The organism is Selenomonas sp. CM52, assembly GCF_000292955.1.
Classification (GTDB): Bacteria; Bacillota; Negativicutes; order Selenomonadales; family Selenomonadaceae; genus Selenomonas.
The window spans coordinates 1-81,629 of sequence record NZ_ALNM01000010.1 but is presented as its reverse complement, the minus strand read 5'-3'; the positions used below and the strand labels follow the sequence as shown (position 1 = coordinate 81,629).

The following is an 81,629-nucleotide window of genomic DNA, read 5'->3' as shown; positions in this document are numbered from 1 at the left end:
CCAGCCGTAACCGGCAATGACAACGGTTTTGCCCGTGATGCAGAGGTTCGTCGTGCGCATGATGCCATCCCACGTTGACTGCCCCGTTCCATAGCGGTTGTCAAACAGATACTTGCAGTAGGCGTCGTTCGCCGCAATCATCGGGAACTCAAGTTTGCCCGCACGGGCGAGAGAATGCAGACGATGCACGCCCGTCGTCGTTTCCTCCGAACCGCCGAGGATGTTCGGTAGAAGTTCACGGCGCTTCGTATGCAGAATATTCACGAGGTCGCCGCCGTCGTCGATGATGATGTCAGGCTTAAGGTCAAGCGCCTTGTCGATGTAATTCTCATACTCTTCGTCCGTGCAGCCGTGCGTCGCAAAGACATGAAGCCCATCTTCGACGAGCGCTGCCGCGATGTCATCCTGCGTGGACAACGGATTGCTGCCCGTGATGGCAACCTCTGCGCCGGCGTTCTTCATGATCAACGCCAAATACGCTGTCTTTGCTTCAAGATGCAGCGTGATAACGATCTTCTTGCCTGCAAAGGGCTTCGTCACGGAAAATTCCTTGTTGACGGCTTCCATGACAGGCATGAAGTTCTTGACCCAGTTGATTTTGTCATGACCCGACGGCGCGAGTTTGATGTCTTTGATCATTGATTCCATGTGCGTTGCTCCTCCTAAAAATCGTTTCCTGCAAAGCGGCAATTTCAGCGCAGCAGTTTCTCCAAATAGAGGTAATCCGTCAGATCGGTCTGAAGCGGCGTGACGGAGATGTAGCCGCGCTCTGCGGCAGCGATGTCCGTTGCATCGCTGTTTCCCTCGTCGAGAATCTCCCCGCCGAGAAAATAGCATTCCTTCCCGTCCACATCTTCCATCCTTTGAAATGCATTGATGTAATCGCGGCGGCCAAGCTGCGTGAATACGAACTGCGGACCATTTTCGCCGAATTTTTTGGGGAAATTTACATTATAGAAGTTCACTTTTCCCTCTTCGTAAAAGAGAGAAAAAAGATTCTCCTCCATAAGTCTGGCAGCTGTATCATACGAGATTTCGGACTTCATGTCGAGGGATACGGCCGTCGCTGTGATTCCATGCAGATACGCTTCCATCGCAGCGTTGGCTGTGCCGGAATAAAGCACATCCGTGCCCAGATTCGCTCCGTGATTGATGCCGGAGATTACATACTCCGGATATATATCGGAAGAAATCGCTTCAAGGTAAAGTTTCACGCAGTCCGCCGGCGTACCCTCAATCCGATATGCCGCCACGCCGTATCGCTCTTCCAAAGGGCGATACCGATCGAGACGGATGTACTTCTTGACCGTGATTGCATGGGACATGCCGCTTTGCTCAAAGGCCGGGGCAGCCACAACGACCGTATGGTGCGGCGAGAGCACGCGCACGAGCGCCTCTATTCCGGCAGCTTCTATACCGTCGTCATTCGTCAATAGTATACGCAATACATCCGTCCTCTCTATCGTTCATTCAAGGCGACAAGCGCACAGAGACCTTCATTCCAGGTTGTATTCCTTCTCCCGCCTCTTCGGGAACAGAAATGCGCACACGGACTTTGCCAGATACCGTCTCATCTCCCTCGTCTGCATCAGGTTCCTCTATATCCTGCACCGTACCCTGTATGTCGCGTCCGCCCAAGCGATAAGAAGCGAATTGCCCTAGGCGCACCTTCGCTTTCTGATCATCGTTCAAAACGGCTTCAATCCACAAATCCTTGGCATTGCCGATGTTTGCAAAGGTTTGCCCCGTGCTGACCTTGCTTTCAGCAGCGATGTCTTCGGCTAGATAGAGCGTTCCGGAAGCGGGCGCAATGATATCTGTTCCCGCTTTATCCTGCTGCGCCTTTGCCAAGGCGATTTCCGCCTGCTTCAAAAACAGTTCTGCTTGTTTGATCTGTTCCGGCGAAGCGGGCTGCAGGACGGTGCGATAGCTTGATGAAGGTGCACGAGCCTGATTGGAAGCAACAGCGGCATTGTAAGCGGCCTCGGCTTCATCGCGTTTCACGGCGCTGATAGCGCCCATCGCATAGAGCTCGTTCATTCGCTCCATGCGTGCGCGTGCCGCTTCCGTATCGACCGCAGCGCTCGGAGCTTCATTCACGACGGGCTGCGTGACAGCGATTCCTTTCTGCAAATTCTCCAAGCTTTGTTTCGCTAACGTGACATTTTGCTGCAACTGGGCGATATCCTCGTCCGTGACATTGACCTTGATGTGCGCGAGGACGTCCCCTGCCTCCACATGAGCGCCGTCGGCGACCAGAATTTCCGCTATCGTGCCATCTGCCTTTGCTTTTGCGGGCACGAGCGCACTTTTCACCTGGGCGTCTTCGAGCGTCACAACATTATGCGAGCGCTGGTAGAGCCAGATGCCGCCGATCGTGAGGGCAGCGAGCATCAATAGGCCAAGCAGACTGAACTGCAAAAATCGTATTGCCTTTTTCGTAACATCTATTTCCACGAAGATCACCTCTGCGCCATGGGAATCCCTCCAAGGAAAGTTTCCCGTCGGAACTGCGAACAGCGTGTGCAGGCACGAGACTTGACCATACAGTCGTGTTAAGCAAGTTGTTCCGCCAGAACCTTTTCAGCTTCCTGCAAAGCTTCTGGCATCTTAGCAGGCTCTTTGCCACCTGCCTGCGCCATCTCTTTTCGTCCGCCGCCGCCGCCGCCAACGATTTTAGCTGCCGCCTTGACCATGTTGCCCGCATGAGCGCCCTTTGCCACAGCTGTGTCACTCGCCTTCGCCACGAGGCTGACTTTCCCTTCGTGCGCGGCGGCAAGCACGACCACGCCGCTTTCCAGACGATCGAGCAGCATGTCGGCAATCTTTCGCAGATCGTCGATATTATCGGCTTCAACGATGCCCGAAGCAAAGGAAAGATCTTTTATCTGCTTCTTCTGCGCGAGCAGCATATCGACATCTCCCATGGCGCGTTCTTTCGTGAAAGAAGCGATTTCCTGCTTGAGTTTCTTGTTCTCTGCCAATGCGCTCTCAATATGGGAAACAAGTTCATCATCGCGACATTTGAACGCGTGTGCGGCTGCGGCGAGAGTCTCCGCCTTCTCATTCATGTAGTCGATGGCCGCCTTGCCTGTCAAAGCCTCGATGCGGCGCACGCCAGAAGCGATGCCCGTCTCGCTGATGATCTTGAACATGCCGATCTCGCCGATGTTCTTTACATGCGAGCCGCCGCAGAGCTCTATGCTGAAATCCGGCACAGAGACGACGCGCACGACATCGCCGTACTTCTCACCGAAAAGCGCCATAGCGCCGAGTTTCTTCGCCTTGTCGATTTCCATCTGCGCGATTTCCACAGGCTTTGCCATGAGAATCTGCTCATTGACCAGGCGTTCCACTTCCTGCAACTGCAGCGCCGTCACAGGCTCGAAATTGGAGAAGTCGAAGCGCAGGCGCTCGGGCATGACCAAGGAGCCAGCCTGATTGACCTGATCGCCGACGACGCGCTTCAACGCAGCCTGCAGGAGATGCGTTGCCGTATGGTTGCGCGCTGACGACAGCTTCTTCATCCAATCAATCTGGATGGAAACATGGTCGCCAACCTTCAACATGCCCTCTTCAACATAACCGATATGATAAACCGTGCCGTCGGGAAGTTTCTTGGCGTTGGCAACCTGCACGCGGCCAAATTCCGTCTCCAAAAGTCCGGCATCGCCGACCTGACCGCCTCCTTCTGCATAGAAAGGCGTCGACTGCAAGATGATGCCCGCCTCCTCACCGTCGGCAAGCTCATCGACGAGACCGCCGTCCTTCCAGATGGCGACGACGGTCGATTCCTTCGCATTCTCATCGACACAGAGATGTGACGTATCGATGCCCGAGAGGTCGGGTACGGCGACGCGCTGATTTTCCTGCCGCGCGGCACGGGCACGTTCGCGCTGCTTCTCCATCGCTTTCTCGAAGGAATCTTTGTCAAGTTCCATTTCGTTTTCATGCAAGATCTCGTCGGTGACTTCCCATGGGAAACCGTACGTATCGTAGAGTTTGAAGCCAATTTCACCAGGAAGCACCTTTTTGCCTTCTCGCTTCAAGTCCTCGATGTGACCGTTCAAGAGTTCCATGCCCTGTGCGAGCGTCGCCGCGAAGCGATCCTCCTCAATGCTGATAACTTTCTTGATGTATTCTTTCTTCTCAGCAAGCTCTTCAAAGTCCGCTGCACCCTTGTAGATTTCGGCAACGGCATCAATCGCGCCTTCCAAGAACTTGTCATGAATGCCGAGGATGCGCCCATGGCGCACAGCACGACGCAAGATGCGGCGCAGAACATAGCCGCGTCCCTCGTTTGAAGGCAGGATGCCGTCCATGATCATGATTGCCATGCTGCGCGCATGGTCAGCGATGACCTTGAGCGAGACGTCCTTCTCCGCATTTTCGCCATAAACGACACCGGATACTTTCGAGGCGTATTCGATGATGGGAAAGAGCAAATCCGTCTCGAAGTTCGTCTTCTTATTCTGCAGCACGGAAGCCAATCGCTCAAGACCGCATCCCGTATCAATATTCTTGTGCTCAAGCGGATTGTACTGACCGTCTTCCGTGCGGTCGAACTGCGTAAAGACGAGATTCCAGATTTCGAGGTAGCGGTCACAATCACAGCCGACAGCACAGTCTGGGCTGCCGCAACCGCGCTCTTCACCAAGGTCGATGTAGATTTCCGAATCAGGACCGCAAGGGCCGGGGCCGATCTCCCAGAAGTTGTCATCGAGTTTCACGATATGATCCTGCGGGAAGCCAGGCTGCTCACGCCAGATGGCGGCTGCTTCATCGTCCTTCGGATAGACCGTGACCCAAAGCTTTTCCTTCGGCAAATCCAAGACATCCGTCAGGAACTCCCACGCCCAAGGAATCGCCTCTTTTTTGAAATAGTCTCCAAAAGAGAAGTTGCCGAGCATTTCAAAATACGTCTGATGACGTGCCGTGCGCCCGACGTTCTCAATATCTCCCGTACGTACACAGCGCTGGCTCGTCGTGATGCGCGTGCGCGGCGGTTTCATCTTGCCCGTAAAGAACGGTTTGAACGGCGCCATGCCCGCGCCGATCATCAAGAGCGTTGGATCGTTTGCAGGGATGAGCGAAGCGCTCGGCAACCGCAGATGCCCCTTTTTCTCCGCAAAGAACTGCAAATACGCTTCGCGCAATTCATTTCCTGTCATGTATTTCAAAAGAACCTACCCCCATCAGAGATTACGTCAAGCTTGAACAAATTCCGCTTGGGATTCATTCGCTCGACCTCGTACTAACAAACAATTATAGCATAGCCTGACACGATTGTTCCAGTGTTTTCAATATGCGATGTCAAATATGGTCAATCAGCTGCAGGAGCTCCTCCTCCGTCAAGATTCGGACGCCCAGCTGCTCCGCCTTTTGCAGCTTGCTGCCAGCATTTTCTCCCGCGACGAGGCAGTCCGTCTTCTTGGACACGGAACTTGTCACGCGTCCGCCGTGCTGCTCGATCAGCTCCGTGATTTCCCTGCGCCCGAAATGACGCAGCGTGCCCGTGACGACGAAGCTCATATCGGCCAGTTCGTCGCCCTGTGCCGTACGCTCTTGTGCTGCCGTCGCGACGCCGAGCTGCTGCAGTTCGCGGCAAATCTTTGCATTGCCTTCGTTTTGGAAATACGAACGGATGGCGGCGACGCTCGTTTCGCCCATATCACGCACCGCGAGAATCGCCTCATCGGACGCATTTTCTAAAGCCTCCAAGGTCTTGAAATGCTGCATGAGAGCGGCAGCTGCCGCCTTGCCGATACCGTGGATACCGAGTCCCGTCAAAAGACGCTGCGGTTCGTTCTTCTTTGCTTCTTCGATTGCCGAAAGCAATTTGTCCGTGTTTTTTTCCTTGCCGACAACGCCTTGGGCAATCAGCTCTTCCCGATGCTCCTTCAAGCGGAAGATGTCGACGATCGTGTGAAGGAAACCTTTTTCAATCAAGGCGGCGATGTTCTTTTCGCCCAAACCCTTGATGTCCATAGCGTCGCGGCTCACAAAATTCAGGATGTGGCTCTCCACCTGCGCCGGACATGCCTGATTGATGCACTTGACGTCGGCGGAATCCGCCTCTCTCTCAGCCTTTGCACCGCAGACGGGGCAGCGATCGCCGATCTTGAACGGCTCTGTTCCCTCGGGACGCTTTTCTTTTACGACCGCCTTGATCTTCGGAATGATCTCTCCCGACTTGTAGACGACGACGGTATCGCCTACGCGCACATCGAGATCGTCGATGAAATCCTGATTGTGCAGCGTCGCGCGCTCGACCGTCGTACCGCAAAGACGGATGGGATCGAACGTCGCCGTCGGTGTGATGCGCCCCGTCCGGCCGACAGAAAGCGTGATGCTGCGCACGACGCTTTCCTTTTCCTCGGGCGGGTATTTATAGGCGATCGCCCAGCGCGGCGCCTTGGAAGTCGCGCCGAGGCTCTCCCTTTGCGAAAAATCATTGAGTTTGACGACAGCGCCGTCGATGTCGTAGGGCAGATCGCCGCGCGAGGCGCCGATCTGCTCGATGGCATCCCAGACCTCCTCTGCCGTACGGCAGACGTGATAGGCATGAATGACCTTGATGCCCTGCCGTTTCATGAAGTCGTAGGCTTCGACATGCGTTTGGAAATCCTTGCCGCGCACCGCCTGCAGATTGAACACGAAGAGGGACAGCCCCCTCTCCTTCGTGATGCGGCTGTCGAGTTGGCGCAGAGTGCCCGCCGCACAGTTGCGCGGATTGGCAAAAAGCTTTAGCCCGAGAAGCTGACGCCTCTCGTTGACCGCCTCAAATGCCGCCTTCGTCATGTAGACTTCGCCACGCACCTCGAAGTAAGGCAGCGGCTCTTTGAGTTTCTGCACGACATCTTTGATGACCTTGGCATTTTCCGTGACGTCCTCGCCCTGTACGACGCCGTCGCCGCGCGTGATGGCACGGCTCAGCATCCCGTTTTCATAGCGCAGGGCAAGCGAAAGTCCGTCGATCTTTTCTTCGACGACGAACACAGGATTTTCCATGCGCGCCTCTATATCGCGCACGAAAGCTTCTATCTCCTCGCGAGAGAATACATCCTGCAACGAAAGCATCGGCACATCGTGGTGCACGAGCGTGCCTGCCGTGCGCTTCGCTGTACCACCGACCTTCTGCGTCGGTGAGTTTTCCGTGATAAGCTCGGGGTATTCCCTTTCCAGCGCCTTGAGCCGCAGCATAAGCTGATCGTATTCGTAATCGCTGATTTCGGGATTGTCGTCGTTGTAGTAGCGCACATTGTGGTGACGTATCGTGCGCCGCAGCTGTGCAAGCTCTTTTTTGACTTCTTGAATATCCATAAGAACCTCAGACTTTCTCGATGGGAGCATACTTCTGCATGAGCCCCTTGATGCCGATTTGCGGGAAGGCGATCTTCAGCTCGACTTCTTCGCCTTCGCCCTTGACCGAGACGACTGTGCCGACGCCCCACTTGCCATGACGAGCCTTGTCGCCCGCACGCCATGCCACTTCCATGCTCGGGCGAATTGCGGCGGACGCGGCAGGACGCACCTCGCGAGGGGAAGAAGGTACAGGCGCAGGCGATGCAGAAGGAGCTGTCGTCCGCTGCAAACTTTGCAGAATCTCGAAGGCGGACTGCGGCCTCCCCATGCCCCGCGACTCTAAAAACGCGCTCCGTCCGAAAGCCTGTGCCTTTTCCAAATACGTTTCGGGAATCTCCGCGAGGAATCTCGACGGCGGATAGACATTCCCCTTGCCGTAAAGCGTCCGATAGCGCGCGTAGCTCAAGTAGAGCTTGCGTTCAGCGCGCGTGATGCCGACATAGCAGGTGCGGCGTTCTTCCTCGATTTCGCTCGGCTCAAGCAGCGTGCGCGCATGGGGAAAGATTCCCTCCTCCATGCCCACGAGAAAGACGACGGGGAACTCCAAGCCCTTTGCCGAATGAAGCGTCATGAGCGTCACGCGGTCGTCCTCCATGTTCGCCGTATCGACATCGGAGACGAGTGCGATCTGGTTGAGGAAATTTTCCAAAGTCGGCTCTTCTTCCGTCTTTTCAAACTCTCGTGCCACGCCGACGAATTCGCGCAAGTTCTCGATGCGCGTCTGCGCCTCGGGCGTATCCTGCTTCTCCAACTCCTTGATATAACCCGTATCGTCAAGCAAGGCTTCGATAAAGGAAGAAAGCGGCATAGCGGCAAGTTTGCCCATGAGGTCAAAGAGAAGCGCGGCGAAGGCTTCGAGCAGATTCTTCGTGCGCGTCTTGAATCCCATGGCTTCGAGCGCTTCGGGACTTGACAGGACATCGAAGAAGGCTTCTTCATGCATGGCGGCATACTCCGTGAGCTTGGCGATCGTCGATGCGCCGATGCCGCGCTTGGGCACGTTGATGATGCGCAGGAGGCTCACGGCGTCAAACGGGTTGTAGAGGACGTGCAGATAGGCAATGATGTCCTTGATTTCCATGCGGTCGTAGAACTTCAAGCCGCCAACCATCGTATAGGGAATCCCCGCCGCCATCATGGCTTCTTCGAGGACGCGCGACTGCGCATTCGTGCGGTAAAGCACGGCGATGTCGCCATAATCGACGGAAAAGAGCGTCTTCTGCTTCTGCACGGTATCTACGACGAATCTTGCCTCGTCGCGCTCGTCATTCGCCTGATAGAGGGCGATCTTCTCCCCTACGGCGTTTTCCGTCCAGAGCTTCTTCGGCTTGCGATTCTCATTGTTTCGGATGACGGCATTGGCTGCGGCCAAGATATTCTTCGTCGAGCGATAATTCTGCTCAAGCTTGATCGTCTTCGCCTCGGGAAAGTCCTTCTCGAAATTCAAGATGTTGCTGATGTCTGCGCCGCGCCAGCCGTAGATGGACTGATCGGCATCGCCGACGACGCAGAGATTGTGATGACCGCCTGCCAGAAGCGTTGTGAGCCTGTATTGTGCGCCGTTCGTATCCTGATATTCGTCGATGAGGATGTAGCGGAAACGCTGCTGATACTTCTGACGCAGTTCGTCGTTATTTTCCAAAAGGTCGACGGCGAGCAGCAGGAGATCGTCAAAATCCAAAGCGTTGTTCTCGCGCAGCTTCTTGTCATACAGGCTGAAAAGCTCCGCAATCTTCTTCGCATGGAACGTATCCGCCTGCCGCGCGTAGGCGCGCGGGCCGAGCATGAGATTCTTCGCGTTCGATATGGCGTTCTGCACCTTTGCGGGAGCAAATTGCTTGTCATCAAGATTCAGCTCCTTGAGGCACGCCTTGATGACGGTCTTGGAATCTGACGTATCGTAGATGACGAAATTTTTCTTGTAGACTTCGCCCGCTTCAATCTCGCGCCGCAGAAAGCGTGCGCAGAAGGAATGAAATGTGCTGAGCCAGACATCCTTGCCCAAGCCGCCGATCATGCGATCGACGCGCTCGCGCATCTCTGCCGCCGCCTTGTTCGTGAACGTGATTGCCAAGATGCCGTAGGGCGGCACGCCGTGCGCCAAGAGATTGGCGATGCGGCAGGTGAGCACCTTCGTCTTGCCCGAACCGGCGCCCGCCATGATGAGCAGCGGGCCGTCGATATGTGCGACAGCTTCCCGCTGCATGGGATTCAAGCCCTGAAAAATATCCACTGTATCAACCTCACAAACATCAGCAGCATACATGTTTGATTGCAGCAAAGGAAACGGCTGCCGCAGATATACTGCAACAGCCGTTCCTGCCTTTTACAGCTCTCACTGCTTCTTGATCAATTTGACGGCTTCCGAAAGGGGCGGGATGATCTGCTTCTTGCGCGACATGACGCCGGGCAGATAGATATGCGTGCCGCTGGCATCCTTGTGGAACGCCTCGCCGATCAACGTCTTGGGCGATCCCGTGTAGAGCAGATACGTCCCTTCAGCGATGATGTCCGTGACCATGACGAGGCTCATGTCGTAGCCTTCCTTCTTGCAGACGTCCGCCATGCTCTTAACAATTTCCGCCTCGATATCCATGACTTCCTTCGTGTCCATGACGGAAATCTGGCTGACGATGATGCGGTAATCGCCAATCTGGAATTCCTTCATATCGTTCTTGGTGATTTCCAAGGGCGACATGTTGCCGATGCCCGAACCCGCCTTGAGCATTGCCATGCCATATTCCATGATATCGACGCCGGCAATCTCCGCCAGACGTTCCGCCGTCTTCTTGTCGTATGGCGTGCAAGTCGGCGACTTGAAGAGCACCGTATCGGAAAGAATCGCCGAGAGGAGCAGGCCTGCGATCGACGGCGGGATGTCGACATCCCTGTGCCAGTGCATGTTCGCCACGATCGTCGCCGTGCAGCCCACAGGCTCTTGACGCGTGAAGATCGGCTCGCTCGTCTGGATGCCGCCGAGACGGTGGTGATCGATGATCTCAAGAATCTTCGCTTCCTCGATGCCCTCGACTGCCTGTCCGCGCTCATTGTGGTCAACCAAGATGACGCGCTCGCGCTCCGGTACCATGAGCATGTCCTTGCTCACGAGCCCGACGAGCTTGCCATTTTCCACGACGGGATAATTGCGGTAGCTGTATTGCTCCATCGTTCCCTTGATGTCGCTCAGGAGGTCGAGCGGCTTGAAGGCGACAATCTCGTCCTGCATGATGCGCTTGACAGGCACGCACTGGTTGATGAGCCGCGCACAAGTGTAGGTGTCATAGGGCGTGTTGATGATGAGCATGTGGCGCTCCTCGGCTTCCTCGATGACGCTCGGCGACACCCTGCCGTTGCCCGTGACGATCATGCAGTCGATTCCCTGCTTCAGGCAGTCAATCAAAGTCTCGTCCCTGCGGTCACCGATGAGGACGACGTCGTGCTCCTTGACGACATCCTGAATCATGCTGATGCTACCCGCGGCGATGCGCACATTGCCGCGAATCTTGCCGCCCTCATCGCCGTTGACGATGACCTCACCGTCAATGACGCGGATCACATCGCGGAAGGAGACGCCCGCGTCGGCGAGATTCTGCATGCTGAGTTCCTTGAAATAGCGCTGCGCGAGGTCGCTGACGGTCACGATGCCGATGAGCCGCTCGTCCTTATCGACGACGGGAACCGACTTCAGATCGTTTTCACGCATGATTTCGCCGAGATGACGCAGGCTGTCCGTTTCTTTGACGACAGTCTTGCAGTCGAGCGTGATGTCCTTCACGCGCGGATAGAGATCGGTGATGAGAAGAGGCTGTTCCACATGGAAGTGGTTCAGAGCAAATTTCGTCTCCTCGTTGACCTTTCCCGCGCGCGCCGGCACAACATTCTCGCCCATCGCCTGCTTCAGATGCGCATAGCCGATTGCGGAGCAGATGGAATCCGTATCCGGATTGCGATGCCCTATCGTATAGATCGGTTTCGTATTTTTCATCGAAAAGAAGCCTCCCGTTTTCAGATGATATATGATGGTTTCCATTATATCCTACGATACATACGAAAAGCAAGCCCGCATCGGCAAGATAGAAATCATATCTTGCCGATGCAGGCTGCATGTACGATCTTTTTCTCCTCACCGTCGAGCAGGAGCGAGCGATGCAGCGCCGCCTCATCGAATCGGCCGACGGCGCACGCGCCCAAGCCCAGTGCCTGAGCCGTCAGATAGAGATTCTGCCCGATATGACCGGCATCGAGATAGATGTACTCGTAGACCTTGCGCCCGTACGTGCGAATGCCGCGCACGACGTCTGCGACCCAGAAGAAGATTGCCGCGCTTTGACGCACCATTGCCTGCTGCTCGAAGGCGGCAAGCATTTCCTCCGGAGCATCTTCAGAAAGAGTCAAACGCTTCAGTGCATGTTCCACAGGCATAAATTGATAAAAGTCTGTGGGCACATTTTCTACATTCTGCAGATACAACAGGGTTGTCAACGGATGGAGCGCCGCTGCCGATGGGACATTGCGCAGCGTGCGTCCTCCTTCTGCGACCATCTTGACGCCCTGCGTGCACCATAAGAGATAAGAAAGCTCCTGCAAGGACAGAACCTCCGCCGTGTACTGCCTGCGGCTTGCGCGAAGTTCAATAAGCTCCAGGAAGTTGATTTCCCGGTCGGGCAGGAGGTCAGGCTCGGGCAGCTGCAGGACATCGCCCTTTCCCTCACACATCGGGACGCACGCCGTCCTTTCCTGTGAATTGGTGGTAGCTGCCTCCGCTCCTGCGGTTCATAAGCTCGACGAAGAGTTCATCGGGCACGATGTTGTGGAACGCGAGAAGCACGAGGCAGTGATACCAGAGATCGCCCATCTCGTAAAGGATGTCGCTCTTTTCCATATTCTTTGAGGCGATGATGGTCTCTGCCGCTTCTTCGCCTACCTTTTTCAAGATCTTGTCCTGTCCCTTGTCGAAGAGATAATTCGTGTAGGAACCTTCAACGGGATGAACGCGCCGCTCCTGGATGACGTGATAAACGGCATTGAGCACTTCTGCGAGCGAAGTCTGCGGCTCGTCGCCGATGACGGCGACGCCCTTCTCGTCCTTGCCCAGCCTGCGTCCGCTGAAGCACGAGTATGTGCCCGTATGGCACGCGACGCCCGCCTGATGCACGCGCACGAGAAGCGTGTCTCCGTCGCAGTCGTAGGAGATTTCCTTGACCTGCTGCACGTTGCCCGAAGTCTCCCCTTTGCGCCAGAGCTTCTTGCGCGAGCGGCTGTAGAACCATGTGAAGCCTGTTTCCAAAGTTTTCTTCAGCGATTCCTCATTCATGTAGGCGAGCATGAGAACCTCGCCGTTTTCCTCCTGCACGATGGCGGGGACAAGACCTTTTTCGTCAAAATGTATCATGGAAATATCAATCGAAGTATTCATAATCTGACCTCCACTCCACGATTCTTCAGATAATCCTTAACTTCCCTTATGGTAAATTCGCCATAGTGGAAAACCGAAGCGGCAAGGACGGCGTCTGCCTTCCCTTCCGTCAGCACATCATAAAAATGAGAAAGCTTCCCCGCACCGCCCGAGGCGATGACGGGCACGGGGACGCTTTCAGAAACAGCGCGCGTCAACGCGATGTCGTAGCCATCTTTCGTGCCGTCAGCGTCCATGCTCGTCAATAGGATTTCCCCTGCGCCCAAAGCGACGCCCTTCTTCGCCCAGGCAAGGCAGTCCATGCCTGTCGGCGTCCTGCCGCCATTGATGTAGACCTCCCACTCGTTTTCCCCGCTCTTTCGCGCGTCGATGGCGAGGACGATGCACTGCCTGCCAAACCGCGCCGCGCCGAGGCGCAGAACCTCGGGATCTTTCACGGCGGCCGTGTTGAAGGACACCTTGTCCGCACCCGACTTCAACAGCCTGCGGATATCCTCGGGCGTGCGTATGCCGCCGCCGACGGTGAACGGGATGAACATCTCGGAGGCGCAGGCCTTGGCCACTTGGACGATGGTCGATCGCTCCTCGTGCGACGCCGTAATGTCGAGGAACACCAGCTCGTCCGCCCCTTCTTTGTCATAGCGTGCCGCCAGTTCGACGGGATCGCCCGCATCGCGCAGACCGACGAAGTTCGTACCTTTGACAACGCGCCCGTTTCTGACATCGAGGCAGGGAATGATGCGCTTCGTATACATTTTACCCCTCCTGGCCGGCGATTTCAATGGCTTCCTGCAAGTCAAGCGCCCCCGTATAGATGGATTTGCCGACGATCACGCCGCAGACGCCATCGGCTTCCAACCGCTTCAGACGGCGGATGTCATCGAGAGAATTTACGCCGCCTGAAGCGATGACCGCCGCGCCGCTCTCCTTGGCGAGAGCGACCGTCGCCTCCGCGTTCACGCCCGTCAATGTTCCGTCACGAGAAATGTCGGTGTAGATGATGGTGCGAACGCCTGCATTGACCATGCGCTTTGCCAACTCGCCCGCTTCCACTTCGCCGGAAACGCCCCAGCCATCGACGGCGACGATGCCGTCCTTGGCGTCGATACCCACGATGATGCGCTCCTCGTACTTTTGGCAGGCCTCTTCCACAAGCGCGGGATCCTGCACCGCCACGGAGCCGAGGATCACGCGACTCACACCGAGAGCCAGCACCTCTTCAATATTTTCGAGCGAACGGATGCCGCCGCCAAGTTCAACAGAGATGTCTACACTCCCCAGGATGCGCTCTACCGCAGCGAGATTCATCGGCTTCTTCGCCAGAGCGCCGTCCAAGTCGACAAGATGCAGGAAGCGTGCGCCGGCGCTCTGCCACTTCATTGCCATTTCCTCAGGATGATCAGAAAAAACCGTCTCCCGGGCAAAGTCCCCCTTGAACAAGCGCACGCATTTTCCATTTCTTATATCAATCGCTGGAATGATGAGCATTCTCCCGCCCCCTAAGCATTCACAAAATTCTTCAGGATCGCGCTGCCGACCGCTCCCGATTTCTCGGGATGGAACTGGACGGCCTGAACATTGTCCTTCGCTACCGCCGCCGTCAGGCATTCGCCGTACATCGCCTGCGCCGTGATGATCTGAGGCTCTTCGGGCACAGCATGATAGCTGTGAACGAAGTAGACGTAAGAACCTGCACGAATACCGCGGAAAAGGCCAATGCCCGGCTGCCCCTCATGGCGTTCCGCAAAATCCAAGGAGTTCCATCCCATGTGCGGAATCTTCAGCTCGGGCGCCTCGATGCGGCGCACCCTGCCGGAAAAGATGCCGAGTCCTGCAACGTTTGGCGATTCGTCGCTGCCTTCGAAAAGGATCTGCAGGCCGACGCAGATGCCAAGAAGCGGCTTTCCCGCTTCTATCTCATGCCGTATCACAGGAATCAACCCCGTCGCTTCCAGACGCTTCATGCAGTCGCCGAATGCGCCCACGCCCGGCAGGACGAGCTTCTCCGCCGCCGCAATTCGTTCTGCATCGTGCGTGACCTCCACTTCTGCACCACTATGGAGGAGCGCTTTTTCCACGCTGAAGAGGTTTCCTACGCCGTAATCAATGACCGCAATCATGCAAATCCTCCTATAAAACACCCTTGCTCGACGGCACGCCTTTGACGCGCGGATCCTTGGCGACGGCAAGGCGCAGCGCATGAGCGAGCGCCTTGAAGATCGCTTCGATCTTATGATGCGTATTCCTGCCATAGAACACCTTAGCATGAAGCGTGATGCCGGCATTGAAGGCAAAGGCACGCAAAAACTCCTCCGTCAGCTCCGTATCGTAGCTGCCGACGACGGGCGTCATCTCGCCCCCATCGTAGACGAGGTATGCCCTGCCGCTGATGTCGAGCGTCACGAAGGCGAGAGCTTCATCCATAGGCAAGTAGAACGACCCATAGCGCGCAATGCCCGCCTTGTCGCCCAGAGCCTCGCGAAATGCCTGTCCCAAGGCGATGCCGATGTCCTCGACGGAATGATGTCCGTCCACCTCGGTATCGCCATGACAAAGGATTTCCAGGTCAAAAAGTCCATGCACGGCAAAAAGGGTCATCATGTGGTCGAAGAAACCGATTCCCGTATTGATGGAGCACTTGCCTGTGCCGTCAAGGCCGATGCGAAGCGCGATTTCCGTTTCGTTTGTCTTTCTCTTGACCTCGGCTTGGCGCATGTCAGTCCTTCCTCTCCTTGCTGCGCAGACGCACGGCATTGGCGTGGGCGTGCAGCCCCTCCGCTTCCGCCAGACGTATGATGTCCGCCTCCACATCATGCAGGGCGTCCTTCGTATAGGAAATGATGCTCGTGCGCTTCATGAAGGTCTCGACGTTGAGCACGGAATAGAATCTCGCCGTGCCGCCCGTCGGCAATACATGATTGGGACCCGCGACGTAATCGCCCAAGGGTTCCGGCGAATATGCGCCGAGGAAAACCGCTCCCGCATGGCGCACATAGGGCAGAAGCTCGAACGGCTGCTTCGTCAGAAGTTCCATGTGCTCGGGCGCGGAAATGTTCGCGTATTCCAACGCTTCCATGATGTCATCGGCGATGACGATGAGACCGTTGTTCTCGATGGACGCTCTGGCGATATTTTCCCTCGGCAGCCCTTTCAGCTGTTCCTCCAGCAGAGCCTCGACCTCATGCGCGAGCTTTGCGCTCGTCGTGATGAGGATGCTTGACGCCAGAGTGTCATGCTCCGCCTGACTCAGCATATCGGCTGCCGTATAGGCGGAATCTGCCGTCTCGTCGGCGACGATGAGGATCTCGCTCGGGCCGGCCAGCATGTCGATGTCACAATGGCCGTAAACAGCTTTCTTCGCGAGCGTGACGAAGATGTTGCCGGGGCCCGTGATCTTGTCGACGCGCGGAATCGTCGCAGTGCCGTAGGCCATGGCGGCGATCGCTTGTGCGCCGCCGATCTTGTAGACCTTGGACACGCCCGCAATCTTCGCCGCGAGAAGCACATAGGGATTGATCTTGCCGTTTTTCGGCGGCACCATCATGATGATCTCGCCGACGCCTGCGACGGCAGCCGGAACAGCGTTCATCAAGACGGAGGACGGATACGCCGCCGTGCCGCCCGGCACATAGATGCCCGCGCGGTCGAGCGGAATCAGCGACTGTCCGAGAATCGAGCCTTTTTCACGGTACGTCAGCCATGAATTTGCTTTTTGTTCTTCGTGGTAGCTGCGCACATTGTGCGCGGCTCTTTGTAGCGATGCGACGATTGCCGGGTCTGCATTTTTTTCCGCTTCGGCAAACTCCTCTTCCGATACTTGAAAATCTTCGGGAGAAAAATCCGTGCCGTCGATGAGTTTCGTGTACTTGACAACAGCTTCATCGCCATGACGGCGCACGTCCTCGACGATGCGCACGGCGACTTCCGCCGCCGTGAGATCGACGCCGAAGATCTTTCGGTTCGCCTCGCGAATCTTTGGATTGAGCTGCACCTCATCGAAGGGCGGCTTCACCAAGAGCTTCCGTATTTTATCTTTACCGAGCTCTTTCGCCGATACAATCTTCATGATTTTGCTTCCCCGCTTTCCAACGCATTGCGCAAATCTTCGACCAAGCGGTAGATCCGCTCAAACTTCAGCTTGTAGCTCACGCGATTGACGATGAGCCGCGCCGTCGCATCCATGATGTGCGCGATTTCCTCAAGATTGTTCTCCTTGAGCGTCGTGCCCGTTTCCACGATGTCCACGATGCTCTCGGAAAGCCCGACCAAGGGGCCAAGCTCGATGGATCCATTGAGCTTGATGTATTCCATCTGCATGCCTTTTTTTGTAAAAAACTGCTCCGCTATATGAGGAAACTTCGTGGCGACTCGCGTATGCGCATAGTCGGCGAGCTTTGCTCTCCTCTGCGCTTTATCGACCGCCATCATCAGATGGCACTTGCCGAAGCCGAGGTCGAGGACTTCATAAACGTCCTTTTCCGCTTCCGCGAGGACGTCCTTGCCTATGACGCCGATGTCCGCCGCACCGTATTCGACATACGTCGGCACGTCCGCCGTCTTCGCGACGATGAAGCGAATCTTCTTTTCCTCGTTGGAAATGATGAGCTTGCGCGATTTCTCTTCCAGTCCCTCCGCCGTATAGCCGACGCGGGAAAAAAGCTCTTTGGACAGCCCGAAAAGCTTGCCCTTCGGAAAAGCAATCGTCAAGTAGTCCTTTCCGTTTATATCCATCAATTACACCTCGAATCACTAAGGAAGCGCTGATAAAACGAGGTCGCCCGGACGTGTGAAGATGGGCGGCTGAATTTATCAGTGCTTTCACTAATTCAGACTGTCCGCCTGCCGCAGCAACTGCAGTTCCATCGAATCTTCGGCTGTGGGCGAAGCATGGTGCAGACGCACGACGGACGCCTCCCTGCTGCATCCCAAGAGACGCAATTTCTCACTGCCGATTTCGGCATGATGATAATAGACGTAAAGCGCATGATGCCAAAAACCGAAGATGCCATCGCGCGAGACAGTCGCATGACGGCGCGAAAAATGCGGCAGAAAGCGGTTCAAGAGAACGACGGCGACCTTTCCCCAAAGGCCGAGGTCGCCTTTCACGCGCCCCACATCGTGCAGGAGAGCGATGCGCACGAGAAAAATTTCGTCCACGCCGTTTTTTTTGTGTGCCAATTCCAATGCCGTATACGCCGTATGAAGCGCATGACGCTGATCGATGACGTCCATCGCATAGAACAGCGCACGCTCCCCTTCGGTAAGAAACCGGCGCACAAAAGCATGATCGCTTTCATTCAGATGCGCTGTGAGGGCATGGAGGAATTGCAGAACCCTCTGTTTCATGAAATGTAGATGAGCTCTTTATAGCCCTTGGATTTCCTGTACTCATCGGCCTTCTGCTCTGCCTGCGCCTGAAACGCCGTTTCGCATGTCTTCCCCTGCTCACGCAGTTTCCTTGCCTCTCGCAGCGCCTCGGGCAGTTTGTCGTGTGCATAGGCGATGTAGCAGTCTTTGGACGGCAGGATTCGCTTTTGACTCTGACGCTCCTTTGCGAGAAGCAGGCGCTCGATGCCCAGCGCGAAACCTGTGGCGGGGCAAGGATTGCCGAAGCCCGCAAGCAGTTGGTCGTAGCGCCCGCCGCCGCATATAGGATAGCCTAACCCTGGGGCGTACGCCTCGAACACCATCCCCGTATAATAATTCAAGTCGCGAATCACGCCGAGATCGAAAGAGACGTATTCGGCGACGCCATATTCCTGCAACAGACGATAGATTTCCGACAGATTGTCGAGCGCCCTTCGCCCCTGCTCGTTCAATACAATGCTGTAGGCTTCGTGCAGGACGTCCTTCTTTCCATGCAGCGTGGGAATTCGTTTCATGCCCTCCTTTGCCGCAGCCGGAAGATCCGTTTCCTCCACGATTGCGGCAAGCTCTACGAGATCGTGCCGCTCCAAGGCAAGTGTGACGCGCTCCTGCTGCGTCTCGGTGAAGTGCATCTGGCGCATCATGCCGCTGATGAAATCGACCTGCCCGAGGCAGACTTGAAAATCCTGCAGCCCTGCCGCGCGGATGCCCTCGATGGCCAAGGCGATGACCTCGGCATCAGCCGCGACGGCGCTCGTGCCAATGAGCTCGACGCCGCCCTGATTGAATTCGCACTGCCGCCCCGCCTGCGCCTGCTCCGAGCGGAAAACGTTGCTGATATAGGCAAGTTTCAGCGGCAGAGGCTCCTCCCTCATGCGGCTCGCGACAAGACGTGCGATGGGCGTCGTCATCTCGTGGCGCAGCGCCAGTGTCCTGTTGTCCTGATCGAACAGCTTGAACATCTGCGGTTCCAGGCAGCGCCCGTTTCCCATCGTCAAGGTGTCAAGGTACTCGATGGCAGGCGTCGCGATCTCATCGTATCCCCAGAGACGGAAAAGCTCCATGAGTGCTGCTTCCACATGGCGCTTTTCCTGCGCTTCCTGCGGCATGAGATCCCGCGTTCCATAGGGAATCCCAAAAATCCATTCATTTTCGGACATCTTCATCCACCTCTTGCCCATTTTTTTCTTCCTTTTTCTGCCGCATTCTCTCCAGCACAAGTTCGTAGCCGTCAGCGCCGTAATTCAAGCAGCGCTTGACGCGGCTGATCGTCGCCGTACTGGCTCCCGTGCGCTCCACAATCGCATCGTATGTATTTCCCCGCCGCAGCATGGACGCCACTTCGAGTCTCTGCGCCATCGCCTTGAGTTCAGCGACCGTGCAGATGTCCTCGAAAAAAGCATAGCTTTCCTCTGTATTGCGCAGGAGCAAGACTGCCGCCATAAGCTGATCGCTCAACTCGCTGCGCAGCTTTTCGTTGATCATGTCCATCCCATCCTTTTATCGAAGCAATGAGCTCTTTAGTTCTTTACTTTGCGAAAATACTATTTTATTATAGCATTGATTCTTATATGCTGCAAGTAATTCCTCCAAACGTATAAAAAATTCGAGAGGCGGTGAAAATCGCCTCTCGAATTTTTGTCTGTAATACGGGATGGAATATCCATTCGTTGAATATTCGTATACTATCCTTTCTCAAACGCTTCATCCGCTTCCCATCAGCTCTGCGACACGCACGCGCCGCACGAGGAAGCCCGATGCCGCTGCGCGTAAGCACTGGTCAAAGGCGAGCGCAATCCATGCGCCCAAAATGCCAAGGCCGAGCACGTAGAGCAGAAACGCCGTGAAGAGCGGGCGCAAAAAGGTCACGCTGACGAAGTAACACATCGCCACCTGCCCCGTTTTGCCGCTGCCGCGCAGGACTCCGGCAAAAATCAGCGCCAAGGCCTCAGGGAAGCTCACTGCCGCCACGAAGAGCATGATGGGCGTTCCCATGGTGATGACCGCAGGATCGCGGTCGTAGAAACCGATGATGGAAGTTGAGAAAACTGCCGTCAACACTGCGGCGAGCAGAGAGAATGCCAGCCCCCACCGGACGCCTGCACGCAGGTAGGCGCGCCAGCCATGTGCGCGGCGTGCGCCGCAGGACTGGCCGGCAAGCACCATGCTCGCCTTGCCCATGCCTTGAGCAAAGCCATAGTAAAGGTCGCAGAAATTCATGCAGATGCTGTGCACGGCGAAGGGAATCGTGCCAAGTTCCACTGCCATGCGCGAATAGAGCACCATGCCGACGCGCTCGCAGCCCATCTCACCGAAAATCCCGGCAAAGAGACTGCCGAATTCCCGCAAAAAGGGCAGATTGGGAAAAACCTTCTGCATTCCACGAAAAATGCCCAAGCGGAAAAGCGCGATAAGCGTCGCAAGGAAAGCAAAGAACGAGCCTAAGAGCGTGGCAATCGCCGCGCCTTCGACCCCAAGCGCTGGAAACGGCCCGAGGCCGAAAATCAGGAATGCATTGCCTATGACATTGATGACATTGCTCGTCACATTGACAGCAAGCACGAGTGCCGTATTGCCGAAGCCGATGAGCACTGCCTGCAGAAGTGTCGCCATGGACAGAAAGAAGACTGCCGCAACGGCAATCGCTGCATAGCTGTGTGCAAGAGTGAAATACTCCTCTTTTGCTCCCATGAGGAGAAGCACATCGTCTACGAAGAGAAAGGCTGCAAGGTGCATGACAGCAAGAACCGGCATCGTGATGAACACCGAATGCAGAAGAGCCTCCCCCGCTTCTTGCCGTCTTCCCGCCCCGACATGACGTGCCACCAAGAGCACGACCACGGAGGCAAAGGAACGCGCAACGGTCAGAAGCACCATACGCGGCTGCTCGAAGACGCCGATTGCCGCAATGGACAACGTGCCCAAGGCGCCGACCATGACGAGATCCGCCATGCCCAAGAGATTCATGAATACGCCTTCCATGGCGGCAGGCATAGCGATTGCGAGATACTTGCGATCGTGAGAGGTCAATGTCATAAATCGTCCCAAGCCCCTTTGTTTCCAGCTCGTCACATAATTACCGTTGCCAATTATACAACAAAGCCTTCCTTGCAACAAGACGATAATAAAAATCTTTTTCTTTTTAAGAATATCATCGTCAACTGCACGATTCGTTTCAGGCGCCCTTTGTCTCTTCTTGATCTTTTGCAAAAAGGTGACATGCTACGATATGTCCCTCGGAAAGTTCCATGCGAGCAGGCTTCTTTTCCTTGCAGACCGGCATGCACTTGTCACAGCGATTCTGAAAAGGACAGCCCTTGGGCACATCGAGCGGACTTGGAATCTCGCCGCGAAGAAGCTGAACGTCCGCCTTGCCCTTGGGCTGCAGCGGAAAGACCGACTTCATCAAGGCCTGCGTATAGGGATGCTTCGCCTTGGGCAGATCCTTTGCGCGCAGGATTTCGACGACATTGCCTAGATACATGACGACGACGCGGTGCGTGAGCAGCGCGACGAGCGCCAGGTCATGGCAGATGAAGAGGATGGAGATGCCCTTCTCCTTCTGCAGTTTTGCCAGAAGTTCGACGACCTTTTCCTGTACGGAGACGTCGAGCGCACTCGTCGCCTCATCGCAGACGAGGATTTCCGGCTCAAGCGCCAATGCGCGTGCGATGCCGACGCGCTGCCTCTGCCCGCCGCTCATATTGCCGGGATAACGCTCGGCAAATTCTGCGGGAAGTTCGACGAGGTTCAATAGCTCCTTCGCCTTTTCCGCTGCACTCGTCTTCAAAAGTCCGAAGTTGCGCAAAGGTTCGGCAAGGATGTCCTTGATCTTCATCTTGGGATTGAACGCCGTACCGGGGTCTTGAAAGACCATCTGGATGTTGCGGCGATTCTGCCGCGCTTCTTCTCCCGTAAGAGATGTGATTTCCTTATTCTGAAAGAAAATCTTGCCCTCCGTCGGCTTATGAAGCTGCATGAGCGTCTTGACCAGCGTACTCTTGCCGCAGCCGCTCTCGCCCACGATGCCGAGAGTTTCCCCCTTGCACAGGGAGAAACTCACATCATCGCAGGCCGTGAGCGCACGGCCGTCAGCTGTAGGGAAACGCTTCGTGATATGCTCGATGCGCAGGACTTCTTCGTTTTTAACTGGCATACGACATACCCCCGATCTGCGGCACGGAATGCAGGAGTTCCTTCGTGTAGTTCGCCTGCGGGTTTTCGATGATCGCCTCAGACGTTCCCTCTTCCACGACGTGCCCGTTCTGCATGACCATGATCTTGTCCGACATATAGGTGGCAACGCCGAGATTGTGCGTGACGAGGATGATGGCCGTGCCGTCCTCACGGCAGATTTTCATCAATTCCTTGACCACCTGCGCCTGCGTCGTAACATCGAGCGCCGAAGTCGGCTCATCTGCCAAGAGGAGCTGCGGCCGAAAGAACATTGCCATGGCGACGCCGACACGCTGACGCATGCCGCCTGAAAGCTCAAAGGGAAAGCTGTCCATGATGGTATCGGGGTTCGGAAGCTGCATCTTGTCCAGCATTTCCTTCGCCTCTTTTTCCGCCTTCTGTGGGTCCATCGAGCTGTGCTCAAGGATGTACTCGACAAACTGGCTGCCGATCGTGCGGATGGGATTCATCATGCTGCCGCTGTCTTGGAAAATCATCGAGATGTTGCGCCCACTGATGTCACGCCACATCTTCGGCGTATTTTTCAGCATGTTCACGCCGGAAAAGATGATCTCGCCTTCATTCGCGCGCCCCTCGTGGGGGAGGCAGCCCAAGACTGCGCGTATGACGCTGGTCTTGCCGCTGCCGCTCTCGCCCACGAGTGACAATACTTCGCCGGAATCGAGGGAAAAACTTATGCCATGCACCATCTCGGTGCCGGCATATTGGATATGGAGGTTCTTGACCTCAAGAAGCATATCGTTCTTCCTTTCTCCTTACTTTGCCGGGCGGATCTTGTTCGTCACCCAATAGTAGTCGGACGGATACATCGTCGCACCCGTGATCTTCGTCGAGCTGATGATGTTCGTCTCAGGATAGCCGAGGAAGAGTCCCGCGCCATCGTTCATGATGATCTGCTGGATGTCGATCATGAGCTGGCGGCGCTTCGCCTTGTCGAACTCCGTGGAAAGCTCGGCGAACTTCGCGTCGAGCGCAGGATTGCTGTAGCCCGAGCCGTTCTGCGGGTTGTCGCCATCCTTGTTCGTGCGCCAGTACCAGTTGAGGAAGATCTCGGGATCGCCCGTGTTCGCCGTCGTGATGTTAGAAATCAGCAGGTCGTACTCACCGTTGATGCCCATCTTGTCGATGAGGTTGTAGTCAACGCTCTTGATCTTGACGTCGATGCCGACCTTCTTGGCGTCCGCCTGCACGGCCTCAGCATAGATGGGCAGCTCGGCGCGGCTGTTGTAAATGACGAAATCGACGCTCAGCGGCTTGCCGTCCTTGTCACGGATGCCGTCGCCGTCCGTGTCCTTCCAACCAGCTTCGTCGAGCAGCTTCTTGGCGCGCTCCACATCGTAGTGGTTCGGGTCGGTGAGCTGATCGAAGCCGTAGTCCATGGAAGGAGGAATCGGTGCCTTGCCCTCGATGAACGTGCCCTTCAGGATGATCTCGTTGTAAGACTTGCGGTCACACATGCTGATGAAGGCTGCACGAACCTTCGGATCGCCCAATACGCCCTTCTGGTTGATGCGTGCAAGCACCACGCGCAGCGAGGCGATGCGGTCGACGTGGAATTTCGATGTGTCGCTGAAAAGACCGATGTCGCCCGCGCCGATGTTCACAGCCATATCGACTTCGCCCGACTGGAGAGCCATAGCTCGCGTGTTCGGATCGTCAATCGAGGGAATCTCGACCTTCTCATACGGCACTTCGCCGTCCCAGTAGTGCGGATTCTTCTTCATGACCGCCTTTTCCTTGGTGAAGGATTCGCAGACATAAGGACCCGTGCAGATCGGACCCTGCTTCGCAAAGTCGCGCTCACCTTCCGCCGTCGTATCAACGATGAGGAAGAGCGGGTCAGCGAGGAAGCCCGGCATGTTCGGCTCAGGCTTCTCCGTCGTGATGATGAGGTTCTGCCCTTCCGCTTTCATTTCCTTGTACTTGAAGAACGTTTCCGCGCGCTTGTTCTTCGCGAAAGCGCGCTCGATGGACGCCTTGACCGCTTCCGCCGTCAGATCCTTGCCGTTCGAGAATTTCACGCCGTCGCGAATCTTGAACGTCCACGTCAGGTGGTCGTCGCTGATCTTCCAGCTCTCCGCCAGCCACGGCTGCACGTTCATCTTCTCGTCGAACTTTGCCAAGGCCTCGCCCATGCCGTAGCGCATGACGACCCAGCCAAAATAGTTCTCCGTCGGCTCCAGGCTGTCGGCGAAATTCGTCACGCCAACCTTAAGCGTCGAGTTATCCGCCTTGTCTGAACCGCAGCCCGCAAAGATTGCGGCGGAGAATACCAAGGTGAATACAAGGAAAAGCCATCGTTTCATTTTGTTCACAAAAATACCCCTTTCTTAATTTGCCTTTTTGGGATCCATGACATCGCGCAGACTGTCGCCCCAAAGATTGAAGACGGCGACGACGACGAGGATGGCGACGCCCGGATAGACCATGAGCCAAGGCGCTGTCTGGATGAACTGCCGCCCCTCGTTGAGCATGAGTCCCCACTCGGGCGTCGGCGGCTGTGCGCCGAAGCCGAGAAACGACAGGCCGGCAATCTCCATCATCATGGCGCCGATGTCCGTCGCTGCCGTCAAGATGATCGTCGGCAGAAGATTCGGCGCGATGTGACGCCAAATGATCATCGAAGTGCGCGTGCCGTTCGTGACGGCGGCAGAGAGGAAGTCCTGCTGCGCCAGCTTGAGCGTCAGGCTGCGCGCCAGTCGCGCGTACCTCGTCCAACCGACGGCGGAAAGCGCCAGAATCGTGTTCGCGATGCTGCCGCCGAGCATGCCGGCGATGGCGATAGCAAGCACGATTCCCGGGAAAGCCAGCACCATGTCCGTGAAGCGCATGAGCAAGGTGTCGACCTTGCCGCCCGTAAAGCCGGCGATGATGCCGATGAGCGTGCCGACGACGGACATGATGAAGACGATGCCGAGCGCCATGGCGATGGAAATCCTCATGCCGTAGAGGATGCGCGTGAAGGAATCCCTGCCGAGCTTGTCCGTGCCGAAGAGATGCTCCGACGACGGCGGCAGAAGCGACGTCTGCATCGAGGACGTGTACGGGTCGTAAGGCGCCAGATACGGCGCGACGACCGCTGCCAAAATGAGCAGAACGACCAAGACTGAATAAAGATAGAAAAGTTTTCTGTCCTTCGCCATCAGCGTCCCCCCCTCTTCAAGCGCGGATCAAGCTTCGCGTAAGAAATATCGACGAGGAGGTTGATAAGCATGTAGAGTATGGCAATCCACAGCACGAACCCCTGCACCAGCGGATAGTCGCGCATCTCGATCGCATGAACGGCCATCTTGCCGAGTCCCGGCCACGAGAATACCATCTCGATGACGGCGACGCCTCCCAAGAGCCAGCCGATGGCAAGCCCCAGGAGCGTCACGAGCGGCAGGCAGGCGTTCGGCAGCACATGACGCCAAAGGATGCGCTGCATGGAAAGACCACGCGCCTTCGCGCCGATGACGTAGTCCTGTCCAAGCTCTTCGAGGACAGCCGTGCGCACCTGCCGCGTATACTTCGCCGACATGACGACGGCGAGCGTGAACGCAGGAAGCACGATGCCTCGCGCCGTGATGTCACCGCCCGCAATCGGGAAGAGATGCAGCTTCAATCCGAAGATATAGAGCAGCACGAGTCCGATCCAAAAGCCCGGCATTGAGACGCCGAAGAAGGACAGCACGCGGATCACATAGTCAATCCAGCGGTTGCGGTAAAGAGCTGCGACGATGCCCAATGGCAGGGAGATCAAGACCGTCATAGCAGTCGCAGCTACGGCGAGCGCCAGCGTGCCCGGCAGGCACTGCATGAGCTTGTCGAACACGGGGATCTTCGCCGAATATGAGCGTCCCATGTCGCCTTGCAGCACGCCGCCCAGCCATCTCCCATACTGCACGAGAAACGGCTGATCGAGTCCCAGCTCCTTGCGCGTCGCATCGATCGTTTCCTGTGACACGACGGAATCGCCGACCTCCAAGAGCGTTTCCGCAGGATCGCCCGGCGAGAGATACGTCAGGCTGAATGTCAGGAAGCTCACGCCAAAGAGCGTGATGAGCATCTGACACAGGCGGCGTATCAATTCTTTTCCTTTCAATGCAATACCTCATCTCCTTAAAAATCATATAAAAAAGACATTTGCGACCGAATCCTCAGAATCGGTCTCTATAAGGAAACGCCCATCTATCCGGCATTTCCATAAAAAAACGCATGTCCGTCAACCAAGACAAGACATGCGGATTTTTCCTGCAAGCGCAAAACACCAAGGACATATTCCCCCGTCGGAACACACCTTGGCATCCATCTCCCCATCTCTCGTAAGTCAAGCAATGAATCTTATCATAAGCAGGCTTTCTGGCTCTCGGATCATCGTTTGTTTCCGTCTTCCCGGGTTTTCCCCAGTGACATGTCAGGAAGTGCCGATGCATTCAGCACTTTCATCAGAAACAGTGATTTCAGCGTTTCCCATGGAAACAAATTCCCCGATTACAGCTGCGGGACAGCATGGGTCTTTCACCCATTTTCCTCTCATCGCTCGCCGATATACATCGGCGACACTTATGACGTCTGTATGAATTTTTGAGAAAACAATTACTATCGGTAATTATATAGCAAAGTTCCTATCATGGCAAGCGCACGAAAAAATTTTCTTTAAGAAACATTATTTCTCCCTGCGATATACCTGCACGCTCAGCCATCCTCCTGCTGCTCCATCTGTCGATGCATAAAATCTCTGCCAAACACCTTGAGGGTGTAGTAAAGGCCGATGAAGAACGGGATGTACTCGGCGATGAGCCGCCAGCAAACGGCGAGGATGCCGACGGTGCCTGCCGGTACGGAATCGGCAAAGAGCAAGACGAAGCCGCCCTCCGCGATGCCAGAGCCGCCGGGCGTCGGCGTGAAGTAGAGCAGCATGTTGAGGAAAATCATGCGCCCCATGACCGTGTACCAATCGGCATCTGTCACACCGAGTCCCAAAAGAAGACACGGAACGATGGCATAGATGAACATGAGACTGAAGCCTGATTCAAAAAAGATGCGAAGCATGCTCTTGGGCGAGGAAGCGAGGAGATGCACGCCCATCTTAAGATCACGATAGAAAGAGAGCAGCTTTTTGCTGCGCTTCGTGCTCAGTCGCTTCGTCAGGCGCAGGACGATGTAGTCGAACGCATTCGCGCGAAAGGCAAGCACGATGAGTGCGATGACGACGAAGGCGATGACAGAGATGAGCATCAGCGTATGATTGTCCACGCCAGGCAAGATGCCTGCGTCGTGCAGGAAAATGAACGGCATGCAGCATATAAGGAAGAGGATGGACACGAGGGTTCGCACGATGACGAGCACCGTCGCCTTGCCCGCCGGTACGCCTGCATGACGCAGGAACATGAGCTGCGCCACAGCGCCGCCCGTTGCCCCCGGCGTCAGGAGCGCGAGAAAGTAGTTGCCGAAGACCACCTGCACCGCCTGTCCCAGCGTGATGTGCTCGCCCGAGATCTTCACGAGGTGCATGAGGCGCGTGCCGTCAAGCGTCAGACCAAGGCTCACGCATAGGAGCGCAAGGGCGATGGACCACGGCTGGAACGCCGTGAGATTTTTCAACGTATGAATGTCGACCGTCGAATAGATGACGGCGCCCGAGATGAAGAAAACGAGCAGCAGCGGTACGATGAAACGCTTGCAGAACACCTTCATTTGACACCTCCTCAGAGCGGCCTGACGCAGTTTCTCAGATCATTGCTCTTTGCCGGCTGTCCGCGCCTCGCAATTCACATATTCTTCGTGACTCGCATAGGCGCTGTGATTGTGAATCGACTCAAAATTCTCGCAGGAAAGCGAGAACCAAAAGAGTCCGGGCAAAGGACGCAGGGCGAGCACGAGGTCGCGCAGGATGTCCTCGACAAACTTTGGCTGCTCGTATGCTTTTTCCGTCACATACTTCTCATCTTCACGCTTCAGCAGCGGATAGATCGGGCACGACGCCTGCTCTTCCATGAGCGCGGCGAGATCCTCGATGAAGATGCACGGCGCGGGCGGCTTGAACTCGACGACTGCTTGCAGAAGACTCCTCTGATTGTGCGCACCGTAGCGCGAGATCGCCTTGCTGCACGGGCAGAGGGATGTCGCAGGCACGGTGACGCCAAGACGGAACGACATCGCCTCGCCCGCACGCTTTTCGCCCTCGAAGAAGCAATCAAGGTCGAGCACGGATTTCTTGCCGCTTGCCGGCGCTTCCTTCTCGATGAAATACTTGAAGGAAAGGCGCAGCTTCGCCGTTTCTGCTTCAAGACGATGAAGCGCGTCCTGCAGCATGGCTTCCATCTCTTCTTCCGCTACGGGCTTGTCGCACCACTGCTGCAAGATTTCCAAGAAGCGGCTCATGTGCGTGCCCTTGTACTCCTTGGGCAGGGAAACCGTAAAGAGGATGCGCGCTGTGACCTGCTGGAAATCGCCCGCCTTCGTCTTGATGCGAAACGGCAGATGGGCGTCCTTGATGCCGACATGCTGTATGTCGATGCCGCGCATATCCGCGCTTTTCTGTATGTCCTTCATCATCGTTTCTTCAGCGTCTTTCATACTCGATCGGGTCTTTTATGCCGGCAGCCGCGAAGCCCTGCAGACGCAGTTTGCAGCTGTCGCAGACGCCGCACGCCTTTTCACCGCCGTTGTAACAGCTGTGCGTAAGCTCCAACGGCACGGCAAGACGCGTCGCCAAGCGCACGATGTCGGCTTTGGACAGATTCTGCAGGGGCGTGACGATCTCGATGCGCTTTCCTTCGGAGGCCGCTTCCGTCGAGTAGTCCGCAACGGCCTGAAAATGCCGGATAAATTCGGGACGGCAGTCGGGATAGCCCGAATAGTCGACGCTGTTGACGCCGATGTAGACGGAGCACGCGCCGATGGTTTCGGCATAGCCGAGCGCATAGCTCAAGAAGATCAGATTCCGTGCGGGCACGTAGGTCACGGGAACAGACGTGCGCGAAACGTCGCCCTCAGGCACGGCGATGCCGTCGTCCGTCAGCGCCGAGCCGCCGATCGCTTCCATGTTCGTCTCGATGATCAGATAACGTTTCACTTTATAAAAAGCTGCAATCTTCTTAGCGCCTTCCAGCTCGATGTTGTGGCGCTGATGATAGTCGAAGCTGATGGGATAAAGTTCTTTCCCCTGCTCCTTTGCGACGGCCATGCAGGTCGTCGAATCAAGTCCGCCCGAAAGCAGCACTACCGCCTTTTCCATTCGCGTTTCCTCCTCCCTCAGCCTCGGATCGCCTGAATCGCTTTTTCTATATCGCTCGCACCATAGACGGCAGAGCCTGCGACGAGGATGTTCGCCCCCGCCTCTCTCACGAGCGGCGCCGTCTCGGCATTGATGCCGCCGTCGACCTCGATGTCGAGTTCGAAATCATTTTCTTCCACCGTATGACGCAGAAGCGCGATTTTTTCGAGCATCGACGGAATAAACTTCTGTCCGCCGAAACCCGGATTTACCGTCATGATGAGCGCCATGTCGATATCTGCCATAAGTTCTTCGAGCATGACGAGCGGCGTCGCAGGATTGAGCGCGATGCCCGCCCTGCAGCCGAGAGATTTGATCTCCTGTACAAGGCGATGGGCATGACGCACCGCCTCGATATGAAAGGTAATGACGTCCGCACCAGCCTCGGCGAAGGAGGAGATCTGCGCTTCCGGGCGCTCGACCATCAGATGCACATCAAAAACCGCCGCAGAGCATTTGCGAAGCGACTTCACGACGGGAGCGCCCAACGTGATGTTCGGCACAAAAGCGCCGTCCATGACATCGATATGAACGTACTCCGCCCCGGCAGTTTCAATGCGCTGCACCTCATCGGCAAGATGCGCGAAATCCGCCGAGAGAATCGACGGCGCCACTTGAATCATCGATATACCTTCTTTCTCTGTACACTCTGCTGCAGCATTTCCAAATAGGAAGCGTAGCGCGAGTCTGCAATCTTTCCCGCCTGCACGGCTTCTTTGACGGCGCAGTCCGGCTCGTGGCTGTGCGTGCAGGGCTGAAATCGGCAAGCGCCGAAAAAGGGACGAAATTCGGGGAAAAGCCCTGGGAGCGCACAAGGCTCGATCTCGGCAAGTTCCGTAGCACTGAAGCCCGGCGTATCGACGAGGAATCCTCCGGCGAACGGCAGAAGCTGCGCCGTTCGTGTCGTATGCCTGCCGCGCTTGATCTTCTCGCTGACAGCGCCCGTAGAAAGGGCAATGCCCGGCGCGAGGCAGTTCAAGAGAGAGGATTTTCCCACACCCGATGAGCCGGCAAACACGCTCGTCTTTCCCTCGACAAGAGACTGCATGTCTGCCACGCCTTCCCCCGTAATGGTGGACAGCAGGCATACGGGATAGCCGATTTCGCGATAGAGTGCGGCGAGTGCAGGAATTTCCGCCCCATCACCATCCAGCAAATCCATCTTGTTGATGCAGAGGATGATGCGTTCGATCTTCGACCACTCGGCAAGCACGAGAAAACGGTCGATGAGCACGGGATTGATATCCGGCTCACGCGCGGCGAAGACGAGGACGACCTGATCGATATTGGCGACCAACGGGCGGCGCAAGAGGCTTCTTCGCTCACAGCGCCGCTCGATGACGCCCGCGCCGCCTTCCGTAAGTTCAAGCTCCACGTCATCGCCCGGCACGACGGCAATGCGCTCCTTTTTCAGGCGACCTCGCAGCTTCGCCTCTACAAGCCCCTCTCGTGTCGCCACGTAGAAGAAACTGTTTTGCGCTCTGAGCACTTTTCCCTGCAACAAACCGTCCTCCTCTCCCACTTGCTAGCGGTTCGACTTGCCGCCGCTTGCGTCCTTGCTCGGCGTCTTGTCGCCTGCATTGTCGTCCGACGTGCGCTCCTTCGTCTTCGAAGACTTCTTTTCCGTTTCGGCGGCAAGCACAAGGTCAACCGCCGTGCCTTCTTCCACCTCGCTGCCTGCCGCCGGGCTCTGACGCACGACCGTGCCTGCCGCCTGCGAACTCGCTTCCTTCGTGACGGAGCCTACATGAAGTCCGCGGTTCTTGATCGCTTCCTTGGCGCTTGATTCCGCACCGCCGACGACGCTCGGCACGGAAACCTTGCGCGGACGCTCGCCCTTGCTGATCACGAGGTCGACGACCTGCCCCTTGCTGATCTTCGATCCCGCACGTGGGTCTTGCCCGATGACGCTCCCCGCAGGCTGCGAGGAGAACTCTTCCGTCACGACGCCGAGTTTCAGGCCCGCTCCGGTCAGCTTGCTCTCCGCCGCTGACTTCTGCATCCCCTTGAGTTCCGGCATACTGACCTCCTCGCCCCCCTTGCTCACGTAGATGGTCACGAGGCGCTCTTCCTTGACCTTCGAACCTCCCTCGGGATCTTGCTTGACGACCTGCCCTGCCGGTATATTGGAATCGTACATCTCCGCGATGTCCACGCGCAGTTTCTTGTCCTCCAACTTCTGCTTGGCGACGGCCAGCGTCTGTCCCGTCACATCGGGAACGACGACTTCCGCACCGCTCCAAAACTTCCCATAGGAAAGGAAGGCGCCTGCAAAGAAGCCAAAGAACAATACGAGGAACAGAATGAAAAGGAAGGCCTTGGAGCGGTACGCCTTCTTCGCTGCACCGCCATGCCCGACATCCGGAACATGTACGGAAGGCCGCTCTTCCTGCCCATGTCTTGACAAAAGAGATGAATCGACCTCGGCCTCGCGCACGCGCGGCAATACCTGCGTCGCATAGGGATCAAGCAGCGACGATGCTGAGCCGCCAAGCATCGCCTCATCCTGCGCGATCTGCCGCACGACGGTCTCACTGTCGGGACGCCGACTCGGATCCTTTGCCATCAATTCCGCAACGAGAGCCTCGACAAAGGGCGGAATCGACGGGTCGATGGCGCAGACGGAAAGAGGTTCTTCCTGCAAGTGCTTCAAGGCGATGCCGACGGGCGTTTCGCCCGTGAAGGGCAGCTCGCCCGTGAGCATTTCATAGAGAACGACGCCGAGGGAATAGACATCTGACTTCGGCGTGATCGAAGCGCCCTTCGCTTGCTCCGGCGAAAAATAATGCACGGAGCCAACGATGTTGCCTGTATACGTCGACGTGACCGAGCTCACGGCGCGAGCGATGCCGAAATCGGCGACCTTGATGCGCCCGTCCTCCATCACGAGGATGTTGTGCGGCTTGATGTCACAGTGGACAAGACCGTTCTTGTGCGCATGATGCAGAGCCTCGGCAATCTGACGCGCAATGGCGAGCGCCGTGGCAACGGGCAGGCGTCCGCCCGCATCAAGCTCTTCGCGCAGGGTCTGCCCCGAAACGTATTCCATAACGATGTAGTGGGCGTTTCCCTCCTGCCCGACATCGTAGATATTGACGATGTTGGGATGCGACATCTTCGCGGCTCCCTGTGCTTCAGCTTGAAAGCGTGCTACAAACTCGGCGTCACTTGCGAATTGGGCGTGCAGCACCTTGACCGCGACCGTTCGATCGAGCAGTTTATCGTGCGCCTTATATACATCAGCCATGCCGCCGCTTCCAACAAGCTCCACAAGCTCATAGCGATTGCCTAAAATGCGTTGTTCCATGGCACTGCCTCCTAATCATCTTGCAACTTTTCCAACAGCTTCCGTGCGATTGGTGCAGCTTCTGTGCCGCCTCCGCCGCTGTTTTCCACAAGGATGGCAAAAGCCACCTTTCGACCTTTTATTTCCGCCGAGCCGATGAACCACGCATGATCCTCGCCCGAATTTTCCGCCGTGCCCGTCTTGCCCGCTACGCGCACGCCACGGAGTGCCGCCGCCGTGCCCGTGCCTTCCTGCACGACCTCCTCCATGAATCCATGAATCAAGGAGGCGCGCGCCGCCGTCGTAGCCTCGAACCACTTCTCGCTTCGATGCTGTTCGAGTGTGATGCCGTTGGGCGTCACGACACGTTCGACCATGTAGGGCTTCATTACGACACCGTCATTTGCAAACGCTGCGGCGAGCAGCGCCATGTGCAGCGGCGTGACGAGAAGCGTGCTCTGCCCAATGCCGATCTGAGCCGTATCTCCTTGACCGAGGGAAGCGAAGTCGGGCAGATGCGCTGCCGCCTCCGCCAATTCGCCCTGCGCCGTCTCCTCAAAGCCGAAACGCCGGAAGGCATCCGCCAGTTTCTTGCCGCCCAGGCGCAGCGCAAGCGAGCCGAACGTCGTGTTGCAGGACTCGATCAAGGCGTGCTCCACATCGATCCTGCCGTGCACAGCGCCGTGGCTCTCGTGGATGACCGAATCCCCCACTTTGAGCGCCCCCGTGCAGTCAAAGACCTCCTTGCTGTTCGTGACGCCGTTTTCCAACGCCGCATCGAGAATCAATGGCTTGATGGTCGATCCAGGCGGATAAAGACCTTGCAGCGCACGGTTTACGAGCGGACTTTCCTTGTCCTGCCTCAGGCGGTCCCACTGCGCTTGAATATCGGACGGATCGAACGAGGGACGCGATGCGAGTACGAGAACCGCCCCGCTTTCCGCATCGAGCATGACGACAGCCCCGCGCCGTTCTCCCAGCGCCTCGTATGCCGTTTCCTGCAGTGCGGCATCGAGTGTCAGATAGACGTCGTCGCCGCGTGCGGAAGAGAAAATCTGCGCGAGCGGCCCCAGTCGCCCGAGAAGTCGGCTGTGTCCGGAAAGCTCTGCCCCCTTATAAGCCTCGATGCCCGTGCTGCCGATCGTATCATCAAGATAGCCCGTGACCGGCGCCATGATCCGCCCGTAAGGATAGCGTCTCTCTCCTACGTTCGGGCTGAGCGCGAGAACTTCACCCTTTCGATCAAGGATGCTGCCGCGCAGCACGCTGTCCTCGGCGAGAGCTGCGCGGCGATTCAGCGGATGCTCTGCGAGCCGATCCGCTTCCCAGACCTGCAGATAGACGACATAAAGCGCCAGGCAGGAGAATGCCAGGAGCAGGATGATGGCTGTGCGCAGGATATACCTTGTATTATTTCGCTCAACCATGTCGATTCTCCTTTTTGGAAAGCACGGTCAAAATGCCGAGCAGCATGAAGCTGGCGATCATGGAACTGCCCCCGTAGCTTACAAAGGGAAGCGTGATGCCCGTCAGCGGCAAGAATTTCGTCACGCCTGCGATGATGATGAAGGCCTGCAGGAGAAACACGACTGCGATGCCGGCGGCAAGCAGCCTGCGCGTCTCTTCCCGACAGGCAAGCGCGATGCGTATGGCACGATAAAAAAACAGGGCGAAGACGAGCATGACGCCCAAGGAGCCGAGCAACCCCAGTTCTTCCGCAATCGCCGCAAAAATAAAATCCGTATGCACCTCGGGAATCAAATTGGGATGACCGTGCGCAAAACCTGCGCCCCAAACGCCGCCCGAGCCGAGTGCAAAAAGGGACTGCACGACTTGATAAGCGCTGCCCGAAGGATCGCTCCAAGGGTCGAGCCAGATGTTGAAGCGCACTCGCACATGGGAAAAGAACGAGTAACTGAGCGCGGCTGCGCCCAGAAAGAACGCGAAGGCAAGCGCCACATAAGATTTTCGACCCGTAGCCATATACGTCATGGAAACAGCTATGCCAAAAAAGAGCAGAGCCGAGCCGAGATCGCGCTGCACGACGAACATCAAGATGGCGATGCCCCAGATTAAAAGGAGCGGTGCAATGAAGCGAAGCACGGGCAGCTTCAGCCAAAGAAGCTTGTGCCTGGGCAGCGTCAACACCTCCCGATGCTCCGTCAGATAGGCGGCAAGAAACATGATGATGACGATCTTGCCAAATTCCGATGGCTGCACGGCGAAAGGGCCGAAGACGATCCAGTTGCGGCTGCCGCCGATCTCCGTGCCGAAAAAGAGCGCCGAGCACAGGAGCAGAAGACAGAAGACGCCCAGAAGATATGGATAGGAAAGGAGGCGAAGAACCCTCTCCCCAAGAAAGACGAGGAAAAGATAAACGATCAGACCGAGCAGCAGCCAGCGCATCTGTGTCAAAAAGAGCGCGGGCTTCAAGCGTCCGATCATGATGAGGCCGAGACTTGCGAGCAGCATGGCCGCAGGGAAAAGCGTCAAGTCCGTTCCATCTCGTCTGCCCAAAATGAACTGCGTGAAGAATGCACCGACGATGACGGCCGCAAGCCAGGGCAGCAACAAGAGATCCGCCGTCAGACGATGTGCAAAAAGCAGTACGCCCGTGCCCAGCAGCAGGATGCCGAGCGGAGGCAGCAGCAGGTGTAGCTTAGCCTCTTTCATCGCATTCCACCACGATGGCTGTGATATTGTCGAGTCCTCCTGCCAGAAGAGCAAGCTCGACGAGAGTCCGTGCCTTGTCCGCAGACTCTCCCTGCAGAGTCTCGCGAATGGCGGCTTCTCCAACCATATTCGTCAATCCGTCCGAGCACAGGAGAAAGATGTCGCCCGCCTCAATCGTGAAGCTTCCCGTATCGACGACGAGTTTTTCTTCCACGCCGACTGCACGCGTCAGAAGATTTTTTTTCGGATGATTCCTCGCCTCCTCTTCCGTGATGGAGCCTCGATCGACGAGATCCTGTACGAAGGAATGGTCGCGCGTGAGCCGCCTGAGCACACCCTTTCGCAGAAGATACAGGCGGCTGTCGCCTACATGCGCCCAATACGCTGCATTTTCCCTATATTGCAAGGCGACGACTGTCGTCCCCATACCCTTTCGGGCTTCACTCGCTGCCGCTGCACAGAGAATCTTGCTGTTCGCTGCCTGTACGGCGTGAAGCAAAGCTTTCTCGCCGCATTCATGCACAGCATCGGAAAACATCTCAGCGAATACATCGACGAGCATCGCGCTCGCCACTTCTCCTGCGGCATATCCCCCCATGCCGTCCGCCACGACATACGTATCAGGCGGTATGAAGGCGCATGCATCCTCGTTGCTCTCGCGCACCTTTCCCCTGTCCGTCGCTTTCGAGACTTTCAAAAAAATCACCTCTCAAACCTCAGTGTCACAAAGCCGATGCGTATGAGATCCCCCGGCTTCAGATAAGCCTTTCCCTGCAGGATCGCATCGTTCAGATACGTGTGGTTCATGCTGCCCATGTCCTCGATGACATACTGATTGTTTACAAGACGTACGACAGCATGACGATGCGATACGAAGGAATCGGGAATGCGGATGTCGTTGTCGGCGCTGCGCCCGATCGTCAGTCCCTGCGTGAAGGCGAAGCGCTTGCCCAAAAGCGTTTCATCGCCCGCCTCCACGACGCTGAGCACGGCTTCGTCAGGCAATATTTCACGCGGCTTTATTTCCTGCCGCAAGGCCTTGGCGTCTTCAAACATCGCCTGTGCCAGGCGTGCGATAAAACGAAAGAGCAGCAGCAGGACGCCGTATTGAAAAGCTACGCTCAGAACGCGCAGCAAAAGATCTGAACCCGGCAATCATATCACCTCATAGCGCAGGACGGAATTTCCAATCTGAATCTCATCACCATGTCGCAGCCATGATTCGAGCACGGGACGTCCGTTGAGAAGCGTGCCGTTCGTACTGTCCTCATCCTGCAGGAAATGGCGATGCCTTTCATAGCGGATGGAGGCATGGACGCGCGAAGCGTTGGGATCGGTCAAGATGAAATCGCTTCGTTCACGTCTGCCGAGAAAGATCTTTTTCTCGCCGAACGCGAGGTAAGAGTCGAGATCTGCTCCTTCCACGACCGTGAGCGAAGCGATCTTGTACTCCGTCGGCAAATCGAGCGGCACTTGGAAAGACGGTCTCTGCAGGACGATCGTGTGCTGCTCCTTCACCGCCTGCGCCACGCGCTGCACCATGTCAGAATATGATGCCTTCACGCGGCACAGGCCGAGAGAAAGTTCCACATCCTTCTGGATGTTGATGGCAAGTTTCCCATCCATGAAGGCATCGAGCAGGATGACTTTTTTCTCCGCCAAGATGTGAAGATCATCAAGGAAGCGCTGTGACGAAAGGTGGTGGCAATCTTCCTCGTTCATAAGGATCGTATAGGCATTGGGCAAGATCCATTCTTTCTTCCCTTTTTTCGCCCGCCGCTTCGCGTTCGCGATTTCTTTTTCGAGCTTCTTCTCCACCTCGATCGGTTCAAGGGCGCTGCCAAACTTCTTATTGAAGAATCCTTCGATATGATTTTCCAAAAATGTTTCCCATTTGGTAAAAGCCATGGAATCCCTCACAATCTATTGCTTCTCTTCACTCTCGGACATGTGACGGTTGCGCAGTTGTCCGCAGGCCGCCTGTATGTCAGCTCCCATCTCCCGACGTACCGTGGCTGTGATGTGACGGCGCGTGAGCGCACGACAGAAGGCTGCAGTGCGCTCCTCGGATGGCCGCTCGAAGCCCCGCTCCTTCACGGGATTGATGGGAATGAGGTTGACGCTTGCAAGCTGTCCTTCGAGAAGTTCGGCCAATTCCTGGGCCTCCCGCTCGCCGTCGTTCACGTCGCGGATGAGGATGTACTCGTATGTGACGCGCCGCCCCGTCTTTTCCGCATAGCGTTTTCCTGCCGCAACGACATCCGACAATGGATACTTGCGATTGATCGGCATGAGTTCGGAACGAAGTTCCTCGCGCGGCGCATGGAGCGAGATGGAAAGCGTCAGAGGCATGCCCTCTTCGGCAAGACGGTCTATAGCGGGAACGATGCCCGAAGTGGACAGCGTGATGCTGCGATAGCTGATGTTCAGCACGTATTCTTCATGCAGCAGGTGCAGGAAATCCACGACATTTTCATAGTTCATCAAAGGCTCTCCCGATCCCATCAAGACCATGGTGTCGACCTTCCCGCCTTGCGATCTCAGCATTTCCTCGATGAAGAGAACCTCGGCGAGCATTTCCCCCGCCGTCAGATCACGCGCCAATCCGTGCAGGGTCGAGGCGCAGAAGGAGCAGCCCATATTGCAGCCCGCCTGCGTCGATATGCATATACTGTTGCCGTAAGGCTGGCGCATGAGCACGGCTTCCACGGCAGCGCCGTCGGAAAAGGCGAGCAAGAACTTGCTCGTCCTGCCGTCGGCGGCGTCAAGCCTCGCGCGCAAAAGAGGCGTGTCGATCGTGTACCTCGTCTCAAGTTCCGTGCGCAGGGACTTTGGCAGATTCGTCATGTCGGAAAAACGCTTCGCACATTTCTTGTAGAGCCATTCCGCCACCTGCCTCGCGCGGTATTTTTCCAAGCGCAGGGCGGCGAAATCTTCCTGCATCGCTTCGAGCGTCATGCCGAAAATGTTCTTCATGCATTCACCTTCTTCTCATGCGGGCGATGAAGAAGCCGTCCGTGCCGTCTCGCTGCGGATAAAGCTGCAGCATCCGCTCGGGGCGCTTTTTCAGCGGCAGGAGTTCTCCTGCATTCTCCAAGCTGAACTCTTCGTGCCGCGCGAGGAAGTCCTCCACGACGGCTTCATTTTCCTCGCGCTCGATCGTGCATGTGCTGTAGACGAGCACGCCGCCGCTTTTCACGGCTTCCGCAGCAGAGCTGAGAATTTCCCGCTGCAATCGTGCGAGAGCGGCGAGGTCGTCCGGCCGCTTTCGCCAACGCGCATCGGGCTTTCGCCGCAGGACGCCGAGTCCCGAGCACGGCGCATCGACGAGCACGCGGTCGGCTTGGCGCGAAAAGCGCCTCCCCGCCTCGCGCGCATCGAGGAGCAGCGGCTCCACCGACTTGATGCCGAGCCGCTCGCAGTTTTCCGCAATGCGGCGCATCTTGTGCTCATGCACGTCGAGTGCGACGATGCGTCCACGGTCGCCCATAGAGGCGGCGATATGCGTCGTCTTGCCGCCCGGCGCACTGCAGACGTCGAGCACGAATTCGCCCGGCTCGGGCGCGAGGATGTGCGCCACGAGCATCGAGCTTTCGTCCTGCACCTGAAAAAGCCCCTGCTGCAAAGATTCCAGAGCGTCTAGAGAGCCGTGACGAAGGCAGAGGATTCCTTCGGGCGTCCAAGCGGAAGGCTCCGCCTCCACGCCCTCTTTCGAGAGGCGTTCGAGGAGCTTGTCCCGCGTAATTTTCAAGGTGTTCGTACGCAGGGAAAGCGTCGCCTGCGCATTGTCAAATTCGCAGAGCGCCCTTGCCTCTTCATAGCCGAACTGCCTGATCCAACGCCGCACGAGCCATTCGGGATGCTGCAGGGACAGGGCAAGATTTTCCGCTTCATGCGCCTTGCCCGTCGGGAATGTGGCTTTTTCCGGTTCACGAGCCGCCGTGCGCAGAACGGCGTTGACAAACTTCACCGTGCCCGCATGGCTGCAGCGCTTCGTCATCTCCACCGCCGTATTGCAGGCGGCGGAGGCAGGCACGCGCGCAAGGAAGAAAAGCTGGTATATGCCCAAACGCAAAATATCCCGCACCATGGGCGGGATCTTGGAAAGCGGACGATTCAAGTAGCGCCGCAGAATCCAATCGAGCGTACCGCCCGCCTTCGCCGCGCCGTAGACCAGTTCCGTTGCAAAGCGGCGATCCACTTCGGAGAGTTTCGCGGCACGCAAAGACCGCGCCAATGCCACATTGGCATAAGCGCCCTTTTCATTCACTTCATGAAGCGCCTTGAGCGCCGTCTCCCGCGCCTTGTCCATAGATCCTCCTCATTTTTGCCCGTCACCTTCGTCTTCGGGCACATTCTTCTCCTTCTTCGCCGCATCGTCGTCAATCAAGAATTTCTTGATTTCCTCACGCACCTTCTCAATATCGACGTGCGTATTGAAGCACGGGCCGTTCGGCCGTATGTTCAGAACGCCGACGGCCGGAAGAGGGTAAACGTCCTGTATGCCGCTCGTCAAATCGCGTTCGCAGGCAATCGCCATGACCGCCTTCGGGCGAATCTTCTTGACCGTCTGGCGCGCGAGCGTGCCTCCCGTCACGATGAAGAAATGGAAGCCCATCTCATCGGCAAGATTCACGAGAGCGCCGACGTCGCAGCCGCCGCAGCGCTTGCAGTTGTGCGGGTCGCGCGTAATCTTGTGCGGGCACGTCGCAAGCTGCAGGCAATGCGGCGTGACGACGAGAAGCTCGTTCGCATGCACCTTGATGCCGCGATGGTGGATGATCTGGTTGCTGACCTCGATGAAGGAGCGTTCGATGCGCCGCCGGTTGAAGCCGAACACCTTGCCGATCATGATGGCTACGGGAAAGAGCAGATTGATCAGCGTGTACGACTGCTTCTGAAAAATATGAAGAAACGGCAGTCCGAGAATCGCTCCGACCATGCTCAAGATGCCGAAACCCGTGAGAAATACGACGCTCGCGAAGAAGATGCCGAGCACGAGCGGCAGATAGGCATTGATTTCGAGCAAACCGAGGTAGCTCACGCGCCAGACGGCATAGGCGAGAAACGTCATGCAGAGGAAGCTCAGTGACAGAAGTGCCATGAAGAGTCTCTTGTGCGGGCGCTCAAGCCCCGGTATCACAGATGTCAAAACGATTCCCTCCTTTCCTCAACACAAAATGCGTCATTCTGCATCGAAATCGAAGCGTGCGGGCAGCTGAAGCCCGTGGCCGCGCACATAGTCGCCCGCCGCCATCTTCTTCTTGCTCGGTGCCTGCAGTTCCAGTATTTCCAGCATCCCCTCGCCCGTGCCGACGAGAAGTCCCTGCTTCGTCACGGAAACGATTTCGCCGGGTTCTGCCGTGCCTTCGGCAAGGCGCGTGCGCCAGATTTTGAACTTCTGCCCCGCCAGCATCGTGTAGGCGCCCGGCCACGAGTTCAGGCCACGCACGAGATCATGAATCTCCTGCGCCGGTTTCTTCCAGTCGATGCGCCCCACCTCCTTGTCAAGGAGCGGCGCGTATGTGGAAAGCGCATCATCCTGCGGCGTGCGCTTGAGTGTTCCCTCCGACAAGGAAAAAAGTGTCTTTTCCAGGACATCCGCACCGAGCTTCATCATCGCATCGTGCAGTTCGGCAGCCGTCATCGCCTGCGTGATCGGCAGCGTTTCCCGCAAGAGCATATCGCCCGTATCAAGGCCTTCGTCCATGAACATCGTCGTGACGCCCGTCTCCTTCTCTCCGCGCACAATCGCCCACTGCATCGGCGCCGCACCGCGATAGCGCGGCAGGAGCGAAGCGTGGACGTTGATGCAGCCCAAGGGCGGCAGAGAAAGAATCTCCTTCGACAAGATCTGCCCGAAGGCGACGACGACGATGAGGTCAGGCGCGAGTCCGCGCAGGACGTCGACGAAATCCGACGCTTTGACGCGCACCGGCTGATAGACCGCGATGCCATGTTCCTGGGCGAACGCCTTGACGGGCGGCGGCAGAAGCTTCTGCCCGCGCCCCTTGGGTCTGTCCGGCTGCGTCACGACGGCAACGACATCGGAAATCTCTACGAGACGCGCGAGACACGGCACGGCGAAATCGGGAGTTCCCATGAAAATCACACGAAAGCGCTTCATGACTTTTGCTCCTCTTCCTTGCGCAGGCTCTGCGCCACGTCGATGAAGAGCACGCCTTCCAGATGGTCAAGTTCATGCTGGATGCAGCGCGCCAAAAGCCCCTTCGCCGTAATGTGCTTGCGCTTGCCGCGCCGGTCGAGAAACTCGACCTTGACCTTCGCCGCGCGCTCGACCTCGCCGAAAATTCCGGGCACGCTCAGGCAGCCTTCCGAATCCGTTTCGCTTCCCTCACGAAACGTGATCTTCGGATTGACGAGCTCGATGATTCCATCGCCTATATCGATGACGACCATGCGCAGAGCCTCACCCACCTGCGGCGCGGCGATACCGATGCCGTTTGCCTCGTACATCGTTTCCGCCATGTCATCGAGCAGTTTCCTGAGCCTTGCATCGACACGTTCCACGGGAGCGCAGATTTCCTTCAAGACAGGCGCTCCCGCCTTCTTTATTTCCAACAACGACATGCCTCATTTCCTCCAAAAGCTATAATTCTGAAAACACCGACCCTCGCACCTCACGACAGACCCAGTCCATAGATGCGATTTGCAGCGGAAAAGAATACCTTTTCCCACTCTTCCTCGGGAACGATCTCTTTCATGAATCGTATGTAATCCGCCAAATTCGCCAAGGGCCAGTCCGTACCGAACATGATGCGGTCATAGCAGTCGAGGTATTCCAACCAATCCGTCAGCATGCGCATATACCCTTGCTTCTTTCGATAGAATCGCTCGGCGTCAACGATCTTTCCCTCCAAAAGTCCCGAAAAGTCCACCGCGACGTTGGGGTTCTTCTCCACGACGCCCACGGCGTCCAAGATCCATGGGTTACCAAAGTGACACATGATGAACTGCACGCGCGGCCAGCGCACGGCAGCCTCATCGAGCACGAGCGGATGACTGTATTTTAAAAGGCCGTTCGTGGAAGCTGTCAGCCCCGTATGGATGGCGACGGGTTTGTCGTATTTTTCCGCCAGCGCATAAAACGGTGCGAGAGCTTCTTCGTAAACGTAGAAATGGCGATAGCCCGGATAGAGCTTGATGCCGACGCATTGCCTGCGCTTGAGGTTTTCCTCGACGAGCACGATCTGCTCCTCTGGCGAACGCTCCTCGCCCAAGGTGTCAAGACCGATGCAATAGCTGAGAAAAGCCGGGTAGTCATGCTCCTTTGGCTCAAGGCTCTTGTTCCCCATGACGACGCCATGCACGATGCCGAGACGCTGATAGGCGTCCTCCAGATGCTCTGCTGTATTTTCATGCCCTGCAGCAAGGGCGATCTCATCAAAGTAATCTTCCTTGCAAAAGTGCAGGTGCGCATCTATGATTTTCATAAAGTATATCCTTTCGCATAGCGAGAGCCTTTCATTCTGCCGAAAGCTCCTTCCTATCATAGCACAAGACGCGTGAGAAGAAAAGAAACGGAAGTTACGACAGCATGGATAAACTCTTCACTACACATCGAGCACGCCGTAGTGAACGGGACTGTATTTTCCCCCTGCAATATGGGAAAAGCCCAGGCGTGCGAATTCCAGACTGCGGCTGTTTTCCTTCAGCACGACGCGCCGTCTCGCCACGCGGCACGCTTCGGCTACGGCGGAAAGGGAGACGGGCGCGGATTCCGCCAGAAGGCGCAGCGGCGCAAGCTGCACGCTGTCCTTCAGAGGATGCCGGAACATCGGGTCGAAGTAGACGACATCATAGGAATCATCGGGAAGCGTTCGCAGAAAATCCTCATAATCTGCCCGCCGCACCTCAACTCGACGCATGGCGGCGTGCAGATCGTAATTCCCTGCCGAGAAGTGCGCGAGTCCATGGCGCACAATCTCATAAATCAACGGGCTTTTCTCAAGCGCCGTCACCTTGCCGCGCTCCCCTGCGATGAAGCTCGCCGTGATGGAATCGGCTCCGAGACCGAGCGTACAGTCAAGCACCGTATCCCCCTCGCCGATTCCCATCGCTTCCACCATATGATCCTTTTGCCCGCGCCCCAGTTCCCTGACACGCACATGCGCCATATTGGGATGAAAAAACAATTCGCCGTCGGACGTTTCCAGGCGCAGACCGCCCTTCTTCACCACGAGCACGAAGAGCGCTCCGTACTGCACCCGCAAGTCCTCATACGATATATGCCTGCGCTTGACGAAGGGGATTCCCAGCCGCTCTGCAGTCTCTTGGGCGAGCAGGCAGTCCGCCTGGCGGCTCTTGTAGCCCGTCGTGACAATCGCCAAGTTCTTCTCTTCCATCCTGCACCTCACGTCCGTTTGAACATCTTCGCCAATTCTTCACTGCTGAACTTCAAGATGGTCGGGCGTCCATGCGGGCATGTATAGGGACGCGCCGTCTGCGAAAGCTCCTCCAAGACGATCTGCATCTGGCGAAAATTCAGCTCGTCGCCCGACTTGATGGCTGCGCGGCACGCCATTGTGGCGAGACACGCATGGCGGATTTCCTGCGCCGTCGTCTCGTGCATGTCATAGAGTCTCGCGAGGATTTCGCGAACCATATCCTCCGCTTCGGATACGGGAACGTCCGCAGGGACTTCCTTCAAGCGGAAATCGCGCTCGCCGCAGGCCTCCATGTCAAAGCCCAGACGGCGGAACAGCTCCTGATTTTCCGATACGAGCGCAGCTTCCCTCGCATCGAACGACAAGATCGGATGCACGAGAAGCTGCTGTGACGGAATGCGCTCCGCCATGGCGGAAAACTTGTCATAAAGGATGCGTTCGTGCGCTGCATGTTGATCGACGATGTAGAGGCCGTCCTTGTCCTTCGCGATGATATAGCAGAGATCGACCTGCCCGATCGGCGTGATGTTCATCGGATAAAGACCGGCTTCCGACACGTCGGCAAGCGGCGTCTCTGCGGCTCTTCCCTGCGGTTTATATGCCGCATCCCGCGCTTCGCGCACGAGTCCTCCGTCAGCGGAGACGCCGTCGTGTGCACTGTATGCCGCACCTTCGCCCTTGAGGACGCTCTGCGCTTCAGCAAAACTCATCGCCGCCTGCGCGGGTGCTGCTTGGTAAGGATTCTCCGTATACCTGATACCAAAAGAGGTTTTGGCCGAACCATTCCCAGCGAAATCTTCCTCCTCCGATGCCTGAGCGGCTGCGACAAACTGCATTGGCTCCATCGCATAGCGGCGCTCGACATTCTGCACGGAGGCTGCCACGTCCTCAAGCGTCTGCCCGACGGGTCGGATGGCGTCGACCACCGCCTTGTAGACAGCCTTGAAGATGCGCCCCTCGTCCTCGAACTTCATCTCGCTCTTCTGCGGATGGACATTGACATCGACGGAGCGCTGCGGCACAGTGATGTTCAGGACGACCATGGGAAAACCCGATTTCGGCAGGAGAGAGTGATAGGCGTTGTCGATTGCCTTGGCAATCGCCTTGTTCGATATGATGCGGCCATTCACGATGAAGGTCTGCCAAGCGCGGCTGCTCTTGAGCATCGAAGGCTTCGTGATATAGCCTGTGATCTTGACGTCCTCATCCTCGAAGGAAAGCGCCAGAAGTGCGTCGGCGGCCTGTGAGCCGTAAATGCTGCGAATGGCATCAAAGAGCGAACCGTTTCCCGGCGTCATCGCTGCCGTCTTATTATTGCTGATGAGACGAAATGCTATGTCGGGGCGAGAAAGCGCGAGCTTCGTCATAAAGTCGCTGATGCGCCCGCCTTCCGTATGCGTCGTCTTGAGGAACTTCTTGCGCGCGGGCGTATTGAAGAATAAGTCTTCGACCTGGATCGTCGTGCCCAGACTGCAGCCCGTCTCGCCGATGTCGTGCGTGACGCCGCCGATGATGCTCACTTGGGTACCGAGTTCTTCGCCCTCTTTTCGCGTGCGCATACGGAAGCGGGAGACGGCGGCTATCGTCGGCAAAGCCTCGCCGCGAAAGCCGAGCGTCCTCAAGGAATAGAGATCGCCGACCTCCTGAATCTTGCTCGTCGCATGACGCTCGATGGCAAGTTTCGCATCTTCCAGGCTCATACCGCAGCCGTTGTCCGTCACGCGCATGAGGCTCGTGCCGCCCGCCATAATTTCCACTTCGATCTTCGTCGCTCCCGCATCGATCGAATTTTCTACAAGTTCTTTGACGACGGAGGCAGGGCGCTCCACGACCTCACCCGCCGCAATCTTGTTGATCGTATTGTCGTCGAGCACATGAATCCGGCTCATCGCTTTCCCTCCTCTCCCTTCACCTGCTGCTGCAGACGGTACAGTTCATTCAAAGCTTCCAACGGCGTCATGGCCATGACATCGAGCGACAGAATGGTATCACTCAGGGACGGGGCGAAGAGCGAACCCATCAAGGCGGCTTCTTCCTGCGGCGCCGCTTGCTCAGGCGCTTTCGAGGAAACGGCGATGCCTGCGCATTGCTCGATTTCATCGAGAATTTCCTGCGCCCTCTGCGTGACGTTCTTTGGCAGACCCGCCAGACGCGCCACATGGATGCCGTACGACTTGTCCGCGCTGCCCCGGATGATGCGGCGCAGGAAGGCGACCTTCGTGCCGCGTTCCTTGACCGCGATGCAATAGTTCTTTATGCGTTCGTCTTCCATATCCGTCAGTTCATGATAATGCGTGGCAAACAGCGTCTTGGCATGAATCTTGCTGCGCATGTATTCGACGACAGCGCGCGCGATGCTCATGCCGTCAAAGGTGCTCGTCCCCCTGCCGATCTCATCCAGAATGACGAGGCTGTCCTTCGTCGCGTACTTCAAGATCTGCGCCACCTCGTTCATCTCGACCATGAAGGTGCTCTGCCCGCTGACAAGGTCATCGCTCGCCCCGATGCGCGTGAAGATGCGGTCGACGGGAGAAAATGTCATCTCCTTCGCCGGCACGAAGCTACCGCTCTGCGCCATGAGCGTCAAAAGGGCGACCTGGCGCATGTAGGTCGACTTTCCCGCCATATTCGGCCCTGTGATGAGCATGATCTCGCATTCTTGATGGTTTAATTCGGTATCATTCGGCACGAAGAGGTCGTTCGTGAGAATGCGCTCCACGAGCGGATGCCTGCCGTCGCGGATGGAGATTTCCCCATTTGCTGCGAGCTTGGGACGCACATAGTTATAATTGTTCGCAGCTTCGGCGAGACTTGCGAGCACATCGAGGACGGCGATGTGCTGCGCCGTCTGCTGGATGCGGCTCAGATCCGCCTTGATCGTCTCGCGGATCTCCGTGAAAAGGCGGTATTCGATCTGGACGATCTTTTCCTGTGCGCCGAGAATCTTCGTTTCAAACTCCTTGAGTTCCTCCGTGATGTAGCGTTCGGCATTCGCCAATGTCTGCTTTCTTATATAGCGCTCGGGCACGAGATCGGCGCCGCTGCGGCGCACCTCGATGTAGTAGCCGAAGACCTTGTTGTAGCCGATCTTCAGGGTTTTGATTCCTGTGAGTTCTTTTTCACGCTCCTCCATCTGCTGCAGCATCTTCTTGCTGTCGTGCGAGATATGGCGGTACTCGTCGAGTTCCGCATCATAGTTTTCCTTGATGATGCCGCCTTCTCTGAGGGAGATGCCTGGCTCTTCCACGATCGCACGCTCCAAGAGCGATACGATTTCTTCAAATAGCGCGACGCCACCCTCTGCTTCGCGCAAGAGCGGCGCAGAGACTGCGGCAAGCCGCGCCTTCAAAGGGGGCAATGCCCCGAGTGACAGCTTCAGCGCGACGAGATCTCGCGCATTCGCCGTGCCCACTTCGATGCGCGTCAAAAGGCGCTCGAAGTCAAAAATTTCCCGGCAATGCGCCTGCACATCCTCGCGCAGGGAAAAGTCTGCGGCAAACTCCGCCACGCCGTCCAAGCGCCGCTCGATCTTCTCGCGGGAAAGCAGAGGATATTCGAGCCACTTGCGCAGAAGGCGGCTTCCCATCGCCGTTTTCGTGAAATCGAGGACGTCGAGCAAGGTATCTTTCTTGCCGCCGTCACGCAGATTGCGGATGATCTCCAAGTTGCGCAAAGTATACGTGTCGAGGACGAGGTTTGCGCTCGCATCGAGGTAGATCAGGCGGTTGATATGCGAAAGATCCGTCTTGACCGTCTCATGCAGATAGTCAAGCAGGACGGCGACCGCCTTTTGTGCAAATTCACGCCGCGGCAGGGAATCCTTGTCAAAGTGCTGTGTCAGACGCAGCTTCCAATCGGGGAATGCAGCCTTTCGATGCGTCAGGGCGCACTTCGGCATCCGAAGCGCGAGGAATTCATCGAGTTCATCGTAGAAAGTAATATCGCCCATCAGGATGAGTTCTGGCATCATCAGGCGATAAAGCTCATCGAAGAGCATCTGCCGCGCGGCCTTTCCCTCATAAACGCCGTAGAAGCACTCGCCCGTCGAGACATCAGCGGCGGCGAGTGTGAGCGCTTCCTCTTCCTCAGAAATCAGAGCTATATAGTTATTCTGCGCATCGTGCAGCGAGGATTCCGCGAGCACTGTGCCGGGCGTGACGATCTTTATGACCTCGCGCTTCGTAAGCCCCTTCGCCTTCGGGTCGCCGATCTGCTCGGCGATGGCGACCTTGTAGCCCTTGTTGATGAGCTTCGCAACGTAGCTCTCGGCGGCATGATACGGAACGCCGCACATCGGCGTCTTCTCCTTGTTGCCGCTGCGGCTCGTCAAAGTCAGCCCAAGTTCCCGAGAAACAAGCTTGGCGTCATCGAAGAACATTTCATAAAAATCGCCGAGGCGAAAGAACAGTATCTCGTCGGGATGCCGGTTCTTCGTTTCCAGATACTGCTGCATCATCGGTGTGAGTTCCATAAAGCCTCCTAAAGCGCTCTCGAACAAGAAAAGGGCAGCCTATGCCGCCCCCGCCCTACTGCAATTCACCCTTGAGCACCCATGTCTGCGGCTGCGTGATGCGCACGCGCACGATGTCGCCCTCGGTTTCATGACCCTTTTTCCGCCACAGAACGATCTTGTTCGTTCCCGTCCTGCCCGTCCACACATCCTCATCCGTACGGCTTGGCCCTTCCGCCAGAACCTCCTGCACCGTTCCTTTGAGCGCCGCATTCTTTTCCAAACTGATTTCATTCTGCACCTCCATGAGACGGTGCAGACGTTCCTTCTTGACGGAATCTTCCACCTGCGCCTCCATCGTCGCAGCCGGGGTGCCCGAGCGCTTTGAGTAAAGGAACGTGTAGGCGGCGTCGTAGCGAATTTCCCGCAGGAAGTCGAGCAATTCCCCAAAATCCTCCTCTGTCTCGCCCGGAAAGCCGACGATGAGATCCGTCGTGAGACTTGCGTCCGGAACAGCCGCACGAATCCGCTCGACGAGGGAACGATAGGCGTCCTTTCGATAGACGCGGTTCATCGCCCGCAAGATTCGGTCAGAACCATGCTGCACGGGCAGATGGAAATGCGGACAGATGTGCCTGCCCTGCCGGACTGCATCTATGACAGCATCGCTGAGATCCTTGGGATGCGAGGTCATGTAGCGCACGCGCTCGACGCCCTTGACCGCATCGACCATGAGCAGAAGTTCCGCAAAGCTCGCAAGCTTGTGATCCTTGCCGTAGGAGTTGACATTCTGTCCCAGGAGCGTGATTTCCTTGAAGCCCTGCGCTGCCGCCTCTTCCACCTCGCGCACGACGTCTTCCGGACGGCGACTGTGCTCGCGGCCGCGCACATAGGGAACGATGCAATAGGTACAGAAATTGTTGCAGCCATACATGATGGGCACCCAAGCGGAAAGCCGTCCCGTGCGCTCGATCGGCACGTTCTCGGGCAGCGGCGCATCGCCCAACAGCACATCGACGACAGGACCGCGCCTTGCGGATTCAAGCCGGCGAACCGTCGCCTTCAGCTCATGCACCTTGTTCGTTCCAAGCACGAAGTCGATATGCGGTGCACGGCGAATCAAGGCTTCGCCTTCCTTCTGCGCCATGCAGCCCGTGATACCAAAGATGAGCGCAGGATTCGCGCGCTTGATATGCTTGATCTCGCCGATCTTCCCGTAGACCTTGTCCTCCGCCGTCTCCCGCACACAGCATGTATTCAGAAGAATGAGATCGGCGCGCGCCATATCCTCGGTGCGCTCGTAGCCAAGCGTCGCCAACTGGCCTTCCATCCGCTCCGCATCGGAAATATTCATCTGGCAGCCATAGACGCCGATAAATGCCCTCTTCTTCTGCAAGATACCATTTCCCATGAAAAATTGACGTACTCCTTACAAAACTGAAGGAAGCGCTGATAAAATGAGGTCGCCCAGATTTGCACAGATGCACTGTATCTATAGCGGTCAACGTCAGCCAATCATGCGGCGCGCTTCGCGCTTGCATTCTTGGGACGTTTTCGCATACGAGCCGTTGCCCAATCGCCTGCGTCCTTCGGACTTGACTCTTGGACGGCTCAGCAAGGAGACAAACCACAGGCGTAGCGGTGCTACGTCGAGGATTTGTCGACGACGAGAGGACAGCGTAGATGTGTGAAGATGGGTGGCTGAATTTATCAGTGATTCCTGAAATCTGCGTATCATTATATAGTATTTTTCTTGAAATGTCATATTATTTTCTCATGACGTTCCAAGAGGTCAAGCCGAAGCCGCCCCCAACTACATGAAAAGTTCCATCTGATCGCTCGCATCCATATCGGCAAGGCAGCCGTGCGCCTGCAGCGCCTCGATGCATGTCTTCGATACGCCCGTGCGCTTCTTGATGTCCTCGATGGACGTGAAAAGTCCGTCCTTTCGCGCCTCGACGATGCTGCGCGCGGCGGAAGCTCCAACGCCGCCCAAGGAGGCGAGCGGCGGCAGGAGGGACTTCTCGTGAAGCACGAAGCGCTCCGCTTCGGAAGCGTAGATATCGACGCGCTCCATAAAAAAGCCTCGAAGATACATCTCCCAAGCAAGCTGCAGGACGATGATCGTCGCTTTTTCCTTGATGTCGGGCGTTTCCTTCGCCTCCAATGCGTCGAGCTGCTTCTTCACATAGTCCTTGCCGCGCGCCACGACATCAGCGTCAAATTCCGCCGCACGAATCGAGAAATAGGCCGCATAGAAGGCGAGCGGATAATGCACCTTGCAATAAGCGATGCGCCAAGCCATCATGACGTAGGCGGTCGCGTGGGCGCGCGGGAACATGTACTTGATCTTCTGACATGCCTCGATGTACCATTCGGGGATGCCCCCCTCGCGCAGGATCTTCACCGTCTCTTCCTTGATGCCCTTGCCCTTTCTGACTGATTCCATCGTCTGAAAGGAAAGGAGCGGATCGATGCCGCTGTGAATCAAGTACATCATGATGTCATCTCGCGCCGATATGGCTTCGCGCAGGGTGCATTGACCGCTGCGGATGAGATCCTGCGCGTTGCCAAGCCAGACGTCCGTGCCGTGCGAAAAGCCCGAGATGCGCACGAGGTCGCTGAAGCACGACGGATGCGTATCGTCGATCATCTGGCGCGTGAAGCCCGTGCGAAATTCGGGAATGCCGAACGTGCCCGAATTCGCTCCAAGCTCCTTGGGATCGAGCCCCAGCGCCTTCGTCGAAGAAAAGATGCTCAGGGTCGCCGGATCGTCGAACGGTATCGTCTTGGGATCGCGGTGCGTGAGGTCTTCGAGCATCTTGATGACCGTCGGGTCATCGTGTCCGAGGATGTCGAGCTTGACGAGACGGCTGCTGATCGAGTGATAGTCGAAATGCGTCGTGATCGTCGTCGTGTTCTTGTCGTCGGCGGGACGCTGGATCGGCGTGAAAAAGTGCACGTCCATATTGCGCGGCACGACCATGATGCCCGCAGGATGCTGTCCCGTCGTGCGCTTGACGCCCATGCAGCCGGCGGCGAGACTCGCGATGTAGGCATTGTGCTTCTTGACGCCCTTCTCCTCAAAGAACTTCTTCACATAGCCGAACGCCGTCTTGTCGGCGACCGTGGCGATCGTGCCCGCACGGTAGACATTGTCCTTGCCGAAAAGCTCTTCCGTATACTTATGCGCCACGGGCTGATATTCGCCCGAAAAATTCAAATCAATATCAGGAACCTTGTCGCCGTCGAACCCGAGGAACACGGCGAACGGGATGTCATGTCCGTCTTTCAGAAGCTCCGTGCCGCAGACGGGGCATTTCCTGCTCGGCAGATCGTAGCCGCAGCCGACGGAGCCGTCCTCGACAAACTCGCTGAATTTGCAGTGCGGGCAGCGCCAATGCGGCGGCAGAGGGTTGACCTCCGTGATGTCGGTCATCGTCGCCACGAAGGACGAGCCGACCGAGCCGCGCGAGCCGACGAGGTAGCCGTCATCGTTCGACTTCTTGACGAGGCGTTGGGCAATGAGGTAGAGCACCGAGAAACCATGCCCGATGATCGGCGTAAGCTCCTGCTTCAAGCGGGCTTCGACGACCTCGGGCAGGTTCTCGCCGTAGAGGGAACGCGCCTTGCGGTACGACATATCGCGGATTTCCTCCGCAGCGCCCGGAATCATCGGCGAATAAAGTTCATCGGGAATGGGCTTGAACTTCTCGATCATGTCGCTGACCTTGCGCGGATTCGTCACGACCGCCTCGTAGGCGGCCTCTTCGCCCAGATAATCAAACTCGGCGAGCATCTCCTCCGTCGTGCGCAAGAAAAGCGGCGGCTGCAGTTCCGCATCCTCGAAGCCCTTGCCCTTCATGAGAATCGCGCGGTAGATCGCATCCTCGGGATTGAGAAAATGGACGTCGCATGTAGCGATGAGCATTTTCCCGAGTTTTTTCGCCAGCTCCGCCACCTTGAGATTGATGCGCCGCAAATCCTCGTCATCCTTGATATGCGGGAATTTGTCGCTTCGCACGAGGAATTCATTGTTGCCGATGGGCTGGATCTCAAGGTAATCGTAAAAACTCGCAATTTCCAGAAGCTCCTCTTCAGGCTTCTGCGCGACGATGGCGCGGATCAGCTCGCCCGCTTCGCAGGCAGAGCCGATGATAATGTCCTCGCGGTATTCCTCAATGATGTGCTTGGGAAGGCGCGGCTGACGATGCAGATATTTCAGATGCGACAGCGACACCATCTGATAGAGATTACGCAAGCCGTTCAAGTTCTTTGCCAAAAAAATGATATGATTCGCGTGTTTCTGCTCAAAATCCTCCTGGACAAGATAGCCTTCCATGCCGTAGATGACCTTGATGTCGAGCTTGGACGCCGCCTTGGCTGCATCGGGAAACGCCTGTACGACGCCGTGATCGGTGATGGCGATGGCAGGCCAGCCCCAGGAAGCCGCCGTCTTGATCAGCGTTTCCGCCGAGACTACGGCATCCATGTTGCTCATGCGCGTATGCGCATGAAGCTCGACGCGCTTGACCTCGGACTTGTCCTCGCGCTTCGGCTTTTCCACTTTCTGCATCGAATCGACGAAGAGCATGAACTCGTTCTGGAACGTGTCAAAGCGAATCGCGCCCTTGACTCGTACGAGCATCTCTTCTTTCACGGAAGCCAGTGCCTTGTCGTATGCTTCCTGCTCCTTTTCCTTGAAGAACTTCTTGCAGCTGATACCATTCGTCGCGTCGGCGAGATCGAAGAGCAGCAGCTTCGTGTTCGTCTTGAACTCCCGTGAGCTGACGCGCCCAATCGTACCTGTCAGGATGACGTTCTTCATCTCGCCGTCAGTGTCGTCGATGGAAATCGCTTCGCCCGTAAACCTCTTGCCAAAAATCAAGTCTGCGCCATGCCCCGCCGTCCGCGTCATGGGCGCTGACCGATGCGCCGAAGCCGCAGACGCTTTTTTCGGCTGCGCCGCAGAAGGAGCCGCGGCAGACGCTTCTTTCTTCTGCCGCAGATTTTCCTCATAGACGCGATCCATCATGAGGTCGCCATCCTCTTCCAGGATGTCGTATTCCTCGTCAAGCGCCTTGTACGAAACGGTGCAGCGAATCGTGAGCATCTTCTCGATGGCCTTCTGCAGGAGATTCGGCACATCGTGCGCGCGCAGAATCTCGCCCGAAAGCTCGCCCTTGACCTCAAGGAGCAGACTACTCCCGTCGAAGATGCGCTTTGCATTCTTGAGCAGATGGAGCACCGTCGGATTGCCGTTGGCGGCAACGAGGCAGAGTTCCTTCCATGCGCGCTCAATGGAAGCCTCAATATCGAGAACGTCCTGATAAAACACAAGATTCTCGATCTGCACCCGCTTCTTGATGTATGCGCCCACATAGTCGAGGAGGCTCGTGCGGATGAATTCCTGCGTCTGCAGCAGAATCTCCCAAGAGTTCCCTTTCAGAGAAATCTCCACATGCTTGACGACGGCGGCAAAGAGAATCTTCTGCTCTGCTTGCGTAAGCTCGATGCCCTGCGTGAGTTCGCGCAGGATATTTCTTTTTTCCGGAACAATACATAGCTTCTTCTGCATCATACGCGCCTCGCTCAATCTTCCTTGTCGCCGTAAAGCTCCAAATACTTCTGCCTGTTCTTCAGAACACTCATCACATAGGCGCGCGTTTCCTCATAAGGTATGGCGGAAACCTCACGAAAATCCATGCCCCAATGATTTTCTTCCATCCAATCGTGCACATTGCCGCGTCCGGCGTTGTACGCTGCCAAAGCCAGCACGTCGTTGCCCTCGAACTCCTTTTCCAGAGAAGCGATGTACCATGTGCCGTACTCGATATTCTTCTGCGGTTCATGCAGTTCGCCCGGATCATACTCTTGATCGTCGATTTGCTCGGAAATCCACAGCGCCGTTTCCGGCATCAGCTGCATCAGGCCGACGGCGCCGCGATGAGATTTCGCTCCACTTTGAAACTTGCTCTCCGACAAGATCATGCCCGCCACGAGAGAACTGTCCACCTTGTACTTTGCGGCGTAATGCTCGACAACCGAGCGATATGGATAGGGGTAGATGTACTGACGCTGCATGGATTCCGACTGCATGGCGAAAAAAAAGGAAAACGCCATGCACAGGATGACAACGCCAAGGAAGAAGGCGGCAAAGCGACGATTCGTCTCCTGCCGTCTCTGCCTGACGCGCCTGTGAAAATCGTTGTCCTCCGCCATGCAAGCTCCCTCTTTCCTCTGTGCGGCGCATCTCAAAGCGCCGACAGCCTTTCCCATGCCGCCGCTGCCTGCGCAGCCGTCTCTTGCAGCGTGCCATCGTTCTCGATGATGCAGTCGGCACGCTGCCTTTTCTCCTCCAACGGAAATTGCGAGCGAATCCTTGCCGCCGCTTCCTCCTCAGTATAGCCGTTGCGCTTCATCAGACGCGCCAGCTGCGTCTCCTTCGACACAGAGACGAGCCAGATGAAATCTGCCATGCGATTCCAACCCGCCTCAAAGAGCAGCGGCACATCGAGGAAGATGAATTTCGCGCCCTTTTTCTCGAGAGCGGCAATCTTTTTCCTCACGCTTGCAGCAATCAACGGATGCGCCGCCCCATCGATCCAGCGCCGCTCCTCGGGATCAGAAAACACTCGCGCCGCAATCTTTTCGCGGCAAAGACTGCCGTCCTCGGCCAAGATCTCTTCACCGAAATGCTCGCGATAGGCGTCCCAAAGAGGTTTGTGCGGCTTCGCCAGATCGTGCGCGATCTTATCGGTATCAATGACGTGTGCGCCAAGCTTCATGAGCTGGCGGCTGACCGTGCTCTTGCCGCTCGCGATGACGCCGGTCAAGCCAATCAATTTCAACTTGCCGTCGCGCAGCGGCTGACAATGCGGGCAGAAGCGTGTGCCGCGCCCGCCCACACGAATCTTCTCAATCTTTGTGCCGCAGACGAGGCACGGCTCTCCTTCCCGATGATAGACGCGCAGTTTTTGCTGATGGAAGCCTGACTTGCCCTCGCCGTCCACATAGTCGCGAAACGTCGTGCCGCCGTCTTCGATGCCTTCGGCGATGACCTTGTTGATTGCCTGCCAAAGACGGAACGCCTCGTCGTGATTCAGCGTATGCGCTCTTCGCAGAGGATGGACGCCTGCAAAGAACAAGGCTTCATCGACATAGATATTGCCAAGGCCCGCCACCTTGCCCTGATCGAGCAAAAAGCTCTTGATGCGCTGACCACTCTTTTGCATGGCGTCATATAAATACGATGCATCAAATTCCTCGGTCAAAGGCTCCGGTCCCATGCAGGCGAATGCAGGAAACGCCTGCCACTCCTGCGGCTGCAGCAGATGGATCTCGCCGAATGTCCGAACATCTTCAAAAAAGAGACAGCTTCCATCGTCCAGCTGAAAGATGGCACGCACATGTTTGCCGGGCGGCGTGTCGACATCGCGCCGATAAAAGCGTCCCGTCATGCGCAGATGGAGCAGCAGGGTTTCCCCGCTCTCCAGAAGCAGCATCAGATACTTGCCGCGCCGTTCCAAGCGAAGGATGCGCTGCCCGCGCACACGCGAGCGGAACTCCTCGACCTGTGGGAATCTTATCGTTCGCGGCAGAAGCGCATCGACCTCCGTGATGCGCCGTCCCGCCGCAACTTTTTCCAAAGAACGCCGTATGGTTTCAACTTCGGGAAGTTCCGGCATTCATCTCATCCCCTTATTTTGCTGCCGCCCAGTTCTCACCCGTATGAATATCGACCGAAAGCGGCACGGAAAGCTGCACGACATTTTCCATGGCATCGCGCACAAGGTCTGCAACCTGCTCTTTTTCGTTCTGCATGATTTCGAGCACAAGCTCATCGTGCACCTGCAGCAAGATGCGGCTCTTGAATCCGCCTTCTTGGAGCGCGCGGTGCGTCTTGATCATCGCGAGCTTGATGATGTCGGCAGCCGAGCCTTGAATCGGCGTGTTCATCGCCATGCGCTCCGCCAGCGTCCGCTGGTTGTAATTGGAGCTTTTGATGGCGGGCAGGTCGCGCCGCCTGCCGAAAATCGTCGTGACGAAGCCGTCGCTGTGCGCCTTTTCCACAACCCCATCGATAAAACGCTTAACGCCGCTGCACTTTTCAAAGTAACTCGCAATATAGTCGGCTGCCTCCTGCCGCGAGATATGGAGATCTTTGGAAAGTCCATAGTCGCTGATGCCGTAGACAATGCCGAAGTTCACGGCCTTCGCCTTGCGGCGCAAATCCGGCGTGACCGCTTCCATCGGCACACCGAAGACCTCGGACGCCGTTCGCGCGTGAATGTCCTGCCCGTGCCGGAACGCTTCCAAGAAATTCTTGTCCTCAGAAAGATGCGCGAGGATGCGCAGCTCGATCTGCGAGTAATCGGCGGACATCAGAGCATCGTAACCGTCGCTCGGTTCAAAGAGCGCACGAATCTGCCGTCCCTCGTCCGTACGCACGGGAATGTTCTGCAGATTCGGCTCTGAACTGCTCAGGCGTCCCGTCGCCGTGACCGTCTGATTGAACCGCGTATGGATGCGTTTCGTGCGCGGAGAAATCAAGCCTTCCATGCTGTCAAGATACGTCGACTGCAGTTTCGTCCAGAAGCGGTACGAAAGGATCTTCTCCAGAATCGGATGGTCGAAGCGCATGGCTTCAAGCACCTCGGCATTCGTTGAATACCCGGTCTTCGTCTTCTTCGTTCCCATGGGCGGCTGCAGGTCAAGACGCTCAAACAGGACGACAGACAGCTGCTTGGGCGAATTGATGTTGAACTCGCCCTTCGCCAAATCATAAATCTCCGCTGTCAAGTGGGCAATCTGGGCGGAAATCTCTCGGGATTTTTCATGCAAGGCCACCCGATCGACATAGATGCCTGCCTGCTCCATCGCAGCGAGCACCTCCACGAGCGGAAACTCCATCGTCTCATAGAGCGAAAGAAGCTGCTGCTCTTCCAAACGCTCCTTCAGCACAGGATAGAGCTTTTCTAGCAGCACCGCGCACCAAGCCGCTCCTACAGCTCCTTCCCGTGCAGCTTCCGCAGCGTTCACGGAAGGAAGGTATATAGCTGCAAGGCTTGCCATATCGTATTGCGAAGCGGCAGGAGCCAGCAAATATGCAGCAAGAGAAACATCGAAACAAGGAGCGAAGTCCATGCCGCAATGAAGGAACGGCTTGTATTCATGGACAATCTTCTGAATGTCCTCCTTTTCGAATAACGACGAGAAACAGGCCAATTCCGCCGCTTCAGCGAGCAGAACCTCGCCCCCCGCGCATAAGACGAGATGCCGCGCCTTCATGTCAGGAACCTTGCCCTCGAAGCAGGCGGCAATCGAAAAGAAGCCTTGCTCTTCCGCTTTTTCTGCAAAGAGTTTTTTGGCTTCGTCATCATCCATCGTATGCAGGGAAAGCTCCGGCGCAGTTTCTTCCCGCACTCCGTCTGCCGCAGAGAAGGAAGCGAACGCGGTCGCCAAAGATTTCATCTCGTACCGTTGGAAAAAAGCCTGCAATTCATCACCCTTGGGTTTCATCACATACGAATCGGGAGCAAATTCCAAAGGCATGTCGCAGCGAATCGTCGCCAAGTCTTTGGACAGAAAGGCCTTTTCCCTATTTGATGCGAGATTTTCTTTGAGCTTCTTGCCCGAGATTTCGGCCAAGCGTTCGTAGACGCCTTCTAAGGAGCCGCAGTTGACGAGGAGTTTCTTCGCCGTCTTCGGGCCGATGCCCGGAACGCCCGGGATGTTGTCAGAAGCGTCCCCCATCAAGCCCTTCATATCAATGAGTCCCTTTGGAGGGAAGCCGTACTCTTCCAAGAACAGCTTCTCATCGTAAAGCAAAAGATCCGTCATACCCTTGCGCGTAAATAGCACGCGGATATTTTCCCGCACGAGCTGCAAGGCGTCGCGGTCGCCCGTCACGACGAGGACGTCCACGTCTTCCCTCGCCGCTTTCACGGCGAGCGTCCCCAAGATGTCGTCAGCTTCATATCCCGCCTCTTCAATTAATGGCACGCCCAACGCGGCAAGAAACTCGTGCAGCATGGGAATCTGACTCGAAAGCTCGGGCGGCGTAGGCTTGCGCGTCCCTTTGTACGCCGCAAACATCTCATTGCGGAAAGTCTTCTTCCCCTTGTCAAAAGCAACAGCAAGATAGTCAGGCGCATATTCGTTCAGCAGTTTCTGCAGCATATTCGCAAAGCCATATACCGCATTCGTGTATGCGCCCTCCGCCGTCTGCAAAAGCGGCAGCGCATAAAATGCACGGTAAAGAAGGCTGCTGCCGTCGACAAGGATAAATCGTTTGCTCAACAATGCTCACCTCATTGCAAATCGCGGCGGATTTTTTCGATGGCTTCTCGAATAGGGAGTCATTTTTTTGCAGAATCCATCGCATCCGCCTGTCCTTCGCGATAGATTCGCGTCGTTCTCGCCGCGACAGGACGGCGATCCTGCGTCTTAGCGCTTTCCACCGTCTCCTCGCCGCTCTTTGCCGTGCTCTTTTCTGCACCGCTCTTCATCGGCTCGCTCTCAACGCTGTCCTTCGTCTCGACGGCTTCCTCCTTCGTCGAAGCGGCGGGCGTCTCCTTTATAGATGTCAGCTCGTAGACGCCGCGCTTGCTCAAACCGCCCTGCAAATGAAACAATACGCCTGCATCTTCCGCGTTGAAGAAGAGCGACCCTTTCTTTTCGTAGCCGATCGCCTTGCCGTACTTCGTCCCCAACGTGGCGGACTTAGAATCCCATGTCACAAGCACCTTGAGCTGTTCGGCAATCTTATCGGCCGGAAGATATACGATGTCGTCCTTGATCAGAGCTTTGTCGCTCATCGGCTTTCCGTTGACGGACAGATTGTATACCCTGGCGACGTATGTGGGCTGACCGTCAGACAGTTCGATCTTCCGCTCGATTTCCTCGTCGGATTCAAATTTATCCACGCCGTAGCCTGCAAGCCACTTCGCTACTGTCTCGACATCGAGCGGCTGATAGCCGTAGCCGTCGGGATAGATATAGTAGACGATCATGTTGTCCTTGATCTTGTCAATGACAATGCGCTGATACATGATTTCCACAGGCGTGCCAACGCTCGCATAATCATAGACCTCCTCAACGTCGGCCTCCTTCATGCGGATGCAGCCATTGGAGACGTAGCTGCCGATGGATTCGGGATGATTCGTGCCGTGGATGCCGTAGTTTCCCCAGACTTGCATCCAACGATAGCCGAGAGGATTGCTCTCCCCCGAAGGGATCGTGTTCCCTGAATCGCCGGGATCAACCCATGTAGGATTTTCCTCCTTTGTCAAGACGGAAAAATAACCGACGGGCGTCGGCGTAGAAAGCTTTCCCAATCCCACGGGATAAAGTCGAATCTTTTCATTGTTCTTGTAAACGCCCAGGGAGCGTGCGGCCACATTGATGACGATCTTGTAGGGATCGTCCGTCTTTTCGGCAGCGGTGGATTTGACTTCCGACGTATGCACTTTCTCAGGCTCCGGACTTTCCGCCGAAATATCCTTGACCCATGCGCCGTAGGAGGAGCCTTGCTCCTTTTCCGTAGCCCCTGCCCATCCGGACACGCCGGCAAACATCGAAAGACAGACAAAAAAAGCCGCGATTTGCTTAAACATCATTGCATCGTCCTTTTCTTCAAAATTGCTTTCATAAAAGATGCTTTCATTATAGCACAACCGCGCCCTATTTTCACTGCCACTGGAAAAAGCTTTGCACAATAGCCAATAAATTTATCCTCGGTAAGAAATGATACAACATTTCCCCCGTAAATAGTGTAATATAACAGTAGCTTTAATTTTTACGGAGGTATGAGCAATGAGTGCATTTTTAGGGCCGATTCATTTTCGCATGTATGAGAAAATCCAGTCACAGGAAAAGCTGACGAAGACGATTGCCAATCTTGCCGTTGAAAAAGGCTGGATGAGCGCAGAAGAGGCGGCCGCTTATGTGCAGGAAGAGTCGCGGCCACTCGAAACAATCATCGATCTGGCGAACATCCATGGTTGGCTGCTGGGCAAAATCGAGGATGCCGAATCCCGCTATGCCGCTCTTGTAACGAAGCTTTTGAAGCAGGACGCAGAACGCTTGGAGGACATGAAACGAGCCGCCTTCGCCTTTGGGGCTGAAACCGCTGCGGAAGAGTCGCGACCAAGCGCCTTGTTCAATGCCATGGACAGCCTCATGCTCGACGGCATGCCGTGCGACGGCGCCTGCATGGTCACAGATTCGTCCGACGAAAGCTTCGCATGGGAACTGCGCCTCGACGTGCACCGCGCTTTTTGGCGGGAAGCCGGCGGCGACCCGGCCAATTACTTCGCACTGCGCAATGAAGTCGTTGCGGGCTTCCTTTCAAAATCCGACAAGTGCATCGTAACAGAAGACGGGCACAACTATCGTTTCGCCGCCAAATAAGTCAGCTTTACAATCAATCAAAATGATGTATAATATAAGGTATAATTATAGAAAGAGGTGACTTATTTTGACAGAGCAGGAACTGGAGAAGCTGGTCGAGGCGAAATTTGCTGAAGCGGACAAGGCCTTCGAGGATCGTCCGAAGAAGTTCTTCATCACGCAGAACGGTCGCGGCGTCGTCGACGGCGGCGAGCTCTACAACAAGGTCTACACCGACGTGCTGCGCGTTGCGCAGCAGGCTTGCACGGCGATCTTGAAGGAAGCGCTCAAGAAATAAGCCGAACATAAAAAATCCCCATGCCCTGCATGGGGATTTTTTATATCTTGCGGCTGACTGCCTACTTCTTCTCTTCCTTCTTGACCGCCGTCGAGCGCACATAAAGCTCGCGCAGCTGCTTGGCGTCGACCTCGGACGGCGCGTGCGACATCACGTCCGAAGCGCTCTGCGTCTTGGGGAACGCGATGACGTCGCGGATCGAGCGGCGCTTCGCCATGAGCATGACGAGGCGATCGAGACCGAAAGCGATGCCGCCGTGCGGCGGTGTGCCGTACTCGAAGGCGTCCATCATGAAGCCGAACTTCTGACGCGCCTCTTCCTGCGTGAGCCCGATGGCCTCGAAGACCTTCTCCTGCAAGTCTCCCTGATAGATGCGCAGGCTGCCGCCGCCGATCTCGACGCCGTTCAGAACCATGTCGTAAGCGTTCGCCTTGACCCTTCCGGGGTCGGACATCAAGTACTCGACATCCTCGCGACGCGGCGCCGTGAACGGATGGTGCATGGCCTTCCAGCGCTTCTCTTCCTCGTTGTATTCAAACATCGGGAAGTCCGTGACCCAGAGGAATTTCAGCGCATCGGCATCGATGAGGCCGCGGCGGCTCGCCATCTCAAGGCGCAGTTCGCCGAGCGCCTGTGCGACGACGAGCGGCTTGTCCGCGATGACGAGCAGGAGATCGCCCGTCTTGGCATGGCAGGCTTCCTTGATCTTCTCGAAGACCTCATCGGCGTAGAACTTCTTGAACGGCGACTTCACGCCCTCTTCCGTGTACTGAATCCACGCGAGCCCCTTCGCGCCGTAGCCCTGCACATACTGCACGAGACCGTCCAGCTCGCGGCGCGGGATATTCGCATAGTCCTCGACATTGATGACCTTGACCTGTCCGCCGTTTTCGAGGACAGAGGAGAAGACTTTGAAGTCCGAACCCTTGACGTACTCCGAGATGTCCATGAGCTCCATGCCGAAGCGAAGATCGGGCTTGTCCGAGCCGAATCGCTCCATCGCCTCATCCCACTTCATGCGCAAAAACGGGGTTTCGAGCTTGATGCCGAGCGTCTTGTCGAAAAGCTCCGCGACGAGGCCTTCCATCAGCTCCAAGATGTCGTTCTCGTCAAGGAAGGACGTCTCGATATCGAGCTGCGTGAACTCAGGCTGACGGTCGGCACGCAGATCTTCATCGCGGAAACAGCGCACGATCTGGAAATACTTCTCGAAGCCTGCGACCATGAGAATCTGCTTGAAGATCTGCGGCGACTGCGGCAGTGCGTAGAACTTGCCGGGATTCAGACGGCTCGGCACAAGGAAGTCGCGTGCGCCCTCGGGCGTGCTCTTGCAGAGCATCGGCGTCTCGATCTCGATGAATTCATGACGATCGAGGAAGTCGCGCATGATCTTCGTCACGCGGTGGCGCAGCATGAGGTTCGCCTGCATCTCGGGGCGGCGCAGGTCAAGATAGCGATACTTGAGGCGCAGCGTTTCGTCGACGTCGATGTTGTCCTGGATGTAGAAGGGCGGCGTCTTCGCCGTATTCAGGATGCGCAGCTCCTCACAGACGACCTCGATCTTGCCCGTCTCGATATGCGGATTGACCGTATCCTCCGAGCGCGCGCGCACCTTGCCGCGCACGCCGATGACGAACTCGTTGCGCAGGGTTTCCGCCTTGTGGAACGCGTCCTTGCCCATCGCCGCCTCATCGTAGACGACCTGCACAAACCCCGAACGGTCACGCATATCAACAAAGATCAGACCGCCGTGATCCCTTCTCCTCGATACCCAGCCCGAGAGCACGACCTCGGCGCCGACATCACCCTCACGCAGCTCGCCGCAATGGCGCGTCCTCTTCATGCCTTCCAATGTTTCCATCAATTCTTCACCTCAACACATAATGCAGGAACAAAATCCTTCAAAGCGAGCTTCTTCTGCTCGCTCGTCTTCATATCCTTCAAGAGGGCAGAAGCCTCCTTGACCTCATCTTCCCCTAAGATCGCCACGAAGCGGGCGTTCTTCTTGTTTGCCTGCTTCATCTGCGCCTTCATGCTGCGCCCTGCGAAGTCCATGGCAGCGGAGAGTTTCGCCGCGCGAAGCTCGTGCAGAAGCTTGAAGGCAGGAATCCTCGCCTCCTCGCCCAAGGCGACGACGAAGACGTCGACCGCTTCTCGCTCCTCGGGCAAAAGCCCCTGTTTTTCGAGCGCGAGCAGCACACGCTCAAGCCCCACGGCAAAGCCGATCCCGGGCGTCGACGGTCCGCCGACCTCCTCGACGAGTCCGTCGTAGCGCCCGCCGCCCGCCACGGCGCTCTGCGCACCGAGCGGCGTGTACTTGACCTCGAAAGCCGTCTTCGTATAGTAGTCGAGGCCGCGCACGAGATTCGCATCAAGCTCGAAGGGAACACCTGCCGCCGTAAGATACGACTGCACCTCAGCGAAATGCGTGCGGCACTCGTCGCAAAGGCAGTCCGTGATGCGCGGCGCGTCCTCAGCGAGTGCATGGCAATGCTCGTTCTTGCAGTCGAGGAGGCGCAGCGGATTGCGCTCGAAACGCGAGCGGCAGTCCGTGCAAAGCTCTTCGAGATGCGGGCGGAAGAACTCCTGCAGTTTCTCGCGATAGACGGGACGACACTTGGGACAGCCGACGGAATTAAGATGCAGTTTTAGCTCCTGCAAGCCGAGAGCGCGCAAGAATTCGACGGCAAGCACGATGATTTCCGCATCGACTGCAGAACTTGCCTCGCCCAAAGCCTCCACGCCGAACTGGTGGAACTCGCGGTAGCGTCCCGCCTGCGGACGATCATAGCGAAACATCGAGCCGATGTAGAAGAGCTTCACGAGAGCGTCCGCCGCATAGAGCTTGTTCTGCAGGTACGAGCGCACGACAGAAGCCGTATTTTCGGGCCGCAGCGTAAGGCTGCGCTCGCCTCGATCGGTGAACGTGTACATCTCCTTTTCCACGACGTCGGTCGTCTCGCCGATGCCGCGCAGGAAAAGCTCCGTATGCTCGAAAATCGGCGTGCGGATTTCATGGTAACCGTATCGCGCACATAGCTCGCGGATCACCTTCTCCACATGCGTCCATTGTGCGACCGTATCAGGCAAAATATCCTTCGTGCCGCGCGGTCCGTTGATCAACACGTTTCTTCCTCCCCCTCGTCTCCGTAAGCCTCCGCTAAAAGAGCGGCTCGCTTCGCGATATAATCGTCGATATCGCGCACATAAGTATGAAAATCCTTGGCGTTGAACGACGCCTTGAGCCTCTTCGTGCGGAAATTCATGATCTTGCTCGTCGCGGCGCAGCCGATGCCTAGGATCGTCTGATGCTCGTCCATGATCTGCATATTGTACATGCTCTCAGCGCCCGGACGCGCACAGCCGACATTTTCCATCTGCCCGCTCATATAGCCCTGCCGATAGAGATAGTACGGCAAAAAGCCCTCGTCCTGCACCTGATCCATCGCCGTCCGAAACATCGCCTGCACCTCGGCATCATTTGGAAGCTCATATTCTTCCAAGTGCATCTTGAGCTTCGAGCCGCGCTTCAAGGCGAGCGAGTGAAGTGTCACGTCGTCGGGAGCGAGCGCGAGAACCTTCGCCATCGTATCGGCAACGTCCGAGCACGTCTCCCCCGGCAAGCCGAGGATGACGTCCATGTTGATGGAAAAATCGCCCGTCTCGCGCAGCAGGCGGAACATGCGGACGATGTCTTCGGGCGTATGCGCCCTGCCGATGCGCTCCAATGTGCGCTGCTGCATCGTCTGCGGATTCACGCTGACGCGGCTCACACGATGCTTCTTCATTGAAAGCGCCTTTTCTGGCGTCATCGTATCGGGACGCCCCGCCTCCACCGTAAATTCGCCCGTATGCTCGCCATAGAAAGCTCCCTCGACGAGGGAAAGCATACGTTCGAAATCGGCATTGCTGAGACTCGTCGGCGTACCGCCGCCGATATAGATACTCTGCACCTTCAGGCGATGACGCTCGATCTCACGCTTCGCCGCCGCGAGATCCTTGTCCCATGCGGCAAAAAAATCGCTGAGCTGCTCATCATTCGGCAGGATGTAGGCGGGAAACGAGCAGTAAAGGCAGCGCGAGCGACAGAACGGTATGCCGACGTAGACGCTGATCGTCCGCTCGTCCGACGTCTGCAGGAACGGTTTCTGGCGAAACGCCATCGCCGTCATGTACGAAGCCTTCTCCAAAGAAACCTCGTAGTCCTCCAAAAGGCGCGCGACGATCTCCTCGCGCGAAAGTCCCGCTTCGATGAAGCGATGCACGATCTTCGTCGGGCGGACGCCGTGCAGAATACCCCATGCCGCCGCAGGCATATCGAAATGCGTACGAAAGAGACGGTAGAGGTTGAGCTTGACGAGGCGATGGACAGCCGCCATCGCCTTTTCGCCCTGCCTTGCGGCGCCCTCTATAGAAAAGCGCCGTTCCTCCCCCGTCTCCTCTACAGCAAGAAGTTCTGTATGAACTGCAGGCACAGGATCCATGGCAATCTCATGCCGCACGGACAATACGGCAAAATCCGCCTGTTCCTCGCCGCACTCCTCTTCAAGCTCCAACACTCGGATCTTGAAGAGTTCCAAAAGCTCGCGCACGAGCTTGACGATGACCTCCTCTTTTCGGTCGAGCAAGAAACGTCGAACAATCAATGCTTGCGGCACTCCTTGCAGTAACCGAACAGCTTGACTTGATGATCCTCGATCTGGAAGTCGCATTCATCGGCAACCTTCTTCTCAAGATTCTCCAGAAGATCCTCAGAAAACTCCGTGACCTTACCGCAGCTCAGGCAAATCAAGTGATGATGCTGATGCTCGCCGGGATTGAGATCCGAGATCTCGTAGCGGCTGCAGCCGTCGCCGAATTCCATCTTCTGCAGAAGCCCCAGCTCGACGAGAAGCTCCAAACTACGATAGACAGTAGCCAAGCCAATTTCCGAATGATTGGCGCGCAAGATCATGTGCACGTCCTCCGCGCTGATATGCTGACCAGGACGATCCATGAAAACCTGCAGAACAATCTGCCGCTGCGGCGTCATCTTATGCTGACGTTCCTGCAGCCTCTTCCTCAGATCCTCCATTGTTATTTTAGCCATGACCATACTCCTTTACGATTTGTTGCAAACTACACGCACAATGTCCACAAAGTGGACATTGTGCGTCGTCCTTAATGAAAAATCCAATTGCTCTGCGCCCTTTGGGCTTGACCTCTTGGATTTTCATAGTAAACAAAATGAGCAGACATTGAAAGTATCTGTCAATTCAAAGTCTTTATAAGCTATTGTAGCAAAAAGTATCAAAGAATACAAACATTTATTCAAGCAGTTCAAACTTCGCAGGAAAGATTCGTTGTAAAATAAAATCAGACCCTAAAAGAACAGGAATTAATGAGAAGCAAAATTCGGCAGCAAGACGCCTCATGCCTCTTGATTCTACATGAAACCAAAGCCATTGATATAGGGATTGCACTTTCTCTCATGCCCGATCGTCGTCGCAGGACCGTGCCCGCAGTATACAACAAGCTCGTCGGGCAGAGTTATGAGCTTTTCTTTAATGGAAGTTAGGAGATCTTGGGAGGAAGCACCGGGAAAATCCGTCCTGCCGACGGATTCAGCAAACAACGTGTCGCCGCTGAAAACGCGATCCTCCATGAGGTAGCAGACGCCGCCCGGGGAATGTCCGGGCGTATGAAGCACGGTGAACTTCATGCCGCCGATCTCCAAGACCTCGCCGCCTTTCAAAAGAGTATCGGCGGGGCGCGTCATGATCGGCACGCCCATAAAGGCGGACAAGTTCTTCCGCGCATCGAGGAGCATCGGCGCATCAGCCTCATGGATATAAAGCTTAGCACCCGTTTTCTCGCGCAGAAAGTCGATGGCGCCAATATGGTCGGCATGAGCATGCGTGTTGAGAATCGCCTTGAGGTTCAGCCCATCTTCTTGGATATACTGCCATATAGTTTCTTCGCTGCCACCCGGGTCGATTGCTATCGCCTCTTTACTTCCTTCTTCATGCAAAATATAGCAGTTGACGCCAAGCGCCCCTACCACGAGCGCCTTCATGTTCAAACTCATAATTCATCATCCCTTGCTGACGTGCCCAGAGAGCGCGATACGCTATAGACATCCTTCATGCGGCGAATCTTCGTCATGATCTGCGCCACCTGCTGCGAGTTTCGCACATCAAGCCCCATCGTGACGAGCGATGTCTTGTTCGACTTATTCGCCTTCGCCGTGAGCGAAGTGATGTTGACCTTCATCTCAGCTGGCAAGGCGAAAAGTTCTGCGAGCATTCCTGTCTTATCGTTGCAGACAACCTCAATCTGCACCGTATACACCTTGTCAAGACCGACATCCCAGTTGACCTCGATGACGCGCGAGAAATCCATATCGTTCAAGAGATTTGGGCAATCCGAACGATGCACGGAAACGCCGCGCCCTCGCGTGATGTAGCCCGTGATTGGATCGCCCGGAATCGGATTGCAGCAGCGTGCCAGACGCACGAGGAAGCCGCCCTCCCCTTCCACGAGAATGCCGTGGCTCGCCTTCTTCTTGCGGTTCTTCAGCGGCTGCTTTAGTTCGCTGAGCATTTGGGAAATATCGGGCGTCGTCGCCTTCTGCAGATCCTGTTTGTGCATCTCAATGAGCTTCGAGAGGATGCTGTTGACCGTTATGCCGCCGTAACCGATGGCGGCGAGAAGGTCGTTCACCTGCGGAATGTTGAGCTTCTTCGCCAAAAGTTCCAGGCGCTTGGGCTTCAGCACCTCTTTCGGCGCATAGCCAAGATGCTTGGCCTCCTTCTCCATCAAGTCCATGCCGCGCGCGATATTTTCTTCCTTACGCTGCTTCTTGAACCACGAGCGTATCTTCGTGCGCGTCTCCGAGGACGCGACGATGTTGAGCCAGTCACGGCTCGGCCCACTGTTCGACTTGTTCGTGATGATGGAAACGATGTCGCCGTTCTTTAGCTTGTACTCCAACGGCACAATCTTGCCGTTGACCTTAGCGCCCACGCAGTGATGCCCGACTTCCGTATGGATGCGGTAGGCGAAATCTATGGGAATCGATCCTTTGGGCAGATCGACGACATCGCCCTTAGGAGTGAAGACGAAGACCTCGTCGGAAAAAACGTCGACCTTCAAAGCCTCGAAGTATTCGCGCGGATCGTCCAGTTCATGCTGCAGGCTGACCATCTGACGCAGCCACGACATTTTCTGATCGTACTCGCACGTCGCGCCGACGCTCTTTCCCGCTTCCTTGTACTTCCAATGCGCGGCAACACCGTACTCCGAAACCTTGTGCATGGCAAACGTGCGGATCTGAATCTCAAGCGGATAGCCGCGGCAGATCACGGTCGTGTGCAGGGACTGGTAGCCGTTCGACTTCGGCATGGCAATGTAGTCCTTGAAGCGGCCGGGCAGCGGCTTCCACATCGCATGAATGATGCCGAGCACGCCGTAGCAGTCCTTGACGGAGTCGACGAGCACGCGCAGAGCGGAAAGGTCGTAGATCTCGCTGATGTCCTTCTGATCGCGCTTCATCTTCTTGTAGATGCTGTAGAAATGCTTGGCACGACCCCGGATTTCTGCCGTTATATGCGCCTCTTCAAGCTTTTCCACGATTTGCTCGTGCGCCTCGTCGATGAATGCCTGACGCTCCTGGCGCTTCTGCTTGACGCTCTCGACGAGATCGTAGTATGCCTTGGGATCGAGATAGCGCAGGCATAGATCCTCAAGCTCCCACTTGACATTCGATATGCCGAGGCGGTTCGCGAGCGGCGCGTAGATCTCGATGGTCTCCCGCGCGATGCGCTTCTGCTTGTCCTCGCGCATGTACTTGAGCGTGCGCATGTTGTGCAGACGGTCGGCGAGCTTGATCATGATGACGCGGATGTCCTTCGCCATCGCGAGAAACATCTTGCGATAGCTTTCAAGCTGCTGCTCTTCCTTCGACTTATATTGGATCCTGCCGAGCTTCGTCACGCCGTCGATGAGCATTGCGACCTCATCGCCGAAGAGCTCGCGCATTTCATCGAGCGTATGCGTCGTATCTTCCACGACATCATGCAGGATGGCCGCACTGATCGTGATGTCGTCGATCTGCAGATCCGTCAAAATCTTCGCGACGGCCAGCGGATGGATGATGTAGTCTTCACCCGAAACGCGCTTCTGTCCCTTGTGTGCGGCGTCCGCAAGTTCGTACGCCCTTCGGATGAGGTCGGTGTCCGCATTCGGCTGATAGCTCTTGACCGCTTCCAAGATCATATCGATCGTCACGGGACTCATTTCACTCATTGCACTCCACCCGGCTTTCCTCGGCATTCTACGGGCAGCGATCCATGCTCGCCCACTCTAATCTCATATTATACATTATACACCATCGCGCAAGGCTTGAACAAAGAGCGATATCTTACAGCGGATTCCCTTCACGGAAGATGCGCGACTTCTGCAAGTCGAGCTTCTCTTGCGGCGGGCAGAACGCATATTGTCCGTCGTCAGGCAGCAGGACGCTGAGTTCTTCGAAAATCTGCAGCGCCTTTTGAAACGTGAAGATTCCCATGGCAGGGAAATGAAGCAGATACTCTGCCAGAAGCTTTTCCGCATCTGCCGGCAGACCTTCGCCCGCTCTTTGACGTACGAGCAGGAAGCGATAGACCGAGGCCAGCGCGTCACGGTCGGGATGCTTCGCCTCGGCGCGTGCCGGACGAAAATCTTCAAGCATGAGCTGCAGAGAGCGCTTCTCGCGCCACACATGGTATTCGGGAAAATACGCAATGTCGATGCGCTCGCGATTGACGAACGGCGCCTCCTCGCCCTTGCCCCAAGCCAAAACGTCGATGCTCGCGTCCAAGCCGTCAAGCTCAAACTTCAGATGCTGCCCCTCCTTGCCGATCTGCCGCGCATAACTGCCGCGAACGCCGTGCGTCGAAAAGAGCGGCTTGGGATTTCCCATGCCGTACGGCTCCAGAAGCTTGATCTCCGTCATCAGCTGCTCCGTAATCTTTTCGGGTGCAAGTTCCAGCTCGATGTCGAGAATCGGCACGAAATCCTCTTCCGTCAGCACCTTTGCCGCATAAGCCTCCAGAGCCTCACGGAAAGAGGCGATGTCCGCCGAGCGAAGCGAAAGCCCCGCCGCCTGCGCGTGGCCGCCAAAGCCCAGAAGATGCTCCTTGCAGGCCGAAAGAGCTTCAAACATGTGGAAGCCGCGTATGCTGCGGCACGAACCCTTGCCGACGCCGTCTTCTTCCGCGATGATGACCGTCGGACGGTAATAGCGCTCGACGATACGTGAGGCCACGATGCCGATGACACCGGGATGCCAGCCTTCTCCATGAAGCACGAGCACATGCGCTTGCTTGACGTCAATCTCCTCGATCTGTTTTTCTGCCGCCTGCAGGATCTCCTGCTCCACGGCCTGACGCTCGCGATTCGCCGCGTCAAGCTCCTCCGCAATCGCCTGCGCTTCCTCTCCGTCCTCCGTCAGGAGCAATTCGACGCCGCGCAGAGCGGACGCCAGGCGTCCCGCCGCATTGAGCCGCGGCGCGAGCACGAAGCCGATATGTCCGGCTGTGATCTCCTTCTCTTGGAGTTCCGTCACAGCGAGAAGCGCCTGAATACCCGGGCGCTTCGATTTCTTCAAGACGCGCAGACCTTGCTGCACGATCTTCCGATTCTCTCCGAGGAGCGGCACGACGTCGGCGACCGTGCCCAGGGCGACGATGTCAAGATCGCCCGTGAAGGATTTGCCGCGCATTTTCTGCCAAAGCGCCTGGCAGAGCTTGAACGCCACGCCCACGCCCGCGATGTTCTTGTCGGGATATGCGCAGTCTGCACGATGCGGATCGATGACGGCGAGGGCTTTGGGCAATTCCTGGCCCGGCAGATGGTGATCGGTGATGATGAGATCGACCTTGTCTTTTGCCGCTGCCGCCTCCTCGACGGCGGAGATGCCGCAGTCCACCGTGACGATGAGCCCGGCGCCCCCAGCGATGATCTCATCAAGCGTTTCCTTGTGCAGCCCGTAGCCGTCCTTTTGACGATGCGGAATGAAGTAGCCTGCATTCGCGCCGAGCTGACGCAGATTGCGGCAGAGAAGCGAGGTCGCCGTGATGCCGTCGACGTCGTAATCGCCATAGACGACGATGCGCTCCTGCGCTTGGATCGCCTGCTCGATGCGCGAGACAGCCTTTTCCATATCCCTCATCAAGAACGGATCGTGAAACGGCTGCTTTTCCGGATGAAGGAACGCTCGCGCCTCTTCGTCCGATGTGATGCCGCGATGCAGAAGAAGCGCCGCCGTGAAGGGCGTCGTGCCGATGCGCTGGGAAAATTCCACAGCTCTCGCCGATGTATCAGGCAAGAGCGACCATTCTTTCTCCATTGTTCTCCTCCTATCTGTCGCTGATGGAGCAACCTACATAAAAGGGGCTGCTGCACAGACCCTTCGACCTGTGCACAGCCCTTTCATCAGCTTGGCGTTCCGCGCGCAAATTATGAACAACGGTCACTTCGCTGCAGCCGCACTGCCCGCCCTGCGGCGCTTCTCCGAGAAATTGCGCAGGACGACCCAGATGGGGCTTGCAATGAAGATGGACGAATAGCATCCGGCAAAGAAACCAACGAGAAGGGCGAACGAGAAGTCCTTCGTCGTATCGCCGCCGAACCAGTAGAGCGCGAACGTCGTGAAGAGCACGGTGCATACCGTGTAAATCGAGCGCGTCAGCGTCTGATAAATGCTCGTATTGACAAGCTCGTTGATGTCGCCGCCGCGCCTAAAGTGCAGCTTCAGATTCTCGCGGATGCGGTCGAAGATGACGATGGTATCGTTGATCGAGTAGCCGACAATCGTCAGGAGCGCCGCGACGAACGAAGAATCAATCGGCCGCTGCGTCAAGGAGAATACGCTCAGGACGATGAGGATATCGTGAACCAAGGCCAAGATGGAGGAAATGCCAAACTTGAACTCGAAGCGGTACGAGACGTAGAGCACGATCATGACCCACGAGAGAGCAAGCGCCCAAAGGGCATTCATGATAAGCTCTGATCCCATCGTCGCGCCGACCTTCTCCTCGCGCAGCACGTCGTAGTCACCGAGCTGCTGCTTGAGCGACGCCATCACGGCCTTGCGCTCCTCTTCCTCAAGGTCAACGCTTCGCACCATGACCGTGGGCGCAGCTTCGGCATTCGCCGTATCGCCCGAGAACTGGATCGTGCTGTTGTCGAGCCCGTATTCGCGCAGGACGCCGCGCACATCCGCCAAGGTCACTTCCTTCTGGAAGCGCAGCTCGATGATCGTGCCGCCCGTGAAGTCGATGCCGAGGTTGAAGCCCTGCGTGCACATGCTGAAAATGCCAGGCAGAATGACGCACAGGGAGAGGATGAACCAGATCTTCGTGCGCTTTACAATGTCGAACTTATGCATCTTTCTTCACCCCGCTTCCGCCAGTCAATCCCGTCGCACCGTAGACGGCAGGATTCTTGCAAATATTCGAGGCGATGAGGAGCTTCAGCATGTACTGCGTGAGCGTGATCGCCGTCAGCATGCTGAGCACGACGCCGAGTCCGAGCGTGATGGCAAAGCCCTTGATCGTTCCCGTGCCGAAGAAGAACAGTACGAGCGCCGCGATGATCGTCGTGATGTTCGAATCGAAGATCGTCGTGAAAGCGCGCTTGAAGCCCGCTTCCATCGAAAGGCGCAGCGTCTTGCCCAAGCGGAATTCTTCCTTGAAGTGCTCGAAGATCAGCACGTTCGCATCGACCGCCATGCCGATGGACAGGATGATGCCCGCGACGCCTGGCAGCGTCAAGGTCGCATCGAGCATCTTCAAGAGGAAGAGCAGCAGGATGACGTAGGCCATGAGGCTAAGATCAGCGATGAGACCAGAAAGGCGATAGAAGAGGATCATGAACACGAGGACGGCGGAAATGCCGATGACAAAGGCGAACTCGCTCTTGTCCTTCGAGTCCTGTCCGAGCGTCGGCCCGACCGTGCGCGTCTCAATGATATTGACCTTGACAGGAAGTGCGCCGCTTCTCAGAAGCATCGCGATGCGATGCGCCTCTTCCTGACTCTCCTGTCCCGTGATCTCAGCCCTGCCGCCCGTGATCGGCTCGCGCACATTCGGGTTCGTCAAGACTTCTCCGTCGAGCAGGATGGCGATGCGGCGGCCGACGTTCTTCGTTGTCAGATCGGCGAACTTCTTCGCGCCCTCGTCGGAAAACTCCAAGTTGACCACATATTGATTCTGCTGGTTGCGGGCGTCCTGCGCGTTCTTCAGGTCCGTGCCCGTCATGACGGTATTTCCATCCTCGTCCTTGAATTCGAGCATCGCCGTCTTGCCGATCGTCTTAATGGCAGAATCGGGATCCTTGATGCCCGGCAATTCGATGATGATGCGGCGCTCGCCTTGGCGCTGGATCAGCGGCTCGGTCAGGCCAAGCTCGTTGACGCGCTTCTCCATGATTTTGACGACGCGCTGCATCGCATCGTCGTTGACCTGCGCTTCCGGCGTATCGACCGCTTCGAGCACGACATGCGTGCCGCCCTGCAGGTCAAGGCCTTGGCGTATGGAATTTGCCAACGGCGAGACGAAGGCGAAAAAAACGCCGACGATCACCGCGATGACCGCGATGAGCTTCAGTAAAGCGTCCTGTCTCAAATCTTCCCATCTCCTCTGATACATATTATTCTTCCGCACTCAAGCGCAAGGCGCAAAAGACACGGTTCAAGCCCCTTTTTCACGCAGGAATGCGACGACCGTCTCCAAGACCTCCGCCGCCGAAAGATCGTCCGTCTGCAGATAGAGGTCAGCATGTTCCCGCGCGTCGCGCAATCGCTCGTGCTGCACGGCAAGACGCTCCTCCGTCCACGAGACGCGGCGGCGCTTCTTGATTGCAGGAAGCGTCGCATCGATCATCACGAGGATGTCGGGGCGGTGCTTGTTCCAAAAAGCGCGGATGCACGAATGCTCCTGCGCCACGTTGTATGCGTCAAAGCCCGCATCCTTCAGGCCCTGCACGAGCGTCGTCTTGCCCGACGCACAGACGCCGACAACAGCAATTCGCATAGCTTTCTCCTTTGGAAGCGCAATGGCTTCATTCGACTGAAACGGCTGCTACTAGAACGGATACGAAGCGGAAAGCTGCTCGATCTTCGGCGCATCGGCTGTGGCTTCCGCTATGCCCATGACGACGACCGTCATATCGTCTCCCGCCTTGTCCTTGTCCAAGGAGAGCGCGTATTCCAAGATGCTCTTGGCGATGAAGTCGCAGTCCTCGGGCGCATTGTCCTCGATGATGGCGAGGATCTTCTTCATATCCATCGACGCGCCGTCGTACTTCTTTCCCGCGTGCGCGATGCCGTCCGTGAAAGAGACGACGATCATGCCCGGGGCGAACGGCAGTTCATAGACGAGGGGCTTCATGTGGCGGTTGACGCCGATCGGCGAGACCTCGTCATCGTAGATCGTCAGGTACTCGTCCGTCTTGACAATCGTCGGACAGTTGGAATTGCGGCTGATGACGACCGTTTCCGATTCCAAATCGGCGCTCAGGAGCGTCAGCGTGCACGACACCTTCTTGTCCTTCATCGCGTAGAGGTAGTCGTGCACGGCGCGTGCGACAGCGCCGTCGCGGGCGCCGTCAGCGATGAGTGAAGCCGCCTTGTTCACGACCCAGCTGCTCGTATGATGCGCCGCTAGCCCGTTCCCCTGCCCGTCGGCGATGACGGCGGAAAGTCCGCCGTAAGGCCGCTCAATGATGTCGAAGCTATCACCGCAATGCTGCATCGCATACTTGTTGATCTTCGCCATGCCCACTTTTATCTTCATCAATGCTTCTCACCTGCAAAGTATAGTTTCGTTCTCCGTAACAATCGCGTGCATCATGACGTCATGCGCCTCTCGGGGAACCTCGTCCATGATCTGACAAGAAAATGCCACGGCGATTCGCTGCGCCTGCGGCGCCTTCTCGCCCAAGAAGCGATCATAGAAGCCCGCACCAAGACCGAGCCGCGCACCGTCGCGCGAAAATGCCGCGCCCGGCACGAGCACGCAGTCAAAGCTCTTTGGATCGACGATCTCGCGCCGCTCTTCGCACACGGTCGGGATGTCAAACGCTCCCGGCACGAGGTCGGAAAGCGCACGCACGCGCACCGCCTCCATGACGCCCTTGCCGACGATAAGCGGCACGGCAACGCGCTTTCCCTCGGCCAGCGCCTTTTCCATAAAGCTGTAGAGCTGCACCTCGTCCGACATCGCGGCGAAGGCGAAGACTGTCCCAGCCTCGCGGCAGACGTCGAGCGACATCAGTCTCGCTTCTATGGCCTCGCTGAACACCCGGTTCGTCTGCTCTGAAAAGCTGCCGCGCCGCTTCAAGGCCTCTTGCCTCAAGCGTTTCTTCGCCTGCAAAATCTCCTCGGATGTCATGCGTCAAGATTTCTCCTGCGCCCCGCCATCCGTGACATTCGCATGGATGGACGCACGCGACACCTCGATCTCCACATGCTCGGCGATCTTCATCTTGACCATCGTATCGTGCACCTCGGTCAGCGTGCCGTAAATGCCGCCAATCGTCACGACACGATTGCCGCGCCTGAGTCCATCGAGCATCTCCTTGCGGCGCTTCTGCTCCTTGCGCTGCGGCCGGATGATCAAAAAGTAGATGACGAGCACCATGAAGATCAAAGGGCCGTATGTATAAAGGGCATTCATCATATTTGCATCCATGATATTCCTCCCGAAGATAGAACAAAAATCGCGCATACGTCTAACCGTATACCATTCATTTCTTTCGACACTTCTCGCCTTTTCCCTTTATTGCAAAGGAAATTTCCTCATCGTTTCCAGTTTTGCAGGAATTTTGCGCGAAAATCGCTGAACGCATCGGCGAGAATCGCCTCGCGCATCTCGCGCATAAACGCCTGCAGGAAATAAAGATTATGCAGCGTCAGGAGGCGCAGGCCGAAGATTTCCTCGGCGCGAACGAGATGTCGGATGTAGGCGCGCGTGTAGCCGTTTCGGCAGGCGTAGCAGCCGCAGCCCTCTTCGAGGACGGAAAAATCGCGCGTGTAAGCGGCATTCTTCATCACGAGCCGGCCTTCATGCGTCATCGCCATGCCGTTTCGTGCTACGCGCGTCGGAAATACGCAGTCAAACATGTCAATGCCGTACATGACGCCTTCGAGGAGATAATCGGGCGTGCCGACGCCCATCAGATAGCGTGGCTTGTCTTCGGGCAGAAGATGCACGGTGAGTTCGAGCATCTCGTACATGAGTTCCTTCGGCTCGCCGACGCTCAGACCTCCGACGGCATAGCCGGGAAAATCAAGCTCTGCGAGATCGGCCACGCTCTTTTCGCGCAAATCCTTATACATGCCGCCTTGCACGATGCCGAAGAGCCCTTGACTCTCGCTCGTCATCGCATCCTTGCAGCGCTTGGCCCAGCGCGTCGTGCGCTCCGTCGAAGTCTTCGCATATTCGTAGTCGGCGGGATAAGGCACGCACTCGTCGAACGCCATGACGATGTCCGAGCCGAGCGCCATCTGCACCTCCATCGAAACTTCGGGCGAAAGGAATTTCTTCGAGCCGTCGATATGCGAGCGGAAGGTCACGCCGTCTTCGGTGATCTTTCGCAAGTCGCCGAGACTGAATACCTGGAAACCGCCGCTGTCCGTCAGGATTGCGCCGTCCCAGTTCATGAAGCGATGAAGTCCGCCCGCCTCTCGCACGAGCTCCATGCCCGGGCGCAGAAAAAGGTGATACGTATTGGATAGGATCACACCCGCACCAAGATCCTTGAGTTCGTCAGGCGAGACGCCCTTGACGGACGCCTGCGTGCCCACGGGCATGAAGATCGGCGTCGGAAAACTGCCGTGCGGCGTGTGCAGAATGCCGGCGCGCGCTCCCGTCGCCTCATCCTTCTTTATCAATTCATAGGTAATGGCTGTCAAAGAGCCGCCTCCTCTTTCTTGCTGCCTTCAGCGCGACATGTTCAGGAACCACAGATAAATTCAGCCGCCCATCTTCGCACATCTACGCTGTCCTCTCATCGTCGACAAATCCTCGACGTAGCACTGCTACGCCTGCGGTTTGTCTCCTCGATAGACGCAGCGCATCTGTGCAAATCTGGGCAACTTCATTTTATCCGTGTTTCCTTAAAAACATCGCATCGCCGAACGAGAAGAAGCGATACTTTTCGCGCACCGCTTCCTCGTAGGCGTGCAGTACGAACTCACGCCCCGCGAAAGCGCTGATGAGCATGAGCAGCGTCGACTTCGGCAGATGAAAGTTCGTCACAAGGGCATCGACGATCTTGAAGCGATAGCCCGGATAGATGAAGATGTCCGTCCAGCCGCTCTTCGCTGAAATGACGCCTTGTGCCTCAGCCGCCGATTCCAACGTGCGGATCGACGTCGTGCCGACGGCGATGACGCGGCCGCCCGCCGCCTTCGTGCGGCGAATCAGCTCCGCCGTCTCCTCGGGCAGTTGGTAATACTCGCTGTGCATCTTGTGCTCTTCGATCTTTTCCACATTCACGGGGCGGAACGTTCCGAGTCCGACGTGGAGCGTGACGAAGCCGATATGGACGCCCTGCGCCTTGAGTTCGGCAAGCTGCTCCTTCGTGAAGTGCAAACCCGCCGTCGGCGCAGCCGCCGAACCTTCCTCGCGGCAGTAGACCGTCTGGTAGCGCTCCTTGTCCTCCAATCTCTCATGGATGTAGGGAGGCAGAGGCGTTTCTCCCAAGCGATCGAGGATTTCCTCGAATACGCCTTCATAGCGGAACTTCACGATGCGCCCGCCGAAATCCGTATGCGCCATGACCTCAGCGCAAAGCTCGTCGGAAAAGCGGATGACCTGTCCAACCTGCGCCTTCTTACCGGGGCGCACCAAAGTCTCCCACGAATCCTTGTCGAGGCGGCGCAGCAAAAACACCTCGATATGCGCGCCCGTCGGCTCGCGCCTGCCATAGAGACGCGCGGGAAGGACGCGCGTATCGTTCAGAATCAAGGCGTCGCCTGGCGCGAGGAACTCGCCCAAGTCGTAGAAATGACGGTGCTCTATCGTCTTCGCCACCGGGTCGAGCACCATGAGCCGCGATGCGTTGCGCGGCTCGATCGGCTTCTGCGCGATCCGTTCCTCCGGCAGTTCATAATCAAAATCCTTGAGCAGCATATTTTCCGCTTCTCCTCACGGCTGAATCTCCAACTTCGTTCCCGGATAATAATGTGCCAGAATGGCGTCATACTTCATGCGGCCCGCAAGCCTCTCTGCGCCATGCTGTGACAGTCCCAGGCCATGACCGCTGCCGAAACCGGCGATCACGATCTGCCCCTTTTCCCGCTTCACGTCGAAGAGCGTGCTTTTGAGTCCAAAGAGGGAGCGCATCTCGCTTCCCGTCAGCTCCACAATTCGTTTCGAGCCTTCGATCGTCATGTGCGAAACGCGTCCCGAAGGCGTGCGGTAGGCGTCGCCCCTGCCGATGACGAGCGGGGAAAGCCCGATCTTCTTCAGGCTTCCCACCTCCTTGCCTGCGACGGCGAGCTTCCTGAGGAAATCCGTTTCCGACAAGATCACCTGCCACGGGCTTGTCCTTTGCACCTCCTCCTTGACGGGCACGAGATACGGCACACCCGCGCCCCAAAGCGCCTCGCGGCTTTCCGTCATGCCGCCCGAATCACTGTGAAACAGCGTTTCCGCCAGCTTTCCCGCGTAAAGGAGTACCTGATTCGCCGTCTGCGCGACCGCCGCACGCGTCGCGGGCGTTTCCGCATCGACGCCGCCGTAGACTTGGCAATGTGTCGTCGCGCAGACGTCGTAACCTTCCGACCGATGGCGTCCCTTGCTGCGAAGGGCATAGGTTCGCGCCGCCACCGCCTGCGCCTTCAAGGCTTCTATATGCCACGAAGCGGGCATCTCCTCGGCGAGCACGCCGTTCACATAGTCGTCAAGAGGAAGCTGCTCGATGAGGTCAAGCCCCTTGCTCTCGACGCGCACGAAGAAACTGCCGCGATAATGCCCGGCGCCGATTTGAAAGATGCCCTCGGCACGCTGCGGCACAAGGCGCAGGGATGCGCTCGACATTCTCTTGCCATCGAGAAAGATTCCCGCCCCGCCACCCTCCAGCTTGATGGCGGCATTCGGCGCGATCGTCGTCAGCACCTTGCCGCTTCCGTCTTCGACGATGGAAAATCCGGCATCCGACGAGATGAGCACGCTCTTCTGCCCGAGGAGCAGCCCCACGCGAATCTCCTGCGAAGATGCGTGCGCTTTCTCCTGCTTCACCTCTTTGGACGCCGCCTCCCTCTGCGCCTTCCCTGCGCCCTGAAAGTCGATCACGCGGCCCGCCGACGCCGTATGGGAGCAGCAGAAGAACAAGCCGCACAGAAAGAAAAGAATTGCGCCGCACCACATGCCGCTTCGCTTTTCTGACAAGACCAACGCCCCTTTCCCTTCCCTGCACGATAGGAAGCACGGATAAATGCAACGATTCCTATAGTATATCACAGAGAAGCGCACCGCGCCACCGGTAAGGAAGCGCTGATAAAATGAGGTCGCCCAGATGTGTGAAGATGGGGACTGAATTTATCAATGATTCCGTAAGCCCGCACACGAAAGAAAACTGCCGCACATTCCGTACGGCAGTCCTTGAAAAGCGACGTTTTCTAAAACGGCAAATTCTTTCCTCTTCACTCAAGGATTGTGATGCGCCCCGCGCCGGCGGGATTCTCGTAACCCTCGCCGACGACGCCGCCCTGTTCTTTGACGTAGTCGGCAATCGCGTCGATGTCGGAAAACGCCGTGTCGCGCAGCAGCGGCGTGCCGTCGAACATCGTCATGCCGTTGCCGCCGTTCCTCATGATGTAGGAATTGCTGACGACCGTATAATCCTCTGTCAAGTCGAGCGGCACGCCGCCGACCATGACATCCTTGACGCGATAAGCTCCATCGACACGAACAAAACCGCCCTGCTCATTTTGAACCACCGAAGACGGCACACGCGCATCAATAGTGTAGGTGATTCCTGAAACATGGAAAAAACCGCCGGATTCTTCGGGATACTTTGCCGCCCCCATTTCGAGCGCATCGAGAAGCTGCTGCCCCGTGACACTTCTGACGACAAGGTTGTTCGTAAAGGGGAGCAGCGCTGCGAGCGTCTTATACGTCACTTTTCCTGTCGAGATCGGCTCACGAAAACCGCCGCCATTGACGAGCGCCACATCAGCATGAACCGAGGCGCGAAATGCATCTGCAACAAAATCGCCGAGATTCGTCTCGCCGCTGCGCACGCGGTATTCACCGTCAACATCGGTCACGAGGTCAACGGTCGTCGTGCCGACAGGCTTGGCAAGCTGCTCCTCCACCTGCGCGAGTTCCTCATCGACAAGCCGCTTGACATCGGCATCGACCGCCGTCAGCCCCTTGACGAGTTCGCCCGTGATCGTGCCGTCGTCATGGATGGTGATCTTGCCGACGCTCGCAAGCTTCGTGCCCGTCTGCTCGACGAGGACGTCCTTGCCGTCCTTGTTCTTGTCGAGGCGCGTATACTGCTCATGCGAATGTCCATCGATGATGACGTCGATGCCGCTCGTATGCGCAGCCACGGCGCCGCTCGACCAAACGGGAACGGCGCCCGTCGTGCCCAGATGGGCGACGAGCATGACGTACTGGGCTCCCTCCGCGCGCGCTTCATCGACCGTCTTCTGAATCCCCTCATAGAGTTTCGAGCCGTCCTCATCTTCGAGGAAGCTGTAGACGAACTTGCCATTCTCATCCTGAAACTCCTTCGGCGACGACGAGACAATCGTTTCCGGTGTCGTCACGCCAATCAATGCGATTCTTTTGCCGTCGAGCGTGACGATCTTATGTGTCTTGAATACAGGCTGATTCGTCCTCTTGTCGATGAAATTGCAGCTATAGTAGCCGCACTTGAGCTGCGATGCAAGCTCCAGGAAGCGATCCATGCCAAAATCGTACTCGTGGTTGCCGGGGATGGCGAAATCGTAGTCGGCACGGTTCATGATGCGAATGAGTGCCGCGCCGCGCGAGAGACTGCCGAGCGGCTCTCCCTGCACCGCATCGCCCGCATCGACGAGGATGACCTCTGGATTCTCCTTCTGCAAGTCGTGCTTGTACTGCGTGACAGCAGCGATATGGATGTTCTTTGCGACACCGCAATGCACGTCGTTCGTGTGCAGAATGACAGCATCCGCGTGTGCGATCAGCGGCAGAGAGGCAATCCAAGCCGCCGCACAAAGACCGCCGATGAGTTTTTGCATCTTGTTCCTCATAAAGACCTCCTGTTCTGACCATCAGATACAAATTCTATACGTAAAGCCTGCAAATAAAAAGTCAAGCCCTTAGATGAAAAAAGATGAGGAGTTGTGGCAAGTGGAATTTGAGCAACACAAATAGGTCGCCGCAGGAGCGCCGACCAAAGGGACGGTAGTGAAATGCTATTCTTGTTCTTTGGAAAGGCTTGCCAAATACTCATTTACGCGCCCGTAGTAGATGCGCAGGAACTTATT

General features: G+C 56.7%; 69 protein-coding genes and 1 riboswitch. Of the genes, 2 read left to right on the top strand and 67 right to left on the bottom strand.

The window, feature by feature from the left end:
• From HMPREF1153_RS01885 to HMPREF1153_RS01640, 50 genes are all read right to left on the bottom strand, one after another.
• Positions 1-648 (bottom strand): adenosylhomocysteinase (locus HMPREF1153_RS01885; protein WP_009645183.1); only part of this gene is annotated, 648 nt, incomplete at its 3' end.
• Positions 649-692: 44 nt separating this feature from the next.
• Positions 693-1,445 (bottom strand): 5'/3'-nucleotidase SurE, encoded by a 753-nt coding sequence (gene surE / locus HMPREF1153_RS01880; protein ID WP_037369472.1) that lies wholly within the window; start codon positions 1,443-1,445, stop codon positions 693-695.
• Between the two features lie 25 nt (positions 1,446-1,470).
• Entirely contained in the window at positions 1,471-2,421 is a 951-nt protein-coding gene (locus HMPREF1153_RS01875) for an HlyD family secretion protein (protein ID WP_232208161.1), read from the bottom strand.
• Between the two features lie 134 nt (positions 2,422-2,555).
• Positions 2,556-5,180, bottom strand: a complete 2,625-nt coding sequence (alaS, locus tag HMPREF1153_RS01870; RefSeq protein ID WP_009645170.1) for an alanine--tRNA ligase — start codon at positions 5,178-5,180, stop codon at positions 2,556-2,558.
• A gap of 133 nt (positions 5,181-5,313) precedes the next feature.
• The gene (gene ligA, locus HMPREF1153_RS01865; RefSeq protein ID WP_009645223.1) at positions 5,314-7,323 is read right to left on the bottom strand and encodes an NAD-dependent DNA ligase LigA; all 2,010 of its coding nucleotides are present in this window, start codon (positions 7,321-7,323) and stop codon (positions 5,314-5,316) included.
• Between the two features lie 7 nt (positions 7,324-7,330).
• A complete protein-coding gene (pcrA, locus tag HMPREF1153_RS01860) occupies positions 7,331-9,598 on the bottom strand; it encodes a DNA helicase PcrA (RefSeq protein WP_009645207.1) in 2,268 nt (755 codons plus the stop codon).
• A 102-nt stretch (positions 9,599-9,700) separates the two neighbouring features.
• Positions 9,701-11,350, bottom strand: coding sequence for a putative manganese-dependent inorganic diphosphatase (locus HMPREF1153_RS01855; protein ID WP_013740791.1), 1,650 nt, complete (start codon positions 11,348-11,350; stop codon positions 9,701-9,703).
• 95 nt (positions 11,351-11,445) lie between these two features.
• Positions 11,446-12,081: a SagB/ThcOx family dehydrogenase gene (locus tag HMPREF1153_RS01850; RefSeq protein ID WP_009645218.1), complete on the bottom strand. Its 636-nt coding sequence runs from the start codon at positions 12,079-12,081 to the stop codon at positions 11,446-11,448.
• Complete coding sequence (hisIE, locus tag HMPREF1153_RS01845; protein ID WP_006192378.1) at positions 12,074-12,781, bottom strand: bifunctional phosphoribosyl-AMP cyclohydrolase/phosphoribosyl-ATP diphosphatase HisIE; 708 nt, start codon at positions 12,779-12,781, stop codon at positions 12,074-12,076. Before hisIE ends, HMPREF1153_RS01850 begins: the two co-directional genes overlap by 8 nt.
• Positions 12,778-13,536 carry an imidazole glycerol phosphate synthase subunit HisF gene (hisF, locus tag HMPREF1153_RS01840; protein ID WP_009645206.1) on the bottom strand — a complete coding sequence of 253 codons (759 nt, stop codon included), beginning with the start codon at positions 13,534-13,536 and terminating at the stop codon, positions 12,778-12,780. Before hisF ends, hisIE begins: the two co-directional genes overlap by 4 nt.
• Before the next feature lies 1 nt (position 13,537).
• Positions 13,538-14,269 (bottom strand): 1-(5-phosphoribosyl)-5-[(5-phosphoribosylamino)methylideneamino]imidazole-4-carboxamide isomerase, encoded by a 732-nt coding sequence (hisA, locus tag HMPREF1153_RS01835; protein ID WP_009645202.1) that lies wholly within the window; start codon positions 14,267-14,269, stop codon positions 13,538-13,540.
• Between the two features lie 11 nt (positions 14,270-14,280).
• Complete coding sequence (hisH, locus tag HMPREF1153_RS01830) at positions 14,281-14,901, bottom strand: imidazole glycerol phosphate synthase subunit HisH (protein WP_009645214.1); 621 nt, start codon at positions 14,899-14,901, stop codon at positions 14,281-14,283.
• Positions 14,902-14,911: 10 nt separating this feature from the next.
• Positions 14,912-15,496 carry an imidazoleglycerol-phosphate dehydratase HisB gene (gene hisB, locus HMPREF1153_RS01825; protein WP_009645180.1) on the bottom strand — a complete coding sequence of 195 codons (585 nt, stop codon included), beginning with the start codon at positions 15,494-15,496 and terminating at the stop codon, positions 14,912-14,914.
• Position 15,497: 1 nt separating this feature from the next.
• A complete protein-coding gene (hisD, locus tag HMPREF1153_RS01820) occupies positions 15,498-16,847 on the bottom strand; it encodes a histidinol dehydrogenase (RefSeq protein WP_009645209.1) in 1,350 nt (449 codons plus the stop codon).
• The gene (hisG, locus tag HMPREF1153_RS01815) at positions 16,844-17,512 is read right to left on the bottom strand and encodes an ATP phosphoribosyltransferase (protein WP_009645168.1); all 669 of its coding nucleotides are present in this window, start codon (positions 17,510-17,512) and stop codon (positions 16,844-16,846) included. Before hisG ends, hisD begins: the two co-directional genes overlap by 4 nt.
• A gap of 90 nt (positions 17,513-17,602) precedes the next feature.
• Positions 17,603-18,127, bottom strand: a complete 525-nt coding sequence (locus HMPREF1153_RS01810) for a phosphohydrolase (RefSeq protein WP_009645169.1) — start codon at positions 18,125-18,127, stop codon at positions 17,603-17,605.
• On the bottom strand, positions 18,124-19,308 hold the full coding sequence (gene hisZ, locus HMPREF1153_RS01805; RefSeq protein ID WP_037369469.1) for an ATP phosphoribosyltransferase regulatory subunit: 1,185 nt from the start codon (positions 19,306-19,308) through the stop codon (positions 18,124-18,126). The genes HMPREF1153_RS01810 and hisZ overlap by 4 nt, the downstream gene beginning before the upstream one ends.
• On the bottom strand, positions 19,295-19,633 hold the full coding sequence (locus HMPREF1153_RS01800) for a YerC/YecD family TrpR-related protein (protein WP_009645185.1): 339 nt from the start codon (positions 19,631-19,633) through the stop codon (positions 19,295-19,297). Before HMPREF1153_RS01800 ends, hisZ begins: the two co-directional genes overlap by 14 nt.
• A gap of 219 nt (positions 19,634-19,852) precedes the next feature.
• Complete coding sequence (locus HMPREF1153_RS01795) at positions 19,853-21,184, bottom strand: MATE family efflux transporter (protein ID WP_037369466.1); 1,332 nt, start codon at positions 21,182-21,184, stop codon at positions 19,853-19,855.
• Between the two features lie 139 nt (positions 21,185-21,323).
• Positions 21,324-22,304 (bottom strand): ABC transporter ATP-binding protein, encoded by a 981-nt coding sequence (locus tag HMPREF1153_RS01790; RefSeq protein ID WP_009645176.1) that lies wholly within the window; start codon positions 22,302-22,304, stop codon positions 21,324-21,326.
• The gene (locus HMPREF1153_RS01785) at positions 22,294-23,082 is read right to left on the bottom strand and encodes an ABC transporter ATP-binding protein (RefSeq protein WP_009645188.1); all 789 of its coding nucleotides are present in this window, start codon (positions 23,080-23,082) and stop codon (positions 22,294-22,296) included. Before HMPREF1153_RS01785 ends, HMPREF1153_RS01790 begins: the two co-directional genes overlap by 11 nt.
• An 18-nt stretch (positions 23,083-23,100) precedes the next feature.
• Positions 23,101-24,651 carry an ABC transporter substrate-binding protein gene (locus tag HMPREF1153_RS01780; RefSeq protein ID WP_037369483.1) on the bottom strand — a complete coding sequence of 517 codons (1,551 nt, stop codon included), beginning with the start codon at positions 24,649-24,651 and terminating at the stop codon, positions 23,101-23,103.
• Between the two features lie 24 nt (positions 24,652-24,675).
• Entirely contained in the window at positions 24,676-25,488 is an 813-nt protein-coding gene (gene nikC, locus HMPREF1153_RS01775; RefSeq protein ID WP_009645195.1) for a nickel transporter permease, read from the bottom strand.
• Positions 25,488-26,429: a nickel ABC transporter permease gene (gene nikB / locus HMPREF1153_RS01770; protein ID WP_009645227.1), complete on the bottom strand. Its 942-nt coding sequence runs from the start codon at positions 26,427-26,429 to the stop codon at positions 25,488-25,490. Before nikB ends, nikC begins: the two co-directional genes overlap by 1 nt.
• A 229-nt stretch (positions 26,430-26,658) precedes the next feature.
• A riboswitch (cobalamin riboswitch) is annotated at positions 26,659-26,909 on the bottom strand.
• A gap of 113 nt (positions 26,910-27,022) precedes the next feature.
• On the bottom strand, positions 27,023-28,024 hold the full coding sequence (locus HMPREF1153_RS01765) for a lysylphosphatidylglycerol synthase transmembrane domain-containing protein (protein ID WP_009645226.1): 1,002 nt from the start codon (positions 28,022-28,024) through the stop codon (positions 27,023-27,025).
• Between the two features lie 39 nt (positions 28,025-28,063).
• Positions 28,064-28,882: a GTP cyclohydrolase FolE2 gene (gene folE2 / locus HMPREF1153_RS01760; protein ID WP_369791793.1), complete on the bottom strand. Its 819-nt coding sequence runs from the start codon at positions 28,880-28,882 to the stop codon at positions 28,064-28,066.
• Between the two features lie 10 nt (positions 28,883-28,892).
• Positions 28,893-29,567 carry a 7-cyano-7-deazaguanine synthase QueC gene (queC, locus tag HMPREF1153_RS01755; protein ID WP_009645201.1) on the bottom strand — a complete coding sequence of 225 codons (675 nt, stop codon included), beginning with the start codon at positions 29,565-29,567 and terminating at the stop codon, positions 28,893-28,895.
• Positions 29,568-29,584: 17 nt separating this feature from the next.
• The gene (rpe, locus tag HMPREF1153_RS01750) at positions 29,585-30,229 is read right to left on the bottom strand and encodes a ribulose-phosphate 3-epimerase (protein ID WP_009645174.1); all 645 of its coding nucleotides are present in this window, start codon (positions 30,227-30,229) and stop codon (positions 29,585-29,587) included.
• A complete protein-coding gene (gene rsgA / locus HMPREF1153_RS01745) occupies positions 30,226-31,110 on the bottom strand; it encodes a ribosome small subunit-dependent GTPase A (protein ID WP_009645198.1) in 885 nt (294 codons plus the stop codon). The genes rpe and rsgA overlap by 4 nt, the downstream gene beginning before the upstream one ends.
• A 21-nt stretch (positions 31,111-31,131) precedes the next feature.
• Positions 31,132-32,913, bottom strand: a complete 1,782-nt coding sequence (pknB, locus tag HMPREF1153_RS01740) for a Stk1 family PASTA domain-containing Ser/Thr kinase (protein ID WP_009645166.1) — start codon at positions 32,911-32,913, stop codon at positions 31,132-31,134.
• A gap of 11 nt (positions 32,914-32,924) precedes the next feature.
• A complete protein-coding gene (locus tag HMPREF1153_RS01735) occupies positions 32,925-34,319 on the bottom strand; it encodes a peptidoglycan D,D-transpeptidase FtsI family protein (RefSeq protein ID WP_009645225.1) in 1,395 nt (464 codons plus the stop codon).
• The gene (locus tag HMPREF1153_RS01730; protein WP_009645184.1) at positions 34,312-35,565 is read right to left on the bottom strand and encodes an FtsW/RodA/SpoVE family cell cycle protein; all 1,254 of its coding nucleotides are present in this window, start codon (positions 35,563-35,565) and stop codon (positions 34,312-34,314) included. Before HMPREF1153_RS01730 ends, HMPREF1153_RS01735 begins: the two co-directional genes overlap by 8 nt.
• Complete coding sequence (locus HMPREF1153_RS01725) at positions 35,552-36,271, bottom strand: Stp1/IreP family PP2C-type Ser/Thr phosphatase (protein WP_009645190.1); 720 nt, start codon at positions 36,269-36,271, stop codon at positions 35,552-35,554. Before HMPREF1153_RS01725 ends, HMPREF1153_RS01730 begins: the two co-directional genes overlap by 14 nt.
• On the bottom strand, positions 36,268-36,720 hold the full coding sequence (locus HMPREF1153_RS01720) for an FHA domain-containing protein (protein WP_009645197.1): 453 nt from the start codon (positions 36,718-36,720) through the stop codon (positions 36,268-36,270). The genes HMPREF1153_RS01725 and HMPREF1153_RS01720 overlap by 4 nt, the downstream gene beginning before the upstream one ends.
• The gene (locus HMPREF1153_RS01715) at positions 36,721-37,473 is read right to left on the bottom strand and encodes an FhaA domain-containing protein (RefSeq protein WP_009645219.1); all 753 of its coding nucleotides are present in this window, start codon (positions 37,471-37,473) and stop codon (positions 36,721-36,723) included.
• A gap of 15 nt (positions 37,474-37,488) precedes the next feature.
• Complete coding sequence (gene rlmN, locus HMPREF1153_RS01710) at positions 37,489-38,541, bottom strand: 23S rRNA (adenine(2503)-C(2))-methyltransferase RlmN (RefSeq protein WP_009645192.1); 1,053 nt, start codon at positions 38,539-38,541, stop codon at positions 37,489-37,491.
• Between the two features lie 4 nt (positions 38,542-38,545).
• Positions 38,546-39,877, bottom strand: coding sequence for a 16S rRNA (cytosine(967)-C(5))-methyltransferase RsmB (gene rsmB, locus HMPREF1153_RS01705; RefSeq protein ID WP_009645210.1), 1,332 nt, complete (start codon positions 39,875-39,877; stop codon positions 38,546-38,548).
• Positions 39,878-39,886: 9 nt separating this feature from the next.
• A complete protein-coding gene (locus HMPREF1153_RS01700; protein ID WP_009645200.1) occupies positions 39,887-40,717 on the bottom strand; it encodes a DUF116 domain-containing protein in 831 nt (276 codons plus the stop codon).
• 33 nt (positions 40,718-40,750) lie between these two features.
• The gene (gene fmt / locus HMPREF1153_RS01695; protein WP_009645220.1) at positions 40,751-41,692 is read right to left on the bottom strand and encodes a methionyl-tRNA formyltransferase; all 942 of its coding nucleotides are present in this window, start codon (positions 41,690-41,692) and stop codon (positions 40,751-40,753) included.
• On the bottom strand, positions 41,689-42,156 hold the full coding sequence (def, locus tag HMPREF1153_RS01690) for a peptide deformylase (RefSeq protein ID WP_006192413.1): 468 nt from the start codon (positions 42,154-42,156) through the stop codon (positions 41,689-41,691). The genes fmt and def overlap by 4 nt, the downstream gene beginning before the upstream one ends.
• 50 nt (positions 42,157-42,206) lie before the next feature.
• On the bottom strand, positions 42,207-43,019 hold the full coding sequence (locus tag HMPREF1153_RS01685) for an amidohydrolase family protein (RefSeq protein ID WP_009645221.1): 813 nt from the start codon (positions 43,017-43,019) through the stop codon (positions 42,207-42,209).
• A 120-nt stretch (positions 43,020-43,139) separates the two neighbouring features.
• Positions 43,140-43,931, bottom strand: a complete 792-nt coding sequence (locus HMPREF1153_RS01680) for a class I SAM-dependent methyltransferase (protein ID WP_009645182.1) — start codon at positions 43,929-43,931, stop codon at positions 43,140-43,142.
• Positions 43,932-43,939: 8 nt separating this feature from the next.
• Complete coding sequence (gene mutL / locus HMPREF1153_RS01675) at positions 43,940-45,862, bottom strand: DNA mismatch repair endonuclease MutL (RefSeq protein ID WP_009645172.1); 1,923 nt, start codon at positions 45,860-45,862, stop codon at positions 43,940-43,942.
• Entirely contained in the window at positions 45,859-48,444 is a 2,586-nt protein-coding gene (mutS, locus tag HMPREF1153_RS01670; RefSeq protein ID WP_009645224.1) for a DNA mismatch repair protein MutS, read from the bottom strand. The genes mutL and mutS overlap by 4 nt, the downstream gene beginning before the upstream one ends.
• A gap of 55 nt (positions 48,445-48,499) precedes the next feature.
• The gene (gene miaB, locus HMPREF1153_RS01665) at positions 48,500-49,834 is read right to left on the bottom strand and encodes a tRNA (N6-isopentenyl adenosine(37)-C2)-methylthiotransferase MiaB (protein WP_009645230.1); all 1,335 of its coding nucleotides are present in this window, start codon (positions 49,832-49,834) and stop codon (positions 48,500-48,502) included.
• 402 nt (positions 49,835-50,236) lie between these two features.
• Positions 50,237-54,004: a PolC-type DNA polymerase III gene (locus HMPREF1153_RS01660; RefSeq protein WP_009645215.1), complete on the bottom strand. Its 3,768-nt coding sequence runs from the start codon at positions 54,002-54,004 to the stop codon at positions 50,237-50,239.
• Between the two features lie 11 nt (positions 54,005-54,015).
• Positions 54,016-54,645 (bottom strand): lytic transglycosylase domain-containing protein, encoded by a 630-nt coding sequence (locus HMPREF1153_RS01655; protein ID WP_009645213.1) that lies wholly within the window; start codon positions 54,643-54,645, stop codon positions 54,016-54,018.
• A 32-nt stretch (positions 54,646-54,677) separates the two neighbouring features.
• Complete coding sequence (gene mutM, locus HMPREF1153_RS01650) at positions 54,678-56,111, bottom strand: bifunctional DNA-formamidopyrimidine glycosylase/DNA-(apurinic or apyrimidinic site) lyase (protein WP_009645194.1); 1,434 nt, start codon at positions 56,109-56,111, stop codon at positions 54,678-54,680.
• Positions 56,112-56,124: 13 nt separating this feature from the next.
• Positions 56,125-58,728 carry a DNA polymerase I gene (gene polA, locus HMPREF1153_RS01645; RefSeq protein WP_009645187.1) on the bottom strand — a complete coding sequence of 868 codons (2,604 nt, stop codon included), beginning with the start codon at positions 58,726-58,728 and terminating at the stop codon, positions 56,125-56,127.
• 56 nt (positions 58,729-58,784) lie between these two features.
• On the bottom strand, positions 58,785-60,044 hold the full coding sequence (locus HMPREF1153_RS01640; protein ID WP_232208159.1) for a L,D-transpeptidase family protein: 1,260 nt from the start codon (positions 60,042-60,044) through the stop codon (positions 58,785-58,787).
• Between the two features lie 196 nt (positions 60,045-60,240).
• Here HMPREF1153_RS01640 and HMPREF1153_RS01635 point away from each other — a divergent pair, with 196 nt between their 5' ends.
• On the top strand, positions 60,241-60,837 hold the full coding sequence (locus tag HMPREF1153_RS01635) for a hypothetical protein (protein WP_009645204.1): 597 nt from the start codon (positions 60,241-60,243) through the stop codon (positions 60,835-60,837).
• Positions 60,838-60,904: 67 nt separating this feature from the next.
• Positions 60,905-61,114: a hypothetical protein gene (locus HMPREF1153_RS01630; protein ID WP_006192860.1), complete on the top strand. Its 210-nt coding sequence runs from the start codon at positions 60,905-60,907 to the stop codon at positions 61,112-61,114.
• A gap of 61 nt (positions 61,115-61,175) precedes the next feature.
• Here HMPREF1153_RS01630 and aspS read toward each other — a convergent pair whose 3' ends face one another.
• The 17 genes from aspS to HMPREF1153_RS01545 form a co-directional block, all read right to left on the bottom strand.
• Positions 61,176-62,975, bottom strand: coding sequence for an aspartate--tRNA ligase (gene aspS / locus HMPREF1153_RS01625; protein ID WP_009645179.1), 1,800 nt, complete (start codon positions 62,973-62,975; stop codon positions 61,176-61,178).
• On the bottom strand, positions 62,975-64,240 hold the full coding sequence (gene hisS / locus HMPREF1153_RS01620; RefSeq protein ID WP_037369461.1) for a histidine--tRNA ligase: 1,266 nt from the start codon (positions 64,238-64,240) through the stop codon (positions 62,975-62,977). Before hisS ends, aspS begins: the two co-directional genes overlap by 1 nt.
• Positions 64,234-65,760 (bottom strand): coproporphyrinogen dehydrogenase HemZ, encoded by a 1,527-nt coding sequence (gene hemZ / locus HMPREF1153_RS01615; RefSeq protein WP_009645199.1) that lies wholly within the window; start codon positions 65,758-65,760, stop codon positions 64,234-64,236. The genes hisS and hemZ overlap by 7 nt, the downstream gene beginning before the upstream one ends.
• A complete protein-coding gene (locus tag HMPREF1153_RS01610) occupies positions 65,757-66,203 on the bottom strand; it encodes a Fur family transcriptional regulator (protein WP_006192969.1) in 447 nt (148 codons plus the stop codon). The genes hemZ and HMPREF1153_RS01610 overlap by 4 nt, the downstream gene beginning before the upstream one ends.
• A 336-nt stretch (positions 66,204-66,539) precedes the next feature.
• The gene (locus HMPREF1153_RS01605; RefSeq protein WP_009645186.1) at positions 66,540-67,181 is read right to left on the bottom strand and encodes an MBL fold metallo-hydrolase; all 642 of its coding nucleotides are present in this window, start codon (positions 67,179-67,181) and stop codon (positions 66,540-66,542) included.
• Entirely contained in the window at positions 67,178-69,400 is a 2,223-nt protein-coding gene (locus tag HMPREF1153_RS01600) for a RelA/SpoT family protein (protein WP_009645193.1), read from the bottom strand. Before HMPREF1153_RS01600 ends, HMPREF1153_RS01605 begins: the two co-directional genes overlap by 4 nt.
• Positions 69,401-69,515: 115 nt before the next feature.
• Positions 69,516-71,486 (bottom strand): single-stranded-DNA-specific exonuclease RecJ, encoded by a 1,971-nt coding sequence (gene recJ, locus HMPREF1153_RS01595; RefSeq protein WP_009645208.1) that lies wholly within the window; start codon positions 71,484-71,486, stop codon positions 69,516-69,518.
• Between the two features lie 123 nt (positions 71,487-71,609).
• Positions 71,610-72,527, bottom strand: a complete 918-nt coding sequence (gene secF / locus HMPREF1153_RS01590; RefSeq protein WP_009645203.1) for a protein translocase subunit SecF — start codon at positions 72,525-72,527, stop codon at positions 71,610-71,612.
• Positions 72,520-73,788, bottom strand: a complete 1,269-nt coding sequence (secD, locus tag HMPREF1153_RS01585; protein WP_009645228.1) for a protein translocase subunit SecD — start codon at positions 73,786-73,788, stop codon at positions 72,520-72,522. Before secD ends, secF begins: the two co-directional genes overlap by 8 nt.
• Before the next feature lie 42 nt (positions 73,789-73,830).
• Positions 73,831-74,172, bottom strand: coding sequence for a hypothetical protein (locus HMPREF1153_RS01580; protein WP_009645212.1), 342 nt, complete (start codon positions 74,170-74,172; stop codon positions 73,831-73,833).
• A 51-nt stretch (positions 74,173-74,223) separates the two neighbouring features.
• A complete protein-coding gene (locus tag HMPREF1153_RS01575; protein ID WP_006192978.1) occupies positions 74,224-74,934 on the bottom strand; it encodes a PP2C family protein-serine/threonine phosphatase in 711 nt (236 codons plus the stop codon).
• Between the two features lie 9 nt (positions 74,935-74,943).
• On the bottom strand, positions 74,944-75,531 hold the full coding sequence (locus tag HMPREF1153_RS01570) for a 5-formyltetrahydrofolate cyclo-ligase (protein WP_009645222.1): 588 nt from the start codon (positions 75,529-75,531) through the stop codon (positions 74,944-74,946).
• A gap of 3 nt (positions 75,532-75,534) precedes the next feature.
• Entirely contained in the window at positions 75,535-75,831 is a 297-nt protein-coding gene (gene yajC, locus HMPREF1153_RS01565) for a preprotein translocase subunit YajC (RefSeq protein ID WP_009645216.1), read from the bottom strand.
• A 107-nt stretch (positions 75,832-75,938) separates the two neighbouring features.
• Positions 75,939-77,054, bottom strand: coding sequence for a tRNA guanosine(34) transglycosylase Tgt (gene tgt / locus HMPREF1153_RS01560; protein ID WP_009645177.1), 1,116 nt, complete (start codon positions 77,052-77,054; stop codon positions 75,939-75,941).
• A gap of 190 nt (positions 77,055-77,244) precedes the next feature.
• Entirely contained in the window at positions 77,245-78,276 is a 1,032-nt protein-coding gene (gene queA, locus HMPREF1153_RS01555; RefSeq protein WP_009645165.1) for a tRNA preQ1(34) S-adenosylmethionine ribosyltransferase-isomerase QueA, read from the bottom strand.
• A gap of 15 nt (positions 78,277-78,291) precedes the next feature.
• On the bottom strand, positions 78,292-79,536 hold the full coding sequence (locus tag HMPREF1153_RS01550) for a SpoIID/LytB domain-containing protein (protein WP_232208158.1): 1,245 nt from the start codon (positions 79,534-79,536) through the stop codon (positions 78,292-78,294).
• 254 nt (positions 79,537-79,790) lie between these two features.
• Positions 79,791-81,392 (bottom strand): bifunctional metallophosphatase/5'-nucleotidase, encoded by a 1,602-nt coding sequence (locus HMPREF1153_RS01545; RefSeq protein ID WP_009645178.1) that lies wholly within the window; start codon positions 81,390-81,392, stop codon positions 79,791-79,793.
• Positions 81,393-81,629 lie beyond the last annotated feature (237 nt).

Coding starts and splice junctions, on each gene's coding strand:
- ligA (WP_009645223.1), bottom strand. CDS start 7,323: ATGGATATTCAAGAAGTCAAAAAAGAGCTTGCACAGCTGCGGCGCACG.
- HMPREF1153_RS01855 (WP_013740791.1), bottom strand. CDS start 11,350: ATGAAAAATACGAAACCGATCTATACGATAGGGCATCGCAATCCGGAT.
- HMPREF1153_RS01850 (WP_009645218.1), bottom strand. CDS start 12,081: ATGTGTGAGGGAAAGGGCGATGTCCTGCAGCTGCCCGAGCCTGACCTC.
- hisIE (WP_006192378.1), bottom strand. CDS start 12,781: ATGAATACTTCGATTGATATTTCCATGATACATTTTGACGAAAAAGGT.
- hisF (WP_009645206.1), bottom strand. CDS start 13,536: ATGTATACGAAGCGCATCATTCCCTGCCTCGATGTCAGAAACGGGCGC.
- hisA (WP_009645202.1), bottom strand. CDS start 14,269: ATGCTCATCATTCCAGCGATTGATATAAGAAATGGAAAATGCGTGCGC.
- hisH (WP_009645214.1), bottom strand. CDS start 14,901: ATGATTGCGGTCATTGATTACGGCGTAGGAAACCTCTTCAGCGTGGAA.
- hisB (WP_009645180.1), bottom strand. CDS start 15,496: ATGCGCCAAGCCGAGGTCAAGAGAAAGACAAACGAAACGGAAATCGCG.
- hisD (WP_009645209.1), bottom strand. CDS start 16,847: ATGAAGATTGTATCGGCGAAAGAGCTCGGTAAAGATAAAATACGGAAG.
- hisG (WP_009645168.1), bottom strand. CDS start 17,512: ATGGATATAAACGGAAAGGACTACTTGACGATTGCTTTTCCGAAGGGC.
- HMPREF1153_RS01810 (WP_009645169.1), bottom strand. CDS start 18,127: ATGAAACAGAGGGTTCTGCAATTCCTCCATGCCCTCACAGCGCATCTG.
- hisZ (WP_037369469.1), bottom strand. CDS start 19,308: ATGTCCGAAAATGAATGGATTTTTGGGATTCCCTATGGAACGCGGGAT.
- HMPREF1153_RS01800 (WP_009645185.1), bottom strand. CDS start 19,633: ATGATCAACGAAAAGCTGCGCAGCGAGTTGAGCGATCAGCTTATGGCG.
- HMPREF1153_RS01795 (WP_037369466.1), bottom strand. CDS start 21,184: ATGACATTGACCTCTCACGATCGCAAGTATCTCGCAATCGCTATGCCT.
- HMPREF1153_RS01790 (WP_009645176.1), bottom strand. CDS start 22,304: ATGCCAGTTAAAAACGAAGAAGTCCTGCGCATCGAGCATATCACGAAG.
- HMPREF1153_RS01785 (WP_009645188.1), bottom strand. CDS start 23,082: ATGCTTCTTGAGGTCAAGAACCTCCATATCCAATATGCCGGCACCGAG.
- HMPREF1153_RS01780 (WP_037369483.1), bottom strand. CDS start 24,651: ATGAAACGATGGCTTTTCCTTGTATTCACCTTGGTATTCTCCGCCGCA.
- nikC (WP_009645195.1), bottom strand. CDS start 25,488: ATGGCGAAGGACAGAAAACTTTTCTATCTTTATTCAGTCTTGGTCGTT.
- HMPREF1153_RS01765 (WP_009645226.1), bottom strand. CDS start 28,024: ATGAAGGTGTTCTGCAAGCGTTTCATCGTACCGCTGCTGCTCGTTTTC.
- folE2 (WP_369791793.1), bottom strand. CDS start 28,882: ATGAAGGACATACAGAAAAGCGCGGATATGCGCGGCATCGACATACAG.
- queC (WP_009645201.1), bottom strand. CDS start 29,567: ATGGAAAAGGCGGTAGTGCTGCTTTCGGGCGGACTTGATTCGACGACC.
- rpe (WP_009645174.1), bottom strand. CDS start 30,229: ATGATTCAAGTGGCGCCGTCGATTCTCTCGGCGGATTTCGCGCATCTT.
- pknB (WP_009645166.1), bottom strand. CDS start 32,913: ATGGAACAACGCATTTTAGGCAATCGCTATGAGCTTGTGGAGCTTGTT.
- HMPREF1153_RS01735 (WP_009645225.1), bottom strand. CDS start 34,319: ATGGTTGAGCGAAATAATACAAGGTATATCCTGCGCACAGCCATCATC.
- HMPREF1153_RS01730 (WP_009645184.1), bottom strand. CDS start 35,565: ATGAAAGAGGCTAAGCTACACCTGCTGCTGCCTCCGCTCGGCATCCTG.
- HMPREF1153_RS01715 (WP_009645219.1), bottom strand. CDS start 37,473: ATGGCTTTTACCAAATGGGAAACATTTTTGGAAAATCATATCGAAGGA.
- rlmN (WP_009645192.1), bottom strand. CDS start 38,541: ATGAAGAACATTTTCGGCATGACGCTCGAAGCGATGCAGGAAGATTTC.
- rsmB (WP_009645210.1), bottom strand. CDS start 39,877: ATGGACAAGGCGCGGGAGACGGCGCTCAAGGCGCTTCATGAAGTGAAT.
- fmt (WP_009645220.1), bottom strand. CDS start 41,692: ATGAAGCGCTTTCGTGTGATTTTCATGGGAACTCCCGATTTCGCCGTG.
- def (WP_006192413.1), bottom strand. CDS start 42,156: ATGTCGTTGTTGGAAATAAAGAAGGCGGGAGCGCCTGTCTTGAAGGAA.
- HMPREF1153_RS01685 (WP_009645221.1), bottom strand. CDS start 43,019: ATGAAAATCATAGATGCGCACCTGCACTTTTGCAAGGAAGATTACTTT.
- HMPREF1153_RS01680 (WP_009645182.1), bottom strand. CDS start 43,931: ATGGAAGAGAAGAACTTGGCGATTGTCACGACGGGCTACAAGAGCCGC.
- mutL (WP_009645172.1), bottom strand. CDS start 45,862: ATGAGCCGGATTCATGTGCTCGACGACAATACGATCAACAAGATTGCG.
- mutS (WP_009645224.1), bottom strand. CDS start 48,444: ATGGAACTCACACCGATGATGCAGCAGTATCTGGAAACGAAGAACCGG.
- miaB (WP_009645230.1), bottom strand. CDS start 49,834: ATGGGAAATGGTATCTTGCAGAAGAAGAGGGCATTTATCGGCGTCTAT.
- HMPREF1153_RS01660 (WP_009645215.1), bottom strand. CDS start 54,004: ATGATGCAGAAGAAGCTATGTATTGTTCCGGAAAAAAGAAATATCCTG.
- HMPREF1153_RS01655 (WP_009645213.1), bottom strand. CDS start 54,645: ATGGCGGAGGACAACGATTTTCACAGGCGCGTCAGGCAGAGACGGCAG.
- mutM (WP_009645194.1), bottom strand. CDS start 56,111: ATGCCGGAACTTCCCGAAGTTGAAACCATACGGCGTTCTTTGGAAAAA.
- HMPREF1153_RS01640 (WP_232208159.1), bottom strand. CDS start 60,044: ATGATGTTTAAGCAAATCGCGGCTTTTTTTGTCTGTCTTTCGATGTTT.
- HMPREF1153_RS01635 (WP_009645204.1), top strand. CDS start 60,241: ATGAGTGCATTTTTAGGGCCGATTCATTTTCGCATGTATGAGAAAATC.
- aspS (WP_009645179.1), bottom strand. CDS start 62,975: ATGGAAACATTGGAAGGCATGAAGAGGACGCGCCATTGCGGCGAGCTG.
- HMPREF1153_RS01610 (WP_006192969.1), bottom strand. CDS start 66,203: ATGGCTAAAATAACAATGGAGGATCTGAGGAAGAGGCTGCAGGAACGT.
- HMPREF1153_RS01605 (WP_009645186.1), bottom strand. CDS start 67,181: ATGAGTTTGAACATGAAGGCGCTCGTGGTAGGGGCGCTTGGCGTCAAC.
- HMPREF1153_RS01600 (WP_009645193.1), bottom strand. CDS start 69,400: ATGAGTGAAATGAGTCCCGTGACGATCGATATGATCTTGGAAGCGGTC.
- recJ (WP_009645208.1), bottom strand. CDS start 71,486: ATGGAGAAAGAATGGTCGCTCTTGCCTGATACATCGGCGAGAGCTGTG.
- secF (WP_009645203.1), bottom strand. CDS start 72,527: ATGCATAAGTTCGACATTGTAAAGCGCACGAAGATCTGGTTCATCCTC.
- secD (WP_009645228.1), bottom strand. CDS start 73,788: ATGTATCAGAGGAGATGGGAAGATTTGAGACAGGACGCTTTACTGAAG.
- HMPREF1153_RS01580 (WP_009645212.1), bottom strand. CDS start 74,172: ATGCGAATTGCTGTTGTCGGCGTCTGTGCGTCGGGCAAGACGACGCTC.
- HMPREF1153_RS01575 (WP_006192978.1), bottom strand. CDS start 74,934: ATGAAGATAAAAGTGGGCATGGCGAAGATCAACAAGTATGCGATGCAG.
- HMPREF1153_RS01570 (WP_009645222.1), bottom strand. CDS start 75,531: ATGACATCCGAGGAGATTTTGCAGGCGAAGAAACGCTTGAGGCAAGAG.
- yajC (WP_009645216.1), bottom strand. CDS start 75,831: ATGGATGCAAATATGATGAATGCCCTTTATACATACGGCCCTTTGATC.
- queA (WP_009645165.1), bottom strand. CDS start 78,276: ATGCTGCTCAAGGATTTTGATTATGAACTGCCGGAGGAACGGATCGCG.
- HMPREF1153_RS01545 (WP_009645178.1), bottom strand. CDS start 81,392: ATGAGGAACAAGATGCAAAAACTCATCGGCGGTCTTTGTGCGGCGGCT.